This window comes from Arthrobacter sp. Leaf69 (assembly GCF_001422645.1).
GTDB lineage: Bacteria > Actinomycetota > Actinomycetes > Actinomycetales > Micrococcaceae > Arthrobacter.
In genome coordinates, this window is record NZ_LMLR01000012.1 from 390 (window position 1) to 110,873 (window position 110,484).

Consider the following 110,484-nt stretch of genomic DNA (forward strand, 5'->3'; position numbering starts at 1 on the left):
CGTCGCCGATCCCCGTCACACCATCCTCCGTGGTGATCCGCAGCGTCACGAAGTTCCGCGAAGGGCTGGTCACAAAGACTTCAGCAGCAATGATTTTCACAGTTGGTCCAGGCTTTCGGTGTCGGTTGAAGTTCGGTGGAGGGCGGGTGGATGTTTGCGGGCATTCCCTAGCGCTGGGTGGTTCCGCTGGGCGTGGCCCCGAGCAGCGCGAGCTCGTCCCGGCGGGGCAGGCCCTCCCAGTCACCTGCAGTGCTGACGGCGAAAGCCCCCGCGAGGGCGCCGCGCTGCAGGCGGCCGGCCACGTCCTCGCCGTCGAGCAGGGCCGAGAGGTAGCCGGCGGTGAAGGCGTCCCCGGCGCCCACGGTGTCGATGCTGGTGACGGGTACGGCAGGTGTTTCCCACCTGCCGGCCGCGGTGTGGACCCCGGCGCCGGCCGCGCCGCGCTTGACCACCACCTCCCGCACGCCGCCCTCGAGGAGTTCGGCGGCCATGGCCGTTTCGGCGTCGTCTGCCGCACGGGGTTCGGCCGTTCCGTTGACGCCGTCTGCAGCGCAGACCAAGCCAAGTTCGTCATCGGAGGCGATCAGGATGCTGGCATGCCGGGCCAGCGGGGTGAGGACGGCGCGCGCCTCGTTCCGGGACCAGAGCTTGCTGCGGTAGTTGACGTCGAGGGAAACGTCCAGCCCTTCGCCGGCAGCCCGCGCGGCCGCGTATTCCACAGCCCGCCGCGCCTCCTGGCTGAGGGCGGCCGTGATTCCCGTGAGGTGCAGGACGCGGGCGCCGTTGCGGAAGGCGGCGTCGACGTCGTCTCGGCTGAGTGTGGATCCGGCGGACCCCGCGCGGTAGTAGAAGGCACGGGTGACGTCCGCGGTGCGCTGCTCCAGGAACATCACCCCGGTGCCGCGGGAGGCGTCCGCCCTGTGGTGCACCCCGATGCCCTCGCTCCGCAACTGCCGCAGGATGAACTCTCCGTGCGGGTCGGCGCCCACCACTCCGGCCCAGCCCACCCTGTGGCCGAGCCGTGCGACTCCGACGGCCACGTTCGATTCCGCCCCGGCCACATGCATCGCCAGGGAGCCGCCGGCGGACAGCGGTCCGGCCGAGCGCAGCGAGACCATCGACTCTCCGAAGGTCAGGAGCTCAGGAATCCCCGGGACGGGAAGCACAGGTCCGGAAGTCACGGCAGCCGCTCCGCGGCGAGCCGGCGATCGAAGTCGGATGCGAGTGCCACGAAGGCGCGGGCCCGCTCGCGCATCGGCGCCAGATCCCCGCCAGAGCCCGCGTCCCCGAAGAGCGGTCCGCCGAGGCCGACGGCGACGGCACCCGCGTTCCAGTAGCCCGCCGCCTCGTCGAGCCCCACGCCGCCGACGGCAATGAAGGGGATCCCGGGGAACGGGTCACGCAGCGCCTTGAGGTAGCCCGGCCCGCCGATGGAGGCAGGAAAGAGCTTGACCGCGGCGGCGCCGCGGCTCATCGCATCGTAGGCCTCTGTGGGTGTCAGGGCGCCGGCCAGCACGGGGATCCCCAGGGCAGCAGAGGCTTCGATCGACCCGGCCAGCGACGGTGTCACTATGAACTGGCCGCCGGCCTCGGCCACGTGGTCCACGTCCTGTGCCGTCAGCACCGTGCCGGCGCCGACGAAACAGCCTGCCGGGGCGGCGGCACGGACTGCTCGGATCGCCGCGAGGGCGTCCGGCGTGGTCAGGGCGATTTCGACGAAGCGGAAGCCCTCCTCCATCGCGGCGAGGGCCGCCTTCGCGGCCGCGCCGCCGTCGGTGCCGCGGACTATCGCCACCAGGCGGGTCTCCCGGATTCCCGCGAGGAGCATTTCAGGGGTCAGCACTGTTGTCATGTCGTTCACCATTCTGCGAAGGCTCCGTCGGGATGCCGCCAGACGGGCCCGCGCCAGGCGTGTCCGCGTTTATCCGCGGCGCGGACCACGGCCTCGTCGATTTCGATGCCGAGACCCGGGCCGGTCAGGCGTTCGATGTGGCCGTCCACGAACTTCAGCGGGGACTTGTCCACCACGTAGTCCAGGACTTCGGCGCCCTGGTTGTAATGAATGCCGATGCTTTGCTCCTGGATCAGGAAGTTGGGCGTGGCGAAGCCCACCTGGAGGCAGGCGGCCAGGGCCAGCGGACCCAGCGGGCAGTGCGGGGCGAGCTGGACCTCGTAGATTTCGGCGAGCGAGGCGATCTTGCGGACCTCGGTGATGCCGCCGGCGTGCGAAAGGTCCGGCTGGGCCACCGCGATGCCGGCCTGCAGCGCGGGCAGGAACTCCTGCCGGCTGTAGAGCCGCTCGCCGGTGGAGACCGGCGTCGTGGTTGACGAGGTGAATTCGCGCAGCAAGTGGGTGTTTTCCGGGACCACGGGCTCTTCGAGGAAGAAGGGCCGGTACGGCTCCAGCAGCGGCGCCACCCGCCGGGCGTTGGCCAGGCTGAAGCGGCCGTGGAAGTCGACCGCGACGTCGCGGTGGTCGCCCAGGACCTCGCGGGCGGCCGCGACGCGGCGGACGACGCCGTCGAGCTCGGCGACGGAAGCGATGGGGCTCATCCGGCCGCTGGCGTTCATTTTGACGGCCGTGAGCCCGACCTCCAGCTGGGCGCTGATCTGGTCGGCCACCTCGTTGGGCTCGTCCCCTCCCACCCAGCCGTACATCCGGATCCGGTCACGAACGTGGCCGCCCAAAAGCTGGTGCACGGGGGTGTTGAAGTGCTTGCCGGCGATGTCCCACAGGGCCTGGTCCAGCCCGGAGACCGCGCTGGCCAGGATCGGGCCGCCTCGGTAGAAGGACCCCTTGGTCATCACCTGCCAGTGGTCCTCGATCCGCAGGGCATCGTTGCCGATGAGGAGTTCGGAGAGCTGGTCGACGGCGGTGCGGACGGTTTCGCTGCGGCCTTCGCAGCTGGCCTCGCCCCAGCCGACGATCCCGCTGTCGGTTTCGATCCGGACGAACAGCCAGCGCGGCGCGACGAGGAACGTTTCAATCCTGCTGATGAGTGTCATCGGTGGCCTAGCCCTTGGTCGCGCCGGCGGTCATGCCGGAGACGATGTACTTCTGCGTGAAGAGCGCAATGATCATGATCGGAACGGTGACCACCGTGGCGGCCGCCATGAGCCCGCCCCAGTCGATGCTGGCGTAAGAGACGAAGTCGAAGATCGCGACCGGGAGGGTCTTGGTCTTGGAACCGGAAAGCACCAGGGCGAACATAAAGTTGTTCCACGAGAAGATGAAGGACAGGATGCCCGCGGTGGCCATGCCGGCCACCGAGAGCGGCAGGGTGATGCGCCGGAATGCACCTATCGGGGTGAGCCCGTCCACCTGCGCGGATTCCTCCAGCTCCAGCGGCAGCGAGTCGAAGTAGCTCATCATGATGTAGACGATCAGCGGCAGCGAGACGAACATGTGGCTGAGGATCAGGACCTCGAAGCCGCCCACCATCTTCAGGTTGGAGAAGACGTAGTACCAGGGCACCAGCAGGGAGACGCCCGGAATGACACGGGCCATCAGGACCACCAGGGCCGAGCGGTGCATCGTGAAGCGGCTCATCGCATAGGCCGCCGGAACACCGAGGACCAGGGACAGGACCGTGGAGACGAAGGCCACCCAGAAGCTGTTGAAGATAAAGACGAAGTAGTTGTTGCGCTGCAGCACGTTCGCGTAGTTCTCGCCCGTGGGGGTGAAGAAGAACGACTTGCCGGTGTCGTAGATGTCCACGTTGGTCTTGAAGGATGCCAGCAGCATCCAGAACAGCGGGGCCACCAGGAACAGCACGACGGCGATCAGGGCGGCGACGCGGAAGGCCTTGTAGGCGCGCGTGCCGAGGGGTTTGCGGCGGCGGGGGGCCGGTGCGGGCCGGGCGGGGGTTGCGGACCGGGGTTCGGTCTTTTCGGTGTGTTCTGTGTTTTCAGACAGTACGGTCATTTGCTTACCGCTTTCTTGCGCATGGTCAGCAGCCACATGGAGCCGATGATGATCATGAAGAACAGGATCAGCACCGCGGAGGAGAGCCCGTACTGGTTGTAGTCGAAGCTCAGGCCGTAGGCGTAGACGTTGAGGGTCTCCACCTCGTGGAAGGAACCGCCGCCCTTGCCCTTGGTGGCGTACAGGATGTCGAAGGTCTTCAGGGCGTCGATGCCCCGGAGCAGGATGGCCACAATCACGGTCGGCATCATGAGGGGCAACGTGATGAAGAAGAAGCGCTGGAAGGCGTTGGCGCCGTCCATCCGGGCTGCCTCGTCGGGCTCCTCGGACAGGGAGGTCAGGCCGGCGAGCAGGATCAGCACCACCATGGGCGTCCACTGCCACACGTCCATGAAGATTGTGGTGCCCAGCGCGGTGTCCTGTCCGGACAGCCACGGCTGGGGCGGGATGCCGACCATGCCCAGCAGTTGGTTGACGAAGCCGATGTTGGGATCGAAGATCAGCCGCCACATCATGCCGACAGCTACCGGGGTGGCGACGAGCGGCAGGAGAATGGCCACGCGGACCCACTTCTCACCGCGGAAGGGGCGCCATAGCAGCAGCGCGATACACATGCCCAGGACCACCTCGCAAACCAGAGCGACTCCGGTGAACGTCAGCGTGCGTCCGACGGCGGGCCAGAAGCGTTCGACGTCGGACAGGACCGTGACGTAGTTTTCCAGGCCGATGAACTCGGAGGCAGCCCGGACCGAGCCCTGCGAATCGGTGAGGCTCAGGTAAAGGGTCCAGGCCAGCGGAAAGATGATCAGGACGCCCACGAAGATCATGGCGGGGGCCGCGAAAAGCCACTTGCGGTGCTGGTTCGCCCAGGCGGAGAAATTCTCACGGGCACCGGCCGCGCGGTCGGCGTTGCGGCTGGACGGCGGCTGGGACTGCGCGCTGCGGGGAGGGGTCAATACAGACATGGTTCACCTAAGGAGTCGGGGGTGAAGTGAAGAGCTGGCCCGGCGGGGCGGCGGTTCGGGCTGCCGCCCCGCCGGGCTGGTGATGCATCGGGCGCGAAGTGCGCCGGGCGCGTTACTTCTTTTCGCTGTCCAGGAACTTCTGGAAGGCGTCGTGGGCCGTGTCGGCTGCTGCGGAAGCGTCTTCACCGGTGATGGTGGCTACGATCGGTCCGCCCACGATTTCGCGGGCCTTGCCTACCGTGACCACCTCGGGGCGGTCGTGGCCGACGCCGTTATTGGCGCTGGCGGCGATGGCCTCGGCCAGGTCCGCCGGGTAGGTGGAGGTGCCGGCGGGGTCGGCCCAGACGGAGGCGCGGGGTCCGGGGACACCGGCCTTCTGTGCTTCCAGGGTGCGTTCCTTGCTGGTGGCCCACTGGATGAACTTCCAGGCGTTGTCCTGGTTGCCCGAGGCTTCGTTGACGGCGAGGCCCCACGACGGGATGTTGTACGGCTTGGAACCGGCCGGGCCGGCGGGGAGCGCGGCGAAGCCGACCGTGTCCGCGACCTTGGACTTGGCCGGGTCGGTGGCGTTCTTGTAGAGCGAGTCGGCTTCGGTGTAGAAGGCGGCTTTGCCCTGGGTGAAGATGGCCATCGCCTCGGGCCAGCTCATGTCGGTGCTGACGTTGGCCGGGCCGTAGTTCTTGATCAGGCCGCCGTAGTACGCGTAGGCCTTCTTGGCGGCGTCGGTGTTGACGGCGGACTTGCCGCTGGCATCCGTGAAGTCGCCGCCGAAGCTGTACAGGAAGCTGGAGAACTGGGTGACGGCGGCGGATTTGCCGGTGCGGGCCACAAAGCCTGCGGTGCCCGGCGAGGAAGCTTTGATGGCCTTGGCCGCTGCTTCGAGCTCTTCCATGGTCTTGGGCACTTCAAGGCCGGCCGCCTTCAGCAGGTCCTTGCGGTAGTAGAGCACTTCGCGTTCGGTGATGATCGGGACGCCCACCACCTTGCCGTCAGCCGTGGTGGCCTTGACCGGGCCCTCCTGGTAGTCCTTCCAGTCCCAGCCGGTGTCCGAGGAAACCTTGGACGTCAGGTCGGCGAGGTAGCCGTTCTTGGCGAACGCCTTGCCCTCCTGCAGCGGGCGGTACATCATGACGTCGATCTCGTCGCTGCCGGCATTGAGCTTGACGTTGTACTGGTCAGAAAGCTGGTCCTCGCCGAGCTGCGTCAGCTCGACCTTGAGGCCGCTGGACTTCTCGAATTCCGGAATCGCGGCCTTGATGCCCTCGGTCCAGACGTGGTTTGCGAGGGTGACCCGGACGGTGCCGGCGGCTTTGGCATCGCTGCTGCCGCTGGCTCCGCCGCAGGCGGTGAGGCCCAGAGACAGGGCCGCGGCGACAGCCGCGTACTGCACGATCGAACGTCGCTTCATTACGACTCCCTTGGTTCTTCAGGGCTGGGCGTCACAGTCCAGCCGGCTGCAAATGCATCTTTACATCTGCTCTGGAAGCGATCTTAGAGAAATAAAGCAGACTTAAACAACCCCTTGCGCCTCACCCGTATGATTTATTTATGAAAACCCCAAAGGCGGAGTCCTCAGCTGACCTGCATTCCGTGCTGGTCCAAAACCTGGGACTCGCTATAGCCGAGGGGACCCTGGCGCCGCACTCGATCCTGCGCCTGGACGAGCTTGAGGCGCAGCACAGCGTGTCCCGTTCGGTGGTCCGGGAAGCCACCCGGGTGCTCTCCTCCAAGGGCATGCTGGAATCACGACGCCGTCTGGGCACCGTAGTCCAGCCGGAAGATTCCTGGAACGCCTACGATCCGCAGGTAATCCGCTGGCGGCTCGCCTCATCCAAACGGCTGGAGCAGCTGCAGGCCTTGAACGAACTCCGCGGAGCCATCGAACCCCACGCCGCGCGTCTGGCCGCCGGGCGTGCCTCCTTGGACGCCGGCAGCGACCTCGTCTCCCAAGCGGCCAGGCTCTGGGCAGCGGGGCAGCGCGGAGACCACGACGAATTCCTCCGGCTCGACATCGAATTCCACGCCGCCGTGCTCAAGGCTTCCGGAAACGCCATGTTTTCCCAGTTGCACAACCTCGTGACCGAGGTCCTGACGGGGCGCACCGAGCACGGCCTGATGCCGCACCTGCCGCACCATGAAGCGCTTCAGCTGCATGTGGATGTGGCCAGCGCCATCCAGCGCGGCGAGGCGGCGGCGGCCCAGGCCGCGATGAGCCGGATCGTGGAGCAGTCCACCGAGGAGATGGGCGACATCTGGTCCAGGCACCAGCAGCCCGCCGCGCCCGCCCCTTAGCGGCCGCCGTTGAGCTTCCGGCTGCGCTGCTCCTGGGCCAGCGGTCCGTACGGGTAGACCCCGACGCGCGGCCGGCTCACCTCGCTCAGCCGCATCAGTTCCCCCTCGGTCAGCAGGAGATCCGCGGCCGCGAGATTGTCGGCGAGCTGTTCCGTGCTCCGCGCACCCAGGATCACGGAGGTTACGGCCGGCTGTTCGGCCAGCCAGGCCAAAGACACCTGGGCGGCACTTGCCTCGTGGCGGCCGGCGATGTCGTGCACTGCCTCCACGATTTCCCAGGTGCGCGGGTCGGCATTCCGGGCCTTCCAGGCTTCCATGCCGCGTTCCGGGTTTTCACCCAGCCGGGTGGCGCCGGCGGGCGGCTGGTCCCGCCGGTACTTTCCGGACAGCCAGCCCCCGCCCAGCGGCGACCACGGCAGCAGGCCGATCCCGGCGTCGAGCGAGGCCGGAACAATCTCGGACTCGATTTCGCGGACCAGCAGGCTGTATTGCGGCTGCAGCGTCACCGGCCCGCTCCAGCCGTGGGCGCGCGCCACGTGGACGGCCTTCGTCAGCTGCCAGCCCAGGAAATTCGAGAACCCGTAATAGGCGATCTTCCCGCTCCCGACGGCATCGTCCAGGAACCGCAGGGATTCCTCCAGCGGTGTGATCGGATCCCAGGCATGCAACTGGTACAGGTCGATCTGTTCCACGCCCAGACGGCGCAGCGAGTCATCCAGCGCGCGGTTAAGGTGCCGCCGGGAGGTGCCGACGTCGTTCGGGTCCGCGCCCATCGGGAAGCGGCCCTTGGTGGCGAGCACGACGCGGTCCCGGGCGTCCGGGCGCGCGGCGAGCCAGTGGCCGATGATCTCCTCCGAGACCCCTGCGGCGTAGACATCGGCGGTGTCGATAAAATTGCCGCCCGCCGCGACGTAGTGGTCAAGGATCGCGTGGGACTGTTCCTCGGTGGACTCGGCGCCGAAGGTCATGGTGCCCAGCGCGTAGCTGGAGACAACGGCGCCGCTGGTGCCCAGGGTGCGGTAGTGCATGGGGCTCCTCAGTCTTCGGTGGGAGTGGTGCGGAGCGGGTGGTAGTTCCGCCAGCTGTGCTCCGGCGCGTAGCCCAGCAGGCGTTTGGCCTTGTCGATGGAGAGCAGGGTTTCGTGCTCTCCGAGTTCCTTCACCACGGGCGCGTCCGGGAACACCTCCGCGGCCAGACTGGCGCTGGAACGGCTCATCACCGTGTCCGCGCTGGCAATGATGAACGCCTCAAACCCCGGGGTGCCGTGCTCAAGGGCCCGGGATACCGCCTGTGCCCCGTCCCGCCCGTCGATGTAGCCCCAGAGGTTCCACTTGCGCTGCCTGGCGTCGGCGTCGAAGCCCGGGAATTCCTCGTAGTCCTCCGGGTCCATCACGTTCGAAAAGCGCAGGCCGGTGATGCTTAGCTCCGGATCCCAGCGGGTGAGCTGGATGGCCATCTGCTCCTCGAGGTGCTTCACCAGGGAGTAGGTGCTTTCCGGCCGGGCCGGGTACTCCTCGTCCACCGGTATATAGGGAGGATCGACGTCGAAGGGCAGTCCCAGCACCGTCTCGCTGGATGCGTAGACAATCTTTTTGATCCCGGCCCGACGCGCCGCCTGGAACACGTTGTACGTGGCCTGCATGTTGTTCTCGAAAGTGGCGGCGTCCGGCGCGAGGCCGGGGGCAGGTATCGCGGCGAGGTGCACCACCGCATCAAACCCCGAGTGCCGGTCCTCCAGGCCCAGGAACACGTCCACCACCTGGCCGTAGTTGCGCAGGTCCACCTTGGTAAACCTGTGTCCGCGCTCGCCGTCGCGGTCCAGGTTGGTGACGTCGTGGCCCTCCTCGCTCAGCCGCCGGACAACGCTCCGGCCCAGCTTTCCGCTTCCTCCGGTAACAGCAACTTTCATCAGCACTCCTTGGGGTGGGGTTGTGTGACGGGTTTGTTCCACCCTAGAGGGGCAGGCGGACGGTGCACAGCCCCGGGTCCCCGCGCCGTCGCCGCGGGTCGACTTCCCGGGTGACTTTTGGCCCTAGGCGGTGCCGGGCGGACCGGGCAGGCTGGTGCCATGAACGCTGATCAGCGGATAGTCGTGGGTGTGGACGGTTCGGATTTCTCGACGACGGCGCTCCGGCTCGCCGGGCGCCTGGCCAGGAGCCTCGATGCGCCGCTGGCGGTGGTCACCTGCCTCGGCACCTCGGATCTCTTCCTGGCGTCCCATCTGCCCGAAGAGAGTTCCCCCACCACCACCGAGCTTGAAGAGACAGCGAAGCGCCTCGTCGACGAGTCCCTGGACCGGGCCTTCGGCGGCGCCGTCCCGGAGGGCCTGACCCGGACCGTGAAGTTCGGCCCGCCGGCGAAGGTCCTGGTGGAGGAAAGCCGGGACGCCCAGCTCCTGGTGGTCGGCCGGCGGGGCCGCGGCGGCTTCCTCGCGCAGATCATGGGGTCGGTCAGCGGCGCCTGCGCGGCCCATGCCCACTGCCCGGTCCTGGTCGTCGGTGAGGACACGGGCAAAACCCGGCCGGGCGGATGAACCGGGCCCCTGCATCCCTCCGGCTCCGCGGCCCCCTGGCGGGCCTTGCCGCGGCGGCGGCGGCCGCCTGCTACGTCCTGGCAGTCCGGCCCCGGCTGTTGCAGTGGGGTGCAAGCACCCAGGAGTCCGCCGGCCCGCTTCCCGGCGATGACCTCGTACCGACACCGCGGATGCAGAGCACCCGTGCCGTCACCATCAATGCACCGGCCGCGAGCGTCTGGCCCTGGCTCGTCCAGCTGGGCGCCGGACGCGGCGGAATGTACAGCTACGACCTGCTGGAGAACGCCGCCGGCCTCGGCATCCACAGCGCCGACCGAATCCTTCCCGAACACCAGATGCTCGACGTCGGCGATGCCATTCCGCTGGGCCCCGACGTCGGGATTCCGGTGCGGCAAATCGTGGCCGAATCCGTGCTGGCTCTCGGCGGCACCATGGATCCGCGCACCGGAAAGAACATCCCAGCCGGTACTCCGGCCGCGGGCCCGCGTTTGGAGATCAGCTGGACATTTGTGCTGGAACCCGTCGATGAGCGCACCACGCGGCTGCTGTCCCGGACGCGGTATGACTATTCGCCCCTGCCCGTGGGACTCATCCTCCGGCCTTTGCTGGAACCGCTGCAGTTCGTCATGGAACGGCGCATGCTCCTGGGTATCAAGTCCCGGGCGGAGGGAGCCACACTGTGAATTCAGCGAAGACCAGCATCATCGCCGGTCTCGCACTGATGGCGGCGGGCGTCCTGCTGCTGCTGGATCTGCTTGGGATCCTCGACAGCGCGGCCCTCGTGTGGCCGCTCATTTTCGCGGCAGCCGGAACGGCTTTCCTGACCCTGTTCTTCCGCAGCCGCGATGACTGGTGGGCCGCCATTCCCGGCTCCGTTTTCCTGGGGCTGGCGGCGGTCATCCTGGTCACCCAGCTCTGGCCGGGACCGGCGGCGTACTGGGCGGGCGCCTCCCTGTTCCTGTTCATGGGCGCAGGTTTCGCCGCGGTGTACGTGCGCGAACCGGCCAACTGGTGGGCGCTGATCCCCTGCGGCGTGATGCTGACACTCTCACTCGTGGTGGCCCTCCCGCCGGCCTGGGGCGGCATGCCCGTTGCCGCGGGCCTGTTCCTGGGCCTGGCTGCCACGTTCGCGGCGCTCGCCCTGGTTCCCGTCCGCCCCGAGCACAGACCGGGCCCGGCTGAGGCTTTCCCCGGTCCGCACGGTCAGCCAGGCCAGCAAGCGCCGGCGGAACCAGCAAGGATGAAGTGGCCGTTGATTCCGGCCGCGGTACTCGCCGTGCTGGGGCTGATCTTCGCCTTGCAGGCCACGGTTCTGCTCACCGCCAGCGAATTTTTCGTCCCCGTGCTGCTGGTGCTCGCCGGGGTGGCTTTGCTGATCTACGCCTTCCGCCACCGCGCAGGCGGCCACCACAAGGCCCACGGGGTCTGACGCGCCTACTTCCGGAGTTCGGTTTCGGCCTGCAGCAGGTAGTCGACGAACCAGTCCCTGGCTAGGATGGCTGCCGCCGCCAATGTGCCGGGTTCTTCAAAGAGATGCGTGGCGCCCTGGACCACGGCCAGCTGGTTGGGACAGCGCATCATGGACTTCGCCTTGCGGTTGAGCTCCAGCACTTCGTAGTCATAGCTGCCCACGATAAGGAGCGTGGGCGCCCGGACGGCGGACAACCTGGGCCCCGCCAGATCAGGGCGGCCGCCGCGGGAAACGACGGCATCGATCCTGGCGGTTGGTTCGGATGCTGCCCAGAGCGCGGCCCCGGCACCGGTGCTGGCACCGAAATAGCCGATAGTGCAGGAGGCCGTGTCCTGCCGCGTAGCGAGCCAGTCCGTGGCTGAGGACAGCCTGCGGGCCAGCAGTTCGATATCGAAAACATTGGCCCGGTGCCGTTCCTCCGTCGGGGTCAGCAGATCCAGCAGCAGTGTGCCGAGTCCGGCCTGCTGCAGCACCCCGGCAACATACCTGTTCCGCGGGCTGTGGCGGCTGCTGCCGCTGCCGTGCGCGAACAGCACCACCCCCCGGGCCGGGACCGGCAGGTGCAGCTGGCCTTGGAGCCGCACCCCGCGCGACGGGATCTCGACTTCCTCGTCGATCTCCGCCGGGTCCTCCGCGCCGGCCGCGGAGGGATTCCATGGCGCCGGCTGGGAATTCCGCAGGCGCTTGGCCGCCGCGTCGAGCAGCTGCACCACTTCGTCGTCCTCGGTGGGCGAGAAATCGCGGTAGTGGTAACCCACCGCCGAGAAGTGGTGCGGGGTGGCGAGGCAGACTATTTCGTCCGGCTCGGTCAGGCTCCCGAGGGTGTCGGCGGGGGCCACCGGAACAGCGAGGATTACCCTCGCGGCACCAAGCTGCCGGGCTATCCGGCAGGCGACCCTGGCAGTGGACCCCGTGGCGATCCCGTCGTCGACTATCACCGCGATGCGTCCGGTGAGGTCCTGCCGGGTTCGGCCCTTCCGGAACCGGGCCACACGGTTCTCCAAGACAGCACGTTCATGGTCCTCGACGGCCTGCAGCTCCGTGTCACTGACCCGGGCATGCGCCAGCACGCGCTCCTCCAGCACGCGGGCGCCACCCTCCCCGATCGCTCCCATGGCAAGCTCGGGCTGGTAGGGAAGCCCCAGCTTCCGCACTACGATCACGTCCAGCGGTGCGTCGAGGGCGGCGGCGACCTCGAAGGCCACCGGGACCCCGCCACGCGGCAGGCCCAGGACCACGATGTCCTGGCCCCGCAGGTCCGCGAGCCGTCGGCCCAGTTGCCGGCCGGCGTCGACCCTGTCTTCGAAAATGCTCATCGGTTAGGCTTTCCAGTCGAGGTGCCGGCCGTGGCCTTCATCCAGGCGTGCGCTCCGCAGGCTGGGAAATCGACCGATTGGCCTCTCCCTCCCACTATCTGACAGGAACCCTCGGTACGTGAGGGCCTTTATGCCCGGTTTGGCGACGCCGCCACCCCGGTCCCCGGTAGTGGAGCAAGGGGCCGGCTTTCGCAGTGCTGAACCGCGCTGCCCGGCGCGCAATGTGGTGGGTCCGGCCGCGGCGCCGCACCGCTGCCGTCCGGGGCGGGACAGGCTGCTGCGCCGCGCGGGCATAGAACCAGAGTTTCGCCATTTCCACCATCACCAGGTACACCACTGCCATCCCCAACAGGGCGAGGAAGAAGGGAACGGGCAACGGATCGAATCCAAGCACACCGGCCAGGGGCGAGAGCGGAAGGTAAACGCCGAGAGCCATGACGCCAAGGGACGCGCCGACGAGGCCCACCGACGGGCGGCTGCGGAAGAAGGGCACTCGCCGGGTCCGGATGACGAAGATGATCAGCGTCTGCGTGACGATCGACTCTATGAACCAGCCGGCGCGAAATTCGCCCGGAACGGCATCGAAGACGAACAGCATCAGGGCGAACGTGGCGAAATCGAACAGTGAGCTGATGGGACCGAAAAGGAACATAAACCGCCGGATGAACCCGATGTCCCAGTGCGACGGCGCCAGGAGCTGTTCAGGGTCCACCCGGTCCCCCGGGATAGCGAGCTGGCCGGCGTCGTACAGCAGGTTGTTCAGCAGGATCTGCCCCGGCAGCATCGGCAGGAAGCTCAAGACCACGGAGGCGATCGCGGCGCTGAACATGTTTCCAAAGTTGCTGGATGTGCCCATAAGCACGTATTTAATGGTGTTGGCAAAGATCCGCCGGCCTTCCATCACGCCTTCGGCCAGGACTCCCAGGTCCTTGTCCAGCAGCACCACGTCGGCGGCATCCTTTGCGACGTCGGTGGCGCTGTCGACGGAGATGCCGACATCCGCCGCGTGCAGCGCCAGCGCGTCGTTGACGCCGTCGCCCATAAATCCGACGGACCCACCGCTTCGCCGCAGCAGCCGGATGATCCGGGCCTTCTGTTCGGGCGAGACGCGGGCGAAGATGCTGGCCTCGCGCGCAGCAGCAGCAAGTTCCGGATCCGACAGGGCCTCGACGTCGCCGCCGGTCAGGGTACCGCCGGAGAGTACCCCGAGTTCGTCGCAGACCTTTTCGGCCACCTTGGGATTGTCCCCGGTAGCGATCTTGACCGTGATGCCGAGCTCCTCGAGCCTGTCCAGGGAGGCGCGGACGTTGGCTTTGGGCCTGTCCAGGAAGATGAGGAACCCGGCGAGGACCAGGTCCTTTTCGTCGGCGGGCCCGATCGCGGACAGGCCATCGGCGGCCCTGGTGGCGACGGCCAACACCCGGGATCCGGCATTGAACTGTTCATCCAGCATCGCCTGCACACTGGCCGGCGTGTCCCCGCAGAGCGCCAGGACATCTTCCGGTGAGCCCTTCGTGACGATGCGGGCGGCGGCGCCGGCTTCGCTGACCAGCACGCTGGTCCGCCGCCGCAGATGGTCGAAATCGATGACGTCGAGGCGCACATACCGGGCAGGCGCGAAAGTTGCGGCGTCGGTGGAAGTCCACAGCGCGGCGTCAAGCGGATTCAGGCCCACAGGGGACGCCTGGGATTCCGCATAGTCGGCTTCGGTGGCGAGCAGCCCCAGGGTCAGCAAGTCGCTGGCGGAGATCCCTGGGCCGGTGGGCAGGGCCGCGGTGAAGCTGATCCGGCCATCCGTCAGCGTCCCGGTCTTGTCTGTCACCAGGACATCCATGTCGCCGAGGTCCTCAATGCAGACCAGGCGTTTGACCAGGACCTTGCGCTTGGCCAGCTGCCGGGTTCCGGTGGCCAGGCTGGTGCTGACGATGGCGGGCAACAGCTGCGGTGTGATCCCGACGGCGATCGCGAGCGAGAAGAGCAGCGACTCGATGACGGGCCGTTGCAGTAACAGGTTTGCGAGGAAGATCAGGGACGTGAGGCCGATCGCCACCTGGAGCAGCAGGTAGGAGAAGCCCTGGAGGCCCCGCTGGAATTCGGTCTGGGGCTGACGCTCGCCGAGGGCCAGGGCGATCCGGCCAAATTCGGCCCGCCCGCCGGTGGAGACCACCACACCGGCGCAGTTCCCGGCTTGGATCACTGTTCCCATGAACAGGCACGATGTCAGGTCGCCCAGCGCTGCGGCGGCGGGGACCGGGGCGGGGTCCTTACCGGCTGGCATTGATTCCCCGGTGAGGATGCTTTCATCGCACAGCAGGTCTTCGGCGCTCAGCAGCCTCATGTCGGCGGGGATAATCGCGCCAATGGCCAGATGCACGACGTCGCCAGGCACCAGGGCGGTGACGTCCACTTCCTGGGGGGTCCCGTCGCGGACCACGACTGCGCGGTGGGTGACCCGGGAGTGCAGCGCCTCCGCGGCCCGTTCGGCGCGGAATTCGTTGCTGAAGCCGAGGCCGACGCTAACCAGCAGGATGACGCCGATCACGATTGAGTTCGTGGCGTCGCCGAGGAAGAGCGAGAGTCCGGCCGTGACGAGCAGCAGGATCAGGATAGGGCTGCGCAGCTGCCGGCCCAGCACAGACCATCCGCTGGCCTGGTGGGTACGTAACGCGTTCGGTCCCAGCTCCGCGAGGCGCCGGGCGGCCTCGCCGCCACTGACTCCCTCCACGCCGGATCCCAGCCCCTCCAGAACCTCGTCCGCGGGCCGGTGGGCGGCTTCTGAGATGGCGAGGGGCTGGGAGCGCGGTTCCCGTATATCGAGCTCTGGCATGGAGTTTCCGTTCGAGAGTCGAGTTATGTCCTAGGGTACGTCCGCTGCCCGGCATTGCCTGGCGGTTTGCGGGCTGCGCCGGACCGGACGGACAGGCGTGAAGCGGCTGTATATAATTTTCCGGTACGGTTCTGCAGCGGGCCGTTGGATTGTTCTTCGATCCGGCCGCCCGCCGTTGCAGCTTCCCGCACGTCGGTGGCCTGTCCGGATCGTTTTGACCTGAGTGAAACGGCACGACGAGACAGTGGTTAGCGAATCAACCGCAGCTTACACAGACGCGACATCAACCAATCAGCACTTCAATGAACTGGTGCTCAGCAGCTCCGACGTTGAGGAGTTCCTGGGCGAATTGGCGCGGGTATCCGCCTGCAGCCTCTCGGAACCCGGTGACGAGATCCTCTGCGGGATCACGCTCTTCCGCCACCGCAAGGCCGCGACGGTGGCCAGCAGCAGCCCGGAAGCCCAGGTCATGGACGAAATCCAGTACACCTTCGGTGACGGCCCGTGTGTGACGGCCTCCCGGGAACAGGAAACTGTTCATATCCGCGACCTTGAGGATTGCGGACGCTGGCCGCAATACGCCGCCACCGTCCGGGGCCACGGCGTCCGCTCGATTCTGGCCCTTCCGTTCCTGCTGGACGGCGACACCCGCGCGGCCCTCAACCTGTACTCGCACCGGTCCGGCCGGTTCGACGGCAGGGCGATGGACCTGGCCCGGAACTTCGTGAGCCAGACGTCCATGGCACTGCGCCTCGCCGTGCGTTTCGCGAACTACAGCGACACGGCGGCGAACCTCAGGGCCACCCTGGAGACTCGGACCGGCATCGACGTCGCGGTGGGCATCATCATGGCGCAGAACCGCTGCAGCCAGGACGCCGCCTTTGAGCTCCTCAAGGCCGCCTCCAGCGCGCGCAACATCAAGCTGCATGTGGTGGCCGCCGGCGTCGTGGAATCACTGGGCAAGGGGCCGGCCAGGACGCACTTCGACGTCTAAGCCTCGCGCCGGATTTCCCGGATCAGCCAGTCCACGATCATCCGACTGGCGCCCGAACTGCTGTCGGCCCGGTGCTGCTGCGCGTGCCAGCGGTGGACGTCGCCCTGCCGTCCGCCGCGGGACTCGAGGTAATCCGTCAAGGGGCAGTCCTGGATGCGGTGCGGGTGCGGGGATCCGAGGCGAAGGAACTTCCAGTGGAAAGCCAGGGCTCCGAGGGCCGTGGTGACCTGGCGGGCGGATTCGCGCGATTCGAAGTCCGCCGTCCAGCCCGGCACCTCGGCGGCAGGCATCGGGCGGGCGAGATGGTACCCCTGGCCGTACCTGGCTCCGAGCACGGCCACGGCTTCGGTCATGCCGAGGTCCTCCAGCCCCTCTGCCACGACCGACAGGTCGAAATCCCTGCCAATCTGCACCAGCGTGGCGATGAGGCTGAGGGTCTCCAGCGGGCTGGTGCGCAGGCCGGTGAGCATGTCCCTGTCGATTTTGACCGCCGTGAAGGGCAGCATGGACAGCCGCTTCAGGCTGCTGTAGCCCGCGCCCAGATCGTCCATGGCGAGTCCGACGCCCAGCTCGACCAGGCGGTCCAGGGGGCCCCGCAGCAGGTCCCAGTCCGTGGTCTCGGTCTCGAGTAATTCCAGGACCAGCCGCGGCGGCGCGATCGTGTGACGTCGGAGGGCCTCTTCAACGAAACGCACGCAGTCCGGGCCCAGCAGGCTGGACGGCGCAATGTTAATTGAGGCCTTGGCGGACAGCCCCAGCCCGTCCCAGGCCGCGAGGCAGGCCAGCACCTGATCGAGTCCCACCCCGAACAGCATGTCCGTCTCCGCCGGGCTGAGGTGCGGGAGGAATGCTGCCGGCGGTACAAGGCTGCCGTCGCGCAGCCGTAACCGGGCCAAGGACTCGAAGAGGTAAACGCTGCCGGCGTGAAGGTCCACCGCGGGCTGCATGAACATTTCCAGCCCGCCGTCGAACAGTTGCTCCTTGTACGAGGCAACGACGTCGCCGGCCGGGTCTGCCGACGTCGACACCCCGGCGGGTGCGCCGGCTGTCGGCGCGGGGGCCGGAGCCGCGTCCGACGCGTCCCCGGAAAGTTCCCACCAGCCCTGCGTTCCCGCGGTTCGCGCTTTAGCCACATTGAGGGCCGCGTCGGCGCCGCGCAGCAGGGTTCGCATGTCATTGCCGTCCCGGGGCGAACATGCCAGCCCCGCGCTCATGGTCAGGGAAATCGTTTCCCCTGCCACTTCGAAGGGTTCATCGACACTGCGCCCGAGCCGGCGGAGCACACCGGCCAATGTCGCCGCGGCGTCATCCCCGCCTGCCCCTTCAACCACAAGCACAAATTCGTCGCCGCCCATCCGGGCGAGGAACTCGGCCGGCTGGAGCCGCGCCTGCATCCTCGCCGCCCAGCTTTTCAGGATGACGTCGCCGGCCTCGTGACCCAGGGCATTGTTCACTTCCTTGAACCGGTCCAGGTCAATCAGCCCGACGGCGACGGCGGGACGGGAGCCGCCGTCGGGATCCAGCGACTTGGCGAGGTGTCCGTCCAGGGCCGCGCGGTTGGGCAGGCCTGTCAGCTGATCGTGGGTGGCCTGGAAGCGGAGCTGTTCGTGCAGTGCCATCCGGGCATTAATGTCCCGCTGCACGCTGACGAAGTGTGTCACGTGACCGTCCTCGTCCAGGAGCGGCGTGATGGTCAGTGCGTTCCAGAACGGTGACCCGTCCTTGCGGTAGTTGAGGATGTCCCCGCGGAACTGTTCCCCGCGCGCCAATGCGTCCCGGATGGTCGCGGCGGCCTCCGGCGCTGTACCCGGCCCCTGGAGGATCCGGCAGTTACTGCCCAGCACCTCGGCTTCCGAGTACCCGGTGATGGTACTGAAGGAGCGGCTGGCGTGCAGGATGTTCTGCGCAGCATCCGTGATCAGCGAGATTTCGGACGTTGCGGACAGCGCCCTGACAAGGAGCTCCGGGGGAATGCCGTCGGCAACGTGGGGCGAGGCCGCGGGCGCGGGAGTTGGCCTGCGAAGAGACATGCTGGATCCATTGAAAAGTCAGTCCGGGGTCCGGAAATTGATAAGTTCACTGACAGACTAGCCGTCCCGTGGCCGAACGCCCGGCAACTATTGGCGCTCAGGCGCGGCCGCGATGTCCAGGATGGTTCGGACGGTGTCCTCATCGGCCAGGATCCGGAAGTGCCCGGCGGTGTCCAGCTGGATGTTCCGGGCGCCGGGCAGCACACTGCCCTCGGGGATGTGCGGGTCAAAGCGTCCGTAGACCGAAGTGATGCGCTCGTTGACGCGTTCCTCCCGGGCGAGTTGCATGGTCACCGCACTCCGGGGCGAGAAGGCGCGCAGGCTCGGCAGCAGCATGAATGACGCGTAGCGCGATCCGGAGAATGGCGAGCAGACCGCCACCATGCCCGCGATCCGGCGATCCGGATCCAGCTGCATCATCACGAATTTGCCGATCAGTCCGCCCTTGCTGTGCGCGACGATCATCGCGTCCGTGAGCTCACGCTCCCTGATGTATCCGGCGATCAGATCTGCGGCCCTAGGCACCGCGAGCCGGTTCCGGTGCAGCAATGCCAGCACATGCACCGGGTGGCCCGCTTCATGAAGCCGCTCGACGAGCGGCAGCATAAAGCGCCAATCCTCATACACTCCCGGAATCACCACGACGGGCCGTCCGGTCCCGCCGAGGAAATCCTCCGGCCTGGTCCGGGAGGCTGCGCTGAGGACCTGCCGACCCGCGGCATACAGATAGTCCTGGACCCACCAGCGGGCGGTTTGCAGCACCCCGCTCAGCACCCCGCTCACGCCGGATGTCCTTGGGAGGCCTCCCCGGCGGTCTGGCGGATCCCGGCAAATTCCAGGATGGCTGCCGCCACTTCCACGGACCGGTTGTGCTGCACGACGTGCCCGGTGCCTGCGATTTCGAGCAGCTGCCCCTCGGCCGCGTGGGCGGCAAGGCGGCGGCACCAGTCAGCCGAGGCGACGGGGTCGTTCGCGCCGCGCACCACCAGGACCGGGGCAGAGACTCCCGTAATTTTCTGCTCCGTGGGGTAGCCCATCATGACGCGGAGGGTCTTCAGGTACCAGACGGGCCCGCAGCGGAGATAGTCCGTGAAGACGAGGGCGTTGGCGGACGGGCTTTCGAAGAACAGGCTGTCCCGGCCGAGTGCGAGGGCCTGCTGCATGACGGTGCGCCGCTTGGAATCAACCACGGGCCCCATCAGGACCAGATGGGACACCCGCTCGGGCTGCTGAAGTGCAGCCTCTACGGCGAACTGGGAGCCCATCGAATGTCCGACCAGCACGAATTCCAAAACCCCCAGCTGTTCCAGGGCTCCGAGGATGTAGGTGGCGTGGTCCGCGACCGAGAGCGTGTTTTCCGGGCGTGGCGTCGCGCCGAACCCGGGGAGATCGATCGAGTAGGTGTCGGCAGACTCCGCCAGCAGCCCGTGGAGCCTGCCGAGATAACGGTGCGAGACGCCGATCCCGTGGATCAGTACGACGGCGGGGCGTGCGGCCCCGCCGTCGGCCGGGCCGGCGTGGCCCCTGGAGACGAACACGTGGCCCACATGGCCTGCGGCCTCGATCTCTAGACGGTCGGGCCTGCACATGGTGGGCTCTTTTCTGTTCAGCGCTCTCTGTCCGCGCCGCGTGTCAGCGTCCACTAAGCATACTGACAGAATTCCACCGGTCAGTCTTGGCGCTTGTCCCGCTCGCTGAACTCCTCGTCAAGGTCGTAGTGCCTGAATTCGGTCTCCGGGTTAGGTTCACCCTCAGCCACGTACTCGTAGTCCAGCTGCCGCTGGACCTGGCTGTCGAGGACCTGCAAGTCCTTGTCCTCCACCTTACTGAGGTCCTCCGGGAATTCATCCTCCGGCGTCAGGTGCAGCTTCTCGGTCATGGCGTGCCTCTCTGGGCAGGACATGTGGACTCGATAATGCGATGTCCCGGCCGCCTTTAGGATAGCCGCGCCCCGGCGCGAGAGGAATACGGCGGCCCGCCCTTTGACTTAGGCCGCGCCTGAGGCAGCGCCTAGGCCTAGGCCGGCTCGGGGCCGACGTTGACCAGCCAGTCCGTGCCGAACTTATCCGTGCACATGCCGAAGACATCTCCCCACGGGGCTTTCTCCATGGGGACTGTCACGTTTCCGCTTTCGGCGAGCTTGTCGAAGTAGCCGCGCAGTTCGGTCTCGTCCGTACCGCTCAGGGAAACGGAGATGCTGCTGCCGGGCGTGAAGTCCATGCCGTTGGGCGTGTCCGCGCCCATCAACACCATGCCTTTGTCTGTGGTCAGCATGGCATGCATGATCTTGTCCTGCTCGGCAGGATCTTCGCTGGCGTGGTATTCGCCGAAGGTGCTCATGTTCAGTTCACCGCCAAAGACCGACTGGTAGAAGGTCATGGCCTCCTTGGCGTTGTCGCGGAAACTCAGGTACGGGTTCAGCGTTGTCATATCCGGGACTCCTTGCAGCTGGGATGCCGGCAAGCGTGCCATGTTGCGGCGCGGCCGGCACACATTTACATGGCATATCCTGCCCCAAATCAGGCATTCACGGTAGGCCTCCGCCGGGTGTCCGGCCGCGGGGCGTCGCTGCCGCCTAGGCTGTCTGTCCGGCGTGCTCGCCTTCCTCGATCTCCTCCAGCAGTTTGTCGTTGAAGGCGGGAAGATCGTGCGGGTTCCGGCTGGTCACCAGCCCCTGGTCCACCACCACTTCCTGGTCGCTCCAGTTGGCACCGGCATTCTTCAGGTCGGTCTGGAGCGTGTGGTAAGACGTGACGTTCCGGCCGCTGATGACCCCGGCCTCGATCAGCAGCCAGGGTCCGTGGCAGATCGAGGCCACCGGCTTGTGCTGCTCGAAGAAGGCCCGGGTGAAGGCCTGGGCGCCCTTGTCGGCGCGGAGATGGTCCGCATTGACGACGCCGCCGGGGATCACGAGGGCGTGGAAATCACTGGCGTTGGCCTCGGCGACCGTGAGGTCGACGTCGAAAGTCTGCCCTTTTTCCGTACCGTCATAGCCCTGCAGCGTCCCGCTCTTGGGCGCCACCAGGGTGGGCTCGCCGCCGGCTTCCTTCACGGCGTTCCAGGGGCTGGTCAGTTCCACCTGCTCCACGCCGTCGGTGAGCAGGAAGGCGACTTTCTTACCGGCAATGTTGTGCTGGGACACGGGTCCTCCTCTGGTGCCCGGGGAGGACCTGCGGCCTTGGACGGGCCGGATCCCCCGCTCGGGGAGTTTTGATGCCTGACAGGATCAACTCTAGGAAGCCACAAAGTAATAAGCAAGCTGATTATATTGCTCTTGGCGCCCGACGTCGGCTGGCGAGGATCCGCAGGACGGTCCATGCTGGGAGAAGGACCGGGAATGGGTCGGAGAAGCGCTGACGGGCGGGTTGCCATGTTGATTGCGTTGCTGGGCGACGTCATGCTGGGCCGGCTGGTCAATGAGCGGCTGCGGCGGGTCGGCGCTGCTTACCCGTGGGGCGATACGCACACCGTTCTGCGCACGGCGGACCTCACCGTCGCCAATCTTGAGTGCGTCCTGGCAGCCGGCGGCGAACCGCAAGCCGGCAAGGTGTTCCATTTCCGCTCTGACCCGAGGAATGCGGCGAGCCTCCGCGCGGCGGGGATCGGGATGGTGTCGCTGGCCAACAACCATGTCCTGGATTACGGGGCCGTGGCGTTCCGGGAGATGCTGCCCGCGCTCGACTCGGCCGGCATTCTGCATGCAGGGGCCGGACTGGACGGGGACGCCGCCCGTCGGCCCGCGGTGCGCCGCGTGTCAGGGATCGCCGTCGGGCTCATTGCGTTCACCGACAACCAGCCGGACTGGGAAGCGGACGGCGGGCCCGGCGTATTCTTCGTGCCCGTGGTGGACAGCGACCGCAGGGTGGCCGACCTGCTGGCGTTGGTTCGGCGGACGAAGGCCCGCGTCCAGCTCCTGATCGTTTCCGCGCACTGGGGGCCGAACTGGGGCTCCGGGGCGCCGTCCGAGCACCGCGGACTGGCCCGGGCACTGATCGAGGCGGGTGCCGACGTCGTCTATGGGCATTCGCCGCATATCTTCCGCGGCGTCGAGGTGCTCCAGGGCCGGCCCGTCATCTACAGCGCTGGGGACTTTGTGGACGACTACGCGGTGGATCCGCTGGAACGCAATGACCAGTCGTTCATTTTCATGCTCCACACGGACGCCGGCACGCCCCGGACGCTGCGGCTGTATCCGACGCTGATCACCGATTTCCAGGCCCGGCTGGCGGGCAGGAGCTCCCGGCAGATCGCAGAACGGATGCAACGGCTCAGCCGCCACCTCGGGACCGCGAGCAGCTGGGACGCGGCCGCCGGGTGCCTGGAGATTCCGCTCACCGCCGGGGACTGAGTGCGATTGCCCGCACGGGCGGGCGTCAACGCTTTTTGGCCATTTCCCCGCTGACGGTCAGCTGTTCAGCTACGTCGCGCAGCTTGATGTTCAGCTCCGAGCTTGCCCGCGAGAGCAGCAGGAACGCCTGCTGGGCGGTGACCTTGTAACGCTCCATCAGGATTCCCTTCGCCTGCCCGATCAGGTCGCGGGTGTCCAGGGCCTGGGTGAGCTGGCTGACCTGCTGGTTCCCGGCGACGGCGACGGCGGCATGGGCGGCCACCAGCGCCCCGATCCGCTCCGATTCGGCATCGAAGACGCCAACCTCCTTGCCAAAGAGATTCAAGGCCCCAAGGTGGTCACCGTCCACAAAGAGCTGGAAGGAGAGCATGCTCCGCGCACCGAGCGCAAAAGCCGGCCGCGCGAAAGCCGGCCAGCGGGGGTCCCTGCTGAGGTCGGGAACGCTGACAACGCGCTCTTCATATGAGGCGTCCAGGCACGGCCCCTGCCCGGTTTCGCTCTGGAGGGCGTCCACGCGGCGCGGAAGTTCGCTGGACGCGGCCCGCGAGTCAATCGTCCGGGGGCCAGAGATCAGGCTGACGGAGGCGTCGGCGGCGTGTGGGACCAGCTCCAGGGCGGCGTGCACAATGCCTGCCAGCATGGAGTCGGTGTCTTCCTCGTGCTGGAGTTCACGGGCCAGGTCGCCCAGGCGCTGGGCCAGTGCCGCCGCGGCGACCGGGCGTCCGCCCTGCTGTCCCTCTCCTATGACACCGGTTTCGGCCGGGTTCAAGTCCATCACGGCACCTCCTGACGGGCGCGAGTATTGCGGCTTTTCTTCGAAATATACGCCTCTCAACCCAGCCCGGCACCGGACACGAGACACGGATCTTACGGGCTGGTAACCCGCCGTTAACGCGGTGGTGTGAAACTGGAGTACGGACCCAATCGAGACTGACACGTCCCTGTACGGCGAACCCTCCAAGGAGCAGCAGACATGACCAGTCCAGAGCACAATTCTGCCGGCGGCCCCCGGATCCATGAGTCCAGCCAGGACCGCCCCGACCTGAGCAGCCTGCATGTCCGCGAGGACGTGGCGATTACCGGGCTCTGCGGCAACGTACATCTGCCCACGGGCCGGACCTGCGTCCTGTCGGAACGGCACGAGGGTTCCTGCCACTTTGTCGGGCCCGAGGACGCAGAAAACCTGGCAGCGCGCTAAGGATCCACGGCAGATCCGGCGGCCGGCGCTGGTTGCCGGGCATAAAGCGCGCGTACGCTCACCGTGTGGACATCGTTGAATTCCTGTCCGAACGGATCAGCGAGGACGAGGCCGTGGCGCGGACGCTGCTCGGCGACCGGGCTGTCTCGAAATCCGGCGCCTGGTACGAGCAGCGTCTGCTGCTCGAGTGCGAGGCCAAGAAGCGCCTGATCCGCATCGTGGAGTCCGCCCGGCAGTCGGCCCTAGCAGCCATGGTCAGCGACACCGACCCGGAGCTGGGCTGGATCCCGCAATCGATCGAGTGGATGGAACAGTCGCTTTATGCCCTGGCGCTTCCTTACTACGACCATCCCGACTTCGAGCAGGGCTGGCTCCGCGCTTAGGGCGCCTGCCGTCCGCTTGATTTCACAGTTCGCTCTAAGAAAATCCCAAGGTCCGTGTGCAATATCCAATCGCTGGCCTAAGCTAAAGAGCGGGGGGCGCTCAATAGCGAAGACGCAAAAATGGAGGCCACCATGTTCAGCTACGTCCGCCGTCCGGGAATATTGCGACGACCAGCGCCCGCCACCGCGGGCCGACGCAAAGATCCCGGGAATGCCGCTCCCCCGCCCAAGGCCAGGCACCGGATCCGGGGAATCCTCGGTGGCCTTGCAGCGCTGAGCCTGGCTGTGGCCGGAAGCCTCGTGGCAGCCGTCCCCTCAACCGGCGCCGAGCAGAAACAAAATTACATCGTGGTGCTCAAAGACGGCCTTGTCGACGCCGGCACATCGGCCGCGGCCCAGCAAGGTAAATACGGTCTGGCTGTTTCCACGGTCTATCGCAATGCCGTCAAGGGGTACGCGGCCACTATGACGCCGTCCGCCGCGGCCCGCCTCGCAGCAGATCCCGGTGTTGATTTCGTTACCGTGGCCAGGGAGTTCGACAAGCCGGAGAATCCGGGGCCCAACAACCAGGTGGCGCCCCTTTGGTGGCTGCGAATCGGCGGTTCCCTCCCGGACGGCGATCAACAGCGACGGGCGCAGGACGACGTCAACGTCAACGTGGCCGTGATTGACAGCGGCATTGACAGCAGCCACCCGGACCTGAATGTGCAAGGTGGCATCGACTGTTCCACCGGCTCACCGGTGAAGGTTACCTCCACGGATACCGTTGGACACGGGACCTTCGTCGCCGGGGTGATCGGCGCGAAGGACAACAACCTGGGCGTGATCGGCACGGCGCCGGGAACCCCGTTGTGGTCCGTCCGCGTGGTTGACGACGCCGGTGTGATCACGGAGGAAATGCTCATCTGCGCCATCGACTGGGTGACCGCGACGCTCAACGACGATGACCCGGAGAACGACATCGCCGTGGCCAACATCAGCATCGGCGGACCGGGGGCCGAAACCGAGAACTGCGGCAAGGGAACGGACCCGATGCACTACGCCATCTGCCGCTCTGTCGACGCCGGAGTCGTGTACGCCGTAGCGGCCGGGAACTCCGGCCAGGACATCGCCGGCTTTGTCCCCGCCACTTACGACGAGGTGCTGACCGCCACGGCGATAGCGGACTTCGACGGCAAGCCTGACAGCCTGAAGTCCCCGCTCTGCGGGACCGAGGACTGGTCCAAGGTGGGGCAAAAGGATGACTATCCGGCGTACTTCTCCAACTACGCCAGCGGATCCGCGGACAAGGCCCATACCATCGCCGCACCCGGGGTCTGCATGACGTCCACCGCGCCGGGCGGCTATGGAGTGGCCCACGGAACCAGCTTCGCCAGCCCTGCGGTCGCGGGCTCACTGGCGCTGTGCATCAGCGCAGGAGCGTGTGAGGGCTCGGGTAAGGAAGCAATGTCCCAGTTCCTGGATCTCACCGCCGCCTACAACGAGGAAAACCGCGACTTCGGCTTTGAGGGTGACCCGTTCCGCCCGGTCGAAGGCAAGTTCTACGGCTACCTGGCCCAGATCGCGGGATACTGACCCCACGGCGGATCCCGGCCACGGCCACGGCCGGGACCGGGATCCGCCGGGCGGCCGGCCTGGGCGCGTGCTTGGGGACGGAAGGCGAGCAGCCCGCTAAGAACCGGACCAGATCTGCCGCCACCAGGGACGGCGGGCCTCCGGCGTCTGCAGCGCTTCCTGCTTGGCGACGTCGGCCGCGAGCGCCGCACGGCGTTCCGCCCAGCGCCGCAGTTCCGCCTCGACATCACGTGTCGCGGTGACAACGGGCGGACCGCCCTGCAGCTGCCGACGGGCGTCAACCACCCGTGCATTGAAATCATCCAGGAGCTCGCGGACCTGCTTCTCGGAGGGCAGCTCGTCCATCCGGGCGTCCAGCCCGGCGTCCTCCGTGCGGAGCAGGATGGCTTTGGGTCCCATTCCGGTGATGTTTTCACGCTGCATCAGGCCTTTGACCCACCAGTCAGGGTCGTACTTCTCCCCCAGTCCCGGGATGGGTTTGCCGGCGTATTTCAAGTGGTCGAATTTTCCCTGCGCCATGGCATCGCGGATCAGGTATTCCGCCCTGGTGGCTTCGTCGAACTTCGCGCGCAGGTCCCGTTCCTTCTCTTCGGCGGCGGCCAGCTCCTGCTCCTCCTGGAGCGTCAATCCGCTGACCCGCAGGGTCCGGAGTTCCGCTGCGCGTTCCACCCGGCGCCGGAACGCCCCGCTCGATCCGCTGCCCATCGCTACCCTTCCCGTTGACCGCCCGGCTTCCTTCTTCCAGTATGCGAAGCAAAGTCCTGGCGGCCAAGGCACGGGAAACAGGAGCGGACGACGGCGGGAGCTCCCCGCCGTCGTCCGCCCGTGTAGTGCCCGGCTGGTTGTCAGACCGCGGACCAGCCCCCGTCGGAGGCGAGGATCGCGCCGTTGACGTTGGTGCCGTCGTCGCTGAGCAGGAAGGTGATGGAGGCTGCCAGCTGGGCCGCGGTGGCGGGGGCCGGGATGTTGGCACCCATCAGCGGGCCGAGCCGTTCGGCGGCCAGCTGGGAACCCCAGGTGGCCTCGATGTTGGTGATGGTGGCGCCGGGGGCCACGGCGTTGAAGCGCAGGCCCTGCGGCCCGTACATCACCGCGGAATTCCTGGTCAGGCCGACGACGGCGTGCTTGGACGCGGTGTACGCGGCGCCGGCGGCGGAACCGCGCAGGCCGGCTTCGGAGGCGACGTTGACCACGGAGCCGGAACCGGCCTCCAACATCAGCGGCACCACGGCGCGGGTCAGGCGCATGAGGGCGGTGACGTTGATCCTGAAGACCCGGTCCCAGGTGTCGTCGTCCACCTCGTGGATCGGCGCGAAGTGGTCCATGATGCCCGCGACGTTCGCGAGGGCGTCCACCCTGCCGCCCGCGGCAGCGACGACGGCGGCCACGGTGTCTTCCGTAGAGATGTCGCCGGCCACCGGGATCAGGTCCAGGCCGGCGTTCCCGGAAACCAGGGCATCCAGCCGCTCAGCGCTGATATCGGCGGCGATGACGCGGCCGCCTTCCCCTGCGACACGCAGCGCCGTGGCGAGACCGATGCCCGAACCGGCGCCCGTGACGATGACCGTTTTGCCGGCGAACCGGCCTGCGGTGATGATTTCCTGCCATGAAGCGTCGTTGCCCATGATGCCCTTCCGAACGTTGCGGGATGTTGTCATTTTCCACCTTATGACACGCTGTGTCATTATGAAAGGGTGAATACTGGTGGGATGTCCGCGCAAGACTCCACGCCCGCCGAACCGCGTTCCTCCGGGCGCCCGGCGACTATCGATCCGGACGCCATCGCCGGCCTCGCGTTGCGGCTTTTCGCCGAGGACGGCTACGAACAGACGTCGATGGAGGACATCGCGCGCGCGGCCGGGATCGGCCGCAAGAGCCTCTACCGGTATTTCTCCAGCAAGGCCGATCTCATCTGGGGCGGCATGGAACCGGTTGTCCGCGCGTCCGGCCTGGTCCTGGAGGAGGCCCGAATCCGCGGGGCGGGCGATGACGGGATCATGGCGGGTTTGCGGGCGGCCGCGAGCGCCGGGGTGGCGGCGATACCCGACCTGGCGGTGTCGCGGGGGCGGTTGCGCCTGATCGCCCGGCATCCCGAACTGGCCAGCCGGAGCTACGGTTCCCTGGCGCCGCAGCGCGACGGGGCCCGGCGTTATCTTGTGGACCGCGGGGTTCCCGAGGCCACCGCGGGTTACCTGTGTGCGGCCTATCTGGCGGCGACCTTTGAAGCGTGGATGCAGTGGGCGGAGGGCACGGAGCCTGACCCGGTGCCGTATCTGCTGGCTGCCATGGAGGTGCTGCGGGTTCCGGAGGCCTGATTCCCCGGACCCGCGGGAGCCTGCCATTGTGCGGCGCGGTGGAAGGAGCGAGGTTTTCGCTGAGCCAGCTGGCCGTCGCTGCGCGAAATTCCGCACGCTACGCGAATACGGCAGCGCCGAGTATTTTGCGCAGCGCCCGCCATTTTGCGCGGCGTCGAACCGCGACGGCGGGAGACCACAGCGTCGCGGTTTGACGTACAAGCCCCTGATTGTTCACAGTAAGTCAGTGCTGGCCAACGTTGAAGAAGTCCCCCCGCTCCCCTCGCTGATGGGCGGCCGCCCCTGGCAGCGGCAGGGCCCGGCACTGATCGGCTTCCTGGCGGTGTCATGGTTGGTGTCGCTGCTGGGCTCCCTGCCGATCCGGATGAACGGCACATGGTACGCACTGGCCGACAAGGCGCCGTGGACACCGCCGGGGTGGATCTTCAGCTCGGTGTGGCTGGTGCTCTACGCCGCCATGGCCGTGGCCGCGTGGCTGGTGTGGCGGCAGCGGCTCCTCCCCCGTAAGGCTGCTTTTAGGGCCTATGGGGTCCTCCTGGTGCTGAACCTGGCATGGCCGCTGATGTTCTTCGGCCTGTACCCGATGCTGGGGGCCGCCGCCTTGTGGATGGCACTCCTCGTTATTGGTGCCCACGCCGTGGTGGCAACACTGACGGTGCTGTTCTTCGGGCCGATCAGCAGGACTGCCGGATTGCTGATGCTGCCCTACGTTTCGTGGTTGGTGTTCTCGGCGAGCCTGAACCTTTATGCCGCCATGAACAACTGACAGGCACGGAGCGACGGCCGGAGAGTGCGGAATTATTCCGTGGGGTGACATCCTGAGAACACTATGACCGCGCACGAAGAAGGCCCCGACACGTCAGACCACGGCCGCGAGGCATCCGGACCAGAGAAAGCCGGCAGCGAGGCTCCGGCTGCGAACGGCCCCGGAACGGAGGCTGCCGGGGCCGTTGCGGGCACAGACCGGAGCCGCCGCGGGGTATTGGCCCGGGCCCTGGGCGGCGGGACCGACCCGGATCCGCGGTTCACCCTGGCCAACGAGCGCACGTTTTTGGCCTGGATCCGGACCTCGCTTGCCATGGTGGCCGGCGGCATCGCCGTGGAGGCCTTCACCTCGGGGCTGCTCGGCCCGGAAATCCGAAAAACCGTGTCTGTGCTGCTGCTCCTGCTGGGGATGGTCACCGGCGGCGGCTCCTTCTTCCGCTGGCTCAACGTGGAACGGGCCATGCGGCACCAGACTCCGTTGCCGGCGCCCTTGCTCGCTCCGATCCTGGCGGCCGGCGGAGCGCTCGTTGCGGCCGTACTGATCGTTTTTGTGATCGGGCGGTCAGCCTAGCCGTGGCGAACACCAAGTCCGCCGCGGTCCACAACGACCCGGGGCTCCAGCCCGAGCGTACGGATCTCGCCTGGCGCCGGACCTCATTGACACTGGTAACGGCGGCCTGCATCTTCCTGCGCTGGGTACCCCGCTACGGCTGGTTTGCCGGCACTCTGGTGGCCGTTTCACTGTTGGTCGCCTTTGGCATCGCGCTGACGCAGCGGCGCCGTTACCACCACCACGCCAGCGGCATCGGCGGAGCGGCGATGGCCGCGAATATCAGGGGGACGGCGGCCATCGCCGGCAGCGTCGTGGTCCTCGCCGCACTCGGCATCTACACCGTGCTGTTCCTGCCGTTGCAGTAGGTGCGACAGCACTTGGGTTCGACAGCGCCCCATCGACTGCTCCGCATCCGCCGTCTTGGGGGCTCAAAAGGGCGGATGCGGAGCAGTCGACGCGTTGGGGTTAGGCGGTGGTGACCTGCAGCAGCAGGGCGTGCTCCGGGTTGAGGACGGGCATGGGCAGGCCCACCTCGGCCAGGAAGCGGCCGCTCGCCGTGGCGCCGGACTCCAGCCAGGCCGGAGGCTGGACCTGGGTGAAGGTGCGGGCGTAGTCGGCGTCGCCCGGGGCCGGGAAGACCGCTTCCACCCGGTAGTCCGCGTCAGCGGCGAGGCCGGGGATGGTGATCCGGCCGGGCTGCTCCGCGGGTGAGGTGCCGGTGCAGGCCAGGGTGAACAGTGCCGCCGTCGAGCCTGCCGCCGCAGGACCGCTACCCGCGGCCACCACCCCGTGCAGCATCAGGGACTGGTCGGCCAGGTCGGCGCGGACCATGCGGCCCGAGTGAATCAGGCCGCGGTGCTCCTTGTAGATTCCGATGAACCGCTTGAGTTCCTCCCGCTGCACACCCTGGACCTGCCGGACGTCCCATTCCATCCCGAAGTGCCCGAACAGGGCGGTGAGGGCCCGGAAGGAGAGGTCGTGCGTGCGGGCAGTGGTGTGCGAGGTGGTGGGGCCGACGTGGCCGCCCACCAGTTCCGGCGGAACCACCAGCCCGGTCCACCGCTGGATGCTCTGCCGTTCCAGGGCGTCGTTGCAGTCCGAGGCCCAGATCCGGTCCGTCCGTTCCAGGATGCCAAGATCCACGCGCGCGCCGCCGGAGGAGCAGCTTTCAATCTCGACGCCGGGATGCGCGGCCTTGAGCGCGTCGAACAGCCGGTACGCCGCGAGGGTCTGTTCATGCACCGAGGCGCGGCCGGCGTGGCCGTGCTCCAGCAGGTCCCGGTTCTGGTCCCATTTGAGGTAGCTGATGTTGTTCTCGCGCAGGAGCGCATCCACGCGGTCATAGATGTACTGCCAGGCGTCCGGGTTGACGAGGTCAATGATGTGCTGGTGGCGCCATTCCAGCGGCAGCCGCCCGCCGTCCTTGTAGCTCTTGACCGACGGGCCGACGATCCACTCCGGATGTGCCCGGACGACGTCGGAGTCCAGGTTGACCATCTCCGGCTCCACCCACAGCCCGAATTCCATCCCGCGGGAGGTGACGGCGTCGATCAGGGGGGTCAGACCGGAGGGCCACAGGGATTCGTCCACGTACCAGTCGCCCAGGCCTGCGTGGTCGTCGCGCCGGCCGCGGAACCAGCCGTCGTCGAGCACGAAGCGCTCGACGCCGAGCTCCGCGGCGGAGTCCGCGAGTTCGATCAAGGTGATGAGGTTGTGGTCGAAGTACACGGCCTCCCAAGTGTTCAGCACCACCGGGCGGGGTTTGCCCGCGCCGCGCTGTCCAGTCCGCGACAGCCCGGCTGCCGCCGCGGCGGGCAGCACGTGGTGCGGCCGGTTCCGGAACCAGGCGTAGAAGGATTCGCTGATGCCGTCCAGGCCGCGGTCCGAGTAGGCGGCGAACAGCGCGGGCGTGGTGTAGCTGCCGCCGGGAGCCAGGACCACCTCGGCCGGGCCCAGCAGCTCGGTGCCGCCGATGATGGTCCGCCCGTCCGCGGCACTGTCCGCGAACTGTTCGTGGTTGCCGCTCCAGGCCAGGTGGGTGGCCCAGACCCTGCCGTGGCGATTGCCGAAGCCCGCGGTTCCCGCGGCGAAAAGCAGCGAGGCGTCGTGTCCGGTGCGGCCATGCCTTCCGGTGCGCACCCACGTGCCCTGCTCGATGGCGCGGCGCTGCGGGTGGCGTTCCCGGCACCAGCGGCCGGTCAGGTCCAGGAGCTCGACGGCGTCGGGCGCCACCGGGAGCACGGTGGCCAGTTCGTCGAGCTGGTACGGCGAGGTGCCGGTGTTGGTGACAGTGTGCCGCAGTTCCAGCAGTCCGCCGTCGTGCAGGGTGAGGGCGGACGAAACGCGGATCCCTGCGTCGGCGTCGGCCTGGACAATCACCGCGGAGGTCCCGACGGCGCCGGCGGTCACCTCCGCGACGCGGAGGAGGACTGAAAAGTCGTAGCCGGGAACGCCGTCGGCGATCCGGTGGCCGCGCAGGGCGGGGCGGCCGCGCCAGCTGGAGGAAGCCTGCGGGAGGAGCCCGGCGGGGACGGCGGCGTCGACGGCGGAGTGCGGGACGGGGGCTCCGAGGATGGCCAGATCGGGCAGGGAGTCGCCCAGATCGGCACCCCAATGGATGACCTCGGCCTCTCCGCTGTCGAAGCTGATCACCAGGCTGGTGCTGGCGGAGCGGAGGTACAGGGGTTCCATGGCAGGTCTCTTTCGGTGGTTCGGGAGGCGTCCGGGACGCGGGGCACGTGCGGGGATGGTCCAGGGGAATACCGGATGCCGCCGCCGCGAGGAGGTAGCGGCGGCATCCGGGGCGGGTGGGCCCTACTTGAAGAGGGCGTTGACCTGGTTGTTGGCTTCCGTGAGCGAGCTGGCCGGCTTCTTGCCGGACACAACGGCGTCCATGGCGGGCTCCATGATGCCCTTGACCTTCGCGGTGTTGTCCGTGATGGGATACAGGAACGTGGTGTTGTCCTTGACGTGGCCGGTGAACGCTGAGACATCCACGCCCTTTGCCTTGAAGGCCTCCGCGGCCTTGTCGGACGAGGACTTCAGCGCGGGGAAGACGACCGCCTTGGAGGCCACGACGTCCTGGCACTCGGCAGAGGCGAGGTACTCCACCCACTTGATGGCGGCGTCCTTCTTCTTGGTTCCGGCCCAGATTGAGTCGGCCAGGCCGTTGAACATGGAGGCCCGCTTGCCTTCCGGGCCCACCGGGGTGGGGGCGATGCCCACGTCGAGGCCCTTGTAGCTGGTGTACTGGCCGGTCATCCACGAGCCGTGGGCGTTGATGGCGGACTTGCCCGCTGCGAAGGTGTCCGCCATGCTGGCGCCCACGGTGGTCTCGAGCTTGGGCATGTAGCCCTTCTCGACCATCTGCGCGAACCAGTCCATGCTCTCCTGGAACCTGGGGTCGTCGTAGTTGTAGTGCGTGCCCCACGGGTTCTTGTCCGTGTGGGACCATCCGGTGGTGTTGGTGAGGTAGCTCCACTCCGTCTGGCCCGAGGAGTCGCCGCCGCCGTTGAGACCCAGGCCGTAGACGGCAACGTTGTTCTTGTCGAAGCCGGGCTCGTCCCCGCGCTTGCCGTTTTTGTCGACCGTCAGGTGGGCGATCGCCTTCTCGTAGCTGCCGCCGTCCTGCGGGTTCCAGTCCAGCTTGGCCATCTGCTCGGCCGTGAGGCCCGCGGAGTCGGTCATGGCCTTGTTGTAGAACAGCCCGATGGTGTCCCAGTCCTTCGGCAGGCCGTAGCGCTTGCCGTCCTGGCCGACCCACAGGTCGGCCAGGCCTTCGTTGTAGGCGGCCAGGTCCACATTGTCCTTCTCGACGGCGTCGTCAATGGCCAGCAGCTGCTTGTTCTCTGCGAGCTCGCCGTAGCGTCCGAGGTGGTTGGTGAAGACGTCCGGGGCGGTGCCGCCGACAAAGCCGTTGGTGAGAGTGCTCCAGTAGTCTTCCCACCCGCGCTGGGTGATTTTGACCGTGATGTCGGCGTTGGCCTTTTGGAAGTCGGTGGCGCACTGCTGGTAGGCGGGAAGCTGGTTGGCGTCCCAGAGCCAGTAGTTGATCTCGCCCTTGGCTGACTCTGCGGAGGAGGCGGAACCGCCGCCACAGGCGGACAGGGAGATGGCGATGGCTGCGGCGGCAGCGACGGCGCCGAGGGATTTTTTCATGGTTCTACTTTCCGTTCGGGTATGGGGAGGAGCGGGAGGGAGTGGGGGTGGCTATTTGATGCCGGAGAAGCCGATGGAGTTGACGATCTTCTTGCCGAAGGCGGCGAAGAGGATGAGGACGGGCAGTGCCGAGACCAGGGTTGCGGCCATGAGGCCGGACCAGTCCGGGGCGCCCTGCGGGGACTGCGATTTGAAGACGCCGAGGCCCACTTGCAGGACGCGGACGTCCTCCTGGGATCCGACGAGCAGCGGCCAGAAATATTCGTTCCACTGGCCGATGAAGGTGAGCAGGGCCAGGGTGGCGATGGGCGCTGCGGCGTTGGGGAGGACGATCTGGAAGAAGATGCGCAGGTGCTTGGCGCCGTCGAGCATGGCGGCCTCTTCGACCTCGCGGGACATGTTCAGGAAGAACTGGCGCAGGAAGAAGATGGCGAACGGCGTCATAAAGACGTATGGCAGCACCATGCCGAGCATCGTGTTGAGCAGGTCCAGGTTCTTGATCAGCAGGAAGTTGGGCAGGGCCGTGAAGATCGGCGGGACCAGCATGGTGCCCAGGAACAGGCTGAAGACAAAGTTCCGGCCCCTCCAGCGCAGCCGGGCGAAGGCGTAGGCAGCCAGCGCGCTGAAGAACACGGCCCCCGCGGTGGTGATGGAGGAGAAGATGAGGGAGTTCCGCAGGTAGAGCCAGAAGTCGATCGCGGCCCCCGAACCGCCTTCGGCGATGGCGTCCTCCGGGCTCTGCAGCCCGAACACCCGCAGGAAGGCGCCGAAGGTGAAGTCTGCGGGCAGCAGGCTGGCTGATTGGGATGCCAGGGACCCGTTGGTGGACAGTGCCGTGCGCAGCACCCAGAGGAACGGGAGGACGGAGACCGCGATGGCCAGGACCAGGAGGGCCCATGCACCCGCGCGGCGGGGGTTGAACGGACGACGGCGGCGGGCTGGGGCCGGCAGCGGTGCGCGGCTGGTGGTGGTGGTCATGCGGGACTCCTTAGTCCAGGTCCGACTCGTTGCCCTTGAGGAACTTCATCTGGATGAAGGCCACGAGGGCGAGGATGAGGAAGAGAATGACGGCGATGGCGGATCCGTACCCGAAGTCCGACTCGGTGAAGGCGCGCTGGTAGATGTAGTACTGGATGACGCGGGTGGCGTTGACCGGTCCGCCCTGGGTGGTGACGGCAACGGTGTCGAAGACCTGGAAGGAGCCGATCACTGTCACCACGAGGACCAGCACCAGGACGGGGCGCAGGAGCGGGATGGTGATCTTGCGGAAGGTCTGGAACGCTGAGGCGCCGTCCAGCTTGGCCACTTCGTAGAGGTGGCCCGGAATGGCCTGCAGGCCGGCGAAGATCAGCAGCGCGGTGTAGCCCATGTGGCGCCACGTGTTAATCAGGGCCTGGGTGGGGATGGCCCACTCCTCGCTGCCGAAGAACGCGACCCGGGGCAGACCGGCCCACTCGATGAACTGGTTGACCACACCGATCTGGTAGTCGAGCATCCAGAACCAGAGCAGGGCCGCGATGACGTTCGACATCAGGTAGGGCAGGAGCAGTGCGCCGCGGATGAGCGTGGATTTCGCGACCCGGTGCATCAGGAGGGCGAGGCCCAGGGCGAGTGCCGTCTGGAGGGCGATGTTGATGAGGACGTACTGGCCCGTGACGGCCAGGGAGTTCCAGAAGAGCGGATCCTGGGCGATCGCCGTGTAGTTGTCCAGGCCCACCCATTCCGGATCGCCGAGGATGTTGTACTCCGTGAAGCTCAGATACACGCCGCGGATGGTCGGAACGACGTAGAAAAAGATGAATCCGATCATGGCCGGGGCGATGAACAGCAGGGCAATCCTGAGGTCACCGAGGCGGCGTCCGCGGCCGGCCCGGAGGAGGGTTTTCCCGCGGTGCTGGGGCTTGGATCCGCCAGCCACGGGATCCGGAAGTTTGGTGATGGTAGTCATCGTTGACTCTTCCTGGTGGTGTGATGTGGGTAACAGCTGGACACGAATCTACACGAGTAGATCAGAGCTTGCAAGAAAAAATTCCCGCCGTTCAGGCGATAATCTCGTACCAGCCGGTAACCGTTGACTCGAGTAGATTGCCGTGGGACACTGTCTGAAATGTTCATCTCGAGAGGCGCCCCGTGAGCGATCGGCCCTGTGGCTAGCATGGAAGCCATGACGACTTCGGCAGTGCACACCCCCCGCGGCCCGGTGACCCGCAAGGACGTCGCCCGCTACGCCGGGGTGAGCACCGCCGTCGTGAGCTATGTGGTCAACGGCGGCCCGAAGAAGGTGGCCCCGGCCACGGAGGCGAAGGTCCAGGACGCCATCCGCATCCTGGGCTACCGGCCCAACGCCGCCGCCCGCGCCCTGAAGCTGGGCTCCAGCGAGACCATCGGCCTGATCATCCCTGACAACACCAACCCGTTCTTCTCGCTGCTGGCCCACGCCGTCGAGGACGCCGCGGCAGAGCTCGGCTACGCCCTGCTGCTGACCAACTCCGACGGCAACCTCACCAAGGAGCGCCGGAACATCCGCAACCTCGCCTCGCGCCAGGTGGACGGGGTGGTTCTCGCCAGCGTGCTGTTTGAACCCGACCTCGCGGCCCTCGAATCGGCCGAGATCCCCGCGGTGCTCCTGAACCATGGCGGCAAGTCACCCGGCTTCAACAGTGTGGGCGTGGACCTGGCGGCCGGGGCACGGATGGCGGTGGACCACCTTATCGGGCACGGGCACACCAACATCGCCCTCGCCATGGGCACCAACACCGGCCACGACTACGACCTGCGTGAAGAGGGCTGGCTGCAGGCGCTCGCAGCGGCCGGGTTGCCGGAGGGACCCATTGTCCGTGGACCGTTCAGCCGGGAGGGCGGGTACGCCGTCGGGCGCAGGCTGCTTGCCTCTGCGGACCGGCCCACGGCCGTCTTCGCAAGTTCGGACATGCAGGCGATCGGCATCCTTCGCGCCATCCACGAAGCCGGGCTGAATGTGCCGGGCGATATCGCCCTGACCTCCTTCGACGGTGCCGCCGAGGCCGAATACAGCTGGCCCGCCCTGACGACGGTGGAACAGCCCGTCCGGGTGATGGCGGAAGCCGCCGTCGGTGCCCTCCTCGGAGCACGCCGCGGCGAGCCGGCGGCGCACCGCACCTTCCCCACCGAACTGCGGGTCCGGCAGTCCTGCGGCTGCCCGGCCCAGGCCTCATCGGCTACTCCCTAACGGCCCTTTTGAGGGGTCTCAAGGGCCGCTTGGGCCCACGCCGGCAGGGTTCCCTGGCCGAGCTTGCGAGGCGAGGGGGCCGTTGGGGCCCACGCCGGCAGGGTTCCCTGGCCGAGCTTGCGAGGCGAGGGGGCCGGTGGGGCCCACGCCGGCAGGGTTCCCTGGCCGAGCTTGCGAGGCGAGGGGGCCGGTGGGGAGCACTCGACGTCAGGACAGGCGCTCCGCTCCGGCGGCCGGCGTGACCGTGAAGATGTCCGGCGCGGTGAAGCCAGCGTCCGCGAAGGCACGCACGACGGCGCCGCGGACCTGCTGCTCGTCCTGCACCGGGGTGAGGGCGATCGCTGAGCCGCCGAAGCCGCCGCCGGTCATGCGGGCCCCGATGGCGCCGTGGCTTCGGGCCGTGTCCACGGCAAGGTCCAGTTCCGGGCAGGAGATCTCGAAGTCGTCCCGCATGGAGGCATGGCTGGCATCAAGGAGGGGTCCGATCCGGGCCGGGCCCTGGGACCGGAGGGTGTCCACGGCCTGCAGCACGCGGTCGTTTTCGGTGACGATGTGCCGGACCCGCCGGAACGTCACCGGATCCAGCAGGCCGCCGGCCTCCTCCAGGTCCGCGACGGCGACATCCCGCAGGGTTTTGACGCCCAGGACCTCGGCGCCGAGCTCGCAGGACGCCCGGCGGGACGCGTAACCGCCGTCGGCGTGGGAATGCGCCACCTTCGTGTCGATCACCAGCAGGACCAGCCCGGCATCCTGCGCCTGGAACGGGACGAGCTCCACGGACTGGTCCCGGCAGTCAAGGAAGACGGCGTGCCCGCTGGCGCCGCGCAGCGACGCCGACTGGTCCATGATGCCGGTGGGCGCGCCGACGAAGGCGTTTTCGGCATGGTGGGTGAGTGTGACCATTTCCTCGGCGGTGAGTCCGGCGCCAAGCAAATCATTCAGGGCAGTGACGACGGCGCATTCGATCGCGTGCGAGGAGGAAAGCCCGGCACCGAGAGGGACGTCGGAGTCGAGGAGAAGATCAAACCCCGGGACGTCGAGGCCGCGCTGCTGCAAGGCCCAGACCACTCCCAGCGGGTACTTGGCCCAGCCTTTGACGGCGCCCGGCGCCAGGGCGGCGAGGTCGGCGTCGACGAGCCCCTGGTCGCCGAACGTGGACAGCAGCCGGACTCGACTGTCCTTACGGAGGGAGCCCTCCCGGAGCCGGACGGCGGTCCTGGCCCGCTTGTCGATTGCGAAGGGCAGGACGAAGCCCTCGTTGTAGTCGGTGTGCTCGCCGATCAGATTGACCCGGCCCGGAGCGGCCCACACGCCCTGCGGGGCGGCGCCGAACGTGGCCTCGAACCGGTCCGCCAGGGCGCTGGCGTCGATGCGTGTGGTGGTGTTCATGCGGGGGCGCCTTCCGGGGTCAGGGTGGTGCGGCTTGCGGCGCTGGCCACTTCCCGCAGCCGGGCGGCGACGGATTCGGGCGTGGTGTCGTTGATAAAGGCTCCCATGGCGGCTTCGGAGCCGGCCAGGTACTTGAGCTTGTCCGCGGCGCGGCGGGGTGAGGTCAGCTGCAGGTGGAGGTGGCCGTCCCGGCGCAGGGCCGGCTCCAGCGGAGCCTGATGCCAGGCCGCGATGTAGGGGGTGTGCGTCGGGTACAGGGCGTCGAAGCGCTTCAGGAGTTCGGGGTAGAGCTCCGCCAGCTCGTCGCGTTCGGCCCCGTTCAGGGCGGCGAGGTCGGGGACCTGGCGGTGCGGGACGAGGTGGACTTCCAGGGGCCAGCGGGCCGCGAAGGGGACGTAGGCGCTGAAGAGTTCGCCTTCGAGCACCATGCGGCTGCCGTCGTGGCGTTCCGCCCGGAGCAGGGAGGACGTGAGCGTCGCCCCGCCGTCGGACGCGGCGGAGTAAGCGCCCGCTGCGGCCGCCAGCACCGCGGCGCGGGGCGTGACGTAGGGGTACGCGTAGATCTGCCCGTGCGGGTGATGCAGGGTGACGCCGATGTCGGCGCCCCGGTTTTCGAACGGGAAGACCTGCTGGATGCCGGGCAGTGCGCTGAGCGCTTCCGTGCGGTGGGCCCAGGCGTCGATCACCGTCCGGGTGCGGCGCCAGCCCAGCCCGGCGAAGGATCCGGTGTGCTGCGGGGTGAAGGCCACCACCTCGCAGCGGCCGACGGCGGGCGCGGTGGTCCCCCAGCCGGGCGCCGGCGGGACGTCGTGCGTGGCCGGCCCAAGGGAGGGGAAGCGGTTCTCAAAGACGGCGACGTCGTAGTCCGGCGCCGGGATCTCGGTCTGGTTGGCCGGCGTCGTCGGGCAGATGGGGCACTGGTCCGCCGGCGGCAGGTGCGTGCGGGACTGCCGGTGTGCGGCGACGGCGACCCATTCCCCGCTGAGGGCATCGAAGCGCAGCTGGCCCGGTTCGGGGCGGGCGGGCAGCTCGCGGTGGTCCATGAGGGAGGCGGCGGGCCGCTCCGCAGACCCGGCGTCGTCAAAATAGAGGATTTCGCGGCCGTCGGCCAGGCGGGTCATGGTGGTTCGCGTCATGGCTTCAGTTGTACACGACAAAACATTTTCAAACAATAGAGCACAAAATGAAGCAGAAAGTGTGTGCTTTTGACGGGTACGGACACTAGGATGTGTAGGTGGAAGCCCGGGCAGTCGTTGCTTACCGCTCCCCCGAATCCCCGCCGGAACCCCACAAAGGACTCAGAATGCTCGCCGCAGCACGCCACTCCGCCATCATCGCGGAGGTCCAGCGCGAGCGGATCGTCCGCGTCGCGGACCTCGCCCGGATGCTGGGCGTGTCCCTCATGACCGTCCGCCGGGACATCGAGGCACTGGACGCGGCCGGCGCCGTGGAAAAAATCCATGGCGGGGCCAAGCTGCCCGGCGCAGTGAGCACCCACGAGCCCGGCTTCGAGCTGAAAGTGACGCAGCTGCAGGACGAGAAGATGGCGATCGCGCACGAGGCCGCGGCCCAGGTGCGCGAAGGCATGGCGGTCGGGCTCAGCGCAGGCACCACCACCTGGGCGCTGGCGCAGCTGCTCTCCGCCGGGCCCCGGATCACCGTGGTGACCAACTCGGTGCGCGTGGCCGACGTCTTCCACCAGAGCCACTCCCCGTCCACCGTGATCTTGACCGGCGGCGAGCGCACGCCCTCCGATGCGCTGGTGGGGCCGCTGGCGACGTCGGCCCTCAAGCAGCTGCACCTGGACGTGTTGTTCCTGGGCGTCCACGGCGTGGATGCTGACGCGGGTTTTACGACGCCGAACGTACTGGAAGCCGAGACGGACCGCGCCTTCGTGGCCGCGGCACGCCGGGTGGTGGTGCTGGCCGACCACACGAAGTGGGGCACCTTCGGCATCAGCACCATCGCCGGCCTGGAGGAAGCAGACGAGCTCATCAGCGACGAAGGACTGCCCGGGGAGGCCCGGCGGATCCTGGGCGAGCGCGTGGGCCGGTTGCGGCTGGCACCCGGTGGCGGCGGACCGGCCCCAGGCGGCGAACCGGCCAATATCGTGCAACGCTAGTTCCATGGATCTGGAGGTGTCACCCGCGCTCACGATTCCCGCATCAGAGCTCGGCTGGCGGTTCTCGCGGTCGTCCGGGCCCGGCGGCCAACACGTCAACACCTCGGACAGCCGCGTCGAACTCTCGTGGAACATTGTCGCCTCAGCGGCGCTTTCGGAAGAGCAGCGGCTGCGGCTGGCCACACGGCTCGGACGGCGCCTCGTCGCCGGGGTGATCACAGTGACCGCGTCCGAGCGGCGCTCCCAGCTGCGCAACCGTGAGATCGCCCTGGCCAAGCTCGCCGGCCTTGTGACAGAGGGCCTCGCCCCCGAGACTGCCAGCCGCCGGCCGACCAAGCCCACCCGGGGCTCGAAGCAGCGCCGCCTCGCGGCCAAGGGACAGCGGGCGGCGACGAAACTGCAGCGCAAGCGGCCGTCCGCCGAGTAGCCCCGCGGCTATTCAGCCGGGACGTCGGTGGGCAGATCCGGCGACCATCCCGGATCGTAGTCCGGGTGCTCCCGATAGGACCCGGCCAATATGGTCAGCATGGCCCGGCGGGCGACGGCAACGGTCCCCTCAGCGTCCGCGGGATCCTCGATTCCTTCGTCCGCGGCAGCTTGTTTCCAGCTGGCGATGATGGCCCTCTTTTGTGCGCATTCCTCCTGCATCCGCTCGCCGAGGGAACCCTTGGCGTCGCTTCCGTCATCTGGAAAATCCGACATACCGACAACGAACATGCCATCCCGGATAGCTGCTTCTTCTTCCGCGATACGCGCTTCCAGAAACTCGACGATGTTCATGGCCACCATCATTGCACCCGCAGTCTTGTGCACGACGATGTCATCCGGCCCTGATTTCCTCGCTAGGTTTTTTCAACCCACTGGGCGCGCCAGGCCGGCGCCTCGAAGGCCTCGCTCCAGTACGCCGTTTCCGTGGCAATCTTGCCGTCCCGGAATTCGAAGATAAAGACCGTTTCATACGTCGGGCCCTCGTAATCCAGTGACGCCTCGAGGACCACCAGGTCACCGCCGCTGACCAGCCTGCGCGGCGTGATGGTCGGCAGCTGCGGGAAAGCGTTATAGATGCCCCGACGGTTCTCGGCGCCGCGGACGAGTTCTCCGGATTGCGGCCAGTGCATCACCGCGTCGTCGTGGAACAGCTCATCCATGAGCTCAACCCTACGGTCATTGATGCACGCGACCAGCCGTTTCACCACGTTCTCGTTTGCAGATTCCACAGACCTCACGCTCCTCTCTATTGATGTCTGCATTCTGCGCCCGCACACTGGTTTGCGCCATAGGAGGAACCCCGCCCGCAGCACCGCCACCCTCACGCTGGCTCGGCGCCGTGGTGCGCCTCCTTCCGGCCTCAGTCGACGGAGCTCAGGAATTGCGTCATATCCTCAGCCACCTGGTCGGGGCACTCCCACAGCACCAGGTGCGCGACACCGGGATAGACCTTTAACTCGGCGCCCGCTATCCGTGCCGCCAGGGCCTCCTGGTGCCGCCGCGGCAGCACGCCGTCGTGGGCTCCCCACAGGATCAGCGTGGGCGCATGAATCGTTCCGGACTCGGTGGGCGCTGAGGCGGCACACAGGCCTTCCAGAATGCGCTTCCATGCGTGCGCGGGCATCCTGACGCCGTCCTGCACCCGGTCCTCGATGAACCACCTCGGCACGGCATGCAGCAGGGGAAACCAGGACAGCGAATTCCGCACCCAGTCCTCGTCGACGGGGTCCGTGAGGCGATCGACTTCGTCCGCGAATGCAGGCCGGCCACGCAGGCTCAAGGGAGCGCCCACCAGCACAAGCGCCGCTACGCGCTCCGGGTGCCCGACAGCCAGCTGCTGGGCCACGTAGCCGCCACTGGAGGAGCCGAGAACAAATGCCCTCCGCACGTCGAGGGCATCCAGGATGGCGGCGGCATCCCCGGCCTGTTCCGCCAGCGAGTACCCGTCCGCCGGTTTGTCCGCGTCTCCCTGACCCCGGAGGTCCGGCGCATAGACCCTGAAGCCGGTCAGCCGGGGAACAAGGCGGTCGAAGCTTCGGCGCGATTCGCCCCATGCGTGCAACAGCAACAGCGGCTGCGCGCCGGCACTTCCCCGGACGAGGCACGGCACCGTGATGCCTGTGGTGAGCCGCAGAGTCCTGACCTCGGAGTCCATAGGCTCAGGGTACGCCTCGCCGGTTGCGGCCTGGCGGTCCTCCCCGCACTTCCCTTCCAGCGACGTGCCGTCCGCGGCCGGGAAGGATAGTTTGAGGACATGACGGCAAGCTACAGGTACGACATCGAGATCCTGAACCTCCTCGTGTCGCCCGCGCACGCGTACTTTGGCCGCGCCCGCGAGGGCGCAGCCGACGTCCCCACAACGGACGCGAACCGGGTGGAGCTGGTGGCCGGCAAAGGGATCGTCGGCGACCGGTTCTTCGGCAAGGCGGCGCACATGGATGCAGCCGTCACCCTGATCGCGGCCGAAGCCCTCGAGGCGATGGCCGCGGAGCTCGACGTCGGGCCCTTTGACCCGCTGTTGACCCGGCGCAACGTGGTCCTCCGGGGCGCCCACCTGGCTCCCCTGTTGGGCCACGACTTCGCCCTCGAGTCGGGCGGGAATCTGGTGCGGCTCCGGGCAGGGCGGCCGGCCCACCCGTGTGCCTGGATGGACCAGATGCTCGCCCCGGGAGCCCACGCCGCCATGCGCGGGCGGGGCGGCGTGCGCTGCCAGCCGCTGTCGGACGGCCTGCTGCACCGCGGCCCGGCCGTGCTGGTCAGCCCGGTGCCCCTGGACCCCGCTCTCGCCGGCACGCCCAGCCTGTTGCGGCCATCGCGGCTGCCCTAGGCCGGCACGCACCGGGTCTCCGCTGCCGAATTCGCCGGAGAGCCTGACACACAGGGAGCTTCCGGCGAGCCCGGCCCGGAGGCATCGCGGACGCACTCCCCCTACGAAAAGCGTCCCGGCCGGAAGGTGGCCAGCAGCGGGTGCTTGGCACCGGTCAGAATCTCGCCCGCAAGAAGTTCGCCCGCGATGAGGCCGAGCGTGGCCCCCGAGTGCGTAAAGGCCACGAAGCAGCCGGGCACCTGGCCGAGCTCACCGAAGACCGGTTCGCCGTCGCCGGGGATGGGCTTGTACCCGAGCTTCCAGGAGGCGGGCTTGAGTTCGGGGTTGCCGGCGATGAGCTTGGAGGCTTCATCCGCCAGTTCCTGGACCACTTCATCGGGGATGCTGAAGGAGCCGTCGGCGTGTTCGGTGATGCGCTCCTCGTACCAGTCGTGGTCCAGGGCCAGCGCGTTGCCGGGGTTGGGCCGGACGGCGGCCCGGGGGGTGTTCAGCACGGCCTTCATTTCGTGGTCCACAGGCTTTGTCAACACCAGCATGGAAACCGGGGAGCCGTTCGGGATCTCGACGCCGAGGGGCGCGACGACGGCGGGCGTTGCGGCCCCGCAGGCCACCAGCACCGTGTCCGTTGCATAGGTGTCCCCTGCCGCCGTCTCGACGCCGGTGGCCCGGCCGGCATCGACTGTGACGGAGACCTTGCCGGCGTTGAGGACGAGTTCCCCGCCGAGGGAGTGAAACTCCTCCATCAGGAAGTCCACCAGTTCGGGCAGGCTGACCCAGCCTTCGCCGGGATTGAAGATGGCGTTCTCCGCTACGGCGTCCGGATCGAGGCCGGGTGTCGTGGCGGAAATCTGTTCAGGTGCCAGGAGTTTGGAGTCGTAGCCGATGGACGTCTCGTAGTTGTGGCGCGCTTCCGTGGCGGCCCGCTGTCCGGGAGCGTTCCACATGAGGCCGCCGCCGAATTGCAGCCAGTCCCGGCCGGGGTCAGCGGCGAAGAGCGTGCGGTAGCGGTCCACGCCGGCCACGCGGAGCTGGTGGTATGGGGTGGACCGCTCGCCGGCGGAGTTCAGCCAGGACAGCGAGCGGCCCGTGGCGCCGCTGGCCAGGCCCTCTTCGCTCAGCAGGATGACGGACGCGCCTTCGCGGAGCAGGTGGACGGCAGTCGAGACGCCGAGGATGCCGGCGCCGATAACGGCCACGCGCTTGGTTGAGGGGGTGGAGGACATGAGTCTTCCTTTCTTTGCAGGTGCTTGGGTTGCGCACGGCCCCCGTGGGGGATGCGGTTAGGGCTGGGCGAAGGCTCGGATGTTCTCGATGACCTTCAAAACGTTGAGTGATTCTTCGGGGTCGACCGGCCGCGGTCCTTGGCCCCGGAGGGCTGCCGCCAGCCGGGTGTAGAACTCGGGGTAAGCTCCTCTCTTCGCCGTGACCGGTTTGGTGCCTCCATCCACGCCAATTCGGCCCCAGGATTCCTCGGGGTCCAGGCCGTAGGCGGGATCCGACGGCGGCATGCCGGTTGCGAGGGCGGGCTCCTGGCTGTCCAGGCCCCACTTCGTGTACCCGGCCCGGGACCCCAGGACGTGAAAACGCGGGCCGACCTGGGCTGCCATGCCGTTCATCCACAGCCGTGACCGGACCCCGGATTCATGGAGCAGCGAAACGAAGGCCTCGGTATCGGCTCCGTCGGGATGTCCATGGTTGGCTGTCTCGCCGCTGCTTTCAGCCACAGGGCCGAAGAGCTGAATGGCCTGGTCTATTAGGTGGGCGCCGAGGTCGTTGAGGATGCCGCCGCCGTCGGACACTGCCGCCGTGTCCCGCCAGTTTCCGAAGCCTTCGGGCCGCCACCACTCAAAGCGCGACTCGAAGCTGCGGACTTCACCCAGCGCCCCGTCCCGGAGAAGTTCTTGAAGCGTTAGGAAATCGGCGTCCCACCGCCGGTTCTGGAACACCGTGAGCTTCACCCCGGCGTCGGACGCCCGGGTGATGAGCTCTGCGCCATGCGCCGCCGTGGTGGCGAACGGCTTGTCCACCACCAGATGCAGGCCGTGGGCGATGGCAGTCGCGGCGAGGTCGAAGTGCGTCAGCGGGGGCGTGCCGAGGACGACCAGGTCCAGGTCGCCGGCGAGGGCGAACAAGGCCTCGGGCGTCGGGACGATCCGGGCCTGCGGGTAGAGCCGTGCCGCCTCCGCGGCTCGGCCAGGATCAGCCGTAACGATCACGTCCAGCGAGTAGGCAGAATGCGCCGAGATCAGCGGGGCGTGAAAGACCTTGCCCGAGACTCCGAAGCCGACGACGGCTGTGCGGATGGGTGTCGCGACGGTGTTTTCCTCCAGTGTCTCCATCAGAGCACTTCCGAAAGGAAGCGCTGGAGGCGTTCGCTTTGCGGGGTGTCGAAGAGTTCGGCGGGAGTGCCGGACTCGACAACCTCGCCTTCATCCATAAAGACCACCTGGTCGGCGACTTTGCGGGCGAAGCCCATCTCATGCGTGACCACCAGCATGGTCATGCCGCGGCGGCCAAGGCCGGCCATCAGGTTCAGCACCCCCTTGACCAGTTCCGGATCCAGCGCGCTGGTGGCCTCGTCGAAGAGCATGACTTCAGGTTCCATCGCCAGGGCGCGTGCGATTGCAACGCGCTGCTGCTGCCCGCCGGAGAGGTCCCGGGGCCGGTGGTCGGCGCGTTCGGCGAGACCCACTTCGGCGAGGCGGCGGTGGGCGCGCTCCCTGGCTTCGGCCTTGGGCATTCCCTTAACGCTCCAGAGGGCCAGTGCCACATTTTCGAGGGCGGTATGGTCCGGAAAGAGATTGAAATGCTGAAACACCATGCCGATGCGGCTGCGCAGGAGATCCGGCTTGACCTTCAGCGCGCTCTCGCCTGCCAGCACCACGTCCCCGCTCTTGGGTTCGTGCAGACGGTTGACGCCGCGGAGAAGGGTGGACTTCCCGGAGCCGGAGGGGCCGATGATGCAGGTGGTGGTGCCGGGGGCGACGGTGAGGCTGACATTGCGAAGCACCTCGATGTCGCCGTAAGCCATGGTGAGGTTGTTCAGTTCCAGGCTGGAGCCATGGAAGGTCTCGATGTCGGGGGCGGTGTTCTTTGCACCGGTGGTGCTGCTGGCGGTGTTGCTTGCGAGGCTCATGTGTTGCTCCCGGTTGTCAGCGGTGAGGCCGCGGCGAGTTCTTTGACTTCCTTGAGGCCGCTACTGGGCGCGGCGGGGCGCCGCCGGCCGGTGCGGAAGCGGTTGTCGAAGTAGTTGACCAGATGGGTCAGGGGCACCGTGATCAGCAGGTAGAAGATCCCGGCCAGGACCAGCGGCGAGAGGTTGCCGGAGAGGACCGCGGCGTCCTGGCCCACGCGGAACAATTCGCGTTCGGAGACCAGCAGGCCCAGGAAGTAGACCAGTGAGGAGTCCTTGACGATCGCGATGAACTGGTTCACCAGCGCCGGCAGGACCCGGCGGACGCCTTGCGGCACCACCACAAGGGCCATGGACTTCGCGTAGCTCATGCCCAGAGCACGGCAGGCTTCACCCTGGCCTTTGTCCACGCTCTGTATGCCGGCCCGGAAGATCTCGCCGATGTAGGCGCTGGCGATCAGGCTCAGGGCGATGATTCCCAAAGGGTAGGGCGAGGGGCCGAAGATCGACTGGCTGAAGCGGGCGAACCCCTGGCCGATCAGCAGGATAGTCAGGATGGCAGGTAGGCCTCGGAATAGGTCGGTGTAGATCCGTGCGGGGATACGGAGCCACTTGGACGGGGAAATCCCCATCACGGCGACCACCATGCCCAGGACAACGCCGATGATCGTTGCAGCAATGGAGATGATGAGGGTGTTAAGGAGACCGACCCCCAGAAGCTGGGGCAGGACTTCGGCCATTGCGCCGAAGTCGAAGAAGGTGCGGGTGATGGTGCTTAACCAGTCCATGGTTGCTCTCAAACGTAGGTGGTTTGTGGATGCCGGGCGGGCCGCACGGTGGGGCCCGCCCGGTCAGGTGGCGGCTGGGCCGTTTACTTGCTCGGCGTCGGGCTGGCCGTCTGTTCGGCCTTCGGCAGGTACTGCTCGGGCATCGGGGAGCCCGGGAACCACTTCTCGTACAGCTTCTTCCAGGTGCCGTCCTCCATGGCTTCGGCGAGACCCTTGTTGAGGGCGTCCGTGAAGGCCGTCTTGCCTTTCGCCACGGCGAAGCCGGCGGGGGCGTCGAAGGACGGGATGTCGGCGGCGCTGACCAGTCCGTACTGTTTTTGGTAGGCCTTCGCGGCCTCGTAGTCCAGGAAGTGTGCGTCGATGGATCCGCTGTTCACCGCCGAGATGGCGGTGTTGTTGTCCGGGAAGCGCACGAGGTCCGCGGTGGTGAAGTTCTTGACGGCGTAGGCCTCCTGGAGCGTTCCCTGCACGACGCCGAGGCGCTTGCCGGAGAGCCCGTCGGCGTTGGCGATGCCCGAGGTCTTTGTGGTGATGACGGTCAGGTAGCCGGCCAGGTAGCCGTCGGAGAAGTCGACGGTCTGCTTGCGCTTGTCCGTAATGCCGATCGCCGCGACGCCGGCGTCGAACTGGCCGTTGGCGACGGCGGCCAGCAGTCCCGAGAAGTCCTGTCCGGTGAAGACGACGTTGTCGACTCCGGCGCGGTGGGCGACGTCCTTGAAGAGTTCGACGTCGAAGCCGGTGAAGTTCCCCTGGGCGTCGGCGAAGGTGTAGGGCTTGGAGTCGCCCAGGCTGGCGACGCGAATGGTGCCGGGCTCAATCAGGCCGTAGGGGTTGTCCGCGGGCGTGGACGAGGCGGAGGACGTGCCGCCGCAGCCGGACAGGGCCAGGACCGCAGCCACAGCAGCGGCGATGAGCGCCACAGGGCGCATCTTATTTCCTGTGTTCACAGCGTTTCCAATCATGGAGGGTGAGGGGTGGGGCAGACGGGCAGTGAGACCCGCGGCGCGGGACTGTCGATGTGGTCTTGCTGAGTCCGGTCTCAGTCCCTAGGATTGAGACCGGACTCACATCGATTGCTAGAAATGTAATCGAAGCCACATGGGGCGTCAAGGGTCCGCTACGAAAGGCCGTAATGAATAGTGATGCTTCCCGGCGCCGCGATGTCACTGTCGCTGATGTCGCACGAGCCGCCCAGGTGTCCAAGGCCCAGGCGGCCCGCGCCCTCGGCAACTACGGTGCCGTAAGCGACGACGTCCGAGTGCGGGTGCTGGCGGCCGCCGAAGAGCTGGACTACCGGCCCAACGAGCTGGCCCGCAGCATGAACACGGGAAAATCGCACACCATCGGCGTGGTGGTGGGCGACATCGAAAACCCCCATTTCGGTCTGGCCACCCGGGGCATCACGGACACCGCCAAGCGGAGCGGATTCAACGTCATCCTGATCAATACGGACGAGGACACCGGGGCGGAAATCGATGCTGTCAGGGTCCTCTTGGACAAGCGCGTGGACGGCCTGATTGTGGCGCCAGCGTCTTCCGTAGAAACGCAACATTTACGGCGCGTTTACGAATCCGGCCGCCCGCTGGTCCTGCTGGACCGCAAGGCGCCAGGGCTCGACGTTCACACCGTAGCCGTCGACATGGAGGGCATCTCCCACGATTCCACCACCTACCTGATCAGCGCCGGCCACCGCAGAATCGCGTTCATATCCACGCTGAAGACAGTCGGCCCGTACTGGGACGGCATGCAGCTGGACTCATCCCAGATTTCGGACCGTCGCGACGGTATGAAGCGCGCGTTCGTTGAGGCGGGCCTGGAAGTGCCGGACGATCTGATCCGGCTCAATGCTGGCGATGCCGAGTCGATCAAGAAAATCACCCGCGAGCTGCTCCAGCGCCCGGACCCCGCGACGGCGATCATCGCCTCCGACGGGCTCATCGGCCTGAGTGTGGTGGAGGCCATCCAGGAGCTTGACCTGTCGATTCCGCAGGATGTCTCCTTCCTCATGTATGACGACTTCGCTTGGACACGGCTGACCACCCCTCCGCTCACCGTCATCGCGCAGCCCGTGTATGACATGGGTGTTGCAGCTGCGGAGGCCCTGATCCGGCAGGTCGAAGGCCGGAAGATGCCTGCGGCCGATCCGGCGTTTATGGCCGAGCTGATTCGCCGCGGTTCGGTCGCGGCGCCGAAAGCGATCGACGTCGGCCACTGATCTGGATCCCGCCCTCGCCGGCACGCCCAGCCTGCTGCGGCCGTCGCGGATGTCCCAGGCAGGTTGTTAGGATCAAGCCCACCATCCTGACCATGAGAGTTTTCCCGAGAGCGAGGATCCGTGAAGGCCGACCACTACGACAGTTTCGCCGAGAGCTACTCGGCGGAGAACGATTCCAGTCTCCTCAACGCCTACTACGAGCGGCCGGCGATGATAGATCTCGCCGGCGACGTCGACGGCCACCGGGTCCTGGACGCAGGGTGCGGCTCCGGGCCCCTGTCCGCGGCGCTGAGCGCAAAAGGCGCGATCATGACCGGCTTCGATTCCAGTCCGGCGATGCTCGAATTGGCAAGACAGCGATTGGGCGCGACCGCGGACCTGTACGTGGCCGACCTCGGCAAGCCGCTCCCTTTCGCCGATGGCTCCTTCGACGACGTTGTCTCGTCCTTGGTCCTGCACTATCTGGAAGACTGGTCAGCACCACTCGCCGAACTGCGGCGCGTGCTGAAACCGGGCGGTCGCCTGATCCTGTCGGTCAACCACCCCACGGTCAGCGTGGTCACCCAACCAACCGAGGACTACTTCGCCATCCGGCAGTACTCGGAGGATTACGAGTTCGATGGCGAGCCTGCGGTCCTGACCTTCTGGCACCGTCCACTCCACGCGATGATCAACGCCTTCACCTCGGCGGGATACCGCGTAGCCACCGTGAGCGAACCAGAGCCAGCTCCAGACACACCGCACGAGCTCCTTCCGCCGCGCATCCTCAACGGCGAGAAGACGGCGTTCCTGTCCTTCATCTTCTTCGTCCTCGAAGCCGGCTGAGGGTTGAGGACGGACGTGAAGGCATGAGCCGCCGGCACCGCCCCGGCTCGGAGCTGTCCTGGAGGATCGGCTGCCCGACGTGGACCGAATCATGGAACCAGACATTGATTGACGCTTGAACCGGCCTGAATCACACTGAAATGGTGAGCGACGCCGAGAGGGAACCGACCATCCGCAAGGTTGCAGACCGCCTCGCCATCCGCTTCCCCGCGGCGCCCCGGCACCGGATTGAAGGAATCGTCGCGGAGGAGTACGACTCCCTGGACAGCGGGCGGATCAGAATCTACATCCCGACGCTGGTCGAAAACAGCGCCCGGAGCAGACTCCACCGGGAACTCAACACATAAGCGGGCTTTCCAGGCCGGCCCCTAGGGACTTTGGACACAGGCCCGGGCCGGTCCACCCGGCCTAAAATTGAGCATGGCCAGCTCCGGCACGCCCGGACTGGAACGAAGAACGACCCGCAGGAGCAAAAAACTCGTGTCCAGCGCGGAGATCGAAGAACTGCGCGCATTGCTTGAAGAAGTCATCAGGCTCCGGCGCAACGTCAAGCACGCCGAAACAAGCAGCGCCGGAAAGATCGACGCCGTGCGGCCCCGCCACCGCGAGAGCGCCCTCAACCTCGTTCGCTACGCCGAGCTGCGGCGCCACGACATCCGGACGGACCCGACATGGAGCTGACGGCCCTAGTCCTTATCACCGCCACGCTGTTCGTGTGGGCACTGGTGTCCGCGCGGCTTCAGCAGGCGGACCTGACCGCTCCCGTGGTGTTCACCGTTGTCGGCGCGGCCATGGCCTGGTCCGGGATCGTTGATGGCTCCTCGCCTCCGGAGGCGGTCACCCCGGTGGTCGAGATCACCCTGGTGTGGGTGCTTTTCTCCGACGCCGCCCGCCTGCCCCTCCAGCAGCTGCGCCGTGACGTGGGCCGATACGTCCGGCTGCTGGGAGTCGGGCTGCCGCTGACTATCGTGTTCGGGTGGCTCCTGGCCCTGTGGTTCTTCCCCCACTTCGGACTGTGGCTGGCCCTCCTCGTCGGCGCCGCACTGGCGCCCACCGACGCCGCTCTCGGGATCCCCGTGGTGACGAACCCGGCGGTGCCGTCACGGATCCGCCAGCTGATCACTGTCGAGAGCGGCCTCAACGACGGCATAGCCACCCCGGTGGTGATGGTCGCCATTGCCGGCGCGGCCGCCGCAGCAGGACTGGAAAGCGCCGCCGCTCCCGGCAGCGCCGCCGTCGCGCTGCTCATCGGCGCCGGCGTCGGCGCAGCAATAGGCGCCCTGGGCGGGTGGCTGCTGCAGCTGGCCCGCCGGCACGGGACTGCCGCCGAGGACTTCGCCGGCATCGGCGTCCTTGCCCTGAGCCTGCTCGCCTACACCGCCGCCCTCGCCGTGGACGGCAACGGGTTCGTCGCCGCGTTCTGCGCCGGTCTGGCGTTCGGCACGTACGCCGGCCAGCGGGGACCGGCGGAACTGGTCTTCGTCGAGCAGATGGGCGGACTGGTCTCCCTGCTGGTGTGGCTCGCATTCGGAGCCATCTCCATTCCCACCATGCTGGCGAACTTTGTCCCCCTGACGCTGGTCTATGCCGTGCTCAGCCTCACGGTGGTGCGTATGCTGCCGGTGGCCCTCGCCTCGATGGGCGCCGGCCTCGACCGGAAGACCATCCTTTTTGTGGGGTGGTTCGGTCCGCGGGGCCTGGCGTCGCTTGTGTTCGCACTGCTGGCGCTGGAAGCCCTCGGAGCAGTGTCAGATGAGGCGGTGGGCGTCATCACGGCCACTGTCCTGCTCAGTGTCCTGGCCCACGGCATCAGCGCCGCGCCGCTGGCCGCCCGCTACGGACGGGCCGCTGCCGCCGCGGGCCCGGAGCCCGGCGGTCCGGTGCCGGTCACCCCCGCCCCCGCCCGGGGCTTGAGCCGCAAGCACACCATCGTTCCGCGTTTTCGGCCGAAATGGCTTCGTCGCTGAGCCCCGATTCGCCCGGCCGGGCCGGCCGGCCCGCCGACAACGTGCCCGTGCACCGGTCCGGGACGCCTGCCGCTCCGAATCAGTTGCTGAGGCCACGACCAGAAGGTGACATGAGCGTTCAGCAGGACCCTGCTCCAAAGGAAACGGCCGTTTTGCACCGGTATGTCCTTCCCACGGAATTAGGCCCCTGCACGGTTCGTGTCCAGGAGTGCACCGACGGCCCGCCTCCCGCGTCCGGCACGGCGGATGTCTACCTTCACGGCGCCGCAGGGTCCTGGACCAGCTTCCTCCCGCTGCTTGCCGGTGTGCCGGCCCGTCCCCGGGTGCTCATTGATCTGCCCGGCTGGGGCGAATCGACGAAGGGCGCCCGGCTGGAACTATTCGGCATCGAGGCGATGGCACGGGCTGTCACGGGGGTACTGCATTCGCTCGGCTACCGGCGGTGGAACCTGGTAGGCCACTCCATGGGAGGATTCCTGGCATTGCACATTGCCGCTGCCTGGCCGGAGCGGACCGCCAGCGTCGCCGCCATTTCGGCCGCCACCTTCGGCGTGGCCGAGGCGGCCCGGCGGCCGCTGCGCGGCTTGTCCGGATTCCCCACGTTTGCCGGCATGCTGCTCCTCATGCGCTCCATGGCGGCCCTCGGGGCGGCCGGGGATGCGCTGGTCCGTGCGGTCGGCATCACCCCGGTCATGGGACTGCTGATGTCCCCGTTTTTCGCAAACCCCGCAGCCATATCCAGGCACGCGATCCGCGGGCTCGGCAACGACGCCCGGCCCGCCGGCTTTTGCGCTGCCGCCCGGGCCGCGGCGTACTACGACTTTGACCACTGGCGTGGCATCCGCTGCCCTGTGCTGGCGACCCGCGGAGACCGCGATGTGTTCACGCCTCCGTCTGATCTGGCCCGGCTGGCCGGTGTCGTCCCGCGGGCCCAGCTGGTCACCATCCCGCGTTGCGGCCACTTCGCCAATATTGAGCGGCCGGAGCAAATACGGCGGTTGATCGATAACCTGCACTCGCCGTGAGGTGTCCGCAGCGGGCCGTGGTCCCCTAACAGCCGTCTAATTGTAGTCCTGGGATTTGGGGGCCTGACGGCGGGAGCCTCCCGCCGTCGTCGTACTCCCGCTGCCGTGCGCCGCGGCGTTACGGCCGTGCCGCGGCGACGGGTGCGGCCGCCGGCGGGGCCAGGTCGAGCCGTTTGATCCGCCGGTACGCGACCCGGACGAACCGCACGCCGTTGGACGCGATACTGACCACGCCGAAGAAGGCGAAGCCGAACACGGGGTCCGCCGTCTCGGCGATCCTGAGCACGGCGATTCCGGCCAGGAAATAGATGGTCCCTTCCACGGTGTTCACGCCGAGGGAAAGCAGGCTCAGTCCGCGGGTGGACGCGCTGGCCAGGCCTTCGTACGCCGCCGGGATGGCATAGAAGAGGGTCGACACGCCCAGCATGATTCCCAGGGCGTCCCGGACCGGGATAAATAGCCCGGCCCCGATCGTGGCGAGGGCTAGAGCCGCGGCTGATCCGGCGCCGGCGAGGACAATTTCGCGCCTTTTCCGTACCGCCGTCCTGGCCACTTCCCGGCACAGGACGGCGTGGATCGCGATCCACAGCAAGTTGGCCGCCAGCACCCACCAGCTCTGGACGATCACGGCCAGGGCCAACCAGCCCAGGCCGGTACCGGCGAGAACGCCCAGGCTCAGGCCGCTGACGCCGTCGCTGGTTCCGGTGCGCTGCACGCGCCGGAGCGCGGGAACCGACCGGATGAGTTCGACGGCGATCAGGGCCAGCCCGGCCAGGGCGGCGGACGTCTCGGCGGACACGTGGCTCCTTCGGGTTCCTTGTGGCTCTCGCGCAGCTCCCTCACCATAACCGGGCGGACCGGGACGCCGTCGCCACCCAGCGCCTGTGACGATTCTCACGGGCAATAATGCGAAATCAGCTTGAGACCGTTCCGCCGCGCTGTGCACTATGGAAAGGCAGTGGCAGGGGCGTCCAAGTCCCGCCGCCGCAGCCACAGCCCCTCCCCCGCAGCAGCGGATCAGAGGGCCGGCGGCAACAGTTTTACCCATCCTGGTGGACGCAATGAGGCCAAACCGGTGAGCTCGCTGAGCTGCCCGCGGTCCGGAGCGTTCCCGGTTTGGCCCTACGGCGGCTCCGCATCGGTGCGGCAGCCGGACATCCGGATTCACGAATGGAAGCACTGAACAATGACGTTTGAAACTGCCACCTCTGTCACCCACAAGCTCTGGGACCGCTCCACGATGCACCACGAGCTCGACGCCCTGGTCCACGACCTTTCGGTCCGGCACAACACCGCCAAGTCCAACATCGCGGTCCACGCCAGCGGCCCCGGCACCTTCACGCTCAGCCTGAACAACGGCGACGCCAACCTTGAGACGGTCAACCTCTAGCACCACGCACAACCACGACGACGGCGGGTGCCTCCCGCCGTCGTCGTGTGCGTTTCAGGTCCTGCCGGCAACGACAGACAGGTTAGCCCTCCGCCGCAGCCCGCCGCATCTCTGTCTTGACCCGGTACATGTCGTGGTCGGCGGCGATCAGCAGAGCACTGGCCAGTTCCTGGTGGCCGGCCGCATCCGCGTCAGCCGGAACGGCCGTTTCCGCTGCGCCCACGGACATGCCCAGCCGGAGCTCGGCCGCCGCGACGGTGACAGCGCCTGCCAGGCAATTCCGCACGCGTTCGGCCACCGCCTCGAGCTCCGCCGGGTCTTCCAGCCGGGGGATCAGAACCACGAATTCGTCCCCGCTGTACCGCGTGACGGTGTCCGCGTCCCGCACGGCGTGCGAGAGCATCCGCGCCACGTGTTCCAGAACCCGGTCCCCCGCCGCGTGGCCCAGGGTGTCGTTGACGTGCTTGAAGTTGTTGACATCGCAAAACAGCACGCCCACGCGGTGCCGCTGCTCGCCGGCCCGCGCCAGGGCAGCCAGCAGGCTCTCCTGCAGCTGCCGCCGGTTGGGCAGTCCGGTCAGCGGGTCGTGGAGCGCCCGGTGGTGCGCCTCCTGCAGGAGCTGTGCCCGCTCCGCCTCGGCATCCTCAAGCTGCCGGTGCGCGCTGGCCAGCTCGCGTTCGTACCGCCGCCTCTCGGGGGCCGCAAAGAAGATCATCAGGTCCCGCGGCTCGGGACCGTCCGCGGTGCGGGTGATGGACAGCAGGACCGGCCTGCGCTGCCCGTCCGGCCCCAGCAGCTCGACGGAGAGCTCGCCGAGGTGGCCGTCGCGTTCCAGCTTCGGCCCGGCATGCGTGCGGTACATGAGCCGGTCGCCTGCCGGCATGAGGTCCAGCAGCCGGGTTCCGTCGAGGCCACCGTCCGCAACGCCCGTCCAGGCGCACATCGTGGCGTTCGCGGCCAGGATCGTCCCGTCGGCGCCGGCCACGATGTAGCCGGCGGGTGCCCGGTGGAAGAGCTGCCCGTAGTCGACAGTCTCGGTGGTCAATTGGCTCATGACGGCTTCAGGAACTCGAGGATGGCGGCGGCGGTTTCCTCCGGCGCGCTGCTTTGCGGGAAGTGGCCGGTGGCCGCAAGCCGGACCAGGGTGGCGTCGGGGAGCTTCGCGTGCAGGTACGTTCCCACGTGGTCCGGTGTGACGACGTCGTCGGTGCTTTGCAGGACCAGCACGGGGACGGTGACGTCGGCCAGCAGGTGCCGGACGTCGGAGAGGAACGCCACCCGGGCAAAGTCGCGGGCGACGCGGGGGCTGATCCGTCCGAAGCTGCCCTGGATTTCGTGGTCCAGTTCGGGGGCGTGCGGTGTGTTCATGTAGACCGGGGCCATCGACTCGGCCCAGACGACGTAGTTGGCGTCCAGGGATTCGAAGACGTCGTCAATGTCCTGGCGCGTGAAGCCGCCCGCGTAGCCGTCCTCGGGGTGGTCGAGGTAGCTGGGCGAGGCCGTGACCAGGACCAGGCGGCTGAACCGGCGGCTTTCGTCCCGGACAGCGGCGCTGACGGCCATCATGGACCCTACGCTGTGGCCGATGAGGGTGGCGTCCTTCAGCCCGAGTTCCGCACAGATCTCCAGCAGGTCATCGACGTAGGCGTCCAGCTTGGAATAGGTGTCCGAATCGTAGGCGGACTGGTCGGAGCCGCCGGACCCCACATGGTCCAGCAGGACCACCCGGTAGCGGTCGGTGAACCAGGGCAGGATTTTGTGCCACATCGTCTGGTCGGTGCCGAACCCGTGGGCGAACACCAGGACCGGACCGTCCTCCGGCCCGGACACCTGAACGTTGTTTCGCGTTGCCGCACCCGCCGCCATCTGCCAACCCATTCCTTGATACTCAGCTGTTGAACCCCGGCAATAATGTTCGACGGCGGACCCGCGCCTTCGCGCTTCCGGTTCGCCGTCCGGGAACGTCCGTGAGGCGCGCCTGCCGCCGCCCCGCGTTCGGCCAGTCGGCTCCCATAGTAGTCCTGTGGAGCCGCGGGGCCGGGGAGGCGTCGCCGCAGGTCATGCACGCATTGGGAGTGCCCGCCGGCTCCCGCGGTCACCTTTGGCACAGGGTCGCTGAATCGCTGGCTGAGGGCGAGGTCACTTACCTAACCCTGCGTGTGGCGGCATGGTCGACGAAGACCGGATCTGATCCGGCGACATTAAAGGGTTGCTTCTTCTTCCTGTGCCAGCCTGACCATAAGAAGTTCGTCCTCCACCGCGCGGGACGGCCAATAGTCCTTGGCCAGCTCACTTGCCCGGCCTCTGTCTGCTGCCGGGAAGAGCTTTCCGAACAGCCCGGCCGCCTGGAGCAGTGCGATCAGCGCCGTGATCCTGGCGTCGGGCGCCTTGGAAACGGTCTTGGTATCGGGCTTAGCAGGCGCGACGTCGGGCGCCTCAGCATCCGGCTTAGCGGGCGCGACGTCGGGCGCCTCAGCATCCGGCTTAGCAGGCGCGACGTCGGGCGCCTCAGCATCAGGCTTGGCGGGTTCCGGCGGCGCACCGCTGAGAGCGGCCTGGATCTTTTCCATAAGCGCCGCCTCCGGAGCGTGGTCCTTCTCCGGGTACCGCACGGTCCGAAACAGGCCCAGATGCCTCGCCCCGACATGCTCCACGATGCCCGCCGACGCCATCCCTTCGTAGACACGCTGCACTTCGGCGCGGCCTTCCAGAATGGAAACCCACTGCTTTGGAGTGTGCGGCCGGGATTTGCCACGGATGAGCCCCAGTTCGTGCTGGAAGTCCGTTTGCGGGGCGGCGCCGGTGGCCTTGATGTGTTTCCCCTGCAGCTCGATTGCCCCCACAAGGTCCAGCTCGGCCAATATTGCCCCCGCCACGGTGGTCCTGAGTGCAAACACTGGGACTTCAGGTTTGCCGTCATTGTCATTCGTCGCCAACAACAGGAAGGCCTGAGGAAGGCTCAGTTCCACCGGTTTAGGTGTTTCAGCATCCATACGATCATGGTGGCGTAGTTGCGCTGCCACCACAACGAGTATTTACAGCTGGAACTGCAGGTAGCCCCCAACCACCCCTTGACAGGTGTACGGCGTACACCATAGCCTTATGGCAGCAGGTGTACGCCGTACGCCTTGTAGGAGAGGGAGTCCCCATGAACGCCACACAGGCAGGCAGTGCCCACGAGCTGCGGGGCGCAGGCGAACGCGGCCGCAACCAGGCAGGCGCCACAATGAAAGCGGCGACCTACCGGCGGTTCGGCGGTCCGGAGGTAGTCCGCATCGAGGAGCTCCCCAAGCCTTCGCCGCGTCCGGACGAGGTCCTCATCAGGGTGCACGCGAGCACGCTCAGCGCGGCCGACCACCGGGCGCGCAGCCGGACCGTTCCGTCCGGACTGCAGGTCCTCACCGCCCTGGCACTTGGCGTCTTCAGGCCACGACGCCAGGTCCTCGGGATGGACGTTGCCGGCGTGGTCGAAGCCACCGGCTCGGACGTGACCAGATTTCGGGCCGGCGATGAGGTGGTGGCGATGCTTGGCGCCACATTCGGCGGCCATGCGGAGTACGTGACCGTCCAGCAGGACGGGCCCGTCACAGCCAAACCGCGCACCATGGGATTCGCGGAGGCCGTCACACTGGTCTTCGGCGGACTCACTGCCCAGGCCTTCCTGGCCCGCGCCGACATCGGCCCCGGCACCACGGTCCTCATCAACGGGGCCTCCGGCGCCGTGGGCACAGCAGCGGTGCAGCTCGCCAAGAATTTGGGCGCCCACGTCACCGCCGTCTGCAGCGGCGGAAACCGCGGGCTGGTGGCCTCCCTCGGCGCAGACCACGTGATCGACTACACCGCCGAGGACTTCACGGCACGGGGACAGACCTACGACGTCATCATGGACTGCGTGGGCAATGCACCCTTCACGCGTGTGGCCGCCTGCCTGAACCCGGGCGGCGCCCTGCTCCTGGTCATCGCCGACCTCAAAGGGATACTGCAGGCACCCCGCAAGACCCGCAGGAGCGGAAAGCTTGTCACGGCCGGCGATCCCAGGCTCCACTACACTGCGGAAGACCTGGCTTCCCTCGTGCGCCTCGCGGAAGACGGCCGATACCAGGCCGTCATCGACCGGACCTATCCCCTCGCCGAGATCGTGCAGGCGCACCGCTTTGTTGATACCGGGCGGAAACGGGGAAACGTCATCGTGCAGATCGCCGGTGAATCCCCCAAAGACTGAACGCTTCAATAACCCGCCTCAAGCGGGCAGTACCACCATGCCGGCGAACTGAAACAACAAAGCGGACGACGGCGGGGCCTCCCGCCGTCGACCGCTGGCGCTTCGCGGGGCGCGCAGTCATTACGCGGTACACGGCAACCTGGGCAAGTAACTGGCGGCCCAATGTCGGGTAGCGGGTACTCGTGCGCCCGGACGCGGCCCGCTCGTACCGTCAAAGTGTGCGTTTCGTGTGACGCCTAACAGGAGGCCCGGGGGGGCTCCAGGGACTCAGTGGTTCCTTCCTCCCGTTGATCGGGAGGAGAGACAGTGAAACATCCGGTTCCTGAGCGCCTGCCTCAGCCCGGGCGTCTTGCGGTCGCCCTCTGCGCAGCCTTTGTTGCCAAATCTCCTCTTGGCCCCTATCCACCTGCTCATGTTCGAGTCACTCCGCGCCATCGTCCTCGGCAGATCCCTGTTCCTGGCCGTGGTTCCAGGTTGCGCCCGGACGTGCCGTCGGATGGTCTCCCCCTGCACGCACCAGCCGCGCCGTCCTCAAATCTAGGAGCTTTCCGTGACCCCTGAGCTACAGCCCAGAAAGCCGGGGCGCGGCCGAAGGAAATTGCTGTTGGCGCTGGCAGGCCTCATCACGGCAGGAGTGATTTTTGGTTTCGTCGTGGTCCCCGGCGTGGCCGAACCCGGTCCGCTGCCCGCCGTCGACGGAACTATCCACGTTGATCTGGAGACGGCCGTCAACGAGTTCCCGGGCACCCGTGCCCTGGGCGCCGGCGTCGATGGCCTGGAGCAAGGCGAAATCGACAAGGTCTGGACACCCTCGAACATCCAGGCCATGAAGGCGGCCGGCTTCGGGCCGATCAGCTACCGGCTCCGCACCGAACTCGGCGTCAAGGCCTGGCACTGGAATCCGCGCGGGACATGGAGCGACCCCGCTGCCGGGCAGGGGTATTGGGTTTCATCCGATGAACCCCGGGAGGATTACAAGGCGTCCCAGGGGTACCGCCTTCCCCGGCGCGGAAACACCATCGATCAAGCAAAGAACGACGGCTACTCCCGGCTCACCGACGGAGACCCCACCACGTTCTGGAAAAGCAACCCGTACCTCGACTCGCACTTCACCGGAGAGGCAGATGACCTGAACCCGCAGTGGATCATGGCCGCGTTTCGCCACGCTTTCCCGATAGACACCCTGAAGTTCGACTGGGGGACGCCGTTCGCGACGGAATTCAAGGTGCAGTACTGGTCCGGCAAGGACGCCCATTTTCCGGTCGACGGCGGGAAATGGATCGATTTCCCGCAAAGCTCACACAAGGGCACTGGTGGCACCCAGACCGTACGGATCGCGCCGAAACCGATGGAAGTGCAGTATCTGCGTGTCGCGTTGACCAAGGATTCCGATACCGCCCCGGCGGGCTCCACTGACGTTCGCGACAAGCTGGGATTCGCCCTTCGCGAGCTCTCCATCGGCCAGACCATCGACGGCCGTTTTGATGATCACGTCACCCACTTGCCGTCACAGGAGCAGACGGAGATGTGGACCTCCTCGACCGACCCCTGGCACCGCGCGGGCGACATCGACAAACACTACGAGCACGCGAGCTTCGAGCGGCTCTTCGAAGGCGGCATCACCAACGGCCAGCCGATGATGGTGCCCGCCCCCGCACTGTACGGCGTACCGGAAGACTCGGCGGCCCTGGTGCGCTATCTAAAAAAACGCGGCTACCCGGTGGAACGCATCGAGATCGGCGAGGAACCTGACGGCCAACTCGCCCAGCCCGAACACTACGGCGCGCTGTACCTGCAGATGGCCCGGGCGATGAAAGAGGTGGACCCTGCCCTGGAGTTTGGAGGCCCGGGCTATCAGACGACTTTGCCGGACTGGGTGCACTGGCCCGACGCAAACGGCGAGAGGTCCTGGACCGGCCGCTTCGTGTCATACCTGCGCGACCGCAACGCGATGGAGGACTTCGATTTCTTCTCTTTCGAGTGGTACCCGTTCGACGACGTCTGCGCCGATCCCAGCGCGCCACTGGCCCGGCACCCCAAGCTCCTGTCGGACCTGCTGGCCCGGCAGGAAAAGGCTGGCCTTCCACCCGACGTGCCCAAGGTGATCACCGAATACGGCTACTCCTCCTTTGCCGGCCAGGTCGAAGTGGAACTGCCCGGGGCCATGATCAACGCCGAAACGGCCGCCATGTTCCTGGCCATGGGCGGCGAGACCAGCTATTACTACGGGCTGGAACCGAACTGGGTTTTCCAGGAAAAAGAAGGCAAGAAGTGCAACTCCTGGGGCAACCTGATGATGCTGCAGTTCCACGATAACTGGCGGATCCGGCCGCTGGCCGCCTTCCAGGCGGCCCGGCTGGTGAACGAGTACTGGGTGCAGGACGGGGACGGCCTCCACACCGTTCACGCCGCGACCAGCGACCTCCACAATTCACGGGGCGAGCCGCTGGTCACCGCCTACGCGCTACGCCGGCCGGACGGCAGCCTGGGCGTGCTCCTGTTCAACAAGGACCCGGACCGGACACTTAAGGTCCGCCTGATGCAAAAAACGGACGGCGCCCACGAAGTCATCGACGAAGAGCTCCGGCTCGACCAGTACTCTGCCGAACAGTACAGCTGGCACTCCACCCAAGGTAAAGGCAACGGCGGACACCCCGAACCCAACGACCCGCCTGCCCCAAGCGTGATCAGTGCCGATGCTGCCGGCACCATTACCCTGCCACCGCACAGCATCTCCGTGGCCGTGACACAGCCCTGACTAGAGCACCTTGCGGACGGATTCCTCGAAGCTGACCACATGGTGCAGGGCGAGTTCAGCCGCGCGGTCCTCGTCGCCGTCGGCAATCGCGGTCAGCAGCTCCACGTGCTCCACGATGTGGCCGCTCACTGAGGGCACCTTGTCCAAGACCAGGCACCAGATGCGGGTGGCCAGGTTGTCGTAGCGGATGAGGGTGTCTTCGAGGTGCGGGTTGGCGGCAGCTTTGTAGATCAGCCGGTGCACGGTGAGGTCGTACCGCATGAGCTCGCGCGAGCCGCCCGTTCCGGGATCCAGCTGTGCGATGGTGTCGGCGACGTGCATCAGTTCGCGGCGCATGGCGTCGCTGGCCCGGCTGGCAGCACGGCGTGCAGCCAGTGGCTCCAGGAGTTCCCGGATTTCCGAGACGTCCGCCAGCTCGGTGAAGTCCACCGTGGTGGCGAAGGTACCCCGGCGCGGGTAGGAAATCACCAGGTGGTCCACCTCCAGCCGCTTGATCGCCTCGCGCACCGGGGTGCGGCCGAAGCCGAGCTCTGCGGCCAGCTGCCCGTCGTTGATCGGCTCGCCCGGCCGGATCTCCAGCATGATCAGCTTGTCGCGCAGCTGCCGGTAGGCGGCCTCCGCCTGGGACAGCGCCTGGTCCTCGGCGAGGGGCAGGGCAGGAAGTGCGTTCAAGGCACCGCTCCGTTCTGTGCTACTCAGTGTCCGGGTCCCAACCGGGAGCTCCGTGCCACTTTGCGTCCGGCTATTGACTCTGTTGTGATCTCGATCATAGCATTGACCTCACACTGATATATCAGTCACCACGACAGTGGTATTTCAAAGGAGCATCCGTGGTTGAGCAGTTGAACGAGCGACTTTCCGCAGTCGATCCCGAGGTCCAGCAGGCCATTGCCCGTGAGCTGGGCCGCCAGCAGTCGACGCTGGAAATGATTGCCTCGGAGAATTTTGCCCCCGCGGCGGTCATGGAGGCGCAGGGCTCGGTCCTGACGAACAAGTACGCCGAGGGTTACCCCGGCAAGCGCTACTACGGCGGCTGCGAGCACGTGGACGTTGTGGAGCAGCTGGCCATCGACCGGGTCAAGGCCCTGTTCGGCGCTGAATACGCCAACGTCCAGCCGCACTCCGGCGCCCAGGCCAATGCCGCCGCCATGTTCGCCCTGCTGAACCCGGGCGACACCATCATGGGACTGGACCTGGCGCACGGCGGCCATCTCACCCACGGGATGCGCATCAACTTCTCCGGCAAGCTCTACAACGTGGTCCCGTACCACGTGCGGGAATCGGACTTCCGGGTGGACATGGCCGAGGTCGAGGCGCTGGCCCTGGAACACCGCCCGCGGCTGATCGTGGCGGGCTGGTCCGCGTACTCCCGCCAGCTCGACTTCGCCGAGTTCCGCCGGATCGCCGACCTGGTGGACGCGTACCTCATGGTGGACATGGCGCACTTCGCCGGCCTGGTGGCCGCGGGGCTGCACCCCAACCCGGTGCCCTACGCCGACGTCGTCACCACCACCACACACAAGACCCTCGGCGGCCCGCGCGGCGGAGTCATCCTCGCCAGGGAGAAGTACGCCAAGAAGATCAACTCTGCCGTGTTCCCCGGCCAGCAGGGCGGGCCGTTGGAGCATGTTATTGCCGCCAAGGCCGTGGCGTTCAAGCTGGCCGGAACCCCGGAATTCAAGGAACGCCAGGAGCGCGTCCTGCAGGGATCGAAGCTGCTGGCCGAACGGCTTCTCCGGGTCGACGTGGCCGCAGCCGGCATCTCCGTGGTGAACGGCGGCACCGACGTCCACCTGGTCCTGGTGGACCTGCGCAACTCCGAGCTGGACGGGCAGCAGGCCGAAGACGCGCTGCACCGGGTGGGCATCACGGTCAACCGGAACGCCGTCCCGTTCGACCCCCGCCCGCCGATGGTGTCCTCCGGACTCCGGATCGGCACCCCGGCCCTGGCAACCCGCGGCTTCGGCGCGGTGGAATTCGCCGAGGTCGCGGACATCATCGCGACGGCGCTGATCGCCGCCTCCGCAGTTGCCGGCACGAACAGCGGAACCGGCGGCGGCTCCTCCAGCGACGACGCCGCCGTCGAACTCCGCGCCCGGGTCACCGCCCTGGCCGAGCAGTTCCCCCTCTACCCGCATCTTTCCCCGGACGACAGCGGCACCGAGATCGCCGCGTTCGAATCAGACATGATCGGAGCATCACAGTGAGCACGCAGCAGCTTCCGGAACACCCGGATTTCCTTTGGCGGAACCCCGAGCCCAAGTCCTCGTACGACGCCGTCATTGTCGGCGGCGGCGGGCACGGCCTGGCGACGGCGTACTTCCTGGCCAAGAACCACGGGATGACCAACATCGCCGTCCTGGAAAAGGGCTGGCTGGCCGGCGGCAACATGGCCCGCAACACCACCATCATCCGTTCCAACTACCTCTGGGACGAGAGCGCGGCCATCTACGAGCACGCCCTCAAACTCTGGGAAATCCTGCCCGAGGAGCTCGAATACGACTTCCTGTTCAGCCAGCGCGGCGTCATGAACCTGGCCCACACCCTGGGGGACGTCCGCGAAAGCATCCGGCGCGTGGGGGCGAACAAGCTCAACGGCGTGGACGCTGAGTGGCTGGACCCGCAGCAGGTGAAGGAACTCTGCCCCATCCTGAACATCAGCGACAACATCCGCTACCCGGTGATGGGCGCCACGTACCAGCCGCGCGCCGGCATCGCCAAGCATGACCACGTCGCCTGGGCCTTCGCCCGCAAATGCGACGAACTCGGCGTGGACATCATCCAGAACTGCGAAGTCACCGGCTTCGTCAAGGACGGCAACCGCGTGGTGGGCGTGAAGACCAACCGGGGCACCATCAACACCGAAAAGGTGGGCCTGTGCGCCGCCGGGCACAGCTCGGTCCTCGCGGAAATGGCCGGCTTCCGGCTTCCCATCCAGTCCCACCCGCTCCAGGCATTGGTGTCCGAACTCCACGAGCCGGTCCACCCCACGGTGGTCATGTCCAACCACGTCCACGTCTACGTCTCCCAGGCCCACAAGGGCGAACTGGTCATGGGCGCCGGCGTCGATTCCTACAACGGCTACGGCCAGCGCGGCTCCTTTCATGTGATCGAGCACCAGATGGCGGCCGCCGTCGAACTCTTCCCCATCTTCGCCCGGGCCCACGTACTCCGGACCTGGGGCGGGATCGTGGACACCACCCTGGACGCCTCTCCGATCGTCGGCACGTCCCCGGTGGACAACATGTTCGTGAACTGCGGATGGGGAACCGGCGGCTTCAAGGCCACCCCGGCTGCCGGACTCACCTTCGCCCACACCATCGCCACCGGGTCCCCGCACAAGCTGAACCAGCCGTTTGCGCTGGAACGCTTCGAAACCGGAGCCCTGATCGACGAACACGGCGCCGCCGCCGTGGCCCACTAGCCGCCGTCCATTAGAAAGAAGACGCACATGCTGCTCATCTCCTGCCCCAACTGCGGCTCGCGCGACGAGACCGAGTTCCACTACGGCGGCCAGGCCCACGTGCCCTACCCGGAGAACCCGAACGACCTGAGCGACCGGGAATGGGCCGAGTTCCTGTTCTACCGCGACAACACCAAGGGCGCGTTCGCCGAACGCTGGCTGCACAGCACCGGCTGCCGCCAGTGGTTCAACATGCTCCGCGACACGGTCACCTACGACATCCAGGCCGTCTACCCTATGGGCGCCCCCCGCCCCGCCGGAGCCCCCGATGCCCTATCAGTTGTTGTCCCTAAAAGGCCCCTGAAGCAACCAGAACTGATAGAGCAACCGGGTTCAGCGCCCGGCACCGCCGCCCCCAGCACCAGCACCACCGCCCCGGAAGGAGCAACCAAGTGACTTCCCAGAACGCCCGCCTCGCCGCCGGCGGACGCATCGACCGCACCATTTCCTGGCGTTTCACCGTGGACGGCGAGGAATTCACCGGCCACCCCGGCGACACGCTCGCCTCGGCCCTGCTCGCCAACGGCCGGATCACCGCCGGCAACTCGCTCTACGAGGACCGGCCCCGCGGCATCCTGGCGGCCGGCGTGGAGGAACCCAACGCGCTGGTCCGCGTCGAGCCGCGGTTCCCGGGCCACGTGGCCGAGTCCATGCTTCCCGCCACCACGGTCACGCTGGTGGACGGGCTGAAGGCGGACATGCTCAACGGTCTGGGCCGCCTGGACCCGGCCGATGACCGCGCCGAGTACGACAAGAAGTACGTGCACATGGACGTCCTGGTGATCGGCGGCGGCCCGGCCGGCCTGGCCGCGGCCCGCGAGGCCGCACGCACCGGTGCCCGCGTGATGCTGATGGACGACCAGCCCGAACTGGGCGGGTCGCTGCTGTCCGGCTCCACGTCGCCCGGGCTGGCCGGGACAATCGAGGGCAAGCCGGCGCTGGACTGGGTGGCGGACATCGAAGCCGAACTCGTCTCCGGCGCCGAATGCACCGTCCTGAACCGCACCACGGCCTTCGGCGCCTACGACGCGAACTACGTCATCGCCGTCCAGAACCGCACGGACCACCTGTCCAGCCCTGCCGCCTCCGGGGTCTCGCGGCAGCGTATTTGGCACATCCGCGCCAACCAGGTGGTCCTGGCCCCCGGCGCTCACGAACGCCCGCTGGTCTTCGAGAACAACGACAGGCCCGGCATCATGCTCGCATCGGCCGTCCGCAGCTACCTCAACCGCTATGCGGTGGCCGCAGGGCAGCGCGTGGTCATCGGCACCACCAACGACAGCGCCTACGCCCTGGCCGCAGACCTGCGGGCCGCCGGCGTCAAGGTCGCCGCCGTCGTGGACGCCCGCCCCAGGCTGACCGACGTCGCGGCTGCCGCCGCTGAATCCGGCACCCGGGTGCTGATCGGCAGCGCCGTGGCCAACACCGCCACAGCAGCGTCGGCCGGCGGCGGCCGGTTGACCAGTGTCACCGTCCGCAGCATCAACGACGACGGCGAACTCACCTCCGGCGTCGAAGAGATCGCCTGCGACGTGCTGGCCGTCTCCGGCGGCTGGAGCCCGCTGGTCCACCTCCACTCCCAGCGGCAGGGCAAGCTGCGCTGGGACGAGGACCTGGCGGCCTTCGTGCCGAGCACTGTGGTTCCCAACCAGCAGATTGTGGGCTCCGGGCGCGGCAGCTTCGAATTGGTTGACTGCCTCGCCGAGGGCAGCTCCGCCGGAACCGCGGCCGCCATCGCCGCCGGCTTCAGCCCGGAAAATTCGAACGCAGTCGCCGATCCGCTGGTCCTCTCCGAGCCGAAAGCGTCCGCCCCCACCCGCCAGCTGTGGCTGGTACCCGGGCAGACGGGCACGCCGGACGACTGGCACCACCACTTCGTCGACTTCCAGCGGGACCAGAGCGTGGCCGACGTCCTGCGCTCCACCGGGGCCGGGCTGCGGTCCGTGGAGCACATCAAGCGCTATACCTCGATCAGCACCGCGAACGACCAGGGAAAGACCTCCGGCGTCAACGCGATCGGCGTGATCGCCGCGGCGCTCCGGCATGCCGGCGAGGCCTCCCGCGGCATTGGCGACATCGGCACCACCACTTACCGGGCGCCGTTCACCCCCGTGGCGTTCGCGGCCCTCGCCGGACGCCAGCGCGGCGAACTGTTCGACCCCGCCCGCGTCACCTCGATCCACCCGTGGCACGTGGCCCAAGGCGCCTTATTCGAGGATGTGGGGCAGTGGAAGCGCCCCTGGTACTACCCGCAGAACGGCGAGGACATGGACACCGCGGTGCTCCGCGAATGCGCCGCCGTCCGCGAGTCCGTGGGCTTTATGGACGCCACCACCCTGGGCAAGATCGAAATCCGGGGCAAGGACGCCGGTGAATTCCTTAACCGGATCTACACCAACGCGTTCAAGAAGCTCGCCCCCGGTTCCGCCCGCTACGGCGTGATGTGCATGGCCGACGGCATGATTTTCGACGACGGCGTGACCCTGCGCCTCGATGAGGACCGGTACTTCATGACCACCACCACGGGCGGCGCCGCGAAGGTGCTGGACTGGCTGGAGGAATGGCTGCAGACCGAATGGCCCGACCTGGACGTGCACTGCACCTCGGTGACCGAACAGTGGACCACGATCGCCGTCGTCGGGCCCAAATCCCGTGCGGTGCTCGCGAAAGTGGCGCCCGACCTCGCCGCGGGCGGCGGGCTGGAGGCGGATGCCTTCCCGTTTATGACCTTCCGCGAAACCACCCTCGCCTCCGGCGTGCAGGCGCGGATCTGCCGCATCTCGTTCTCCGGCGAACTGGCCTACGAGATCAACGTGCCGGCCTGGTACGGGCTGAACACCTGGGAAGCCGTCGCCGCCGCCGGGGCCGAATTCAACATCACCCCGTACGGCACCGAAACCATGCACGTGCTCCGCGCCGAAAAGGGCTACCCGATCGTCGGTCAGGACACCGACGGGACCGTCACCCCGCAGGACGCCGGGATGGAATGGGTGGTCTCAAAGGTCAAAGACTTCATCGGCAAGCGCTCCTACGCCCGGGCCGACGCAGGGCGCGAGGACCGCAAGCACCTGGTCAGCGTCCTTCCCGTGGACGGCTCGCTGCGGCTGCCGGAGGGCAGCCAGCTCGTGGAGAAGGGGATCACCACTAACCCCGCGTACGGCCCCGTCCCGATGCAGGGCTTTGTGACCTCGAGCTACCACAGCGCCGCACTCGGCAGGTCGTTCGCCCTGGCCCTGATCAAAAACGGCCGCAACCGCATCGGCGAGACCCTCGTGGCCGCCGCCGGCGACCAGCTGGTTGATGTGGTCGTCGCCGAAACCGTACTTTTTGACCCCGAAGGGACCCGCAAAGATGGCTAACACCGCAGCACTCACCGGCATCAATGGACTCCGCGAAATCCGCCGCAGCCCGGCCTCGCACCTGGCCGCAGCACTGGAATCCGGCTCCGTCCCGGGAACGGTGGTCCTCAAGGAGGGCCCGTTCCAGACCATGGCCGGGGTCCGCGTCGACCCCGCGTCCGAGGCAGCGTCACGGATCGCCTCCGTCACCGGCGGCCTGCCGGCCCGCTGCGGCGAGGTGGCCGGCACGGAGCAGGCCAGCGTCCTGTGGCTGGGACCGTCCGAGTTCCTGGTGGTGGCACCCGAGGAAGACCACGACACCCTGGGCGGAGACCTGCTGGGCTCCCTCACCGCCGCCCTGGGCGACGCCCCGGGGCAGGTGGTGGACCTCTCCGCGAACCGCACCACGTTCGAGCTCACCGGCCCGCGGGCCCGGGCGGTGCTGGAGAAGGGCTGCGCCCTGGACCTGCACCCGCGCAGCTTCACGCCGGGGACCGCCCTGGCGACGGAGGTCGGCAACATCCCGGTGGTCCTGCTGAAGAACGGGGAGGAGAGCTTCCGGCTGTTCCCCCGCGCCTCGTTCGCAGACTTCCTGGGGCGGTGGCTCCTGGATGCCATGAGGGAGTTCGCTTCCCCCGAGGTGCCCTGATGGCCCTCAGCGTCCTCGACCTGTTCTCCGTAGGCATCGGGCCGTCGTCGTCACACACGGTCGGCCCGATGCGGGCGGCGAAGCTGTTCGCCGACGGGCTCAAGGGTGACGGCCACCTGAGCGCCACGGTCCGGGTCCAGGCCGAACTGTTCGGCTCGCTCGGCGCCACCGGCCGGGGCCACGGCTCCGACAAGGCCGTGGTGCTGGGCCTCCAGGGCCTGGACCCGGAAACCGTGGACACCTCCACCGCGGACGACCAGGTGGCCGCGGCCGCGCTCGACGCCGAACTCCGGATCGGCGGGGACCACCGGGTGGACTTCAACTGGGACGAGGACGTGGTGCTGCACCGCCGCAAGTCCCTGCCCGCCCACCCCAACGGCATGACGTTCCGGGCGCTGGACCACACCGGCGCCGTCCTCAGCGAACGGAGCTTCTATTCCGTTGGGGGCGGCTTCGTGGTTGACGGCGACGCCGACGCCGGCGACCAACTGGTGGCCGACGACACCCCGCTGCCTTACCCCTTCACCACGGCCGACGAACTGCTGGCGATCTGTCAGCGGGAGAGCATGTCCATCTCCGGCGTGATGCTCGCCAACGAGCTGGTGTGGCACGGCGAGGCGGAACTGCGCGAGAAGCTGCTGGGGCTCTGGGCCGTTATGCGCCAATGCGTGGACAACGGCTGCGCCGCGGAAGGAATCCTTCCCGGCGGGCTGAACGTCCGGCGCCGGGCGCCGTCGCTCTTCCAGACCCTGACGGCGGACACCGGCGTCACCGACCCGCTCCGGGCCATGGAGTGGGTGAACCTTTTCGCCCTTGCCGTCAACGAGGAAAACGCCGCCGGCGGGCGCATCGTCACCGCCCCCACCAACGGTGCGGCCGGCATTGTGCCCGCTGTGCTGCACTACTACGTCAAGTTTGTTCCCGGAGCCGACGACGACGGTGTGGTCCGCTTCCTGCTGGCGGCGGCCGCCGTCGGGATCCTGTTCAAGATCAACGCCTCCATCTCCGGCGCGGAGGTGGGCTGCCAGGGGGAGGTGGGTTCCGCCTGCTCCATGGCGGCCGCGGGGCTGTGCGAGGTGCTCGGCGGCACGCCCGAACAGGTGGAGAACGCCGCCGAAGTGGGGATCGAGCACAACCTCGGCCTGACCTGCGACCCCGTGGGCGGCCTGGTGCAGATTCCCTGCATCGAACGGAACGCGATCGCCAGCGTGAAGGCCATCAACGCCGCGCGGCTGGCGCTGCACGGCGACGGCAGCCACAAGGTGTCGCTGGATAAAGCCATCAAAACCATGCGTGAGACAGGAGCGGACATGAAAACCAAATACAAGGAGACCTCCCGCGGAGGCCTCGCCGTCAATGTGATCGAGTGCTGAGCCATGACTGCCATCGAAGCTGAAACCTCCCTCCCCCGGCCGGCCACCACCGTGGAGCATGTCCTGACGCTGGACTGCAGGGAATCCCCCGGCATCGTCCACGCCGTCTCCGGTTTCCTGCTGGAACACGGCTGCGACATCATCGACAACCAGCAGTTCGGCGAGCGCTCCGAGGGGCACTTCTTTATGCGGGTGCATTTTGCGTCCGACGGCGATGCGTCCACCGCGGACACCCTGCGGGCCGCGTTCGCCCCGGTGGCCGACCACTTCGGGATGAGCTGGCGGCTGGAGCCGCACGGTTCCAAGCGCCGCGTGCTGATCATGGTGTCCAAGTTCGGGCATTGCCTCAACGACCTGCTGTTCCGCGCCCGGATCGGCGAACTTCCCGTCGACGTGGTGGCCGTGGTGTCCAACCACACGGACCACCAGGCGCTGGTGGAATGGCACGGCATCCCGTTCTTCCACGTGCCCGTCACCGCCGCCACCAAGCCCGAGGCGGAGGGCCGGCTGCTGGAGCTCATTGACCAGTTCGACGTCGAACTGGTGGTCCTGGCCCGCTACATGCAGGTCCTCAGCGACGAACTCACGCGCAAGCTGGACGGCCGGGCCATCAATATCCACCATTCGTTCCTGCCCAGCTTCAAGGGCGCCAAGCCGTACCACCAGGCCTACGCACGTGGCGTGAAGACCGTGGGGGCCACCGCCCACTACGTCAACGCGGAGCTGGACGAGGGGCCCATCATTTCCCAGCAGGTGGTGGAGGTGGACCACACGTACGGGCCGGAAGACCTGGTCGCGGCCGGCCGGGACACCGAGTGCAAGGCGCTCAGCAACGCCGTGCGCTGGCACTGCGAAGGCCGCGTGATCCTGCAGGGAAACAGGACCGTGGTCCTGAAGTAGCCTGCGTGGTTACCCGGCCAGCCAAGCCGCCGCTGATCATGCACCCCGGACTCCCGGGGTGCATGATCAGCAGTGTCGCTGCGGCGTTTCAGCTAACGGACGACGTCGAGGCTCACCAGCGTGGCGCAACCGCCCGCGGCGAAGACAGCCAGCGAGGTGCTCGCTTCACCGGGAAAAATTTGGTCCGTGATCGTGGCCAGCCCGTCCTGGGCGAAAACTTCCACCGAGCAACGATCCAGGAAGACCCGCAGCCGCAGCCGACCGTCCTCCAGCGGCACGGCCACGCTTTCCACCGAAGCGAACGTCTCGTGGAAGTCCGTGTTGCCGGATGCAGTCCGGTCCAGGCTCAGCACTCCTGTGCCGGCGTCGTAGGCAAGAACCGTTTGTTCTCCGCCGCCGGCCCGGAGCAGCAGACCCACCTTCCCGGCGTCGCCGGGCTCCAATTCGGCGTCGATCCGCAGCACATCGCCGGAGGCCTCGGCAGGAAGCCAGCGCGTCCCGTCGGCGAGAGTCCTGCCGGCCTCACTGTAGGTCGCGGCTCCGCCGTTGCCGAAAGGATCCACAGCGGCCTGCGTCAGCACCACGCGGCCGTCCCGCGTAGCCAGCCTGACGTCCCTCACCAATGACATCGCACTGCGCCAGCCGCTGGTCGGCGTGACGGCGCCGTACTGCCAGTTGTTCATCCAGCCGATCATCAGCCGACGCCCGCCCGGGGCATTGGTGAAGGAGACGGCGGCGTAGTAGTCCCGTCCCCAGTCCAGCCAGCCGTACTCGGCCATTCGGCTGTCATCCTGCTGGAGCCCCTCGGTGACCGTGGTCTCGGAAGCGAAGGCCACGCCGTCGAACGATCCAAGGAAGTACTGCCCGCCGGAGCCGCCGGCGATTCCGCCAGGGCTCAGGTTCACCACCAGCACCCACTTGGTGTTCCCGGCATCGCCGTCCACCGGAAGCTCAAACAGGTCGGGGCATTCCCACACTCCCCCGGTGGCGTTCGCCGGGCCGAAGGTGCTGAGGTATTCCCAGGTCTTGAGGTCAGCGGACTTGTAGAGGACAATTTCCCGGTCCGTCGCTTCCACGGCGACCATCACCCAGTAGCCACCGGCGTCACTGTCGTACCAGAAGACTTTCGGGTCACGGAAATCAGCCGACGCCCGGTCCAGCACGGGGTTCCCGGCGTATTTTGTCCAAGTGGCGCCGTTGTCCGTGCTGTAGGCGAGGGACTGCGCCTGCCGCCCGCTCAAAGGGGATGCGGGCGAATAGGCACTGGTGTAGATGGCCACAAGCGGCGGGTGGTCCGGCGTGCCGAAGCCGCTCGTGTTGGTCTTGTCCAGCACGGCCGACCCGGAGAAGATGGCTTCCTGCTCGTCGCAGGCAATGGCCACTGGCTGTTCGTCCCAGTGCAGCAGGTCCGCGGAGGTGGCGTGCCCCCAGGACATGTTGCCCCAGACGGTCCCGGACGGGTTGTGCTGGTAGAAGAGGTGGTACGTGCCGTTAGCGTAGACCAGTCCGTTGGGATCGTTCAGCCAAGAGCGGTCCGCCGTGTAGTGGTGCTGTGGCCGGTACCGGCAGTCGAGCGCGGATGTGGTTGTCATGGAATGCTGTCTGCTTTCACGGGGGCCGGGGCGGCGGGTGGTTAGCCCTTGACGCCGCTGGAGGCGATGCTGTTGATGAAGGAGCGCTGGAAGGCGATGAAGAGGACCACCACGGGGACCGTGATGAGGGACGCGTAGGCCATGACCTCGCCCCAGGAGACGTTGAGCTGGAAGAAGTACTGGATGCCGATCATGACCGGGCGGAGTTCCTCGGACTGGACCACCATGAGGGGCCACAGGTACGAGTTCCAGGCCGGCAGGAACGTCAGGATCGCGACCGTGGCCGTGGCCGGGCCGGCCAGCGGCATGACCACCTGGCGGTAAATCTTGAACCATCCCGCACCGTCGATCCGGGCGGCTTCGTCCAGTTCCTTGGGGATGGATTCGAAGTACTGGTGAAAAAGGTAGATGGAGAACGCATTGGCGATAAACGGAATGATCTGGACCTGATACGTGTCCAACCAGCCCTTCGAGATCTCAAGGCTGAAGCCGTTGAGTTCGAAGTACGGCAGCTGGTTGACCCACCAGACGAGGGGCAGGGCCAGGGTCTGGAACGGCACGATCAGCGTGGCAAGGATGACGGTGAACACCACCCGTTTGCCACGCACTTCCATGCGGGACAGGGCGAAGGCGCAGAGGCTGTTGATGAAGATGCCCAGAACCACGGTGACGGCGGAGATGCCGATGGAGTTGACCAGGAAACGGGCAGCCGGGACCCGGTCGAAGACCGCCGCGTAGTTGTCGAAGGAGATGTTTCCCACCGGCAGGAAGGCCGCCACGGAGGACATGTCCCCGAAGATCTGGGTGTCCGGCTTGAGCGAGGAAACCAGCATAAAAACGATTGGGAAAGCAGCGACGGCGGCGAACAGGATCCGCACCAGCATGGTTGCCGCGCTACTGAGTCGAAGCGAGTTTTTCACGTCAGTCCTTCTCTCGGGTCAGGTAGCGCTGCACCGCTGAAATGAGCAGCACCAGGACGAAGAAAACCAGCGATATCGCGGAGGCGTAAGAGGTTTCCTGCTGTTTGAAGCCAGAGCGGACGGCCTCGTAGATGATGGTGGTGGTGGAGTCGAGCGGGCCGCCCTGGGTCATGACGCTGACCTGGTCGAAGAGGCCGAGGGCCTGGATGGTGATGGTCACCAGGACCAGGCTGCGGGTGTGCTTCAGGCCGGGCCAGGTGACATACCGGAACTGGTGCCACCGGCTGGCGCCGTCCAGCTGGGCCGCCTCGTACAGTTCCCCGGAGATGCTCTGCAGGCCGGCGAGCCAGATGATCATGTGGAATCCGGCGGCCTGCCAGATGGACAGCGCGATGATGGCGGGCATGGCCGTGGCGGGGTCGTTGAGCCAGTCGGCGCCCTGGATGAGGCCGAAGCTGAACGTGGACAACAGCTCGTTGATCAGGCCGTCCTTGCGGTACATAAAGAGCCACAACAGGGAGACCACCACCATGGACGTGACCACAGGCAGGAAGTAGACGGTGCGGAAGAAGTTCACGCCCCGGAACTTCTTGTTGATCAGCAGCGCCATGGCCAGGGCCAGGGCCGACTGCACCGGGACCACCACCACGGCGAAGTAGGTGACGTTCAGGAGTGCCCGCCAGAAGGTGGGGTCCGCGAACAGCCGGGCAAAGTTGTCGGTGCCGACGAATTCCACCGGGCGGGGCGAGATCAGCCGGGCGTTGGTGAAGGCCAGGCCGAAGCCAAGGATGGCCGGCAGGAACACAAAGAGGAGCAGCAGCACCGCGGCGGGGGCAATCATGCCCCAGCCGCTGATCTGCTCGCGCAGGAAGCCTGCCCGGCGGTGGCGCGGCGCGGACGGCAGCGGCGCCGGCGTCGGTGCGGCGGCGGGGCGGGGACGGGTGTCAAGAGGGGTGGTTGTCATGGGATTCTCCGTTGACCTGCAGCACCGGGGGGACGACGACGGCGGAACTCGCCGGCCGTCGTCGTCCTCCGCGGAAGGCTGCTAGTTCTTGTAGCCGCCGTTGGACTTGATGTTGGCGTCGATGGCCTTGACTGCCTTGTCCAAGGCCGTCTGGGGATCGGCGCCTGCCAGGACGTCCTGGACCGCCTTGCCGTATTCGGTGGCGATGAAGGGGTAGGCCGGAGTCTCGGGGCGCATCACCGCGTACTGGCGGGAGAAGTCCATGAAGATCCGGTTGGCGCCGCCCTCCGCGAACGCGGGGATCAGCGCTGCGGCCTCATCCGTGGCCGGGATGGTGCCCGTGGCCTTGGCAACTGCGGCCAGGTTTTCCGGCTTCAGGGAGTAGGAGAGGTAGTCCATGGCGGCGTCGGTGTTGGCGCAGCCTTCCGTGACGCCCCACTGCCAGGAGGCCCCGCCGATCTTGGGTCCGTTGCCGAGGTCCACTGTGGGCATGACCACCAGGTCGTCGCCGAGTGCGGCGCGGGCCTTGTCCGCGGCCCATGAACCGGTGTAGAGCAGCCCGCTCTTGTTGTTCAGGAAGTCCTGTGTGGAGTCCTTGCCGCTCTTCGTGGCCATAAAGCCCTGTTCCGCCAGGCCGCGGAACCACTGGGCCCACTCCACGGCTTTGTCCCCGTTGAGGACGCCTTCCGCCGTCTGGAAACCGTCGCGGTTGATGAGGTCTGCGCCAAAGGACTGCAGGAGCGGCGAGTAGCCGTACGGCAGCCATTCGCCGTTGCCGGCGGTCCCCATGTCCAGCGGGTAGTCCCACTTGTCCAGGGCCTTGAGTTTGGTCAGCGCGTCCTGGAACTCGTCCTTGGTCCAGGGCTGCTTCACCGTTGCCACGCGTACACCTGCGGCCTTGAGGTCGGAGGCCCGGGCAAGCATGGCCAGCGCGACGTCGTAGTGGCCCACCGCGTAGGTCTCGCCCTCCCACGTGGCCACGGTGCTGGGGAGGTGTGCGGAAAGGTCGGTGGTGAGCTTGAGCGGTGTCAGGTACTTGGCCCACGCCCAGTTGGGTACATTGGGGCCGTCGATATCGACGATGCAGGGAAGTTTGCCGGCTGCGGCCGCAGAGACCACGGAGTCGTTGTAGGAGTCCTGCGGAAATGCCTGCACCTTGATCTTGGCCTTGGCATCGCTGCTCTTGTTGTAGGAGTCGACGACGCCCTTGATCGCCGCCAGCTCTTCCGGGTTGCCGGCGTTGTGGGTCCACAGGGTGATCTCGTTGGAACCTTCGGACGTGGCCGAGGCACTGCCTTTGCCGCAGGCGCCAAGGCTGCCGATCAGGGCGGCCGCCGTTATGCTGGTGGCCAGGATTCGGGTGAATCGCTTGTTCATGAGTGAGTCTTTCTGCTTGTCTTATGCGCGGATGATCAGCCCGGGTCCTTGGGGGCGCGGCCGGTGCAACGGCTGCGTCCCTTTTGCGGGGCCCGGGGATGGGTGTGTGCTGTCGGTGGAGTGTGCTCTGGATGGAGTGCTCTGTCCGGATTGCTCAGTCCGGAGTGTTCAGTCCGGCGGTGGACCGACGGACCCTCTCTCAATGAGCGGGCAGGAGAACTTCTCTTGGACGGCTGCCGTTTCGGGCCCTTCGATATCGTCGAGGAGCCGGGTGACCGCCCAGCGTCCCATCTCATAGTGCGGAAGCGCCACGGTGGTGAGTCCGGGCCACAGCGCCGCGGCGATCAGCTCGAGGTTGTCCGTTCCGACGATGGAGACGTCCTCGGGGATGCGGAGCCCCAGCGCGGCAGCGGCCTGGTAGGCACCCATGGCCACGCGGTCGCTGAAACAGAACAATCCAGTCGGCCGCTCCGGGCGCCGCAGCAGTTCCAGTGCTGCCTCCCGCCCGCCCTGAGTATCGGCCACCCCTGCGGTCACCAGTTCCGAATGGAAGCGGAGGCCGTGGCGCGCCAGGGCGTTCCGGAAGCCCTGCAGCCGTCCGTGGGTTGCCGGGATATCGTCGCCGTTGCCGAGCATTCCGATCCTGGTATGGCCGGCCTTGACGAGGGCTTCCACTGCCGTTTCCGCCGCGGTCACTTCGTCCGGGACCACCGATGAGATGGACCGGTCCACCGTAACGGCGTCGAGGAGGACCGTGGGAAGCGTGCCCAGTTCCTCCGGAAGGCTGACCCCCTGGTGGTACATCCTCGCGTAGACGATCCCGTCCACCTGGTGTTGCTGCAGGGTGCGGATTTCGCGGTGCTCGAGTTCCAGGTCGCGGCCCGAGTTGACCACCATGAGCACGTAGCCGCGCTCGTAGGCGGCGTCCTGGGCGCCCCTGATCATCGCCCCGGCGAACGGCGTGGTGGTGATTTCGTCGCTGACGAGGCCAAGGATCTGCGAACGCTGGTTGCGCAGTCCGCTGGCAAGCCGGTTGGGAGCGTAGCCAAGGTCCTTGGCCACAGCCCGCACATGTTGCTGGGTCTGGGGATTGACGCGGGAACTGGTGGCGTCATTGAGGGCGTGCGAAACCGTGGTGACGGAAACGCCAGCGGCCTTCGCCACTTCCCGGATGCCTATCTTTGTCGCCATTGACTGTCCTTTGCAAAACGTTTTGCTTGTTGTGTTGATCACAGTACCCAAAACGATTTGCAACTGTCAATCATTTCGCCCGCAGCCGCCCGGGAGGTTCTTCCGGAACAGGCTCCAACCGTGTCCGCGCGCGGTCTCCGTCACTACAATGGGACGCATGACCGAGGCCTTGCGCAGTCCGGCACAGCGGTCCCGCACGTTCGCCGGGATCCTGGTGAATACCGCCCTCGCCAACATCACCACCAGCTACTTATGGTTCGCGCTGACGTTCTGGGTGTACCTGCAGACGCGCAACGTGATCGCCACCGGGGTGATTGGCGGCGCGTACATGCTGTTGATCGCCCTCTCCAGCATCAGCTTCGGAACTTTCGTGGACCGCTACCGCAAGCTGGCCGTGATGCGCTTCGCCGCCGGCTTCACGCTGGTGATGTTCGTGCTGTCCGGGGTCATGTTCCTGCTGACACCCGCCGCCCGGCTCCTGGACCTGACACAGCCCTGGTTCTGGGTCTTCACCCTGATCATCCTGGTCGGAGCGGTGGTGGAAAACATGCGCAACATTGCGCTCTCCACCACCGTCACCATCCTCATTGAGCCGGATCGGCGGGCCAACGCCAACGGGCTGGTGGGCATGGTGCAGGGACTGATGTTCATCGTCACCTCGCTGCTCTCCGGGCTGTCAGTCGGGCTGCTGGGCATGGGCTGGACGATCGTCGTCGCGATAGTGCTCACGGCGCTGGCATTCGCGCACCTGCTCATGCTGCGCATGCCCGAGGAGGTGCGCGCGGCCGCCACTGACGCGCACGGCGGATTCGACCTACGCGGCTCCCTCGCCGCCGTTCTAGCCATTTCCGGGCTGTTCGCGCTGATCCTCTTCTCCACGTTCAACAACTTCATCGGCGGCGTCTACATGGCGCTGATGGATCCCTACGGCCTGGAAATGTTCCCGGTGGAGCTGTGGGGGACCTACTTCGCGCTCGGCGCCACCGGGTTCATCGTGGGCGGAGCGCTGATCGGAAAATTCGGACTCGGGTCCAACCCGCTGCGTACCATGCTCATCGCCGTGATCGTCATGGGGATTCTTGGTGCGGTGTTCACGCTGCGGGAGTGGGCATGGCTGTACATCACCGGCATCTGGCTGTACCTGGTTCTGGTGCCTTTCGTGGAGGCCGCCGAGCAGACGGTCATCCAGCAGGTGGTGCCTCTAAACCGGCAGGGTCGGGTGTTCGGATTCGCCATGGCGTTCGAGTCCGCGGCAGCGCCAATCACCGCGTTCCTCATCGCGCCGATCGCCCAGGTCTGGATCATCCCCTACGCGCGGTCCGCAGAGGGTGCCGCCCAGCTGGCGCCGCTGCTGGGCGAGGGCACCTCCCGCGGCATCGCTCTGGTGTTCCTGGCGGCCGGGATCATCATGATCGCCGCCGCGATGCTGGCTTCCCTGACCCCGGTCTACCGCCGGGTCTCTGCGTCGTACGCGCGGACGGCTGCCGAGGAGTCGGGGATGGCGAACACCGCCTCCTCGTCCTCGTCCTCCAAATGAGTAGGAACTGCTTCTAGCACTCGCCTGCCGCGGCTCGTAGGTCACACCCGCTTCCGCACCCGCCGCGCTACTCCGCGGAGCCCGCCCGGCCCGGCTGGCTGGCATCAACCGGGAAGGTCATGAACGCCGGCGTCTCGTACGGATGCGCGGACAGCGCGGCGCCCACGACGGCGGTGCGCCGGGAGCGCGGGTAGATGGCCTCGATCCGGGTTTCCGGCACCTCCTCGGGGGATCCGACGGCGCCGATGGCCGGGTTCGCGCCGGGCAGCGGCGTGAAACGCCCGGTACCTTCGAGGCTGAACGAGCAGTGCGAGTAGTTGCCCAGGCGGCCCGCCCCGGCGTCGCCGATGGCTTGCCGGACAGCCTGTGCGGCATCGGTGGGGACGTAGATGACCAGGCAATCCATGGGCTCCATGGCTGAAAGTCTGGCACGGACCGCTGCGGAATGGCGGGCGGCCGCGTTGAACCCGCGGCCGCCCGCCCTTATCCGGTGTGGGCTGGGCCTCAGCGCACCGACTTCCGCTCGTAGAGCGCCATGGACCAGGCATACCCGGCGACCGCAATGACCACGCACCATCCGATCGCGAGCACCGGACTCCAGCCGAGCGGGGTGCCAAGCAGCAGGCCGCGGATGGCCTCGATGAACGGCGTGAACGGCTGGTACTGCGCGAACCACTGCATCCACTCCGGCATCGACTCGGTGGGCACGAAGCCGCTGCTGAGGAAGGGCAGGAAGGTCAACAGGAGGGGCAGATTGCTCGCTGTCTCGACCGACTTCGCCTGCATCCCCATGGCCACCCCCAGCCAGCTGATCGCGAACGCGATGAGCACGAGCAGACCGGCGGTCGCACTCCACTCGACCGGTCCGGCAGTCGGGCGGAAGCCAATCAAGAGGCCGACGCCGAGCACCAGCACAACGGCGATGATCGCCTGGATGGTGTTGCCGAGCACGTGCCCGGCAAGCACCGCAGCCCGTGAGATCGCCATGGTGCGGAACCGCGCCGTGATGCCCTCGGCCATGTCCATCGAGACCGTCGTGGCGGTGCCGCCGGCGCTGCCCGCGATGGTCAGCAGCAGGATGCCCGGCATAACGTATGCGACATACGCCTCCCGCCCTCCGGCCGGATCCGCACCGGGCAGGCCGGCCCCGAGGGTGCCGCCGAACACGAACACGAAGAACAGCAGGAGCACCACCGGCCCCACGATGGTGAACACGGACAGGCCCGGGTAGCGCACCATGTGCAGCAGGTTGCGGCGCAGCATGGTGGCCGCGTCGGCGATGACGTGCGATTGGCGGCCGGTGCCCGGGGTCGTCTGGCGCCGGGCGGTGATGGTGGTCATGACGCGGTTCCCTTCGTGTCGGCCCGGCTGGTGAGCGCGAAGAACACGTCATCGAGGTCCGGGGTGTGGATGCTGAGGTCGTCCACCTCGAGGTTGGCCGAGTCGAGGCGGTCCAGCACGGTGCGCAGCGCGCCCACCCCGCCATCGCTCGGCACGGCAAGCGAGAGCCCGGCGTCGTCGCGGGCCGACTCGTCGAGCAGGCGGGCAGCGGAGTCGAGCGCCGCGGCATCCGCGAACCGGAGCCGGATGTGGCCTCCGGGCACCAGGCGCTTGAGCTCGTCCGGGGTCCCCTCGGCGACGATGCGGCCGCCGTCGAGCACCGCGATGCGGTCCGCGAGCTCGTCCGCCTCGTCGAGGTACTGGGTGGTGAGCAGCACGGTGGTGCCGTCCGCGACGAGGCCGCGCACGATGTCCCACATGGTGCGGCGGCTACGAGGGTCCAGGCCCGCGGTGAGCTCGTCGAGGAAGATGACGCTGGGCGCCGAGACAAGGGTCATCGCCAGGTCGAGGCGGCGGCGCATCCCGCCCGAGTAGGTGGCAAGCGGTTTGCGGGCGGCGTCGGTGAGGTCGAACTGCTCCAGCAGCTCGGCCACCCGGGTCCTTGAGCGGTTCGCCCCGAGGTGGCGCAGCCGGGCCATCAGCTGGAGGTTCTCCTCGCCGGTGAGGAGGTTGTCCACCGCGGAGAACTGTCCGGTGAGGCCGATCGCGGCGCGCACGCCGCCCGGATCGCGGACGACGTCGCAGCCGTTCACGACGGCTGTGCCGCCGTCGGGCCGGACAAGCGTGGCCAGAATGTGCACGGCGGTCGTTTTGCCCGCGCCGTTCGGGCCGAGCAGCGCCGTGACGGTGCCCGCGCCCACGGTGAGGTGGACGTCGTCGAGCACGACCTTTTGGCCGTAGGACTTCCGCAGCCCGCGGGCTTCGATCGCTGGCGTATTCATGGGTTCGTTCCTTTCCGCTGGATGCCCGGAGTTAGCGGGCGCGTTGGATGCTGATGTCGCTGGCCCGGGTGCGCGCGTGCACTGCGACCGCCTGTTCGGACGCGCCGGGAGCGTGGTCGCCGTCGAGCTCGTTGCGCACGTGCCCGTCCTTCGAGGACAGGTCGAGCCAGGCGGGAACGCCGGGCCGCACGCCGATGGTGACCTGGCCGAAGCCGCTCTCCACCTGGATGGAACCGCTCGAGACCTCGCCGAGGTGGATGCTGCCGTACGCGGTCTTCGCCGCAACGGAGGCGAGCGCCTTCGTGATCTCGAGGTCGCCGTAGGAGAGCTTCGCGTCGAGGTCGCCGCCCGACTCCCCGATCAGGATGCTGCCATGCGATGCCTTGAGGAGCGCGTCGCCGGTGACCGTTCCGATCCGGATCTGACCGTGGTCGGCCGTGATCTCGAGTCCGCCCTTGGCGGTACCCACGGTCGCGTTGCCGTGCGAGGCGCGTAGCCACAGGTCGCCGGTGGTGTCCAGATCCACGCGGCCAAGCGAGCTTTTGATGCGGGTCGCGCCGAGGCGTCCGACGGTTCGCACGCCTCCCACCGCGATTTCGGCGGTGAACCGCGATCCGGCCGGCAGCTCGACTTTGACGTCGACCGACTCGGTGGGCCCCCGCCAGCTGAAGCGGGGCCGCGGGCCCTTGATGGTGACCCGCTCGCCGTCGAAGTCGACCGTGGTCTCCTCCGCGCCTCGGCGGTCCACCGCCTTATCCGGGTTGGTGGGCGAAACGGTCACCACCGTGTCGGCGCGGTCACCGGCGAAGACGTCGATCGCGCCGACCTGGAGGTTGATGGCGAGGTCAATGGGGGCGGGGGTGTTGAACGTGGGCATGCCGAAGTCTGCCTTTCTGTGGGTGTGTTCGTTCGGCCCCGCGGGTTCGCGTGGCTGGTGGGTGTGTTGGGCTGTGGTGGCGTGAGCGGGTTACCGCGCCCAGCCCGCGAAGTTGTCGCCGGTGCGCAGCGTGCGCTGCGCGGATCGTCGCTGCTTCGGCTGGAGTGCGGTGGCGACGGCTCGGACCAGCCAGGTGTTGACGGACAGCCCGTCCGCCGCCGCCGCCTCGTCCACCCGCGCCTTGAGGGCGTCGGGCAGGCGGAGCGTGGTGCGGGAGGTGCTCGCGTCGTCGAGATCGAGCGGTGCAGCCGGACGGTCGTCGTTGTCAGGTTCGGTGTTTGGCTGGGTTACAACGAACTCGACGTCGCGACCGCGCAGCCGCAGGTCAACCGAGCCGGGCGCGAGATCCCGGGTGATCTCGCCGGCCGCGGCCGACAGGGCATCGAGTAATACGAGCCGCGTGGCGGCATCCAGCCCGGCGGCGAGCCGTTCGGCGGCGGCTCGGGTGTTTTCCGAGCCGTCCTCCGCGGCATCCACTACCTGGCGTTGCAGGTCGGTGACGTACTGTCCGAGTTCCATGCCACCATAGTGACACCACTGTGGTGTCACGTCAAGGTCTGGTGGTGTCAAGGACGGCGCGCCCGGGCATTGTTCAGCCGCCCGTCCTGCAGGCTGGGCGCCGGGAGCGGGGCGTTTCCGGCGTCGGGGCTGATAATCAAGGCATGAAGGCGCTGACGGACTCCCTTGCGGTGTTTGCCGCGTGCTACTCGCTGGGTGCTGTCGCGGGTGCGATTCTTCTCGTTGTCGCGCTGCACAAGCTTGAACCGGAATTCGACCCCTCCTGGCGGATGCTCAGTGAATATTCGCTGGGCAGCTACGGCGTGATCATGCGGATTGCGTTCATCCTCGGCGGAACCGGCGTCGCAGCGTCCGGCATTGCCTTGTGGCCGCCTGCGGGCGTTCTGGCAGTCGGACTTCCCGTGGTGGCGCTAGGGCCGCTCGGGGCGGCTTTTGTCGACACGGACCCGATCACGACGCCGCGGCCGGAGATCACAGGCCGGGGCAAGGTCCACGCCGGGCTCGGCTCGCTCTTCATCCTGGGCTTTCCCGTTGCCGCGACCTCTGCCGGAATCGGTGCAGCCATGCATTCGCCCGCCGGCCAGATTCTCGCGTGGGCGGCGGTCATCCCGTGGGCGGGCCTGATCTGGTTCCTCGGCGCGACATTCCGGTTCGGTCAACCCGACGCGGTCGGGAAGCCCGAGGTACTTATCGGCTGGCCCAACCGCTTCAGCATGCTGGCATATCTGGCCTGGGTGGCGTTGGCGGGCGGCCTGACACTGATCCAGGCTCTCTGAGGACCGAAGAACAGCAGGGAGCGAGCTAAGGCCGGGCAGGCACGGCCAGGATCTGCTCATAGTGTTCCACCGTTGGAAACGGTGAATAGAAATGATGCAGCAGCCCGCGCCACTCCTGGTACTCCGCGGACCCCCTGAAACCTTCCGTATGGTCCTCCAGACGGGCCCATTCCACCAGCAGCAGATACGTGGCGGTGCTCTCGATGCATCGCGAAAGCGTGAGGCCCTGGAATCCAGGCATGGAAGCAATGATCAGCTTCGCTTTGCTGAAGGCAATCTCGAAATCGTCCTCCATACCGGGCCGGACGGAGAGCAAGGCATGTTCGGTGATCATCCCACCATCATGACCCATCTTCTACCGCCGGGTGTCACCGCGGCAATGACGGGGCCGGCGGCCTAGTCCGGCGACCGGTGAAGGACAAAGATGCCGCCGTACGCGGGCTGGTCCGATCGTTGCCGGTCACTCTGGGTGTATTCGTCCAGCACAGCGCCTATGCGCGTGATCAGGTCCTCGGCGTCCTTCTCGGAGAGGTGCAACACGAAACGTGAGAGGCTGGCGATCGCGTCCGGCCCTGCTTCCGTCAACTCTTCCCGGAACGCCTCGATCGGCGCCAGCGGACCGCCCGGACCAGCTTCACGCAGTGCAGTGTCCAGGTTCCAGGACCGCCCCGTGGAACGGTACGGCTTCTCCAGCGCACCACTTTCTCCCGTGCGGACCTCGGCAGCTTCAAGGAATCCGGTGGAGAGCAATTGCCGCACGTGATAGAGCACTGTCCCTGGATCCTGGCCCAGCCGGTCGGCGAGTTGTTTGTTGGTCAGTTCGCGGAGTCCGCACAGGCGCAGGATCCTCAGACGCAGCGGATGGGCCAGCGCCTTGATTTCCCGGGCGCTGGCGGCGGGTTTATTCTCGTTCACGCTGGTCGGCTCTGCGTCCGTCATGGATCCATCCTACGATCCGGTGTACAAACTTCAACCCCCTTGAATTTTCTCAATCACTAGGGAATGGTTCACCTATGACTAGTTCCGCCGCGCAGGTGAAGGTACGGGGTGGCGCGCCGCTGGGTGCGTCCTATTGGAAGCTGTGGACCTCATCCGGGCTCTCCAACCTCGCGGACGGCGTCTTCAAAATCGCGCTGCCGCTGCTGGCCATTCAGTTCACGCAGTCACCCCCGCTGATTGCCGGGCTGACGGTCGCAGCGACGCTTCCCTGGCTCCTCTTCGCCCTCACTGCCGGCGCGCTGGCCGACCGGTTGGACCGGCGCAAGCTCATGCTGTGGGCCAACCTCGGCCGCGCGGTCCTGCCGGCCGTCCTGGTCGCCGTCGTCCTGTTGGATTTGGGCTCCATGTGGGCTCTGTACGTTGTCGCATTGCTGGTGGGGGTGGCTGAAACGCTCTACGACACCTCCGCGCAGTCGATCCTGCCCCAGGTGGTGCACAGGGATCAGCTGTCGCGCGCCAACGGCCGGCTCTATGCCGTCGAGCTCACCGCCAACCAGTTCGTTGGTCCCCCGCTGGGCGGGCTGCTGGTGACCCTCGGCGTCGTTGCGGCCTTTGCGGCGCCGGCGGCCCTCTGGCTTGCGGCCGTCGGCGCCCTGTTCCTGGTCCCGGGCGCTTTTCGCACAGAGCGGGAGGTGAAGACGACACTGCGATCCGACATTGGTGAGGGTTTGCGGTTTCTCTGGAACCAGAAGATCCTTCGCACGCTCGCGGTGATGACCGGGGTGTTCAACTTCGCATCCAACGCGGCATTCGCGGTGTTGGTGCTGTTTGCCGTGGGTCCGGCGTCGGAGATGGGACTGTCCGAAGTGGGGTTCGGCCTACTTTTGACGAGCTCCGCCCTCGGCGCCCTGGTTGGCTCGTTCATCGCCGAACGGGTGGAGGCCAAGCTGGGCCGGTCCAAGTCCCTGGCACTCACCATCTTCGGGGGCGCCTTGTTCGTAGGTGCGCCGGCCGTCACGGACAACCCCTACGTTCTTGGCCCGCTCCTCTTTGTGGGCGGCGTGCTGATCGTGCTGTGGAACGTCATTACCGTTTCCCTGCGCCAGCGCATTGCCCCCAACCGCTTGCTGGGCCGAGTCAACAGCGCCTACCGCCTGCTGGCGTGGGGCACCATGCCGCTCGGTGCGGCAGTTGGCGGCCTGCTGGCCCAATGGCTGGGCCTGCAGGTCATGTTCGGCATCATGGGAGTGCTGACCCTCGCGCTGCTCGGGTTGATGCCGATCCTCACGGACAAGGCGATTGCCGCAGCCGACGTGGAGTCCTAGGTTGCGTCGGACGCAGCGGCGAAGCGCCGCGGCGCGCTCTACACTGCTTGGATGGAGGCTACGGTCAGCGGAGTTCCTGTGCATTACGCCGCGTACGGCACCGGCACCCCGGTTCTGGCACTGCACGGCGCTGGTGTGGATCATCGCGAGATCGCCGGCGCCCTTGAACCGATATTCTGCAACGTTCCCGGGTTTCGGCGCCTGTATCCGGACCTGCCTGGGATGGGCCGCACTCCGGCGCCCGAGACGATCACAAGCAACGACGACGTCCTGGACCTCTTGCTCGGCTTCATCTACAGCACCATTGGCGATGAGCCGTTCCTTGTCATGGGTCAGTCGTACGGCGGCTACCTGGCCCGCGCCGTTGCCGACCAGAGACCTCAGCAGGCTGTCGGGCTGGCGTTAATCTGCCCGGTTGGCGCGCATACCCGCGACGTGCCTAAGCACGAGGTTCTTGTGGCGTCGGCCGACCTCAGCGGCAACCTGGACCCTGAGCTCGAGGCTTCCTACCGTAGCTACTTCGTTGTGCAGACGGCCGAAACGCTTAACCGGTTCCAGGAGTTGGTGGCTCCCGGAGCGTCACTCGTCGATGAATCGAGCCTGATGCGGATCTTTTCGCACTGGGAGCTACGGGATCGCCCGGAAGCTGCGAAAACCTATCTTCACCCTGTGCTCATTCTTGCAGGGAGGCAGGATGCCACGGCCGGGCACTCTGGCCCGCGGGAACTGATCGAGCACTACCCTCGCTCTACATTTGCCGTACTCGATCGCGCCGGCCACGCGCTGTTCCACGAGCAGCCCGCCCTCACGCAAGCCCTGGTGGTCGAATGGCTCGCGCGCGTGCGTGAGCTGTCCACGACATGAAATGGCCGCCTCAGGTGCGGACCCCTGCGGGGCCGGCATCCGCGTCGGGGTTCGCGCCGCTGGTACGCCGCACATTCACGGACGGCACCGGCTCCTCATCGCCCGGCCCCAAAAAGCGCCAGGCCGCGACTCCCGCGGTCACCGCGACGGCTACGGCCCCGGCAATCAACCAGGCTTTCCCCGAAGCCGTCCGCCGCGACTTCGCCCGGGCGGGTGCCGGGACAACCTTAGGGGCCACCCGCTGCAGGCCCTCGTGAACGCGGGGAGCCAGAGTTTCCACTCCGCCGGCGAGCTCGTCAGCGAGCCGCCGCAGACCGGCCTGGATCCTCGGGGACGCAGATTCAATCCCGGTGTCGAGCCCCGCGACCGCCTTCTGCAGTGCCGCCTCGACGCCGGGAGTGGCCCACTCCCTCCCCTTCGTGAGCTGGGACATGAGATTCTCGGAAAGATGCCGGATCTGATCGGCCTGCACTGTGGGTGTTGCCGTCCGCATGGGTGCCTCCTCGGTGTGATGGATGCCCATAGCCTACGGCGCAAGGCGCCGTCGAAAAAAGCCCCTCCCGGCAGCGGCGTCAGGAGGCGACCATAGTCCCGTCAGGCCCGGGCGAAAAAGTGTCGGCTACGCAGTGCCTACGTGTCAGAATCCTCACATGACCAAGGAACGCAGTGAACTGAAGAGCATCGGATACGAGATCTTCATCGGCATCCTCTCGATCCTGTCGATCGTCAATCTCGTGCTCTTGTATCTCGTGCAGGACGAGTCGCTCGACACCGTACTCACCGTGATGAACGCCATTTTCAGCGTGATCTTCCTCGCCGACTTCCTCTACCGGATTCTCACCGCGCCATCGGCGGGCGCCTATTTCTTCAAGCACTTCGGCTGGGCCGACCTGTTGGCCAGCGTGCCTGTTGCGCAATTCAAGATCCTGCGCGTCTTCCGGCTGGTCCGGGTGTACCGTCTGTTCCGCGAGGTCGGCAGCGGCACGATCGGCCGCGCGCTGATCAAAGATCGGGCCGGCAGCTCCCTGTACGTACTGCTGCTCATGGGCATTTTGGTGCTGGAGTTCGGAAGCCTCTCCATTCTCCGCGTCGAGCAGAACGCCCCAGAGGCCAACATCACGACCGCCTCGGACGCCATCTGGTACACGATCGTCACCATCTCAACAGTTGGATATGGTGACCAATATCCGGTCACCGATGCGGGCCGCACCATCGGCGCGGGCATCATCGTCCTCGGTGTCGGCATCTTCGGCACCTTCACCGGCTACCTGGCCAACTTCTTCCTGTCGCCGAAGAAGAAAGAGCAGGCACCGATGGCCAGTGCGGCCGACAGTCGTACCGCGACGGTCGACGGACTCCGCCTGCGCCTCGAAGCGTCCGAAGCCAAGCTCACCGAGATCAGGAAACTGCTTGCCGAGCCAACCCAGTGAACTTCTACCAATAGTCTTTTGAACCTGCGATTCACCGCTCCGGCACAAGCACCCCCAAGGACGACGACAGGGTACTCCACCGCGCGACACGGGCCCTGCCCGCCCGGCGGGAGCCGCACTTTCGTAGACTCAAGGGAGATCCAGCTTGTTTCCGCTTGAGACAGGCCCGCCACAGGAAGAGCCATCGATGAAGATTATCGTCCTAGTAAAAGAGGTCCCCGACACCTACGGGGACCGAAAACTGAACCTTGAAACAGGCCTCGCCGACCGCGAAGCCAGCGAGGCAGTCATTGATGAGATCGGTGAGCGGGCCCTGGAGCTGGCACTGACGTACGCAGACGCGAACCAGGGCACGGAGGTCGCAGTCCTCTCCCTCGCTCCGGAGGGCGCCACGGCAACGATCCGCAAGGGTCTCGCGATGGGCGCGGGCAGCGCCACCCACATCTCCGACGAGGCACTCCGGGGTGCGGATCTTGGACTGACCGCCGAGACCCTCGCCGCAGCGATCCGCCGCGTGGAATTTGACCTGGTGATCACCGGCAACGTCTCCACCGATGGGTCCGGCGGCATGATTCCCGCGATGCTCGCCGAATTGCTCGACGTGCCCCTTGCCAGCGGCCTCAGCTCCGTGCACATCAGCGACGGCGCCGTGTCCGGCTCCAGGCCCGTTGAATCCGGCGTGCAGCAGGTCTCAGCGACCCTGCCCGCGGTGATTTCCATTACCGAGGCGCTTCCCGGGCCGCGCTTCCCGAACTTCAAAGGCATCATGGCCGCGAAGAAGAAGCCCGTTGAGGTGCTGACGCTCGCAGACCTCGGGGTCACGGCCGACAACCCGGACGCGGCGCGGTCGATCATGCTGACCGTGGCAGAGAAACCCCCGCGCGAAGCCGGCGTGAAGATCATTGACGAGGGTGATGCCGGCGAGAAGCTGGCCGACTTCCTCATCGAAAACCGACTGGCGTAAGGAACAACGATCATGACTGAATTCCCTCGTGACGCCATCCTCGTCGTCGTCGAAACCCAGGCTTCCGGAGAACTCGAGAAGGCAGCCCCCGGACTCTTCGGCGCTGCCGCCGGAGCCGGCACGCCGATTGCCCTGGTGCTCGCCGCACCCGGCACCGGAAGCGCCGCCGCCGCCGCCGCGGAGGCCGCGGACCTTGGTGCCGCGCACGTACTGATCGCCGAGACTCCGGATCCCTCCGCGCTCGGCGTGCCGGGCGTAGACGCCCTGGCCGCCGCTGTGGAGCAGGTGCAGCCGGACGCCATCCTGATATCGCATTCCCTGAACGGGCGCGACCTAGCCGGCCGCTACGCCGCCCGCGCGCGGGCAGCGGTATGCGTTGACGCCGTCGGTGTGTCCCGTGATGACGAGGGCGTCGTGGCACACCACTCCGTCTACGGCGGCGCCTACAACGTGACGTCAACGGCCACGTTCGGCGCGCCGGTCATCACGGTCCGGCAGGGCTCCATCGAGGCGCGCGCTGCGGCCCGGCCGCCGGCGTCGGAGACCCTGGCGGTGACGCCTTCCGGGAAGCCGGCCGCCCGGATCGACTCGTTCGACGAGGCCGTTGTGGCGACCTCCCGGCCTGAGCTGCGAGGCGCCGCAAAGGTTGTCGCGGGTGGCCGCGGGCTGGGGTCGGAGGAACAGTTCGCCCTGGTCGGACAGCTCGCCGATACCCTCGGCGCTGCCATTGGCGCTTCGCGGGCCGCGGTGGATGCGGGCTACGTCCCGCAGGCGCACCAGGTCGGCCAGACCGGGGTTTCCGTGTCATCACAGCTGTACATCGCGCTGGGCATCTCCGGCGCCATCCAGCACCGGGCGGGCATGCAGACTGCGAAGACGATCGTCGCCATCAACAAGGACGGGGACGCGCCGATCTTCGAGATCGCCGACTTCGGTGTGGTCGGCGACCTCTTCACGGTGGTACCCCAGCTGATCAGCGCCCTTGAGGCCCGGAAGAAGTAGCCATGACACCCCAGTCTCGGTCCATTCGGCGGGGCCTGCCCCGCGTCGAAGGCGGTGACCCCTGGCCTCCAGCAGGTGAGGCGCCCGCACGCATTGTCACGGCAGAAGCTCCGCCGGAGCTTGTTTCCCCGGCGGAACCGGCCACCGCCGCGCCCTCCGTTCCCTCCCTGCCCGCCGCGCCCCCTCCCCCGAAAACGGCACCGGGTGCGACGGCGGTGTCCGCTCCGGTCCCTGCCGGGAACTCCGGCGCCGCGGCGCCGCGGCAGCTTCGCCGCGGCCTGCCGCGCGTGCCGGGCGGCGAACCGTGGCCGCCAGCGGGCGAGGTTACGGCATCAGCGGCAGCCCTGTCCGGGGCTCCCGCCGCAGGCGACACCCAGCCGCCGACGGCAGCTGAGACGCCGACGCCGACCGCCGTCGCCGCTGCAGCTCCGCAAGAAGTACCGGCAGCGTCGCTGCCCGCCGCTGCTCCGGCCACCGCACCCGCCACCCTGACAACGGGAACCACACCGCTCCGCCGCGGGCTTCCGCGCGTCCCGGGCGGTGAACCGTGGCCGCCGGCTGGACTTGCTCCGGTGGTAGCTGTTGCTTCTGCTGTCGCCGCCGCCCCCGCGGTCCAGGCCGAGCCCGAACACATGGCTCCCGCCGCGGCTGCCAGCGTGCCGGAGACTGTTCCCGAGGTGGAGCCGCCTGCGACGGTGGAGTCGACCGCGCCCGCGAGCGCACCCGCGGTCCCCGCCGCAGCACCCGCCGCCCCACCAGCAGCTCCGGCACCGGCGGCACCATCAGCCGCCGCTCAAAAGCCCGTGAAGCCGAAGACCGAGGCAAGGCTCTACGGGTCTCGCACCCTGGGCCAGTGGATCAAGCGCGTGGTGCTCCTCGTCGTCGGCGCCGTGGCCGCCGCAGCGATTCTTGTGCTCGCCGCGCGCGGTGTGACGACGCTGCCGGGCGTACCCGAGTTCCTCGAAAGGTACCCCGGCGAGTACCACTTGCCGGAGGCCGCCGAACCGGGCTTCCCGTGGTGGGCGCAGTGGACACACTTCCTGAACTTCTTCCTGATGGTGCTCATCATCCGCTCCGGCTACCAGGTGCGCACGCAGCAGAAGCCGCCGGCGTTCTGGACGCCGAAGCGCGGTGGCAAGAAGATCAGCATCAACCTGTGGCTGCACCAGTCGCTGGACATCCTGTGGCTGGCCAACGGCCTCATCTTTGTGGTGCTGCTGTTTGCCTCCGGCCACTGGATGCGCATCGTCCCGACCAGCTGGGAGGTGTTCCCGAACGCGCTCTCCGCGCTCCTGCAGTACATGACACTCGACTGGCCCGTGGAGAACGGCTGGGTGAACTACAACAGCCTGCAGCAGCTCATGTACTTCATCGTGGTCTTCATCGCGGCTCCGCTCGCGGCCATCACGGGTGCGCGCATGAGCGAGTTCTGGCCGAAGGACGCGAAGACGCTGAACAGGATCTACCCGGTGGAGGCTGCGCGCGCGCTTCACTTCCCCACGATGCTGTTCTTCGTGCTGTTCATCCTCATCCACGTGTTCCTGGTGTTCGCGACCGGTGCGCTGCGCAACCTGAACCACATGTTCGGCGGCACCGACGTGGTGAACTGGACCGGGTTCTGGCTTTTCGCGGCAGCCATCGCCGTCACGGCGGCCGCATGGTACGCCGCCCGCCCGCTCGTGCTCGCACCCATCGCGAAGCTGTTCGGCCAGGTGAGCAGCCGGTAGGCCATGGTGCCTGCGGCCCCGGCCGGCCGCTACGCGAGGGGCCGGCCGGTCAATTTTTCCCGCTATCGGTGCATTCGGGGCCGTGGTACGTTCAGCGTGATCAGGATGTCCTAGCGCGGCTCCTATCCGGCCCGGCTCCTGGCACAACCCCAGAAAGCGGAGGCAACGATGCCAACACTCATGATCTTTCACGAAGTCGACGACGTTGAGCACTGGCTCAGTTCAACAAAACGGGAAGAAGTATTCGGGCCGCTGGGCATCACGGTTCGAACCTTCATCGACCCGGCAAAGAGCAACCGTGTGGGCCTGATCGCCCAGGTCCCCGACATGGAAACGTTCCAGCGGATCATGGAGTCCGAAGCGGCAGCCGAAGCGATGAAATTCGACGGCGTCCGTCCGGACACCATCCTGGTGCTCGTCGAACCCTAGGTATCTCGGGGCCTGATGCCGAGCCGACGACGGCTGAAAAGTTGGCCAAGTTCATCCCGCTGGCCGGTCCGCTGCTGGCCACCAGTTCGCTGAGCGCCTCGGGAATGGTCGCGGCATGAGGATCACTCGTACAGCCAGCGCAGTATGGAAAGGCCGAAGGGACCGGTCCGGTGCAATACCGTACGCAGTCCCTTCGGCTCCAACCCCTTGGGTAGCAGGTCGGACAGCGGGCTAGGGTTGCTTCTTTTCGGGGAGGAACATTGCCTTCGCCAGCGGTGTCACGGTGAGTGATCTGAGCTGAGCGGCCCCGCCTTCGGCGAAGAGGGCCATCTTGTCGGCACCGGCAGTGGGGAACACCTGGTCCGTGATGGTCCGCAGACCGTCCTGGGCGAACACCTCGACCGATGAGCGGTCGAGATAGATCCGCATAGTGATGTTGCCGTTCTTGTCCAGCTTGACGGGAGCGCCCTCGATGGAACCGAATGCCGGGTGGAACGCGGTGTTGCCGGAATTGGTGCGGTCAACGAAGAGCTTCCCGGTCGTGGCGTCGTAGCCGATGACGGTGGATGATGTTCCATTGCCCAGCACAGTGATGCCGGCTTTCGTGGCGGTGCCCGGGGCGAGCGTGATATCGACTCGTTGGACCTGACCGGAGGCAGCCGCGGGCAGCGGCGTTGTTCCCTGCGGGATCGGGATGCCGCCCTTGGCAACGTAGCTTGGCTTTTGGGCCAGCTTGTCGACCTGCTTGACGGCACTTTGGGTGAGCCTGGGCCCTTCCGGGGTCTGAGTCAGTTTCACTTCGCGCGGCAGTGCCATGGCGCTGCGCCACGGGTTGGTGGGGATGTTGTTGGCATAGTCCCAGTTGTTCATCCAGCCGAGCATGACCCGCTTGTCTTCGGGCATGTTGGCGAAGGACACGGCGGCGTAGTAGTCACGGCCGTAGTCCAGCCAGTCATAGGACTGCAGTCGGCTTGTGGCTGCTGTGGAGCTCGCCATGAACTCGTCAGCGAGGATATGCCCCCAGCCGAATCGGTTGTTGTCGACGATTTTGATCTGTGCCTGTTGGCCAACGAATTCTTTGACATTCCAGGATGCCCAATCCAGCGATTCACTGTCGTTGCCGGTGGCCGTGCGGACCACCTTTCCGTTGATCACCAGGTTCACGGATTCTTCATCGGACCTGGGGACAGCGGCGGTGTCGGTGAGCATGACGTGGTCAAGAGTCAGGTGTCCCCACCCGCCGGTAGCTTGGTCAACAACCCGCAGTTGTGCATTCTGTCCCGCGAATTCGGACACGTCCCAGCCCTTCCAGTTCAGGATTCCGGAATTGTCTCCTGCCAGGGAGCGGACCACGCTGCCGTTGATGAGCAACTGGACGGCCAGGATTTGTCCGGAGTCCGCGGAGCGGTTGCCGCCGCCGGCCAGCATGCTCATGAAATTCTTGGTGATGGGGAATTCCGGTGAGGTCAGGGTGCCCTGCCGGTCATCGCCCGGTGCGGTGCCGGTCTCGAAGGTGTTGATCCGCTTAGCTCCGATGTAATAGTCCCCGCCACTGGCGGAGGGCTGGAAATTCGGGGTGAGGTCGCCGGTTCCGGTCCAGTCGGCGTCGGCCAGTGTTGTCCCCTCCGGAACCTCGAAGCCGTTGAACTTGAGCTCCCCCTCGGGTGGGGTGTTGTCCAGCTTGCCGGAGACCCGAGGGTGCTTGCCGCCGCCCACGAGGAAGTTCAAATAGTCATCGGACACCGTAAACGTTGGTGACTGCATGGACCCGAGCGGCCAGTCGCCGTCGTTGAAGGAGTTGATCAGGCCGGTGGCGCCGAATCCGGTCACCGGGCTCTGTCCGGGAAGGGCGCCGGGGGCGGGGGCGTCACCGAAAGGGCCGTTCTTCCAGTTGCCGGGTTCGTTGTTCACCGTCCAGCCGTTGTAGTCGCCGTCGTTGAACCCGGCCAGGACCGTGCCGGGAGGAAGCGCGGCGGCCGGTTTGGTGGTGTCGGACGTGAAGGTGGTGCCATCGAAGTTTCCGACGAAGTACTGGCCGGCGGATCCGCCGGCCACGCCGCCGGGATTGATGTTGACCACCATGACCCATTTGATGTTTCCTTTGTCGCCGTCCACGGCAAGCGGGAACAGGTCCGGGCATTCCCACTGTCCGCCTGTGGCATTGGCGGGCCCGAATTCGCTCAGCGCCGTCCAGTCCTTGAGGTTGGCGGACTTGTAGAGGACCACCTTGTGCTCCTGCGCCTCCACCGCCGCCATCACCCAGTAGCCTCCGCCGCCTGGTGTGCCATACCAGAAGACCTTGGGATCGCGGAAGTTCGCCGAATTTCGGTTCAGGACCGGGTTCTCGTCGTATTGGGTCCAGGTCTGGCCGTCGTCCAGGCTGTAGGCCAGTGACTGTGCCTGCAGGCCACGATGCGGACTAGCTTCCTTATAGGCGCTGGTGTAAACCGCGACCAGGGGCGGGTTCTCTTTCGTGCCGAAACCGGAGGTGTTGTCCTTGTCCACCACGACGCTGCCGGAGAAGATGTCCTGCTCAGCATCGGTGGCGATCGCCAGGGGCTGCTCCTGCCAGTGGACAAGGTCCTTGGAGGTGGCGTGCCCCCAGGACATGTTCCCCCAGGTGTTGCCGGAAGGGTTGTGCTGGTAGTACAGGTGGTAGACGCCCTTGTGGAAGACCATTCCGTTGGGGTCATTCATCCAGTTTTTTTCGGGCGTGTAGTGGAAAGCCGGCCGGTAGGGTTCGTCCCCGAGGCCTGTGGCGGCCGACGCCGGCAGGGATCCTGCCAGTGCCGCGGCCAGCGTCAGCCCCGCGAGGGTCAATGCAGAAACGGCATGCGTCCTGCGGGTGGTGGTTCTCTTCATCTGCTTGTTTCGCCCTTCATCGCGCGCGTCGTCGGTAGACAACGTTGTCAGTGCGAAGGACGCTAAGTGATGTCCAGCAGACAAGTCAACGGTTTTGGCGGCTCGGGCAGAGTCCGCTCGTCGCCCCCACTGAGGCAGGCGAAGCGATGGACGGGCAGCAGAAAGTTCCCACCAACGGATCTTTGGAAGGAGTCTTCTTGGCGCGGTTCCGCTGACCCCCGCGGAAGGCTATTCCACGGGCAGCAGCCAGGTCAGCTCGGATCCCTCGCCCTCGATGTGGCGGGCGAGTTCGGCATTAAATCTGGATCCGTAGTCCGCCCGGATGTGGTCCTGGAACGCGGCTTCATCGCGATAGACCTCGAAGACAAAGTAGTCCCTGGGATTCTCCTCCCGCGTGTACGGAAGGAAAAGCACGTTCCCCGGTTCCTGGCTGACGTGCTCGGTCAGTTCAAGCATCATTTCGGCTACGCGGGCTTCACTGCCGGGTTTGACGGTGAATTCGGCGTACAGGGTCTTGCTCATGGGTATCCCCTCAAAGTCGGTCGTTTGTTCAGGTATGGATGGACGGTCTCAGGATGGTGGGCGGAGTTCGCCGGAGCCTCGCTGGATCAGCTCCGAGGGAACAACATAGGTACGCGGAGGCTGCTTGTCGCCATCAATTCGGGCCAGCAACCGCTCGGCGGCAAGCTTCCCGATCCGCTCGGGATGCTGGGCAATGACGGTGATGCCTGGATCCATCATGTCCGCCAGCGTGAAGTCATCGAAGCCCACCAGCGCAACCCGCCTGCTGGCATCCAGCTCCTTCAGCGCGCGCATGACACCGAACGTGACGAGGTTCTGGCTGGAGAAGATGGCGGTTGGCGGGTCCTCGGCCGTGAGCAGTTCAAGCGCGGCCAGCCGTGCCGACTCCTCATCATGGAGTCCGTCGCGGACCGGAATCGTGGATGTTGGAATGCCGGCCCGGCCCAGCTCCTCGATGAAGCCGCGCCGCCGCTCCCGGGCGGTCTGGATGTCCGCCCGGTCTCCCAGACAGGCAAGTTTGGTATGGCCGTGCGCCAGGAGGTGGGCCGCGGCCCTGGCGGCTCCGACAACGTTGTCCGTCACCACGGCGTCCGCCTCGATGCCCACGGGCTCGCGGTCAATGAACACCATGGGCAGATCGCGGGAGTGTTCCGGAATGATGTAGGACTGGCTCCGCGCGATGGGCGTCAGGACCAAGCCATCTACCCGCCGGCCGAGAAAGGCGGCCACCAGGGCCTTTTCCCGCTCGGGGTCGTCGTCGAGGCTGGCGGCGAAGACGGCGATGCCGCGGGCCGCCAAAGCGTCTTCCAGCGCCCGGTGGATCTCGCTGCTGAACGGGTTGGCCACGCTGGGCAGCAGGAGGCCGATCGAGAGCGTCTGCCGGCCGCTCCGCCGAAGACTCCCCGCCGCCATGTCCAGCTGGTAGTTGAGCTGATGGGATGCGGCCAACACGCGCTGGCGGGTGGCTTCAGAGACGCCTGGCTCGTCGTTCATCACGCGCGAAACCGTCTTGATGCCCACTCCTGCCAATGCTGCGACGTGGCGCATGGTGGGGCGATTCTGTGCGGGGTCCGCTTGGTAACGATTAGACATCGTTGTCATTCCATCGTCCTTCATCATCGAATTTTCATTGACTCTACCCTGTGACGCTGATTACATGATGCCTGACATCGTTGTCAGGCACCGGAAGTGCCCCGAAAACAGGAGATTCAATGTTGAGTTCCAAAGCTCCGCGCACCATGACCCACCGCCTGCTCGCTATGGGCGCAGTACTGACCCTCGGCACCCTCAGCCTCACCGCCTGCGGCGGCACCTCCACCGCCACCACATCAGCCGGAAGCTCGTCCGCCGAAAAGGTCGGCGTGTCCCTGATCGTAAAGACCACCACCAACCCCTTCTTCGTCTCCATGCAGGACGGCGCCAAAAAGGCAGCCGAGGCCGAGGGCGTGGACCTGAAGCTCGCAGCCGGCAAGGCTGACGGCGACGAGGACACCCAGATCCAGGCCATCGAGAACGCCATCTCGAAGGGCGACAAGGGCATCCTGATCACGCCCAACGGCCCGTCCGTGGTGGACGCGCTGAAAAAGGCCAAGGACGCAGGCCTGTTCGTCATCGCCCTGGACACGCCGCCGGACCCGGCAGACGCAGCCGACATCACGTTCGCCACCGACAACTTCGCCGCCGGCGAGCTGATCGGCAAGTGGACCGCAGCCCAGCTGGACGGGAAACAGGCGACCATTGCCCTCATCGATCTCTTTGACGACAAGGTGGTCTCGGTTGACTACAACCGAGACCAGGGCTTCCTCACGGGCCTCGGCATCGACACCGCGGACGCCAAGAAGAACGGCGACGAAGCCAAGACCGGCAACTACACCGGCGGCAAGGGCGGCAGCTACGAGATCGTGGGCAGCCAGGCCTCGCAGGGCGCCGAGGACGGCGGACGCACGGCCATGGAAACCCTCCTCGCCAAGAACCCGAACATCAACGTCGTCTACACCATCAACGAACCTGCCGCGGCGGGTGCCTTCGAGGCGCTGAAGGCCGCTGGCAAGGAAAAGGACGTCTTGGTGGTCTCGGTGGACGGCGGCTGCACCGGCGTGAACAACGTCAAGTCCGGCGTTATCGGTGCCACTGCCCAGCAGTACCCGGTCAAGATGGCCGAACTGGGCGTCAAGGCAATTGTTGAAATCGCCAAGACGGGCAAGAAGCCGGCCAACTCCGAAGGATTGGACTTCTACAACACCGGCGTCGAGCTCGTCACGGACAAGCCCGCCGGCGGCGTCAAGAGCATCACCACCACCGAAGCCTCCGACATCTGCTGGGGAAAGTAGCCCACCCAGATTCACTGCGGTGCGGGGAGCCGCTTCCGGCCTCCCCGCACCGCGTCCACCGAGCTAGGCCCGCTCTAGCAAACACCACCGAAGATCAGGATCAATCGTGACCCAGCAACAGATCGCCGGCCCGCCCAGCGCAGAGAGTGCCGACCTGGCAGAGGAATTCCTCGACCGCCAGACACCGCTCAGCCGGATACGCAATATCCTCCACCGCTACCCCGCGGTCAGCCCCGCCCTTGTACTTCTCATCTCGGTGGTCGTGTTCGGCCTCCTCAATGACAGGTTCCTGCGGGTTGAAAACCTCTCCCTGATTACCCAGCAGGTCTCCGTCGTCGGCACCCTGGCCATCGCCCAGACCCTCATCATTCTCACCGCAGGCATCGACCTTTCCGTCGGGGCCGTCATGATCCTTTCGTCGATGGTCATGGCCCAACTCGCCGTCAACAGCGGGCTGCCCGCGCCTATCGCGCTGCTCGCGGGCCTGGTCGTCGGACTCGCCGCCGGAGCCCTGAACGGGTTTCTGGTCACCCGGTTCCGACTCCCGCCATTCATCGTCACCCTCGGCACGCTGAATATCTTCATCGCCCTGACTCTGCTCTACTCCAACGGCGCGACAGTGCGCGGCTCGGCCATGCCGGACCTGCTCACCTGGACCGGGACCACATTCCCGGTGGGCCCGGTGAGGATCTCCACCGGAGTCGTCGTGATGCTCCTGCTCTACATCGCCATCGCGTTCATTCTCGGCAAAACCGCATGGGGCAGGCATGTCTACGCCGTGGGCGATGACAAGGAAGCCGCCCGTCTGGCCGGCATCGCCGTCAACAAAGTCCTTATGAGCGTCTACCTCGCCGCCGGCGCTGTCCTGGCCGTCGGCGCCTGGATCCAGATCGGCCGCACCAACGCAGCCAGCCCCAACGCCGGGGTCGACCTGAATCTGGACTCCATCACCGCCGTCGTCATCGGCGGAACCAGCCTCTTTGGCGGACGCGGGTCCGTCTGGGGAACCCTCCTGGGCGCGCTGATCGTGGGCGTCTTCCGCAACGGACTCTCGCTCGCAGGCCTTGACGTGCTCTACCAGACACTCGCCGTGGGCGTCCTCATCATCCTCGCTGTGTCCATCGACCAGTGGATCCGAAAGGTGAAATCATGACCGCGACCCATCTGGAGCCGGCCGGAACGCAAGTACGCCAGCCCATCCTGCAGGCCAGGAACCTCGTCAAGACCTTCGGCCGGGTCGTAGGCCTGGACGGCGTCAGCCTTGATCTGTACCCGGGCGAAGTCCTGGCGATCATCGGCGACAACGGCGCAGGCAAGTCCACGCTGATCAAGTGCCTCACCGGTGCCGAAATTCCGGATACCGGCGAGCTGATGGTGTCCGGGCAACCGGTCCACTTCAAACGCCCCCAGGACGCCCGAGCCCACGGCATCGAAACGGTGTACCAGAACCTTGCCGTCTCGCCGGCCCTGGACGTCGCCTCCAACCTGTTCCTTGGCCGCGAAGAACGGCGCGCGGGACTCCTCGGGAGCGTGTTCCGGATGCTTGACACCAAAGGCATGCGCACGAAGGCCAAGCAGGAATTGACCCGGCTGGGAATCTCCACCCTCCAGGACGTCACAGTGCCGGTGGAGAACCTCTCCGGAGGCCAGCGCCAGGCCGTCGCAGTGGCCCGCGCCGCGGCGTTCGGTTCAAAAGTGGTCGTGCTGGACGAGCCGACGGCGGCACTCGGCGTCCGGGAATCGAACCAGGTCCTGCAGTTGGTCCGGGACCTCCGGGACCGCGGCCTGCCAGTCATCCTGATCAGCCACAACATGCCCCACGTATTCGACGTAGCGGACCGGATCCACATCCAGCGACTCGGCAAATGCGCGGCCACCATCACGCCGCAATCCCACACCATGACCGATGCGGTGGCGATCATGACCGGTGCTGCCACCGCCTGACCCGCACCACCCACCAACTCCGTCCGCGGGCCTGCACCGGGCCCGCGGACGGCTCCATGAAAGGCTCCCCGTGCCCGCCAGCTCTCCTTCACCCACTGCCATTTCTACAGTCACTCCGGACGTCGTTGTTATTGGCGAGGCGCTCGTGGACGTCGTCGCCGCCGCCGAAGGCATCATCGAGCACCCGGGCGGCTCACCGATGAACGTTGCCTACGGCTTGGGGCGCCTGGGCGTGCCCACTGCCTTGCTCACCTCTCTCGGGAATGATGCCCGGGGCGCAGCGATCGAAGCCCACCTCCGCAGTGCCGGCGTCGAGCTCCTCCCTGGCTCAAAGTCGGCGGTCCGCACGGCCTCCGCCACCGCCACACTCGCTGCCGACGGCTCCGCCTCCTACCGCTTCGACATCAGCTGGGAGCTGGCGCCGGTCGCTCCCCCTTACCTGCCCAGGGTGCTTCACACCGGATCCATCGCCACGTTCCTCGCGCCCGGCGCTTCCACCGTCAAGAGGCTTCTGGAGCAGGCGCACCGGGAGTGCCTGGTGACGTACGATCCCAACGTCCGGCCGGCGCTCCTGGGAGGCCAGGCCGAGGCACGCTCCATCTTTGAAGACCTGGTTCCGTTGACCGACGTCGTTAAGCTCAGCGACGAGGATGCCGCCTGGCTCTACCCCGGGCTCCAGCCCGAGGACGCCGCGGCTAGGATCCTGGCCCTGGGCGCCGGTTTGGCCGTGGTGACCCGCGGCGGGCAGGGATCACTGCTGACCACTCCTGCCGCAACAGTGCACGTCCCAGCCATCACATCCGTCGTGGCGGACACTATCGGCGCCGGAGATTCCTACATGGCCGCCCTGATCTTCGGCCTGCTGGCCCGCAGCACCGAAGGGCTGGGGCGTGACGTCCTGGAGAGCATCGGCCGCACGGCGTCGAAGGCCGCAGCCATTACCGTCCGCCGGCCGGGCGCCACTCCGCCCACGGCCGCGGAACTGATAACCGAGCTGCCGGCGGCTGGAGCTCCGGCCTTCATCCACTGAAATCTGACCCGCTGCCGGCACCGGGGACCGGCCGCGGCCAGCTGGTCAGTGCGTGGAGGCCAGCCGCCTGTAGCTGAAGGACTTGAGCGTCAGCGTGCCCCCGGCCGTGACGGCCTTGATGCTCGGAGTGCCCGGCGCGGGGAAAACGAGCGACGTCATGGTCTTTTCGCCGCCGTTGATGAAAACCTCAACTGAGCTATGGTCCACGAAAATTGACAGCTCCACTTTCCCGTCACGCGCCGGGCTGGCTGCGCGCCGTGTTGCCCGGAAGTCCGGACCGAGGTCGGCGCTGCCGGTGGCGGCAGCGTCAGCCGCCCGGGAGATGAATGCCGATCCGCCGGCAAAGTCATATCCGACCGTCGCGAATGTTCCCCCGCCGCTGCCGAGCTCGATCCTCGCAACGGAACCGTCGTCGCCGGCCGTCCGCTCAAGCGTCACATCGAGCCGGTATGCTCCGCCCTCCGGGGCGGGCAGCTGTCCTGCGCCGTCCAGTGTCATGCGGCGTTCGCCGGTCATTTCCGCCGGGCCCTCGATGGACTGCATTGCGGCCGTTGGGTTCGACACTAGGGTCGGCTTCCCCTCGACCGTTTCGAGCCTGATATCGCGCACCATGGAGTCGGCACCGCCGTGCCAGTCCTCAGTGGGCAGCTGCCGGGCATAGGCCCAGTTGTTCAACCACCCGACGGCGTGCCGGGAGGACATCCGCTGGCTGTCGGTGAGCCTGGGATCATCCCACGTCACCGCGGCGTAGAAGTCGGAGCCGGCGTCGAGCCACTGATGCGGCGCACCGGACGGGGTGAAACGGGTTCCGTCCCACTCGCCGGTCCAGTAGGCGACGCCCGTGGTGAACCCTTCCTGGCTCCCGTTGGCGCTGGCGGCCAGGACCCAGGTCCGTTTGGATGGGTCGCCGTCGAGATCCAGCTGGAAGAGTTCCGGGCATTCGAGGGTGCCCAGGCCGGTGCGTTCGACGCCGGAAGTGTAGCGCCAGTTCTTCAGGTCCGTTGAGGTATATATGCCGATTTTGTCGCCTTCGGCGAGGGCCATCACCCATTGGCTGTGGGCTTCATCGCGGATGATCTTAGGATCCCGCCAGTCCGGTTCGCCGGGGTTTTCCATGACCGGGTTCTGCTCATACGCGGTGAACGTGTATCCGTCGTCGGTGGAATAGAACAGGGACTGCCGCTGGATGCCCTGGTCCTGTTGGGTCATGATGGCGATGACGGCGCCCTTGCCGAAGCCGGCCGAGTTGTCTTTGTCCACCGCGGTGCTTCCGGTCTCGATGTCGCCTAGCCCGTTTTTGTACTTGGCGATCGCCACCCCTTCGTCTTTCCAGTGGACCAGGTCTGTGCTGGTCAGGTGGTACCACTCGGTACCGTTCTCCTGGGGGTAGTCGGCGTTGTAGAGGTAGTAGTAGTGCCACAGCCCGTCGATCAGGATCGGCCGCTGCGGATCGTTCATCCAGTTCTTCTCGGGGGTGATGTGATAGCCGGGCCGGAACTCTGATGCTCCCTCGGGCCGATCGAATGCGGAAGGCGCGGGCGCCGGGATCTTCCGCGGCACGCCCATATCGGCGAGCATGGACTCCACCGCTTCGGATGTCATGCAGTCCGGACGAACAATCTCGCCCTCCCCTGCGCGGACCACCTGGTCCTCCAGACTGGACATGACCTCGACGTCGCCTCCAGTGCGGGCGGCTGCCACCCACCCGGCGGGGCATTCGATGCTCCGCAGGTCCGTCACACCTTCGGTCGGGAGCGGATGTGACAGCTTCTCAAGCGTGCGGTCGGTACCGCTGAGCCAGTACGAGCCGTAACGCCCATGGGATTCCCTGGCTTCGGCCTGCGCGTCGGCAATGCCCCGGAGTGCCTGCTCGGCCCTGCTTTGTGCAGCCGGACCGGGTTCCGCCGACGGGATCAGCGCCACTACGACCAGTACAGCCGTGGCCGCGGCTGCCAAGGCAATCCAGATCGTCCGAAGGTTTTTCATGATGCAACATTCCTGGTTCTTGTGGAAGCCATCCCGCCCCAACTGTGACCTGTTCGTGCGAAGGGACGGAAGCGCCCGGAATCCCGGACGCTTCCGCCTCATGACTGCCTACTGCGCTACTTGTAGTGGCCGGCACCGCCGACTCTGAGGTTCGTGGGCAGGTAGCCGAACGGACCGAGGCCGTTCTGCCCGAAGCTGCGGTCAACCGCGGATACACCGTTGCGGAAGTTGATCTTCACAGTGGGCGAGAGGGACCCGCCGCGGACGCCGTTGACGTTGTCGATGAAGGACTGCACCAGGCCGCCGGGCTGCACGTAGTGCGAGTAGGCCTGGAACTGGCGGCCGTTCTGGCGGGGATCGGGACCCTCGGGCGCGTTGGCCGGCATGTTCAGGTCAGTGGGGGATGCCAGGGCCAGTCCGCTGTTGTTCATGGGCTGGTAGTCGGAACGGACACCGTTACCGACGAAGCCGTAGACGCCGTCGGGGCCGCGCATTCCGTCGGCGTAGGTGAACTGGTGGCTGATGGTGAACAGGTAGTACTTGTTCTTGCCGTCCTCGTTCTGGATGAAGATCTGCGGGCGCTCGGTCTGGTCGTTGACGCAGTTGGCGGACAGGATAGGCGGCAGGAAGGACCACTTGGTGAGGTCCTTGTTGTCCGCGACGGCGAGGCCGACGTTGGCGGTCTGGAACCAGGAACCGGTGCTGTTGACCTGTTCGAGGGTCTCGGCGTTCGGATCGCCGGGCCGGTAGCCCAGGTCCTCGTTCTTGCACTTGTAGTCGCCGCGGGTACCGCCGGTGTTGCCTTCGAAGACCATGTAAGTCTTGCCCGGGTGTGCCGGGTCTGCGAACGTGTACGGGTCACGGAACGCGAAGCCCGGGTTCTGGGCCTTGTTCTGGTACATGACGCCGTCCGGCTCCAGGAGCTTGGTGTGCTGGAAGCCGTCAAAGCTCACGCCGTTCTTGTCGGCGTGGATGTTTCCCAGTGCCTTGGCGATCACGGCGTCCGGGGCGATTCCGCCGCCGCCGGCGTTGCGCTCGGCAACGTCGTAGAACGTGGTGGCCGTGTAGAAGACGTTGACGTGGTTCCCCTGCATGGGGCGGGTGGAGCCGGACCATTCGGTGTTGCCGATGGAGGTGTTGTCCAGGAACAGGTGTCCGCCGTAGTTCCACTTGTCCTTGGCCGGGTCGGCGTTGGTCTTGCGGAAGAAGTAGCCGATCCGGGCGTTCCAGTGCCGCTGGTCGAAGCCGTAGCCGGCATTTCGGTCAGCAACGAGTGAGAAGATCACATCCCAGCCCTTGTAGCTGATCTGGTTCGCGTTCTCGTCGGTCAGGGACCACGTGTCCCAAACCCACACGTCGTCGTTCATGGCCGGGAAGTCCTCGGGGATCTCCGGCATAGTGACGCTCGGGCTCATGGAGTTCTGGCCCGGGGTTACGTTTGTGCTGCTTTGGGCCATGATCTGCTTGGCGTCCGCACGGGTCCATTTGGAGGTGAAGTCCGCGGCCGGGTCGTAGGCCTGCTGGGTGTGCTTCGTGGGCAGGGGGAAGCCGGGCGTTGGAGCCGGCATCTGCTCAATGTTCGGCGGATCCGCCGGCGCGTTTGCCTGCGCCGGCGGAACGGAAAGGAAGACAGAGGCCGCCACGGCCGCTGCCAGTGCCGCGGCGGCAGAACGCCGCCGCAACTTGCGGGGTGAATTGTGATGCTCGTGCATTTTGCTCTTCTCGCGGAGTTGAGACCATTCGTGGAAGACGGGCATGTGCCCGGTCCCCGAGACTCCGACAGCCCCGATGCCACCGCAGGCGTCATCGAGGACGCCATCGTGTCGGGGGGACGGGACCTGGGTAGGGTCCCGAGTGGCAGCGGGGAATGATGCGGCCCGGCGCCGGGAACCACGTTAGGCAGGCCGCGCCGGGTTACCAAACCCTGCGTCGGGCGCCCGGGGCCGGGTATCGGCATCGTGTGTAAGCGCTTGCATTAAGTTCGGCGCGCGCGTGCCACGGCAGTCCGAGCCAGTCAAATGTTGCGTACGGTACCGCAGAGAAGCTGGGAATTTGCCCCGGATTTTCCCAGTGTTTGCTGGGCGCTGCTGAGCACTGCGACGCTATTCTTGTCCTCTGCATCCCGGAACACCCGGGCAGACCGCGCCCGAGGCGGCGCGGATGGCGGCGCTGACGCCGGTGCCGCCGTCGCAGCGGCGCAAGCCAAAAGTCGGCACATCTTTTGAACCTTTCATTGGACCGGGAGTCGCCGCATGATAGGCGCATGACCCAATTCGCAGCAGCCGACGAATCCGCCGTTGCAAGGGCTCAGCGCGAGCTCGAAGCGGCCGGCGTCCGTACCGTGATCGGTACGGTGGTGAATGCTTCGGGCCTCACGCTGGCCAAGAGCGTTCCGTTGGCCCGGCTCAAAACCTTCCACGAAGCCGGGATGGGCGCTGCCCCCGTCTGGCACGTCTTCGCCATCGACGGCGGGATAGCGTTCACGGACAGCATCACCACCGTGGGTGACATGCGCCTCAGGATCGATATCGCAGGGCTCCGTGTCCTGCCGGGCGGCCGGGCCTGGGCACCGGCCAGCCTGTTCGAACAAGACGGCGCCGTGTCTCCGGTCTGTACCCGCGGCCTTCTGGGCGACGTCGAGAGCAGCCTCGAGGAGGCCGGATACCACGCTCTCGTGGGCCACGAACTGGAATTCTTCCTCGTCGCCCCGGACGGTTCAGCGCTGGAAAACGCGCCCTGGGTTCCGTACGGGGCAACCGGCCTCTTGGACCGCGCGGACCTCCTCGATGACCTGCTGTCAGCGCTGCACCAGGCCGGCCTTCCGATGGAGCAGATCCACGCCGAGTACGGCAGAAACCAGTTCGAGTTTTCCCTTCCCCCGGCCCCGCCGGTGCAGGCTGCTGACAGCGTGGTCCTCGCCAAGACCATTGTTGGCATCGTCGCCCGGGCCCACAGCCTGCAGGCATCGTTCTCCCCGTTGCCGTTTGCCGGCATGGTCGGGAACGGCGCCCACCAGCACTTGTCGCTCCATAAGGACGGCGTGCCGCTGTTCTCCGGCGGCAGCGGACCGCACGGCATCGGCGCCGAGGGAGGCGCGGCCATTGGCGGCATCATCGCAGGACTCCCCGAGATCCAAGGGTTCCTCACGGGATCAGTTCTGTCCGGAAGCCGCCTGGCACCCGGCTCGTGGTCCGGCGCGTATTTGTGCTGGGGCCTGGAGAACCGGGAAGCCTCCGTGCGCTTTCTGGACGGGGGAAAGAGCAATCCGCACGGAGCCAACGTCGAGGTAAAAATCGTCGATCCGTCGGCAAACGTGTATCTGGCCTCCGCAGCCATCCTGGCACTCGCCCTTCACGGCGTCCGCGGCGGGCGCCAGCTTCCGGCAGAGATCCCGGGTGACCCCGGACGGCTTTCGGACGAGGAGCGGCGCCGGGCCAACGTCCTACTGCTCGCAGACTCCCCTGCCGCCATCATCGACACGCTGGACACGTCACGCCTTGCGCGCGGACTGCTCGGGGAAGCCATCGTGGATGCCACGGTGGCCGTCCGGCGCTACGAACAGCGGATCTCCGCGGACCTACCGCCGGACGAGCTGGCCGAACGCTTTCGACTGGCCTGGTCGATCTAATGGCGGGCGGCTCCTTCCCGGACTTCGTTGACCACGTCAGCCTTGTTGATCACCACGTGCATGGCGCGTTTTCCGCCGACGGCGATGAGGCACGCTTTCAGAACGCGCTCAACGAGGGGAACACCGAACCGCTGGCCACCCCGGAGGACGCCTACAACACACAACTCGGGCTCGCCATCCGCCGCTGGTGCAGCGGCATTCTTGACCTGCCACGGCACGCCCCACCGGCGGACTACTGGCGCCGGCGCTTCGAGCTGGGAGAACTCGAGGTGTGCCGGCGCATGACCCGCGCCGCCGGGGTGAGCGACTGGCTGGTCGATACGGGACTGGAGGGCCCTGACTACCTCGGCATGGCCGGCCTGGCCGAGGTCTCCGGCGGGCGGACCCACGAGATCGTGCGGCTGGAACCGGTGGCCGAGGCGCTGCTCCGGGAGATTGCCAACCCGGCAGAATACGTCGACGAATTCGGCCAGCGGCTTCACGAGCTCACCCGCGGCGCCGTGGGCGTCAAGACGGTTCTGGCCTACCGCACCGGATTCGACCGGAATCTCAGCCGACCCCCACCGGCTGCGGTGGCGGAAGCAGCCGGCCGCTGGCAGGAGACCTCGCGCACCGGCACCAGGCTCACCGATATGACCCTGATTGCCCACGGGATTCACACGGCGGTGGCGATGAAGCTTCCGCTGCAGTTCCACGTCGGATTCGGCGATCGCGACCTGGACCTCCACAAAACCAATCCCCTATACCTCTTGGACTTTCTGCGGTCCGCCGAGGTCCGGGACACCCCCATCATGCTGCTCCACTGCTATCCGTTCGAGCGCGAAGCCGGCTACTTGGCCCACGCCTTTGAAAACGTCTATATCGATGTGGGCCTTGCCGTGAATTTCACCGGGTCACGGAGCCGGGATCTGGTGGCCCGCTCCTTCGAACTGGCCCCCTTCACAAAAGTCCTCTACTCCTCCGACGCGTTCGGCCCCGCCGAACTGCACTACCTCGGAGCGAGGCTGTGGCGCAACGCCATCACCAAGGTAGTGGGCGGATGGATCGACGACGACGACTGTTCCGAGGCGGATGCCCGCAGGATCGTGCAACTTGTCGCACATGACAACGCCCGCCGCGTGTACGGGCTCCCCTGAGCGCCGGCCCGAGATCCCGCGCCTGGCGATGTCAGTCAGGCTCCGATGCCTGGTTCCTCTTCCTCCGCCAGTCTGATCATGCGCAGTTCGTCCTCCACCGCGCGGGAGGGCCAGTAGTCGTTCGCCAGTTCACTGGCCCGGATTTTGTCTGCTGCCGGTACCAGCTTGCTGAGCAGCCCGGCCGCCTGAAGCAGGGCGATCAGCGCGGTGGTCCTGGCATCGGGGGCCTTGGCGTCAGGCGTCGCGGGAGCGGTCGTCTCCGCCGCGGGCCCGGCGTCGGCCGCCGCAGCAGCAGGCGCCCCGGTATCAGGCGTCCCGGCGTCGGGCGTCGCGGATTCCGACGGCGAACCGGCCTCGGCCGGCGCACCGCCGAGTGCGGCCTGGATCTTTTCCAGGAGCGCCGCCTCCGGAGCGTGGTCCTTCTCCGGGTACCGCACGCTCCGGAACACACCCAGGTGTTTTTCGCCGACATGTTCCACGATGCCCAGTGCCGCCATCCCCTCGTAGACGCGCTGCATTTCGGCGCGGCCCTCCAGCATGGACACCCACCGCTTGGGCGTGTGGGGCCGGGACTTGCCCCGGATGAGCTCCAGCTCGTGCTGCAAGTCCGTCGGTGGGGCGGTGCCGGTGGCCCTGACGTGCTTCCCCTGCAGCCCGATGGCACCGATCAGCTCCAGCTCGGCCAGTATGGCCCCGGCCAGAGTGGTCCTGAGCGCGAACATCGGCACCTCAGGTTTCCCGTCTTGGTCGTTCGTTGCGAGAAGGAGGAAGGCCTGGGGAAGGTTCAGCTCCGCCGCCTGCGGCGTTTCAGCGTTCATACGAACATCGTGGCGCAGGCGGGCGGCCGCCACAATGGGAACTTGCCAGCGTCGACGTCGGCGTGTGCACTTTAGGAGCTTGCGGCCCGGCAAGCGGACGATACCCAATAAAGATCACCATGCTTACTATTGAGGCTCCGCGGCTGTTCACGAGTGCGCTGCCGGAACCGCCTATCCGAGGAGCGCCGATGTCGCTGAGCAAGGGAACACCCGTGGAATACGAAGTCCTCATTATCGGCGGCGGCAACGCCGGCGTCTCCCTGGCGGCGCGCCTCCATCGCTACGGCGTGAAGGATGTGGCCGTGGTGGAGCCGCAGGACACCCACTTTTACCAGCCGCTGTTCTCGCACATCGCCGGCGGGAGGGCGAATGCATCAGAAGCCACCCGGCCCCAGCGTTCCGTGATGCCGGAGGGCGTGGAATGGATCCGGGACGGAGCGGTGGACATCGACCCGGCGAGCAACACGGTGTCGCTGGCGTCGGGCGGCCAGTTGAAGTTCGGGCACCTGGTGGTCTGCCCCGGCCTGCAGCTGGATTGGGACAAGATCCCTGGCCTGGCCGACGCCGTCCACTCCCCCTCCGGTACGTCCCACTATGAGTTCACCCTGGCCGCCAAGTCCTGGACGCTGTTCCGTGGACTCAAGGCCGGAACCGCGGTTTTCACCATGCCCTCCGGCCCCATCAAGTGCGGCGGGGCCGCGCAGAAACCGATGTACTTGGCCTGCAATTACTGGCGGGAGCAGGGCGTCCTCCAGGACATCCGGGTGGTCATGGTGCAGCCCTACCCCACCGTGTTCGGGGTGGCCGGCGTGGATGAAGAGCTGAACCGCAAGATTGCCGAGTACGGCATCGAACTGCGGCTGAACAGCGAACTGGTGTCGGTGGACGCGTCGGCGCAGAACGCGCTGATCCGGAACAATGCCACCGGGCTCGCCGAGGAGCTGCACTACGACGTGCTCAATGCCGTCCCGCCGCAGTCGGCCCCGGACTGGCTGAAGGCCACGGAGCTGCCCGCACCCGGCGACCCGGGCGGATTTGTGGAGGTGGATCCGCAGACGCTCCGACACGTCCGCTTCCCGAACATCTGGTCCTTGGGGGATGCCGCGGCCACCACCAACTCCAAGTCCGGCGGTGCGCTGCGAAAGCAGACGAAGGTCCTCGCCAAGAACCTGGTTGCGGCCCGGGACGGAAAGCCCCTGACGGAGAAGTACGACGGATACTCGGTGTGCCCCTTCACAGTGGCCCGCTCTTCGGTTGTCTTCGCCGAGTTTGATGACCAGTACCGGCCCATGCCCTCTGTCCCGAAGGTGCCAACGTGGAAAGCGAACCGGGCATCATGGGTTGTGGACCGCGACATCTTCCCCAAGGTCTACTGGAACCTGATCCTCAAGGGCCGCGCCTAGGCCTGAACGGCCGCCACCTGCCGTTTATCAAGTTCCAGGCGACCACAGGGATCAGCAGGCATAAGCTGGTTGAGCAACGTCTTTTCCATCACCGGGGAGGTCAGCATGGGCACTGAAACCGCCGACGTGATCGGCCATGATGTCACCACCATCACCTGCGTGTGCGGCAACACCGTCAGCAAGGACGGGTTGATCCAGGCCAATGCACAGGGCGTCCCCGTCTACAGCGGAGACAGCACCCCGGTCCCGGCCGGGCTGGCGGCATGGCCTGCGGATGAGGATCTCTACACCCTGTGCCCCTCCTGCGGCCGCGTGTACTGTGACTCGGTCATCGAAGAGACAGGAACAGCGCCTGTTGCTTTCCGGGTCGACGTCGCCGCCGACCCCATCGCCGAGGCCATCAAAGTCCATTGGCAGCTCAGCACCCAGGACTGAATCTGCCAAGCGGACGACGGCGGGACCTCCCGCCGTCGTCCGGCGTCATTTTGGATGTTGACCGAGCCGAGCTGTCCTTGGGGACCGAGGGTCTGAGGCATCGCACGGGACGCCGCCCTGTTCAAAGCCGACTAAGCCAACGACGGTCGAACCGGTTTGGCGACGCTCCCCTAACGATTAGTCCACGGACCGGGCCAAGGCAGCGATATCCCTGGGTGTGGTCCGGCAGCACCCTCCTATGATCCGCGCACCCAGTTCCTGCCAGGTGGCTGCCCCTTCCGCAAGGCTTGAAGGCTGCGAGCCACGGGATTCTGCGGCGCCGGACACCGCCTCGCCCGGTCCCCAGGTCTTGCTGACCGGGTCATAACATTCGCCCGAATTCGGGTA

The 110,484-nt window shown here is 66.9% G+C and carries 108 protein-coding genes (1 of these 108 cut by a window edge); 50 read left to right on the forward strand and 58 right to left on the reverse strand.

All coding sequences use genetic code 11. The features are described 5' to 3' along the window. Positions 1-167 precede the first annotated feature (167 nt). From ASE96_RS11315 to ASE96_RS11340, 6 genes are all read right to left on the reverse strand, one after another. Positions 168-1,181, reverse strand: a complete 1,014-nt coding sequence (locus ASE96_RS11315; protein WP_235500222.1) for a sugar kinase — start codon at positions 1,179-1,181, stop codon at positions 168-170. Then, the gene (locus ASE96_RS11320; RefSeq protein WP_056430981.1) at positions 1,178-1,852 is read right to left on the reverse strand and encodes a bifunctional 4-hydroxy-2-oxoglutarate aldolase/2-dehydro-3-deoxy-phosphogluconate aldolase; all 675 of its coding nucleotides are present in this window, start codon (positions 1,850-1,852) and stop codon (positions 1,178-1,180) included. Before ASE96_RS11320 ends, ASE96_RS11315 begins: the two co-directional genes overlap by 4 nt. A gap of 5 nt (positions 1,853-1,857) precedes the next feature. After that, positions 1,858-3,006, reverse strand: a complete 1,149-nt coding sequence (gene dgoD / locus ASE96_RS11325) for a galactonate dehydratase (protein WP_056430100.1) — start codon at positions 3,004-3,006, stop codon at positions 1,858-1,860. Positions 3,007-3,013: 7 nt separating this feature from the next. Then, positions 3,014-3,925 (reverse strand): carbohydrate ABC transporter permease, encoded by a 912-nt coding sequence (locus tag ASE96_RS11330; RefSeq protein WP_056430103.1) that lies wholly within the window; start codon positions 3,923-3,925, stop codon positions 3,014-3,016. Then, positions 3,922-4,890: a carbohydrate ABC transporter permease gene (locus ASE96_RS11335; protein ID WP_056430105.1), complete on the reverse strand. Its 969-nt coding sequence runs from the start codon at positions 4,888-4,890 to the stop codon at positions 3,922-3,924. The genes ASE96_RS11330 and ASE96_RS11335 overlap by 4 nt, the downstream gene beginning before the upstream one ends. 112 nt (positions 4,891-5,002) lie before the next feature. After that, positions 5,003-6,298 (reverse strand): ABC transporter substrate-binding protein, encoded by a 1,296-nt coding sequence (locus tag ASE96_RS11340; RefSeq protein ID WP_056430107.1) that lies wholly within the window; start codon positions 6,296-6,298, stop codon positions 5,003-5,005. 140 nt (positions 6,299-6,438) lie between these two features. Between ASE96_RS11340 and ASE96_RS11345 the strand changes: the two genes are divergently transcribed. Beyond that, on the forward strand, positions 6,439-7,182 hold the full coding sequence (locus tag ASE96_RS11345) for a FadR/GntR family transcriptional regulator (RefSeq protein ID WP_056430110.1): 744 nt from the start codon (positions 6,439-6,441) through the stop codon (positions 7,180-7,182). Here ASE96_RS11345 and ASE96_RS11350 read toward each other — a convergent pair. Together ASE96_RS11350 and ASE96_RS11355 are read right to left on the reverse strand one after the other, a co-directional pair. Beyond that, entirely contained in the window at positions 7,179-8,210 is a 1,032-nt protein-coding gene (locus ASE96_RS11350) for an aldo/keto reductase (RefSeq protein WP_056430114.1), read from the reverse strand. The genes ASE96_RS11345 and ASE96_RS11350 overlap by 4 nt on opposite strands. 8 nt (positions 8,211-8,218) lie before the next feature. Next, positions 8,219-9,091, reverse strand: coding sequence for an NAD-dependent epimerase/dehydratase family protein (locus ASE96_RS11355; protein WP_056430116.1), 873 nt, complete (start codon positions 9,089-9,091; stop codon positions 8,219-8,221). A 159-nt stretch (positions 9,092-9,250) separates the two neighbouring features. Here ASE96_RS11355 and ASE96_RS11360 point away from each other — a divergent pair, with 159 nt between their 5' ends. The 3 genes from ASE96_RS11360 to ASE96_RS11370 are packed head-to-tail and all read left to right on the forward strand — an operon-like array spanning position 9,251 to position 11,144. Further along, complete coding sequence (locus ASE96_RS11360; protein WP_056430119.1) at positions 9,251-9,715, forward strand: universal stress protein; 465 nt, start codon at positions 9,251-9,253, stop codon at positions 9,713-9,715. Continuing rightward, a complete protein-coding gene (locus tag ASE96_RS11365; RefSeq protein WP_056430122.1) occupies positions 9,712-10,398 on the forward strand; it encodes a hypothetical protein in 687 nt (228 codons plus the stop codon). The genes ASE96_RS11360 and ASE96_RS11365 overlap by 4 nt, the downstream gene beginning before the upstream one ends. Beyond that, a complete protein-coding gene (locus ASE96_RS11370) occupies positions 10,395-11,144 on the forward strand; it encodes a hypothetical protein (RefSeq protein ID WP_056430125.1) in 750 nt (249 codons plus the stop codon). Before ASE96_RS11365 ends, ASE96_RS11370 begins: the two co-directional genes overlap by 4 nt. Positions 11,145-11,149: 5 nt before the next feature. Here the strand turns inward: ASE96_RS11370 and ASE96_RS11375 are convergent, their stop codons facing one another. Both ASE96_RS11375 and mgtA read right to left on the reverse strand, forming a co-directional pair. Beyond that, positions 11,150-12,502 (reverse strand): phosphoribosyltransferase, encoded by a 1,353-nt coding sequence (locus ASE96_RS11375; RefSeq protein WP_056430129.1) that lies wholly within the window; start codon positions 12,500-12,502, stop codon positions 11,150-11,152. A gap of 94 nt (positions 12,503-12,596) precedes the next feature. Next, positions 12,597-15,329 carry a magnesium-translocating P-type ATPase gene (gene mgtA / locus ASE96_RS11380; RefSeq protein WP_056430132.1) on the reverse strand — a complete coding sequence of 911 codons (2,733 nt, stop codon included), beginning with the start codon at positions 15,327-15,329 and terminating at the stop codon, positions 12,597-12,599. 244 nt (positions 15,330-15,573) lie between these two features. Between mgtA and ASE96_RS11385 the strand changes: the two genes are divergently transcribed. Beyond that, the gene (locus ASE96_RS11385; protein WP_056430983.1) at positions 15,574-16,323 is read left to right on the forward strand and encodes a GAF and ANTAR domain-containing protein; all 750 of its coding nucleotides are present in this window, start codon (positions 15,574-15,576) and stop codon (positions 16,321-16,323) included. Here ASE96_RS11385 and ASE96_RS11390 read toward each other — a convergent pair. From ASE96_RS11390 to ASE96_RS11415, 6 genes are all read right to left on the reverse strand, one after another. Next, positions 16,320-18,353 carry a putative bifunctional diguanylate cyclase/phosphodiesterase gene (locus tag ASE96_RS11390; protein WP_056430136.1) on the reverse strand — a complete coding sequence of 678 codons (2,034 nt, stop codon included), beginning with the start codon at positions 18,351-18,353 and terminating at the stop codon, positions 16,320-16,322. The two genes, ASE96_RS11385 and ASE96_RS11390, sit on opposite strands and share 4 nt — an antisense overlap. An 87-nt stretch (positions 18,354-18,440) precedes the next feature. Then, complete coding sequence (locus ASE96_RS11395; protein WP_235500223.1) at positions 18,441-19,136, reverse strand: esterase/lipase family protein; 696 nt, start codon at positions 19,134-19,136, stop codon at positions 18,441-18,443. Beyond that, positions 19,133-19,942: an alpha/beta fold hydrolase gene (locus ASE96_RS11400; protein ID WP_056430139.1), complete on the reverse strand. Its 810-nt coding sequence runs from the start codon at positions 19,940-19,942 to the stop codon at positions 19,133-19,135. The genes ASE96_RS11395 and ASE96_RS11400 overlap by 4 nt, the downstream gene beginning before the upstream one ends. A gap of 80 nt (positions 19,943-20,022) precedes the next feature. Continuing rightward, positions 20,023-20,232, reverse strand: a complete 210-nt coding sequence (locus tag ASE96_RS11405) for a hypothetical protein (RefSeq protein WP_056430141.1) — start codon at positions 20,230-20,232, stop codon at positions 20,023-20,025. 137 nt (positions 20,233-20,369) lie between these two features. Next, positions 20,370-20,783 (reverse strand): VOC family protein, encoded by a 414-nt coding sequence (locus ASE96_RS11410; RefSeq protein ID WP_056430144.1) that lies wholly within the window; start codon positions 20,781-20,783, stop codon positions 20,370-20,372. 145 nt (positions 20,784-20,928) lie between these two features. Beyond that, the gene (locus ASE96_RS11415) at positions 20,929-21,495 is read right to left on the reverse strand and encodes a type 1 glutamine amidotransferase domain-containing protein (protein WP_056430146.1); all 567 of its coding nucleotides are present in this window, start codon (positions 21,493-21,495) and stop codon (positions 20,929-20,931) included. A 195-nt stretch (positions 21,496-21,690) separates the two neighbouring features. Between ASE96_RS11415 and ASE96_RS11420 the strand changes: the two genes are divergently transcribed. Continuing rightward, complete coding sequence (locus ASE96_RS11420; protein ID WP_235500224.1) at positions 21,691-22,701, forward strand: CapA family protein; 1,011 nt, start codon at positions 21,691-21,693, stop codon at positions 22,699-22,701. A 25-nt stretch (positions 22,702-22,726) separates the two neighbouring features. Here the strand turns inward: ASE96_RS11420 and ASE96_RS11425 are convergent, their stop codons facing one another. After that, entirely contained in the window at positions 22,727-23,476 is a 750-nt protein-coding gene (locus ASE96_RS11425; RefSeq protein ID WP_082492703.1) for a GAF and ANTAR domain-containing protein, read from the reverse strand. A gap of 198 nt (positions 23,477-23,674) precedes the next feature. Between ASE96_RS11425 and ASE96_RS11430 the strand changes: the two genes are divergently transcribed. The 3 genes from ASE96_RS11430 (at position 23,675) to ASE96_RS11440 (ending at position 25,857) form a co-directional block, all read left to right on the forward strand. Then, on the forward strand, positions 23,675-23,899 hold the full coding sequence (locus tag ASE96_RS11430; RefSeq protein ID WP_056430152.1) for a hypothetical protein: 225 nt from the start codon (positions 23,675-23,677) through the stop codon (positions 23,897-23,899). 65 nt (positions 23,900-23,964) lie between these two features. Then, positions 23,965-24,282 (forward strand): DUF6221 family protein, encoded by a 318-nt coding sequence (locus ASE96_RS11435; RefSeq protein ID WP_056430155.1) that lies wholly within the window; start codon positions 23,965-23,967, stop codon positions 24,280-24,282. Positions 24,283-24,402: 120 nt separating this feature from the next. Next, positions 24,403-25,857 carry a S8 family peptidase gene (locus ASE96_RS11440; protein WP_235500225.1) on the forward strand — a complete coding sequence of 485 codons (1,455 nt, stop codon included), beginning with the start codon at positions 24,403-24,405 and terminating at the stop codon, positions 25,855-25,857. A 96-nt stretch (positions 25,858-25,953) separates the two neighbouring features. Here ASE96_RS11440 and ASE96_RS11445 read toward each other — a convergent pair whose 3' ends face one another. Next, positions 25,954-26,562 carry a J-domain-containing protein gene (locus ASE96_RS11445; RefSeq protein WP_056430157.1) on the reverse strand — a complete coding sequence of 203 codons (609 nt, stop codon included), beginning with the start codon at positions 26,560-26,562 and terminating at the stop codon, positions 25,954-25,956. A gap of 140 nt (positions 26,563-26,702) precedes the next feature. After that, positions 26,703-27,482: an SDR family NAD(P)-dependent oxidoreductase gene (locus ASE96_RS11450; RefSeq protein WP_056430994.1), complete on the reverse strand. Its 780-nt coding sequence runs from the start codon at positions 27,480-27,482 to the stop codon at positions 26,703-26,705. Between the two features lie 84 nt (positions 27,483-27,566). Between ASE96_RS11450 and ASE96_RS11455 the strand changes: the two genes are divergently transcribed. From ASE96_RS11455 to ASE96_RS11470, 4 genes are all read left to right on the forward strand, one after another. Then, on the forward strand, positions 27,567-28,172 hold the full coding sequence (locus ASE96_RS11455) for a TetR/AcrR family transcriptional regulator (RefSeq protein WP_056430159.1): 606 nt from the start codon (positions 27,567-27,569) through the stop codon (positions 28,170-28,172). A 190-nt stretch (positions 28,173-28,362) separates the two neighbouring features. Further along, complete coding sequence (locus tag ASE96_RS11460) at positions 28,363-28,938, forward strand: TspO/MBR family protein (protein WP_326952209.1); 576 nt, start codon at positions 28,363-28,365, stop codon at positions 28,936-28,938. Positions 28,939-29,154: 216 nt separating this feature from the next. Next, positions 29,155-29,508, forward strand: coding sequence for a YidH family protein (locus ASE96_RS11465; RefSeq protein ID WP_056431000.1), 354 nt, complete (start codon positions 29,155-29,157; stop codon positions 29,506-29,508). A 2-nt stretch (positions 29,509-29,510) separates the two neighbouring features. Next, the gene (locus tag ASE96_RS11470) at positions 29,511-29,855 is read left to right on the forward strand and encodes a DUF202 domain-containing protein (protein ID WP_056430162.1); all 345 of its coding nucleotides are present in this window, start codon (positions 29,511-29,513) and stop codon (positions 29,853-29,855) included. Between the two features lie 100 nt (positions 29,856-29,955). On the opposite strand, the gene ASE96_RS11475 is transcribed toward ASE96_RS11470, so the two are convergent. The 4 genes from ASE96_RS11475 to ASE96_RS11490 form a co-directional block, all read right to left on the reverse strand. Further along, complete coding sequence (locus tag ASE96_RS11475; protein ID WP_056430166.1) at positions 29,956-32,181, reverse strand: alpha-galactosidase; 2,226 nt, start codon at positions 32,179-32,181, stop codon at positions 29,956-29,958. 123 nt (positions 32,182-32,304) lie between these two features. Further along, positions 32,305-33,648 (reverse strand): ABC transporter substrate-binding protein, encoded by a 1,344-nt coding sequence (locus tag ASE96_RS11480; protein ID WP_056430168.1) that lies wholly within the window; start codon positions 33,646-33,648, stop codon positions 32,305-32,307. A 51-nt stretch (positions 33,649-33,699) separates the two neighbouring features. Then, the gene (locus ASE96_RS11485; protein ID WP_056430171.1) at positions 33,700-34,626 is read right to left on the reverse strand and encodes a carbohydrate ABC transporter permease; all 927 of its coding nucleotides are present in this window, start codon (positions 34,624-34,626) and stop codon (positions 33,700-33,702) included. Positions 34,627-34,636: 10 nt separating this feature from the next. Then, complete coding sequence (locus ASE96_RS11490) at positions 34,637-35,596, reverse strand: carbohydrate ABC transporter permease (protein ID WP_056430173.1); 960 nt, start codon at positions 35,594-35,596, stop codon at positions 34,637-34,639. A gap of 207 nt (positions 35,597-35,803) precedes the next feature. Here ASE96_RS11490 and ASE96_RS11495 point away from each other — a divergent pair, with 207 nt between their 5' ends. Continuing rightward, a complete protein-coding gene (locus ASE96_RS11495; RefSeq protein WP_442853897.1) occupies positions 35,804-36,856 on the forward strand; it encodes a LacI family DNA-binding transcriptional regulator in 1,053 nt (350 codons plus the stop codon). A 207-nt stretch (positions 36,857-37,063) separates the two neighbouring features. Here ASE96_RS11495 and galK read toward each other — a convergent pair whose 3' ends face one another. Both galK and galT read right to left on the reverse strand, forming a co-directional pair. Then, on the reverse strand, positions 37,064-38,245 hold the full coding sequence (galK, locus tag ASE96_RS11500; RefSeq protein ID WP_056430179.1) for a galactokinase: 1,182 nt from the start codon (positions 38,243-38,245) through the stop codon (positions 37,064-37,066). Continuing rightward, positions 38,242-39,381, reverse strand: a complete 1,140-nt coding sequence (galT, locus tag ASE96_RS11505; RefSeq protein WP_056430182.1) for a galactose-1-phosphate uridylyltransferase — start codon at positions 39,379-39,381, stop codon at positions 38,242-38,244. Before galT ends, galK begins: the two co-directional genes overlap by 4 nt. Positions 39,382-39,548: 167 nt before the next feature. On the opposite strand from galT, the gene ASE96_RS11510 reads away from it, so the two are divergent. Together ASE96_RS11510 and arfB are read left to right on the forward strand one after the other, a co-directional pair. After that, positions 39,549-40,367: a DeoR/GlpR family DNA-binding transcription regulator gene (locus tag ASE96_RS11510; protein WP_056431002.1), complete on the forward strand. Its 819-nt coding sequence runs from the start codon at positions 39,549-39,551 to the stop codon at positions 40,365-40,367. 4 nt (positions 40,368-40,371) lie between these two features. Then, on the forward strand, positions 40,372-40,794 hold the full coding sequence (gene arfB, locus ASE96_RS11515; RefSeq protein WP_056430184.1) for an alternative ribosome rescue aminoacyl-tRNA hydrolase ArfB: 423 nt from the start codon (positions 40,372-40,374) through the stop codon (positions 40,792-40,794). Between the two features lie 8 nt (positions 40,795-40,802). Here arfB and ASE96_RS11520 read toward each other — a convergent pair whose 3' ends face one another. The 3 genes from ASE96_RS11520 to ASE96_RS11530 form a co-directional block, all read right to left on the reverse strand. Next, the gene (locus ASE96_RS11520; protein ID WP_156367579.1) at positions 40,803-41,147 is read right to left on the reverse strand and encodes a DUF6221 family protein; all 345 of its coding nucleotides are present in this window, start codon (positions 41,145-41,147) and stop codon (positions 40,803-40,805) included. A 62-nt stretch (positions 41,148-41,209) separates the two neighbouring features. Next, positions 41,210-41,584, reverse strand: a complete 375-nt coding sequence (locus ASE96_RS11525) for a nuclear transport factor 2 family protein (protein ID WP_235500226.1) — start codon at positions 41,582-41,584, stop codon at positions 41,210-41,212. 131 nt (positions 41,585-41,715) lie between these two features. Then, the gene (locus tag ASE96_RS11530; RefSeq protein ID WP_056430191.1) at positions 41,716-42,510 is read right to left on the reverse strand and encodes an alpha/beta fold hydrolase; all 795 of its coding nucleotides are present in this window, start codon (positions 42,508-42,510) and stop codon (positions 41,716-41,718) included. 99 nt (positions 42,511-42,609) lie between these two features. Here ASE96_RS11530 and ASE96_RS11535 point away from each other — a divergent pair, with 99 nt between their 5' ends. Then, positions 42,610-43,182 (forward strand): MOSC domain-containing protein, encoded by a 573-nt coding sequence (locus ASE96_RS11535; protein WP_056430193.1) that lies wholly within the window; start codon positions 42,610-42,612, stop codon positions 43,180-43,182. Positions 43,183-43,283: 101 nt separating this feature from the next. On the opposite strand, the gene ASE96_RS11540 is transcribed toward ASE96_RS11535, so the two are convergent. The 5 genes from ASE96_RS11540 to ASE96_RS11560 all read right to left on the reverse strand — a co-directional run bounded on the left by ASE96_RS11540 (position 43,284) and on the right by ASE96_RS11560 (position 48,032). Further along, positions 43,284-44,405: an NAD(P)/FAD-dependent oxidoreductase gene (locus ASE96_RS11540; protein ID WP_056430198.1), complete on the reverse strand. Its 1,122-nt coding sequence runs from the start codon at positions 44,403-44,405 to the stop codon at positions 43,284-43,286. 57 nt (positions 44,406-44,462) lie between these two features. Then, positions 44,463-45,521: a Gfo/Idh/MocA family protein gene (locus ASE96_RS11545; RefSeq protein ID WP_056430200.1), complete on the reverse strand. Its 1,059-nt coding sequence runs from the start codon at positions 45,519-45,521 to the stop codon at positions 44,463-44,465. Further along, a complete protein-coding gene (locus ASE96_RS11550; RefSeq protein ID WP_056430203.1) occupies positions 45,521-46,318 on the reverse strand; it encodes an amino acid ABC transporter ATP-binding protein in 798 nt (265 codons plus the stop codon). Before ASE96_RS11550 ends, ASE96_RS11545 begins: the two co-directional genes overlap by 1 nt. Continuing rightward, a complete protein-coding gene (locus ASE96_RS11555) occupies positions 46,315-47,103 on the reverse strand; it encodes an amino acid ABC transporter permease (protein WP_056430206.1) in 789 nt (262 codons plus the stop codon). Before ASE96_RS11555 ends, ASE96_RS11550 begins: the two co-directional genes overlap by 4 nt. Positions 47,104-47,186: 83 nt before the next feature. Further along, positions 47,187-48,032: an ABC transporter substrate-binding protein gene (locus ASE96_RS11560; RefSeq protein WP_056430209.1), complete on the reverse strand. Its 846-nt coding sequence runs from the start codon at positions 48,030-48,032 to the stop codon at positions 47,187-47,189. Positions 48,033-48,235: 203 nt separating this feature from the next. Here ASE96_RS11560 and ASE96_RS11565 point away from each other — a divergent pair, with 203 nt between their 5' ends. From ASE96_RS11565 to ASE96_RS11590, 6 genes are all read left to right on the forward strand, one after another. Next, positions 48,236-49,318, forward strand: coding sequence for a LacI family DNA-binding transcriptional regulator (locus tag ASE96_RS11565; RefSeq protein ID WP_056430213.1), 1,083 nt, complete (start codon positions 48,236-48,238; stop codon positions 49,316-49,318). A 120-nt stretch (positions 49,319-49,438) separates the two neighbouring features. Next, complete coding sequence (locus tag ASE96_RS11570; RefSeq protein ID WP_056430217.1) at positions 49,439-50,143, forward strand: class I SAM-dependent methyltransferase; 705 nt, start codon at positions 49,439-49,441, stop codon at positions 50,141-50,143. Positions 50,144-50,286: 143 nt separating this feature from the next. Beyond that, a complete protein-coding gene (locus tag ASE96_RS11575) occupies positions 50,287-50,490 on the forward strand; it encodes a three-helix bundle dimerization domain-containing protein (protein ID WP_235500227.1) in 204 nt (67 codons plus the stop codon). A gap of 73 nt (positions 50,491-50,563) precedes the next feature. Beyond that, complete coding sequence (locus ASE96_RS11580) at positions 50,564-50,824, forward strand: hypothetical protein (RefSeq protein WP_162238824.1); 261 nt, start codon at positions 50,564-50,566, stop codon at positions 50,822-50,824. Further along, entirely contained in the window at positions 50,815-52,110 is a 1,296-nt protein-coding gene (locus ASE96_RS11585) for a cation:proton antiporter domain-containing protein (protein ID WP_056430226.1), read from the forward strand. The genes ASE96_RS11580 and ASE96_RS11585 overlap by 10 nt, the downstream gene beginning before the upstream one ends. A 110-nt stretch (positions 52,111-52,220) precedes the next feature. Then, positions 52,221-53,135 carry an alpha/beta fold hydrolase gene (locus ASE96_RS11590; RefSeq protein ID WP_162238825.1) on the forward strand — a complete coding sequence of 305 codons (915 nt, stop codon included), beginning with the start codon at positions 52,221-52,223 and terminating at the stop codon, positions 53,133-53,135. Between the two features lie 118 nt (positions 53,136-53,253). On the opposite strand, the gene ASE96_RS11595 is transcribed toward ASE96_RS11590, so the two are convergent. Next, positions 53,254-53,934: a hypothetical protein gene (locus ASE96_RS11595; RefSeq protein ID WP_056430230.1), complete on the reverse strand. Its 681-nt coding sequence runs from the start codon at positions 53,932-53,934 to the stop codon at positions 53,254-53,256. Between the two features lie 387 nt (positions 53,935-54,321). Between ASE96_RS11595 and ASE96_RS11600 the strand changes: the two genes are divergently transcribed. Beyond that, positions 54,322-54,525 (forward strand): hypothetical protein, encoded by a 204-nt coding sequence (locus ASE96_RS11600; protein WP_056430232.1) that lies wholly within the window; start codon positions 54,322-54,324, stop codon positions 54,523-54,525. A gap of 82 nt (positions 54,526-54,607) precedes the next feature. Here the strand turns inward: ASE96_RS11600 and ASE96_RS11605 are convergent, their stop codons facing one another. The 3 genes from ASE96_RS11605 to ASE96_RS11615 form a co-directional block, all read right to left on the reverse strand. Continuing rightward, complete coding sequence (locus tag ASE96_RS11605) at positions 54,608-55,579, reverse strand: sensor domain-containing protein (RefSeq protein ID WP_056430235.1); 972 nt, start codon at positions 55,577-55,579, stop codon at positions 54,608-54,610. Further along, a complete protein-coding gene (locus tag ASE96_RS11610) occupies positions 55,576-56,403 on the reverse strand; it encodes an alpha/beta fold hydrolase (RefSeq protein WP_235500229.1) in 828 nt (275 codons plus the stop codon). Before ASE96_RS11610 ends, ASE96_RS11605 begins: the two co-directional genes overlap by 4 nt. Positions 56,404-56,726: 323 nt before the next feature. Then, on the reverse strand, positions 56,727-57,518 hold the full coding sequence (locus tag ASE96_RS11615; RefSeq protein WP_056430240.1) for a GOLPH3/VPS74 family protein: 792 nt from the start codon (positions 57,516-57,518) through the stop codon (positions 56,727-56,729). Between the two features lie 155 nt (positions 57,519-57,673). Here ASE96_RS11615 and ASE96_RS11620 point away from each other — a divergent pair, with 155 nt between their 5' ends. Both ASE96_RS11620 and ASE96_RS11625 read left to right on the forward strand, forming a co-directional pair. After that, positions 57,674-58,747, forward strand: coding sequence for an NAD(P)-dependent alcohol dehydrogenase (locus ASE96_RS11620; RefSeq protein ID WP_235500230.1), 1,074 nt, complete (start codon positions 57,674-57,676; stop codon positions 58,745-58,747). Between the two features lie 604 nt (positions 58,748-59,351). Continuing rightward, positions 59,352-61,505 (forward strand): discoidin domain-containing protein, encoded by a 2,154-nt coding sequence (locus tag ASE96_RS11625; RefSeq protein WP_056430243.1) that lies wholly within the window; start codon positions 59,352-59,354, stop codon positions 61,503-61,505. On the opposite strand, the gene ASE96_RS11630 is transcribed toward ASE96_RS11625, so the two are convergent. Continuing rightward, complete coding sequence (locus tag ASE96_RS11630; protein ID WP_056430245.1) at positions 61,506-62,177, reverse strand: GntR family transcriptional regulator; 672 nt, start codon at positions 62,175-62,177, stop codon at positions 61,506-61,508. It lies immediately after the preceding gene. Positions 62,178-62,335: 158 nt separating this feature from the next. On the opposite strand from ASE96_RS11630, the gene glyA reads away from it, so the two are divergent. The 7 genes from glyA to purU are packed head-to-tail and all read left to right on the forward strand — an operon-like array spanning position 62,336 to position 71,228. Continuing rightward, positions 62,336-63,712 (forward strand): serine hydroxymethyltransferase, encoded by a 1,377-nt coding sequence (gene glyA, locus ASE96_RS11635; protein ID WP_056430248.1) that lies wholly within the window; start codon positions 62,336-62,338, stop codon positions 63,710-63,712. Beyond that, positions 63,709-64,929 (forward strand): sarcosine oxidase subunit beta family protein, encoded by a 1,221-nt coding sequence (locus tag ASE96_RS11640; protein ID WP_056430251.1) that lies wholly within the window; start codon positions 63,709-63,711, stop codon positions 64,927-64,929. Before glyA ends, ASE96_RS11640 begins: the two co-directional genes overlap by 4 nt. A gap of 27 nt (positions 64,930-64,956) precedes the next feature. Next, on the forward strand, positions 64,957-65,364 hold the full coding sequence (locus ASE96_RS11645; RefSeq protein ID WP_056430253.1) for a sarcosine oxidase subunit delta: 408 nt from the start codon (positions 64,957-64,959) through the stop codon (positions 65,362-65,364). Next, complete coding sequence (locus ASE96_RS11650; protein WP_056430256.1) at positions 65,361-68,327, forward strand: sarcosine oxidase subunit alpha family protein; 2,967 nt, start codon at positions 65,361-65,363, stop codon at positions 68,325-68,327. Before ASE96_RS11645 ends, ASE96_RS11650 begins: the two co-directional genes overlap by 4 nt. Then, positions 68,320-68,955, forward strand: coding sequence for a sarcosine oxidase subunit gamma (locus ASE96_RS11655; protein WP_056430259.1), 636 nt, complete (start codon positions 68,320-68,322; stop codon positions 68,953-68,955). Before ASE96_RS11650 ends, ASE96_RS11655 begins: the two co-directional genes overlap by 8 nt. Continuing rightward, entirely contained in the window at positions 68,955-70,328 is a 1,374-nt protein-coding gene (locus ASE96_RS11660; RefSeq protein ID WP_056430262.1) for an L-serine ammonia-lyase, read from the forward strand. The genes ASE96_RS11655 and ASE96_RS11660 overlap by 1 nt, the downstream gene beginning before the upstream one ends. Positions 70,329-70,331: 3 nt before the next feature. Further along, the gene (purU, locus tag ASE96_RS11665) at positions 70,332-71,228 is read left to right on the forward strand and encodes a formyltetrahydrofolate deformylase (protein WP_056430266.1); all 897 of its coding nucleotides are present in this window, start codon (positions 70,332-70,334) and stop codon (positions 71,226-71,228) included. Positions 71,229-71,320: 92 nt separating this feature from the next. Here purU and ASE96_RS11670 read toward each other — a convergent pair whose 3' ends face one another. From ASE96_RS11670 to ASE96_RS11690, 5 genes are all read right to left on the reverse strand, one after another. Continuing rightward, on the reverse strand, positions 71,321-72,820 hold the full coding sequence (locus ASE96_RS11670) for a glycoside hydrolase family 32 protein (RefSeq protein ID WP_056430269.1): 1,500 nt from the start codon (positions 72,818-72,820) through the stop codon (positions 71,321-71,323). 41 nt (positions 72,821-72,861) lie between these two features. Continuing rightward, on the reverse strand, positions 72,862-73,740 hold the full coding sequence (locus ASE96_RS11675; protein ID WP_056430271.1) for a carbohydrate ABC transporter permease: 879 nt from the start codon (positions 73,738-73,740) through the stop codon (positions 72,862-72,864). A gap of 1 nt (position 73,741) precedes the next feature. Beyond that, on the reverse strand, positions 73,742-74,704 hold the full coding sequence (locus tag ASE96_RS11680; protein WP_056430273.1) for a carbohydrate ABC transporter permease: 963 nt from the start codon (positions 74,702-74,704) through the stop codon (positions 73,742-73,744). A gap of 81 nt (positions 74,705-74,785) precedes the next feature. Then, positions 74,786-76,081: a sugar ABC transporter substrate-binding protein gene (locus tag ASE96_RS11685; RefSeq protein ID WP_056430276.1), complete on the reverse strand. Its 1,296-nt coding sequence runs from the start codon at positions 76,079-76,081 to the stop codon at positions 74,786-74,788. Positions 76,082-76,249: 168 nt separating this feature from the next. Next, positions 76,250-77,272, reverse strand: coding sequence for a LacI family DNA-binding transcriptional regulator (locus ASE96_RS11690; RefSeq protein WP_056430279.1), 1,023 nt, complete (start codon positions 77,270-77,272; stop codon positions 76,250-76,252). Positions 77,273-77,429: 157 nt separating this feature from the next. On the opposite strand from ASE96_RS11690, the gene ASE96_RS11695 reads away from it, so the two are divergent. Further along, on the forward strand, positions 77,430-78,809 hold the full coding sequence (locus tag ASE96_RS11695; RefSeq protein WP_156367580.1) for an MFS transporter: 1,380 nt from the start codon (positions 77,430-77,432) through the stop codon (positions 78,807-78,809). A gap of 67 nt (positions 78,810-78,876) precedes the next feature. Here the strand turns inward: ASE96_RS11695 and ASE96_RS11700 are convergent, their stop codons facing one another. The 5 genes from ASE96_RS11700 to ASE96_RS11720 form a co-directional block, all read right to left on the reverse strand. Continuing rightward, positions 78,877-79,224 (reverse strand): hypothetical protein, encoded by a 348-nt coding sequence (locus tag ASE96_RS11700; protein WP_056430286.1) that lies wholly within the window; start codon positions 79,222-79,224, stop codon positions 78,877-78,879. 89 nt (positions 79,225-79,313) lie between these two features. Continuing rightward, positions 79,314-80,150, reverse strand: coding sequence for an ABC transporter permease (locus ASE96_RS11705; RefSeq protein ID WP_056430290.1), 837 nt, complete (start codon positions 80,148-80,150; stop codon positions 79,314-79,316). Continuing rightward, on the reverse strand, positions 80,147-81,091 hold the full coding sequence (locus ASE96_RS11710; protein WP_056430293.1) for an ATP-binding cassette domain-containing protein: 945 nt from the start codon (positions 81,089-81,091) through the stop codon (positions 80,147-80,149). The genes ASE96_RS11705 and ASE96_RS11710 overlap by 4 nt, the downstream gene beginning before the upstream one ends. A gap of 31 nt (positions 81,092-81,122) precedes the next feature. Beyond that, positions 81,123-81,968: a DUF4097 family beta strand repeat-containing protein gene (locus tag ASE96_RS11715; RefSeq protein ID WP_056430295.1), complete on the reverse strand. Its 846-nt coding sequence runs from the start codon at positions 81,966-81,968 to the stop codon at positions 81,123-81,125. A 90-nt stretch (positions 81,969-82,058) separates the two neighbouring features. Continuing rightward, positions 82,059-82,547 (reverse strand): toxin-antitoxin system HicB family antitoxin, encoded by a 489-nt coding sequence (locus ASE96_RS11720; protein ID WP_056430297.1) that lies wholly within the window; start codon positions 82,545-82,547, stop codon positions 82,059-82,061. A gap of 143 nt (positions 82,548-82,690) precedes the next feature. Between ASE96_RS11720 and ASE96_RS11725 the strand changes: the two genes are divergently transcribed. After that, complete coding sequence (locus ASE96_RS11725) at positions 82,691-83,323, forward strand: DUF998 domain-containing protein (RefSeq protein ID WP_056430301.1); 633 nt, start codon at positions 82,691-82,693, stop codon at positions 83,321-83,323. 25 nt (positions 83,324-83,348) lie between these two features. Here the strand turns inward: ASE96_RS11725 and ASE96_RS11730 are convergent, their stop codons facing one another. Together ASE96_RS11730 and ASE96_RS11735 are read right to left on the reverse strand one after the other, a co-directional pair. Continuing rightward, positions 83,349-83,657, reverse strand: a complete 309-nt coding sequence (locus tag ASE96_RS11730) for an antibiotic biosynthesis monooxygenase family protein (protein WP_056430304.1) — start codon at positions 83,655-83,657, stop codon at positions 83,349-83,351. A 62-nt stretch (positions 83,658-83,719) separates the two neighbouring features. Then, positions 83,720-84,262, reverse strand: coding sequence for an ArsR/SmtB family transcription factor (locus ASE96_RS11735; RefSeq protein ID WP_056430307.1), 543 nt, complete (start codon positions 84,260-84,262; stop codon positions 83,720-83,722). A 74-nt stretch (positions 84,263-84,336) separates the two neighbouring features. Between ASE96_RS11735 and ASE96_RS11740 the strand changes: the two genes are divergently transcribed. Together ASE96_RS11740 and ASE96_RS11745 are read left to right on the forward strand one after the other, a co-directional pair. Continuing rightward, complete coding sequence (locus ASE96_RS11740; RefSeq protein ID WP_056430310.1) at positions 84,337-85,587, forward strand: MFS transporter; 1,251 nt, start codon at positions 84,337-84,339, stop codon at positions 85,585-85,587. A gap of 51 nt (positions 85,588-85,638) precedes the next feature. Then, entirely contained in the window at positions 85,639-86,451 is an 813-nt protein-coding gene (locus ASE96_RS11745) for an alpha/beta fold hydrolase (protein ID WP_056430313.1), read from the forward strand. Between the two features lie 10 nt (positions 86,452-86,461). On the opposite strand, the gene ASE96_RS11750 is transcribed toward ASE96_RS11745, so the two are convergent. Continuing rightward, positions 86,462-86,944 (reverse strand): hypothetical protein, encoded by a 483-nt coding sequence (locus tag ASE96_RS11750; protein ID WP_235500231.1) that lies wholly within the window; start codon positions 86,942-86,944, stop codon positions 86,462-86,464. A 157-nt stretch (positions 86,945-87,101) separates the two neighbouring features. Here ASE96_RS11750 and ASE96_RS11755 point away from each other — a divergent pair, with 157 nt between their 5' ends. The 5 genes from ASE96_RS11755 to ASE96_RS11775 all read left to right on the forward strand — a co-directional run bounded on the left by ASE96_RS11755 (position 87,102) and on the right by ASE96_RS11775 (position 92,003). After that, the gene (locus ASE96_RS11755; RefSeq protein WP_056430318.1) at positions 87,102-87,881 is read left to right on the forward strand and encodes an ion transporter; all 780 of its coding nucleotides are present in this window, start codon (positions 87,102-87,104) and stop codon (positions 87,879-87,881) included. 187 nt (positions 87,882-88,068) lie between these two features. Beyond that, positions 88,069-88,845: an electron transfer flavoprotein subunit beta/FixA family protein gene (locus ASE96_RS11760; protein ID WP_056430322.1), complete on the forward strand. Its 777-nt coding sequence runs from the start codon at positions 88,069-88,071 to the stop codon at positions 88,843-88,845. A gap of 12 nt (positions 88,846-88,857) precedes the next feature. After that, positions 88,858-89,847 carry an electron transfer flavoprotein subunit alpha/FixB family protein gene (locus tag ASE96_RS11765; protein WP_056430325.1) on the forward strand — a complete coding sequence of 330 codons (990 nt, stop codon included), beginning with the start codon at positions 88,858-88,860 and terminating at the stop codon, positions 89,845-89,847. 2 nt (positions 89,848-89,849) lie between these two features. Then, positions 89,850-91,574, forward strand: coding sequence for a cytochrome b/b6 domain-containing protein (locus ASE96_RS19175; RefSeq protein ID WP_056430329.1), 1,725 nt, complete (start codon positions 89,850-89,852; stop codon positions 91,572-91,574). A gap of 180 nt (positions 91,575-91,754) precedes the next feature. Further along, positions 91,755-92,003 (forward strand): hypothetical protein, encoded by a 249-nt coding sequence (locus ASE96_RS11775; protein WP_200913043.1) that lies wholly within the window; start codon positions 91,755-91,757, stop codon positions 92,001-92,003. A gap of 231 nt (positions 92,004-92,234) precedes the next feature. On the opposite strand, the gene ASE96_RS11780 is transcribed toward ASE96_RS11775, so the two are convergent. From ASE96_RS11780 to ASE96_RS11790, 3 genes are all read right to left on the reverse strand, one after another. Beyond that, a complete protein-coding gene (locus ASE96_RS11780) occupies positions 92,235-94,865 on the reverse strand; it encodes a GH32 C-terminal domain-containing protein (protein WP_056430335.1) in 2,631 nt (876 codons plus the stop codon). A 228-nt stretch (positions 94,866-95,093) separates the two neighbouring features. Next, positions 95,094-95,387, reverse strand: a complete 294-nt coding sequence (locus tag ASE96_RS11785; protein ID WP_056430338.1) for a putative quinol monooxygenase — start codon at positions 95,385-95,387, stop codon at positions 95,094-95,096. Positions 95,388-95,435: 48 nt separating this feature from the next. Next, a complete protein-coding gene (locus ASE96_RS11790) occupies positions 95,436-96,434 on the reverse strand; it encodes a LacI family DNA-binding transcriptional regulator (protein ID WP_056430341.1) in 999 nt (332 codons plus the stop codon). A gap of 164 nt (positions 96,435-96,598) precedes the next feature. On the opposite strand from ASE96_RS11790, the gene ASE96_RS11795 reads away from it, so the two are divergent. The 4 genes from ASE96_RS11795 to ASE96_RS11810 all read left to right on the forward strand — a co-directional run bounded on the left by ASE96_RS11795 (position 96,599) and on the right by ASE96_RS11810 (position 100,691). Continuing rightward, positions 96,599-97,717 (forward strand): substrate-binding domain-containing protein, encoded by a 1,119-nt coding sequence (locus tag ASE96_RS11795; RefSeq protein ID WP_056430343.1) that lies wholly within the window; start codon positions 96,599-96,601, stop codon positions 97,715-97,717. A 106-nt stretch (positions 97,718-97,823) separates the two neighbouring features. After that, positions 97,824-98,870, forward strand: coding sequence for an ABC transporter permease (locus ASE96_RS11800; protein WP_056430346.1), 1,047 nt, complete (start codon positions 97,824-97,826; stop codon positions 98,868-98,870). Then, entirely contained in the window at positions 98,867-99,661 is a 795-nt protein-coding gene (locus ASE96_RS11805; RefSeq protein WP_056430348.1) for an ATP-binding cassette domain-containing protein, read from the forward strand. The genes ASE96_RS11800 and ASE96_RS11805 overlap by 4 nt, the downstream gene beginning before the upstream one ends. A gap of 70 nt (positions 99,662-99,731) precedes the next feature. Next, complete coding sequence (locus ASE96_RS11810; protein WP_056430352.1) at positions 99,732-100,691, forward strand: carbohydrate kinase family protein; 960 nt, start codon at positions 99,732-99,734, stop codon at positions 100,689-100,691. Between the two features lie 45 nt (positions 100,692-100,736). Here the strand turns inward: ASE96_RS11810 and ASE96_RS11815 are convergent, their stop codons facing one another. Together ASE96_RS11815 and ASE96_RS11820 are read right to left on the reverse strand one after the other, a co-directional pair. Further along, entirely contained in the window at positions 100,737-102,677 is a 1,941-nt protein-coding gene (locus ASE96_RS11815) for a glycoside hydrolase family 32 protein (RefSeq protein ID WP_056430355.1), read from the reverse strand. Between the two features lie 116 nt (positions 102,678-102,793). Further along, positions 102,794-104,389: a glycoside hydrolase family 68 protein gene (locus ASE96_RS11820; RefSeq protein ID WP_056430358.1), complete on the reverse strand. Its 1,596-nt coding sequence runs from the start codon at positions 104,387-104,389 to the stop codon at positions 102,794-102,796. A gap of 551 nt (positions 104,390-104,940) precedes the next feature. On the opposite strand from ASE96_RS11820, the gene ASE96_RS11825 reads away from it, so the two are divergent. Beyond that, positions 104,941-106,305 carry a glutamine synthetase family protein gene (locus ASE96_RS11825; protein ID WP_056430361.1) on the forward strand — a complete coding sequence of 455 codons (1,365 nt, stop codon included), beginning with the start codon at positions 104,941-104,943 and terminating at the stop codon, positions 106,303-106,305. Next, positions 106,305-107,441, forward strand: coding sequence for an amidohydrolase family protein (locus ASE96_RS11830; protein ID WP_056430364.1), 1,137 nt, complete (start codon positions 106,305-106,307; stop codon positions 107,439-107,441). Before ASE96_RS11825 ends, ASE96_RS11830 begins: the two co-directional genes overlap by 1 nt. Before the next feature lie 35 nt (positions 107,442-107,476). Here ASE96_RS11830 and ASE96_RS11835 read toward each other — a convergent pair whose 3' ends face one another. Next, the gene (locus ASE96_RS11835) at positions 107,477-108,259 is read right to left on the reverse strand and encodes a GOLPH3/VPS74 family protein (protein ID WP_056430366.1); all 783 of its coding nucleotides are present in this window, start codon (positions 108,257-108,259) and stop codon (positions 107,477-107,479) included. A 188-nt stretch (positions 108,260-108,447) separates the two neighbouring features. On the opposite strand from ASE96_RS11835, the gene ASE96_RS11840 reads away from it, so the two are divergent. Together ASE96_RS11840 and ASE96_RS11845 are read left to right on the forward strand one after the other, a co-directional pair. Continuing rightward, positions 108,448-109,662 carry an NAD(P)/FAD-dependent oxidoreductase gene (locus ASE96_RS11840; RefSeq protein WP_056430369.1) on the forward strand — a complete coding sequence of 405 codons (1,215 nt, stop codon included), beginning with the start codon at positions 108,448-108,450 and terminating at the stop codon, positions 109,660-109,662. 69 nt (positions 109,663-109,731) lie between these two features. Further along, positions 109,732-110,097, forward strand: a complete 366-nt coding sequence (locus tag ASE96_RS11845; RefSeq protein WP_235500232.1) for a hypothetical protein — start codon at positions 109,732-109,734, stop codon at positions 110,095-110,097. A 177-nt stretch (positions 110,098-110,274) separates the two neighbouring features. On the opposite strand, the gene mmuM is transcribed toward ASE96_RS11845, so the two are convergent. Beyond that, positions 110,275-110,484, reverse strand: the 3' portion of a protein-coding gene (gene mmuM / locus ASE96_RS11850) for a homocysteine S-methyltransferase (protein ID WP_056430372.1). The gene runs 753 nt beyond the window's last position; the window shows 210 of its 963 coding nt (coding positions 754-963); its start codon lies beyond the right edge, outside the window; it ends in the stop codon at positions 110,275-110,277.

What these genes read in the sequence shown, in the direction of transcription:
- ASE96_RS11320 (WP_056430981.1), bottom strand. Translation starts at nt 1,852, where the DNA reads ATGACAACAGTGCTGACCCCTGAAATGCTCCTCGCGGGAATCCGGGAG.
- dgoD (WP_056430100.1), bottom strand. Translation starts at nt 3,006, where the DNA reads ATGACACTCATCAGCAGGATTGAAACGTTCCTCGTCGCGCCGCGCTGG.
- ASE96_RS11330 (WP_056430103.1), bottom strand. Translation starts at nt 3,925, where the DNA reads ATGACCGTACTGTCTGAAAACACAGAACACACCGAAAAGACCGAACCC.
- ASE96_RS11335 (WP_056430105.1), bottom strand. Translation starts at nt 4,890, where the DNA reads ATGTCTGTATTGACCCCTCCCCGCAGCGCGCAGTCCCAGCCGCCGTCC.
- ASE96_RS11340 (WP_056430107.1), bottom strand. Translation starts at nt 6,298, where the DNA reads ATGAAGCGACGTTCGATCGTGCAGTACGCGGCTGTCGCCGCGGCCCTG.
- ASE96_RS11345 (WP_056430110.1), top strand. Translation starts at nt 6,439, where the DNA reads ATGAAAACCCCAAAGGCGGAGTCCTCAGCTGACCTGCATTCCGTGCTG.
- ASE96_RS11350 (WP_056430114.1), bottom strand. Translation starts at nt 8,210, where the DNA reads ATGCACTACCGCACCCTGGGCACCAGCGGCGCCGTTGTCTCCAGCTAC.
- ASE96_RS11355 (WP_056430116.1), bottom strand. Translation starts at nt 9,091, where the DNA reads ATGAAAGTTGCTGTTACCGGAGGAAGCGGAAAGCTGGGCCGGAGCGTT.
- ASE96_RS11360 (WP_056430119.1), top strand. Translation starts at nt 9,251, where the DNA reads ATGAACGCTGATCAGCGGATAGTCGTGGGTGTGGACGGTTCGGATTTC.
- ASE96_RS11365 (WP_056430122.1), top strand. Translation starts at nt 9,712, where the DNA reads ATGAACCGGGCCCCTGCATCCCTCCGGCTCCGCGGCCCCCTGGCGGGC.
- ASE96_RS11375 (WP_056430129.1), bottom strand. Translation starts at nt 12,502, where the DNA reads ATGAGCATTTTCGAAGACAGGGTCGACGCCGGCCGGCAACTGGGCCGA.
- mgtA (WP_056430132.1), bottom strand. Translation starts at nt 15,329, where the DNA reads ATGCCAGAGCTCGATATACGGGAACCGCGCTCCCAGCCCCTCGCCATC.
- ASE96_RS11390 (WP_056430136.1), bottom strand. Translation starts at nt 18,353, where the DNA reads ATGTCTCTTCGCAGGCCAACTCCCGCGCCCGCGGCCTCGCCCCACGTT.
- ASE96_RS11400 (WP_056430139.1), bottom strand. Translation starts at nt 19,942, where the DNA reads ATGTGCAGGCCCGACCGTCTAGAGATCGAGGCCGCAGGCCATGTGGGC.
- ASE96_RS11405 (WP_056430141.1), bottom strand. Translation starts at nt 20,232, where the DNA reads ATGACCGAGAAGCTGCACCTGACGCCGGAGGATGAATTCCCGGAGGAC.
- ASE96_RS11410 (WP_056430144.1), bottom strand. Translation starts at nt 20,783, where the DNA reads ATGACAACGCTGAACCCGTACCTGAGTTTCCGCGACAACGCCAAGGAG.
- ASE96_RS11420 (WP_235500224.1), top strand. Translation starts at nt 21,691, where the DNA reads ATGGGTCGGAGAAGCGCTGACGGGCGGGTTGCCATGTTGATTGCGTTG.
- ASE96_RS11425 (WP_082492703.1), bottom strand. Translation starts at nt 23,476, where the DNA reads ATGGACTTGAACCCGGCCGAAACCGGTGTCATAGGAGAGGGACAGCAG.
- ASE96_RS11430 (WP_056430152.1), top strand. Translation starts at nt 23,675, where the DNA reads ATGACCAGTCCAGAGCACAATTCTGCCGGCGGCCCCCGGATCCATGAG.
- ASE96_RS11440 (WP_235500225.1), top strand. Translation starts at nt 24,403, where the DNA reads ATGGAGGCCACCATGTTCAGCTACGTCCGCCGTCCGGGAATATTGCGA.
- ASE96_RS11445 (WP_056430157.1), bottom strand. Translation starts at nt 26,562, where the DNA reads ATGGGCAGCGGATCGAGCGGGGCGTTCCGGCGCCGGGTGGAACGCGCA.
- ASE96_RS11450 (WP_056430994.1), bottom strand. Translation starts at nt 27,482, where the DNA reads ATGGGCAACGACGCTTCATGGCAGGAAATCATCACCGCAGGCCGGTTC.
- ASE96_RS11455 (WP_056430159.1), top strand. Translation starts at nt 27,567, where the DNA reads ATGTCCGCGCAAGACTCCACGCCCGCCGAACCGCGTTCCTCCGGGCGC.
- ASE96_RS11475 (WP_056430166.1), bottom strand. Translation starts at nt 32,181, where the DNA reads ATGGAACCCCTGTACCTCCGCTCCGCCAGCACCAGCCTGGTGATCAGC.
- ASE96_RS11480 (WP_056430168.1), bottom strand. Translation starts at nt 33,648, where the DNA reads ATGAAAAAATCCCTCGGCGCCGTCGCTGCCGCCGCAGCCATCGCCATC.
- ASE96_RS11485 (WP_056430171.1), bottom strand. Translation starts at nt 34,626, where the DNA reads ATGACCACCACCACCAGCCGCGCACCGCTGCCGGCCCCAGCCCGCCGC.
- ASE96_RS11490 (WP_056430173.1), bottom strand. Translation starts at nt 35,596, where the DNA reads ATGACTACCATCACCAAACTTCCGGATCCCGTGGCTGGCGGATCCAAG.
- ASE96_RS11495 (WP_442853897.1), top strand. Translation starts at nt 35,804, where the DNA reads ATGGAAGCCATGACGACTTCGGCAGTGCACACCCCCCGCGGCCCGGTG.
- galK (WP_056430179.1), bottom strand. Translation starts at nt 38,245, where the DNA reads ATGAACACCACCACACGCATCGACGCCAGCGCCCTGGCGGACCGGTTC.
- galT (WP_056430182.1), bottom strand. Translation starts at nt 39,381, where the DNA reads ATGACGCGAACCACCATGACCCGCCTGGCCGACGGCCGCGAAATCCTC.
- ASE96_RS11510 (WP_056431002.1), top strand. Translation starts at nt 39,549, where the DNA reads ATGCTCGCCGCAGCACGCCACTCCGCCATCATCGCGGAGGTCCAGCGC.
- arfB (WP_056430184.1), top strand. Translation starts at nt 40,372, where the DNA reads ATGGATCTGGAGGTGTCACCCGCGCTCACGATTCCCGCATCAGAGCTC.
- ASE96_RS11520 (WP_156367579.1), bottom strand. Translation starts at nt 41,147, where the DNA reads ATGAACATCGTCGAGTTTCTGGAAGCGCGTATCGCGGAAGAAGAAGCA.
- ASE96_RS11530 (WP_056430191.1), bottom strand. Translation starts at nt 42,510, where the DNA reads ATGGACTCCGAGGTCAGGACTCTGCGGCTCACCACAGGCATCACGGTG.
- ASE96_RS11535 (WP_056430193.1), top strand. Translation starts at nt 42,610, where the DNA reads ATGACGGCAAGCTACAGGTACGACATCGAGATCCTGAACCTCCTCGTG.
- ASE96_RS11540 (WP_056430198.1), bottom strand. Translation starts at nt 44,405, where the DNA reads ATGTCCTCCACCCCCTCAACCAAGCGCGTGGCCGTTATCGGCGCCGGC.
- ASE96_RS11545 (WP_056430200.1), bottom strand. Translation starts at nt 45,521, where the DNA reads ATGGAGACACTGGAGGAAAACACCGTCGCGACACCCATCCGCACAGCC.
- ASE96_RS11550 (WP_056430203.1), bottom strand. Translation starts at nt 46,318, where the DNA reads ATGAGCCTCGCAAGCAACACCGCCAGCAGCACCACCGGTGCAAAGAAC.
- ASE96_RS11555 (WP_056430206.1), bottom strand. Translation starts at nt 47,103, where the DNA reads ATGGACTGGTTAAGCACCATCACCCGCACCTTCTTCGACTTCGGCGCA.
- ASE96_RS11560 (WP_056430209.1), bottom strand. Translation starts at nt 48,032, where the DNA reads ATGCGCCCTGTGGCGCTCATCGCCGCTGCTGTGGCTGCGGTCCTGGCC.
- ASE96_RS11565 (WP_056430213.1), top strand. Translation starts at nt 48,236, where the DNA reads ATGAATAGTGATGCTTCCCGGCGCCGCGATGTCACTGTCGCTGATGTC.
- ASE96_RS11580 (WP_162238824.1), top strand. Translation starts at nt 50,564, where the DNA reads ATGGCCAGCTCCGGCACGCCCGGACTGGAACGAAGAACGACCCGCAGG.
- ASE96_RS11585 (WP_056430226.1), top strand. Translation starts at nt 50,815, where the DNA reads ATGGAGCTGACGGCCCTAGTCCTTATCACCGCCACGCTGTTCGTGTGG.
- ASE96_RS11590 (WP_162238825.1), top strand. Translation starts at nt 52,221, where the DNA reads ATGAGCGTTCAGCAGGACCCTGCTCCAAAGGAAACGGCCGTTTTGCAC.
- ASE96_RS11600 (WP_056430232.1), top strand. Translation starts at nt 54,322, where the DNA reads ATGACGTTTGAAACTGCCACCTCTGTCACCCACAAGCTCTGGGACCGC.
- ASE96_RS11605 (WP_056430235.1), bottom strand. Translation starts at nt 55,579, where the DNA reads ATGAGCCAATTGACCACCGAGACTGTCGACTACGGGCAGCTCTTCCAC.
- ASE96_RS11610 (WP_235500229.1), bottom strand. Translation starts at nt 56,403, where the DNA reads ATGGGTTGGCAGATGGCGGCGGGTGCGGCAACGCGAAACAACGTTCAG.
- ASE96_RS11615 (WP_056430240.1), bottom strand. Translation starts at nt 57,518, where the DNA reads ATGGATGCTGAAACACCTAAACCGGTGGAACTGAGCCTTCCTCAGGCC.
- ASE96_RS11620 (WP_235500230.1), top strand. Translation starts at nt 57,674, where the DNA reads ATGAACGCCACACAGGCAGGCAGTGCCCACGAGCTGCGGGGCGCAGGC.
- ASE96_RS11645 (WP_056430253.1), top strand. Translation starts at nt 64,957, where the DNA reads ATGCTGCTCATCTCCTGCCCCAACTGCGGCTCGCGCGACGAGACCGAG.
- ASE96_RS11655 (WP_056430259.1), top strand. Translation starts at nt 68,320, where the DNA reads ATGGCTAACACCGCAGCACTCACCGGCATCAATGGACTCCGCGAAATC.
- ASE96_RS11660 (WP_056430262.1), top strand. Translation starts at nt 68,955, where the DNA reads ATGGCCCTCAGCGTCCTCGACCTGTTCTCCGTAGGCATCGGGCCGTCG.
- purU (WP_056430266.1), top strand. Translation starts at nt 70,332, where the DNA reads ATGACTGCCATCGAAGCTGAAACCTCCCTCCCCCGGCCGGCCACCACC.
- ASE96_RS11670 (WP_056430269.1), bottom strand. Translation starts at nt 72,820, where the DNA reads ATGACAACCACATCCGCGCTCGACTGCCGGTACCGGCCACAGCACCAC.
- ASE96_RS11680 (WP_056430273.1), bottom strand. Translation starts at nt 74,704, where the DNA reads ATGACAACCACCCCTCTTGACACCCGTCCCCGCCCCGCCGCCGCACCG.
- ASE96_RS11685 (WP_056430276.1), bottom strand. Translation starts at nt 76,081, where the DNA reads ATGAACAAGCGATTCACCCGAATCCTGGCCACCAGCATAACGGCGGCC.
- ASE96_RS11690 (WP_056430279.1), bottom strand. Translation starts at nt 77,272, where the DNA reads ATGGCGACAAAGATAGGCATCCGGGAAGTGGCGAAGGCCGCTGGCGTT.
- ASE96_RS11695 (WP_156367580.1), top strand. Translation starts at nt 77,430, where the DNA reads ATGACCGAGGCCTTGCGCAGTCCGGCACAGCGGTCCCGCACGTTCGCC.
- ASE96_RS11700 (WP_056430286.1), bottom strand. Translation starts at nt 79,224, where the DNA reads ATGGAGCCCATGGATTGCCTGGTCATCTACGTCCCCACCGATGCCGCA.
- ASE96_RS11705 (WP_056430290.1), bottom strand. Translation starts at nt 80,150, where the DNA reads ATGACCACCATCACCGCCCGGCGCCAGACGACCCCGGGCACCGGCCGC.
- ASE96_RS11710 (WP_056430293.1), bottom strand. Translation starts at nt 81,091, where the DNA reads ATGAATACGCCAGCGATCGAAGCCCGCGGGCTGCGGAAGTCCTACGGC.
- ASE96_RS11715 (WP_056430295.1), bottom strand. Translation starts at nt 81,968, where the DNA reads ATGCCCACGTTCAACACCCCCGCCCCCATTGACCTCGCCATCAACCTC.
- ASE96_RS11720 (WP_056430297.1), bottom strand. Translation starts at nt 82,547, where the DNA reads ATGGAACTCGGACAGTACGTCACCGACCTGCAACGCCAGGTAGTGGAT.
- ASE96_RS11725 (WP_056430301.1), top strand. Translation starts at nt 82,691, where the DNA reads ATGAAGGCGCTGACGGACTCCCTTGCGGTGTTTGCCGCGTGCTACTCG.
- ASE96_RS11730 (WP_056430304.1), bottom strand. Translation starts at nt 83,657, where the DNA reads ATGATCACCGAACATGCCTTGCTCTCCGTCCGGCCCGGTATGGAGGAC.
- ASE96_RS11735 (WP_056430307.1), bottom strand. Translation starts at nt 84,262, where the DNA reads ATGACGGACGCAGAGCCGACCAGCGTGAACGAGAATAAACCCGCCGCC.
- ASE96_RS11740 (WP_056430310.1), top strand. Translation starts at nt 84,337, where the DNA reads ATGACTAGTTCCGCCGCGCAGGTGAAGGTACGGGGTGGCGCGCCGCTG.
- ASE96_RS11745 (WP_056430313.1), top strand. Translation starts at nt 85,639, where the DNA reads ATGGAGGCTACGGTCAGCGGAGTTCCTGTGCATTACGCCGCGTACGGC.
- ASE96_RS11750 (WP_235500231.1), bottom strand. Translation starts at nt 86,944, where the DNA reads ATGCGGACGGCAACACCCACAGTGCAGGCCGATCAGATCCGGCATCTT.
- ASE96_RS11755 (WP_056430318.1), top strand. Translation starts at nt 87,102, where the DNA reads ATGACCAAGGAACGCAGTGAACTGAAGAGCATCGGATACGAGATCTTC.
- ASE96_RS11760 (WP_056430322.1), top strand. Translation starts at nt 88,069, where the DNA reads ATGAAGATTATCGTCCTAGTAAAAGAGGTCCCCGACACCTACGGGGAC.
- ASE96_RS11765 (WP_056430325.1), top strand. Translation starts at nt 88,858, where the DNA reads ATGACTGAATTCCCTCGTGACGCCATCCTCGTCGTCGTCGAAACCCAG.
- ASE96_RS19175 (WP_056430329.1), top strand. Translation starts at nt 89,850, where the DNA reads ATGACACCCCAGTCTCGGTCCATTCGGCGGGGCCTGCCCCGCGTCGAA.
- ASE96_RS11775 (WP_200913043.1), top strand. Translation starts at nt 91,755, where the DNA reads ATGATCTTTCACGAAGTCGACGACGTTGAGCACTGGCTCAGTTCAACA.
- ASE96_RS11780 (WP_056430335.1), bottom strand. Translation starts at nt 94,865, where the DNA reads ATGAAGAGAACCACCACCCGCAGGACGCATGCCGTTTCTGCATTGACC.
- ASE96_RS11785 (WP_056430338.1), bottom strand. Translation starts at nt 95,387, where the DNA reads ATGAGCAAGACCCTGTACGCCGAATTCACCGTCAAACCCGGCAGTGAA.
- ASE96_RS11790 (WP_056430341.1), bottom strand. Translation starts at nt 96,434, where the DNA reads ATGCGCCACGTCGCAGCATTGGCAGGAGTGGGCATCAAGACGGTTTCG.
- ASE96_RS11795 (WP_056430343.1), top strand. Translation starts at nt 96,599, where the DNA reads ATGTTGAGTTCCAAAGCTCCGCGCACCATGACCCACCGCCTGCTCGCT.
- ASE96_RS11805 (WP_056430348.1), top strand. Translation starts at nt 98,867, where the DNA reads ATGACCGCGACCCATCTGGAGCCGGCCGGAACGCAAGTACGCCAGCCC.
- ASE96_RS11815 (WP_056430355.1), bottom strand. Translation starts at nt 102,677, where the DNA reads ATGAAAAACCTTCGGACGATCTGGATTGCCTTGGCAGCCGCGGCCACG.
- ASE96_RS11820 (WP_056430358.1), bottom strand. Translation starts at nt 104,389, where the DNA reads ATGCACGAGCATCACAATTCACCCCGCAAGTTGCGGCGGCGTTCTGCC.
- ASE96_RS11825 (WP_056430361.1), top strand. Translation starts at nt 104,941, where the DNA reads ATGACCCAATTCGCAGCAGCCGACGAATCCGCCGTTGCAAGGGCTCAG.
- ASE96_RS11830 (WP_056430364.1), top strand. Translation starts at nt 106,305, where the DNA reads ATGGCGGGCGGCTCCTTCCCGGACTTCGTTGACCACGTCAGCCTTGTT.
- ASE96_RS11835 (WP_056430366.1), bottom strand. Translation starts at nt 108,259, where the DNA reads ATGAACGCTGAAACGCCGCAGGCGGCGGAGCTGAACCTTCCCCAGGCC.
- ASE96_RS11840 (WP_056430369.1), top strand. Translation starts at nt 108,448, where the DNA reads ATGTCGCTGAGCAAGGGAACACCCGTGGAATACGAAGTCCTCATTATC.